Source organism: Bartonella vinsonii subsp. vinsonii (assembly GCF_902825235.1).
Taxonomy (GTDB): domain Bacteria; phylum Pseudomonadota; class Alphaproteobacteria; order Rhizobiales; family Rhizobiaceae; genus Bartonella; species Bartonella vinsonii.
This window is the reverse complement of sequence record NZ_CADEAJ010000005.1, coordinates 1-115,343: the sequence shown is the minus strand read 5'-3', so window position 1 is coordinate 115,343 and position 115,343 is coordinate 1. Positions and strand designations below refer to the sequence as shown.

The window sequence follows — 115,343 nt, the reverse complement described above, 5'->3', positions numbered from 1 at the left end:
AATAGGTACTTAAATATACAAAGAAAAGGGCAAGCATGATTCCTGCGAGTGCGCTGGCACGCAAGAAAAAGGATGCGTGTGAGGATAAAGGGAAAGACAAAAAGCCAAGCACATGAAACAAATAATGAAGGATTATTGCGCTTAAAACAGTGACAATCACCAGACAGGCAATGCGTTTTATCAGTTGTGCATCAACTTTCCAATAGCCACGTTTGAGGAGAACAGCACAAAGCAACAATGTGTTGACCCATCCAGCGGTGATTTCGGCAATAACAATGCCGCGTGCAGATAAAATGGGGAATAATGTTAAAGCAAGACTGATATTGATGAAAACACAAATACCGGTGAAAATCATCGGTGTTTTTGTATCTTCATGCGCAAAGAAATTAGGAATAAAAACTTTGATTAGGACAAAAGCTGGGAGTCCTAATCCGTAAAGTCCAAGGAGTTGTGCAACATGGTGTGTTGATTCACTGGTAAATTGCCCACGTTCAAAAAGCAAACTGACAATGGGTGTGGAGAGCAGCAAAAAGGCAACGGATGCCGGTAGGGTTAACAAGAGGGTGAGTTCGATAGAGCGGTTTTGCAAATCGTGCGTTTCTTCATGATTTTTGCTGCGTAGCGCTCTTGTTAATTCTGGTAAAAGAACGGTTGCAACGGCGATTGCTATCACGCCTAATGGTAATTGATAAAGACGATCAGCATACATTAAAGAGGATACAGCACCCGATTGGCTAGAGGCGATGTTGGTATTGATTAACAAATTGATTTGTGTAATGCCTCCCGTGATGGCAGCAGGGAATGCTAAAGTTAAAAGCTTACGAACATTGGGGCTAAAATGAGGACGGCGGAGAAAAATTTTCATTCCACTTCGACGCAAAGCAACAGCGATTAAAGCGAGTTGGAGAATTCCCGCGGCTAACACACCCCAAGAAAGATTGAGGCCGATATGCCAAGCATCGAGCCGATTGATCCAAGCATAGGCAAGTATACATATGAGAATAATATTTAAAAAGAGAGGGGCTATGGCTGCGATAAAATAGCGCCGCAAGGCATTCAACATACCCCCCATCATTGCTGCTAAAGACATACAGGTTAAATAGGGAAACATGATTGCGGTGAAATGAATCGTAGCGTTCAATTTTGTGGCATCTTCTGTAAAGCCTGGAGCAATGATTGTTCTTACCAAAAAAGGCATACTTAATTCCATGGCAATGGTTAAAAGTAACAGTAGCGAAAAGAGAACACCAAACACCTCTTCGGCAAATTTACAGGCGGATTCTCCACCATCTTCGGTGATTTTTTTTGAAAACAGAGGAACAAAAGCAGCATTAAAAGCACCTTCCGCAAAAAAACGACGAAATGTATTGGGAAACCGAAAAGCTGCATTGAACGCATCGGAAACAGGACCGGTTCCCAAGGCTGCTGCCATCAACATTTCGCGTATAAAGCCAAAAATGCGGCTCATGAGGGTTCCAGAAGCAACAGTAGCAAATTTTTTAATCAGGATCATAAAGATATATCAGCTTTATTATGAAGGACAGGTGGTAAAAAAATGAATACAACGCATCAAATCATAAAAATCTGATCAACAGATTAATGTAAGAGTGTTAATAAATATTCTTTTAAACTGTTTTACGCTGGTGTTTCTCTTTCTGTCAACAAAACGACATGAAGCGTTTTAAATTGTCCTTGTTGCCCTTGCGTGAAAGCTTTGAGAACACCCATAAAACAATATTTTCTTTCTCTCAAGCCGAATATATGGAGCAATGTAGTGAATAAAAAAGACGCAGAGAAAGTGAGTGAAACTGATCGTTCTCTTGTTGCTGCTTTGTTTTGTTTTTCTCGATATTATCCATATGGTATTTGGGGATTTCTCAAGTTCTCTGTTTTGTTTTCTCAAAGCATGATCAGCTTCTTTTTTCTTGATGAAAGAAAATCACCAATGGGAGAGAGCTCTCTTAAAGCGATAATCCAGCATAAGAAAGAAGGAAAAAAGTTAAAGCTTTATGCGTGCCTTTAGATGGACATTGCTCTTGCACACTCAGCTTTACGTGGTTGAATGCTCTGTTGTATCGTTTTGTCATGCATGGTGATTTCTATTGTTTTTTCTGTTTTCATTGCTGTTGGGTTAAAAATTTTTATGTATTTTTCGTAACTGTTTTCTTTTATGGTTTGAAGCAGATTTTGTCCTGAGTGCTCTTCAAATGTACGACAAGAAAACTCTCTCTCAGGAATGCTCTGTCGTATCTCTTTTACAGATTGGACGATTTTTGCAATTTCTTGTGCTTTGTTCACGGATGTGCCAATAATTTGAGCAAGCCTTTCGTAATCCTTTTCTTTTATCGCTTCATGCTCGCTTGGTGATAAGCGTGCATTGATTTTTCTGCTATAAGCGCGTATCTCTTCTCTGAGTTCGAGAGACTGTGATAAGGTTTTTTGCTGTTGTTCTTTTGAGAGGGTACAGAGATCTTTTATCCATTCTCTAGGAATTTCTACCAACTGTTCACAGCGCTTTTGTTTTGCATAATGGTCCCGCAGAATATCCTGTTCTACTTGTTTAAAAGTATCCGCGTAACGATCAATTGCGATACACAGGGGAAAAATATTTTCTTTAGCATGTGCGCGCCTATTATTGATGATGCCACTGATGTTGATACCAGCAAGCTTAGAAATAGATTTAGGGAATTTTATAATTTGGCACGCAAGTTTTTCACCCTCAAGGGGATCTTCATGAATCTTTTCGAGTTTTTCCTCTAAAATATGCGGATTACCATAAACAATTTTGCACAAAACTTCGATTGTTTGTTTCCTTGCTTGGATGGATGTGTCCTTTTTAATCCTTTCAATGATTTCTTCTTTTGTGAGTGGGGCTATTTTTTCTGCTGGAATGAGTATTTGTTGTAAGTCTTGAGCTTTGGGCACTGTAAAGGTCATGGCATCACCAATTTTTAGTGTTTTCAATTGCTCTGGTGCAAGATGTTTCTTATCCCCTATGATGAAAGTACCCTTAACATCGATCATGAAGCCATTTGCGCCACCGCCTCTATAGAAGCCTGTATAGGTTTCCTCTTCTTTCGCCGTTAGAACAAGACGCTCTTTCATATTCTCAACCCCGATCTTTTTCATGTGGTCTATGAATTCCTTTAAAATGAGCGTTTTTTCTGGATTGGAAATATCGTCAAACAGATGCTTCATCGGTTCTGAATCACCAGATTTTACTGATACAATACTGGCAAGATTCATGCGTTCTTGGGTGATCAGAGAAAAGTCTAACTTGTGACCTGCAACTTCAGCAAGTTTTTCAAAAAACATCCTTTGCGTGCGTCCATTGCCCTCTCTGAAAGGATGCGTATAGTTCAGTTGTATCATCATTTCAGCAGCATTTTCAACAAATGCTTCGCGGCTTAAGCCTTTGAAATTATTCTTCTCGGTTAGTGTTCTGTCTAAATTTTCAAGGCCCTCTTGGACCTTTTTTCCTGATGCAAAAGAAATATTCGCTTTTTTCATTTCTGGCATACAGGCAACGGTGCCATCTTTAAAGGTAAAGGGTTTCTCGCGTGTTTTTCCAGCCCATTCAAAAGTGTTTTTAAATAAAGTGTGATGAATATAGAGGAGATAGGCTGATGTTAGCTTTTGTGGTGGTGCTTCTTGGCGCAGATTAATGATTGCTTTTGCTGAGTCGTGGGCACACTGCATTTGTAATTTACCATAATCTGTTATGCCATATTTATTTTTCAGCGTGACACTGTTTGTATAAATAAAATTGCGTGGTGATATATTCTTTTCTTGATTTTCCAAAGATGGAGGTTGTTTTTCGAGAGGGACTGTTTTTTCTTTTGGAAGAAATGTGTTTTGCAGATTTTTTGTTTGTGGCGCTGTAAAAGAAGAAGCACTCATTGTCAATATTATTGGTTGCTCTGGTTTGAGATGTTTTTTATTTCCTATGATGTTCGTCTTATGGATATCCATCATGAATCCATGTCTATAACCTTCATAGGAACCATGATTATACGGCTTTTTTGTACTATCATTGTAAAACGATATTTTTTTCATTAACTCTTTTCATTATTAAATCTTCTCAAGGCATGCGTAGAATTCCTTTAAAACAAGCAATTCTTCTGAACTGGAACTATTCTCAAGCGCATGTTTTATGGGGTCTGGAGCGCCATGGTGCGGCGTTGTCGTGCGGAAAAAATCCTGCTTTTGTCATAAGAGAAAAATTGAACTTTTGGTTTTCTGCAACAGCAACAGGGACTTTGGTGCAATGATTTTTCGTCTATTGCACCAAAGGGGCAGGAAAAATAAAGCGGTTTATCTGGTGAAAGCCATTGTTTTTTGTGCTCCAGCTCTTTGTGGTCGCATGTCTGGTGAACTTTTGTCTGCTTGCCTAGAGGTTTCACCAGTTTTTTGCTGTCTATTTTCTGATGAATGCTCGAGCTGTTTGGAAGGTTTCGATGAAACTTGCTGTTTTTGCAAGCTTTTCTCTAGGCTGCTAGAATGAGCATGGCGTTTTTGTTTTTCCTGATGGTTTTCTATAATGTTTTCTTTTGCATGTTTTATAGCTTCTGCATAACCTTCAATGGCATTTCCTAGATGTGTAAGAGCTTTTTCAGCCTCTTTGCGTGTATTACTTTTCAAGCCATGGAAATTGTGACCAGCAAGTTTACCAAACAATTGAGGGTAATTTGTAACTTGCCATGCAAGCTCTTCTCCCATATCAGGGACTTTTTCAATTGTTTCAAGGCTATACTGCAAAATACTTGGGTCATTATAAGCAACTGTACACCAATATATAATTTCTGCATGACAATATTTGACCGATGTATTACTTTTAACTCTGCGGGCAATTTCCTTATGCGAAAGGGGAGCCATTTCTTGCTCAGGCTTACGCGGATTTTGTAAATCTTCAGCTATTTCCTTTAGGTCCATTGACGCTCTATGGTGTGTTTGTCTTCCTAGATGGCTCTGAAAAATATTCTCTTTTGCCTGTTTTACACTATCGGCATAATTTTCAAGGGCAAGACAGAGGGGTGAAACCTGCTTTTCAGCCTCTTTGCGTGCTTTATTTTTTATACCCAAAATTTGTTTTCCAGCAAGTTTCGCAACAAGTTTAGGATTTCCTGCAACTTGCCACGAAAGACTTTCACCCAAGATGGGATTTTTTTCAATTTCTGTAAGTTTTTTTTCAAAAATATCTGGGTTACCATAAACAGTTTGAGACAAACTTTTGACTTCGTCTTTACAGGTTTGGACCAACCTATTGTTTCTCACTTTGAGGATAATTTCCTCTTGTGAGAGAGACATACTTATTCTTGAGGAAGAAACAACTGGAGTAGTTGTATTGCTTTGCTCTTTTTTTCTTATACGTGGTGGTTTTGGGGGGGCAGGTGTTGCGTATAGATCCTCACGTTCTTCAGATGAAGTGCTGCTTGTTTGCACGCCTCTAGTGTGTCGCATTTTGGGTGGAGTTGGTGGAGCAGGTGATGCGTAGAGGCCTTCGCTTTCTTCAGATGAGGTGCTGTTTGCCTGCATGCTTCTCGTATGTGGTGGTTTTTGTAAAATAACCGTTGGGTAGATGCCTGCACTCTGTTGTACACTTATGTCGCTTTGTTGCTTGTCTCTTGCACGCGGTGGTCTTTGTGGAACAGCTCTTGTGGGTGTGGTTTCACTTTCTTGTGTGGTTATGTTGCTTTGCTGTCTGTCTCTTGCACGCGGTGGTCTTTGTGGAACAGCTCTTGTGGGTGTGGTTTCACTTTCTTGTGTGGTTATGTTGCTTTGCTGTCTGTCTCTTGCGCGTGGTGGTCTTTGTGGAACAGCTCTTGTGGGTATGGTTTCACTTTCTTGTGTGGTTATGTTGCTTTGCTGTCTGTCTCTTGCGCGTGGTGGTCTTTGTGGAGCAGCTCTTGTGGGTGTGGTTTCTTCTGGGCGTTCGGGGAGAGATGATTTTTGCTCCTCTGGGGAAGTTTCGGGGTGAGTTAGCGTTGTGGGAGATTGTTCATCCTGTTCTTGAAATTTTTCCATCATTTTTGCTACAAAAGGGGAGAGTTGTCTTTTTTTCATGCATGTTTCCTTTCAAACTTTTATACTCTTTGTGTTCAATCCCCCTTCGCTGTTCTCTCTCCATCGTGATGCTTTTTCATCGTTTTTTATGGAGGAGGCTAAAAATACTTTCAAAAGATTTTGTGTTTTTCGTGCAGATCATTATCAATATTTGTCAATATGCAGGTTTATGAATAAGTTAGGTCAAATAATGAGGAAATTCTGATAAAGCTTCTCCTTTATGTTATTTATGGCACTTGGTGCAAACTCCTTTGCGGAAATCGCGCCAAGAACAACATGAAAAACTCAAGTTTATCTATGCTTAGCTGGCAAAAGCCATCGTTTTGGCTGCGGTTTTTTTGCGAGAATGAGTGTCCTGTGTTCTTTCGTGTGTTTGTTGAGAGGTTTTTCTCGCCTCATGATGGGGGGTGGAGGATAGATATTCAGGAAGTTTAGAAGACTTGGTTAAATCTTTTTGTTTTTTTAAGTCTTTAGCCAGTTCAGCAGAGGGGGCATGGGTTTTTTGTTGCAGTTGTTGGGATTGCACAAGGCTCTCTTTTAGCAAATGAACGGCATTTGCATAATTGTCAATGGTGTCAATCAGGGAGGGAAGGCCGGCTTCAGCATGTCTGCGGACACTATTTTTTAAGCCACACACTTTCATACCAGCATAGTTATGAAGTGATTGAGGGTATGCGGCAAGTTGCCATGTCAATTCCTCTGCCATAGCAGGATTGTGGAGAATTTCTTCCATTTTGCTTGCCAAAATATTCGATTTGCCAAAAACGACATGGCACCAATATTTGATACGTGCCTGATATCTTGTAACCGTTGGATTTTGTTGAATCATGGTAGAAATTTCTGCATTCTCCTTTTCAGATTGATTTGAACTTTGCAAGATTTTGGCGACAGCCTCACGGCCCATTGATTGTTCATAATATGTGAGGACTGCGTCTGGGGTTATCGACAAGTCTTCTCTTGCATATTGTACAGCTTCTCCGTAACCAGCAATAGCGTCACAAAGGGTAGGAAGATTTTCTTCTGCATTTTTGCGGGCGCTGTTTTTTATGCCCCATAGATTGAAACCGGCAAGCTTAGAAAAACTCTCCGGCTGTGCTGAAATTTGCCATGAAAGGCTTTCTCCCAGAGTGGGATTTTTTTGAATTTCCCCTATTTTTTCTTGTAAAAGATTTTCGTTGCCATAAACAATTTTGCACAAACTTTGGATTTTTTCTTGATATGCTTTCACCAATTGGCTGTGTGGAAGAAGCTTCATGATTTGTGCTTCTGAGAGAACCCTTGTTGTTGTTTGTAAAGCTGCTGTTGCGTAAAGAGTTTCCTCTTCATTTTGCGCTGTCGTGTTTCTTACAGAGTGTCTTTGTTGTTTTTCTTTTAAGGCAGGAGACGGTTTTTTGCTTTGTGGGGTAGATTTTGAGGAGAGGATTTCTGAGGAAGTGTGATCTGCAGCGGTTTGTTCGTAGAGTTTTATGCGTTCTTGTACTGAAAGCTGTAGAGGAGGGGGTTGGTTTTTTTTCATGCACGTTTCCTTTTTATCATTGTTTGAGAAAACCTCTTTGGCGCATTCTTCACCTTTATTGTTTGAAGCTTTTAGACAAAGGATCAATTTGAAGAGGACATAAATGTGAAGGGCTTCCAAAGACTTGCGCTATTCGTTGCTATCGTAATGGATATTTGTGTCTTTTATAGAGTTTTTTTGTGAAATTTTATCAATAACTTATATAAAATTATGAGATTTCTTATGGACCACTTTTTTGTCATATTTCATAACAATTCTTGGCGCAATCGAAACAGAGCGATTGCGCCAAGAGATAAGATAAAAAAATGATAAAATAACAAATGATCACATAACAGGAAAGATTTTATGTGTTGTTATCGTGCACACTTACATCGCATAAGCCATTCCTTTTGGGGAAGGAGATCTGCTGCGTTGTTGTTCTTGCTGATGAGCGCTCTGCTCTCTTCCTCTGTCGTGATGCTGGTGATGACGGTGGTGAGGTTTGTGCTCTTGTCTTTCTGGACTTCCCTGTCCCCTCTCGAGATTTTTTGTAAGATCCTTGTGTGTATTTGCGGTTATTCTCATATGCCGTTCAAAAGCTTCACAAAGGGGACGAAAGCCATCTTCCGCTTCTCGACGGGCTGGACTTTTTACGCCAAATAGCTTTTGACCGGCAAGCTTACCAGGACCTTCAGGATTTTCTAAAAGGTCTCGTAAGATTTTTTCTCCTTGTCTAGGATTTTCAAGAATCTTAGCAAGTTGGTTGTTCAAGGCATGCTGGTTACCATAAACAACTTTGCACCACTCTTGGACTTCTGCTACGCCATATTGGAAATTTACGTTTTGTGCAAGCTTTGAAGTCACTTCATCTTGTGGTGTCCTGGGGGGGGGTGTTCTTCTTCCTTTCTCCACTCCTTGGTAGATGAGATTTTCTCGATGGTCAGCATCTGGTCCACCATTTCCCTTGCCAACGGTTGCATAGACAGATTCTACGGGTTGTGCAGGACGTTGCCCACTCTGTCGGCTAAAGTCAAGCTCTGCGTAGAGATGCTCTGATAGTGGGCGTGGGTGATGCCCTTCAGCGCCTTCGTAGAGAGGATTTTCTAGGCGTTGAAAGTCTGGTCTCCCCTCTGCCCCAAGCAGATCAGTTACTGCATAGGGGGATACTAATGGTGTGGGTTTTAGCCCACTACGGGGCACCGCATAGGCATTTTCTGGGTTTGATGGTTTTTGGGGGGCATAAGGATTATTTTCTGGGATTGAGTGTGGACGCTGGCCTCTCTCCGGTCTTTTAACCTGAGCGTAAAGGACTTCTGGTTCTGATTGTGAACGCTGGTCTCTCTGCGGTTTATTAACCTTTGCGTAGAGCTCTTCTGGGTTAAATTGTGGAGAAGGGGAGGGTTGATGTTTTTTCATGCATGTTTCCTTTCAAAATTTAGAAAACCTCTTTGGGGCATTCTCCACCTTTATGTTTCGATAGATTTTATCTAAAGATAAGGTGTTCATTTGAATGAGCTCCAAAGATTATGCGCTATTCTCCTCCACTGTAATTGATGTTTGTGTCTTTTATAGAGTTTTTTTGTGAAATTTTATCAATAAGTTACATAAAATAACGGGGGCTCTTTTTATGCAAGTTTTTTTGTAACATTCTAGAACATTTCTTGGCGCAATGGAGATGTAAGAACTTGCGCCAAGAGAGGATTAAGGAAAGCAAAATGACAGCTCCGCCTTTAGCTGGTAAGAGCTAATGATGAGGAGCGACTGATTTTGAGAGATCGCATCTGACATTGTGCTTCTTTGGTGCATTTCATGACTTTGGTAATCTCTTTTGCTTTACTTTCCGATGTACCAAGCAGGCAAGCAAGTCTTGTACAATCTTTTTCTTGTATGGCTTGACGCTCCTCTGATGATAAACGATTGTGTAATTGGCGCGAAAAAACATGGAGTTTTTGTTGGAGTGCAGAAGAATGTAATAAGGCTTCTCTTTGTTGTTCGAGGGGTAAAGAAAAAAGGTTTTGTAAAGCTCTCTCAGGTTTTTCGACAGGTTGGCTCAAACGGTTTTGTTCTCTTGTATGCTGTTCTAGAACGTCTTCTTTTGTTTGCTGTGCCACTGTGGAATAAGTTCTAAATGCTTCACTCAAATTTGAAAGTTTTTCTTCAGCCCGTCTGCGAGCGGGGCTCCTTATACCAAGCACTTTTCTTCCTGCAAGCTTACAAATGGATGTTGGATTTTGTGTTATTTGGTCCGCAATCTGTTCGCCTAAATCGGAATCTGTTGCTATCATATCCAGCTGTGTATTTAAAACTCTTGGGTTTCTATAAACAGTCTTTAGTAAATTCTCGACTTCTTTTCGGCATGTTTCAACAAAAGGATCATTTGCAACTCTTGCAAACAATTCTTCATTCGTGAGTGGCGCTAAGTTTTCTTTTGGAATCAGGGTTTCTCTTAAGTTTTGAATGTTGGTTTTTTCAAAACAGACTTGGGCACCATTTCGTAATGTCTTCACTTGCTCGGGTGTAAGATCATCTTTATGGCCGATGACGAAAACACCATCCACTTCCATAACAAAACCTTCTGCGGAAGAACCTCTATAGATGCCCTCATAGGTTACACCTTCTTTTGCTGCTATAACAACACGATTATTGATTTCAGAGAGTCCAGAATTTCTCATTTGGGAGATGAATTCTTTTAAAAGAAATGCTTTTTGTGGATGGGTGATATCTTCAAAAAGATCTTTCATGGGTTGTGGATTGTTATGTTGCATTGCTTCAACACAGGCAACAGTCATGCGTTGTTGTGTCACAAAAGAAAAATCAATTTGATGGCCTGCTGCTTGTCCAAGCTTTTCCATAAACATACGACTGACACGTCCATTGCCTTTTCGAAAAGGATGCGCATGGTTTAGAGCCATAAAAACTTCAGCGGCTTCTGCAGCAAATTCTTGGCGTGATAAACCTCGTAAATTGTTTTTTGCGCTAAGTCTTCGCTCTAATTGTTTTAGTTCTTTTTGAATTTGTGAACCGACTGCAAAGGGTACTTCATGACCTTTTGGTCGCATGGCGGGCATACGAGCAGTGGATCCATCTGCAAAAGTAAAGGCTTTATCGCGGGTTTGTCCGGCCCATTCAAAAGTCTGATAGAAAAGGCTCCAGTGGATTGTTTTTATATAGGCGGCATCAAATTTTTGTGGGGGTGGTTCATGGCGAAAATTCACGGCTGCTCTGGCGGTGTCGTGGGCACAGCGCTTATATAGTCTTTGTGGGTCCTTGATGCCATATTTATTTTTTAGTGCTTGGCCATTTTTATAGAGGTAATTTTGCTCCAACATCTTTTTTGTTCCTTAAAGTAAAGGGGGTGGTGGGTAAGCGTGCGAAACGCTTCGTGGAAAATCCCCCCTTCGCGTATTCTTTTGAGATTTTAAGCCTTTCGGGAGAGAGGTTTAATCCCTCAACTCTAGAGCGCCGTATAGATGTTGCTGGCTGTATCAACGGTTTTATGGTGTTTTTATCATGCTTTTGGCAGAAGAATTGATGGTTTGTTTGCATTATTTGCATGCATGTTATTTTTTTCATGTGCGTGAGGACAGCTTCTTTGATGTGTGTTTTCTTGTTGTTTATTTTTGTCATCAAGAACATTTCTTTCAAAGCTGCTCTCTTCAAAAGCTCTTTGAGAGGCGTTTGAAGAAGAGATAGGGTGGTCGTGATCGCCATTGGGTGTTTTTGGGGCTTTTTATAATGGATGCTGTCATAATGGGCGTTGGTGTTGGTGGTCACACGCATAAAAGCAGTGATCAAGAATTCTGCTTCATGATTGTTTTTTTGTTGGTCCATACAGAAATTCCTTTTAAAGGGATTTTAGAGGATGTCTGTTTTTTTCTCTTATACTGTTGTTGTGTCCTTAAGACGCACGACCCATAAGAGGGTGTTTTTCAGTTTTTCTTTGCTTGTGGGGCAAAACGGTTTTTTTCAGCAGCCGCTAACATTTCTTTTCTTCTAAAATAGATCGCTCGACCACATCGTAAAGGGGGGTGTCCTTGCATAAGAATAATTTGTTCGTCTTGACGCATCTCTTGAATAATTTCATGCGGTAAAATCAGCGCTCTTTGTTGATAATTGATGTTGTAAGAGCTCTTGCCTAAAGATAAACCTCTCGATTTGCTGGTTCCAGCGACTTCAACGGTCATTTGACCACAGCGTTCTGAAATGTCTTTGGCTGTTTGGAGGTCTTTAATGGCGGCATAACTCACAAAGGAGCAGCTTTCAAACCATGATCGTGCTCCAGCTTCTCCAAAGTGATTGATCAACTGACCAGTGGATTGATAAAAAAGCATGAGGGACGTGCCATATTTACGACCACGGTCTCGTGCTTCTTCTAAAATGTTCATATAACCAAGAAGATCAACTTCATCCAAGACAAACAAAACACGCTTTTTGTAGTTTCCATCAGCTGTAATCATGGCATTTAAAAAGGCGCCAATAATCACTCGCCCAATCGCTGGATAACTGTTTAAAATGCTTGCAGGGAGATTGAGAAAAATATCGGTATTGCCATTGGTAATATCTGAGGATGCAAAATCATCTCCACAGACCAGATTAGCGTAGTTTGACAAAGAAAGCCATTGGGTGTCCTTTGAGGCGGTTGTATAGACCCCTGAAAAGGTTTGTTCTGCCATTTCTGTGAAAATACCAACCATTTCACGAATAAAAGGAGAAGGGGTTGTTTCTTGAATCATCCGTAATTGATTGACAACCGCCGTTTCTGATTGAGACAAAATCCCACGTAATGTTTTTAAATTGCGTTCACTGTCTTCATATTCGTCAGAAAATATGACATGTGCAAGAAGAGCAGTTAAAAGGTTATGGGCTTGTGTCGAAAAATATTCTGCTGAAGAATTCTCTGATTTTTTATCTGTAAGCAGCAATTTGGAAAAACCCACAATATTGGCTTCACGTTGTGTGCGTGGCACGCTCTCGTCTAAAAGCCAATCGAGCACATTAAAATTTTTTGTTAAGATGGAATTGGGATCAAGAACAATAACATTTCTATTGCCCATCTTTTGGCGAGCAAATTTGACGATTGGAGCAACTTCGGTTGAAGGGTCAAGGCAAACAATAGAACCTGGATATGTTAAACATGTTGGTATCACTGTACTTGTGGTTTTATATCCACCAGAACCAGCGAAAAAGATCATGTGCGTTGAACCGAAATCAAGATTAAAGGTGAGCAAAGGCACTTTCCCCCCTTTCCCCCATGTTGTTTTATCTCCAGGAGCAAAGGGAATATTGCGCACACTGTCTTGATCAACGCGGCATCTCTCACCAACGACAATTTGGCCGTTGGCAGGAAAAATTTTGGCTGCATCTCTTAAATGCATCCATGAGGCATCTCCAAAAACGCCTTTTTTGGCACGCTTGATCTTGTTTGTTCGTGGAGAGAGTGTCATGATTTGAATGGCTAACAGAGCAACGCCGCCAATAATGCCAAAGACAACCATGGGATCCATGAATTTGAGGGCATAACTCCACGTTATCCCTTGTTGACCAACATAGGGACTTAAGCGTTTTATTTCACTCCAAATGTAGGAAAAAGCTATGATGCCAAAAAAGACAGCGGAGATAAGTGTGATCGCTTTGCGTAGATACAGTTTTTGCGATAAGTTGTAAAATAATGAAACAGCAGCAATGAGCACGAGTACTAATAAGGGTTCTGAGCGCAGATACCAATAGACTTGAGAGTTCTTTAGCCCAGTGATGATAAACAGCAACAAATGAGGAACGAGGAATATCGTTAAAATTCCTAAAGCAATGGGGGCTAAAATAAGTACAAGTTGCATTTTGGTATATTTCATTGTAGTCTTATCCAGTTTTTATCGAGATATGATCTAAAATTACGGGGTATGCCGGAAAGGATCATTTCAAAAGCGGTGGGTGGGCGTTCATCAACTTTCTTTTTTTTCAGGAGCGGGAGAATGTCAGAACATCTCCCAGCTATGAGTGTTTAAATGAAGGAAACCGGATTCAAACGGTTTAGCTCGCCATAGCAAGCGCTTTTGAGTGACTGGCTGTGCGTGTTTGCACTTGTTGGTGTGCTTCTCTGGCTTGTTTGGTGATTTCTGTAATTTCCTGCGCTTTACGTTCTGAGACACCAAGGCTTTTCGCGAGTGTCCCATGATCACCATCCCTGACTGCTTTATGCTCGGTTGATGAGAGACGGCCCTTGATATTTTTTAAGAGAGTACAGAGCTCTTTTTGAAGGGAAGAATTGTTTTCTAATGCTTCTTGCTGTAATTCTTTTGGTAAGGTGAGAAGATCTTTCAAGTCTTTACTTGGCATTACTACTTTTTGTCCGCGACGGTTTTGTTCTGCTTGATGCTCTTGCGTAATTTCCTTTTCAGCATGTCTTACAGCATGGGCGAAATTTACAATGGCACAACAGAGTGTTTCAACATGCTCTTCAGCATTTGCGCGCGCTGAAGTTTTGAGACAAAAGAGGTCAAAACCTACGAGATTAGCAACAGAACTGGGAGATCTGTTAATCTGATTGGAAAGTTGTTGCCCAAGTTCTGGATTTTTAATAATCTTCACCATCTCTTTATCTAGTGTTTTTGAACTGCCATAAATAGTTTTTGATAAATGTTGGATTTGTTGTCGACATGTGTGGACACAGGCATCTTCTGCAACCTTTTCAAAAAGTTCACTTTTGCTTAAAGGGGCTAATGTCTCTTCTGGGATGAGAATTTTTTCAAGCTCTTGTGTCCTGGGGACTGTAAAGGTGAACCTCTCACCGGATTTTAATGTTTTCAGTTGTTCTGGTGTGAGATGCTCTTTGTTGCCGATAATGAAGGCACCTTTCACATTGAATGCAAAGCCCTCAACACCCATACCTCTAAAGAGGCCTGTGTAAGTTTCGCCTTCCTTTGCAACCATAACAGGGCGATCATTAACATTGCGCCCACTTTCTTTCATATTGTCCATGAACTCTTTTAAAAGAAGTATTTTTTCTGGATGAGAAATATCTTCAAACAGATGCTTCATAGGCTCCAGATTACCTTCTTTTTCTACCGCAATACTAGCGAGCATCATGCGTTCTTTTGTTACAAGTGAAAAGTCAAGCGAATGTCCTGCTGCTTTGGCTAGATTTTCAAAAAAGAACCGTTGTGTGCGTCCATTGCCTTCTCTGAATGGGTGGATATGGTTAAGAGAGTTAAACATTTCCATTGCTTCAGAAATAAATTCTTCGCGTGTTAAGTTTTGCAAATTGTTCTTTTCAAAAAGTGTCTGATCTAATTTTTGTAAACCTTCTCGGATTTCATCACCAATGGCAAAAGGATTTTCCCAACCTGTTCTTTTCATTTCTGGCATGGCAGCAGAGGTGCCATCTGCAAATGTAAAGACTTCATCACGGGTATGACCAGCCCATTCAAACGTATTTTCAAACAAGCATTTGTGAATATATTTTAGATAGGAGCTATCAAAGTATTCTGGAAGAGGTTCTTCACGAAGATTAATCAACGCTTTTGTTGTATCATGCGAGCATTTTTCCAGAAAAGAGGCTAAGTTTTTCGTTCCATATTTATTTTTGAGTGTGACGCTACTAGGATAGGTATAATGATGGGGAGAGATGGATACTGTATTTTTTATTTTTGATTTTGCTTTTGGCATTATTATCTCCTTATCATGTAGGGGGGGTAAAAGTGTTAAATTTCTCGAATGAAATATCGCCCCTTGCATATTTCTCTAAAATTTCCAGCGTTTTAAATGAAGTCTGTCTCCTTTTTTATGTGGGAGAGAGTGTTGAAACATCTTTCAGCTTATGGGTGTTCACATGAAAGAGGCAGGATCTCATCGTTTTTGGCTGGGTTTTTAACTGGCCATAGCCAGTGCATTTGAGCGATTGAGTATGCGGGTGCAGGCTTGCTTATCGGTTTCTTTGGCTTTCTGAACAGTGCTTGTAATTTCTTGTGCTTTTTGTTCTGAGACACCAAGACTTTGAGCGAGAGCTTCATAATCATGGTGTTTGATCGCACGGTGTTCGTCTGATGAGAGACGACGCTCTATGCTACATATAAAAGCGCGAAGTTCTTTGTATAATGAAGGAGATTGAGACAAAGCTTCTCTTTGTTTTTCTGGTGATAAGCAAAAGAGATTTTGCAAGTTTTGACTTGGCTTCTCTACCGCTTTTCCGCAGCGGTTTTGTTCGATTTGATGTTCTTGAGTGATTACAAAACGCGTCTGTATTACAGCATCCGCATAATTGACAATTGCGCCACAGAGCAGTTTCACATGCTGTTGCGCATTTGTGCGCGCTGAAGTTTTGAAGAAAAGGAGGTCAAAACCTGCAAGAGGAGTAATAGAGTGAGGCGTGCGTTCAATTTGGCTAGCAAGCCGTTGGCCTAAATCTGGATTTTTAAAAATCTCACCCATCCGTTCGTCTAATGCTTTTGGGCTTCCATAAACAAGTTTTGAAAAATGTCGAATTTGGTCTCTAGCTGTTTGAACACGGGCACTTTGTGCAACCTTTTCGGCAAATTCACTTGATGTGAGAGGTGCGAGTGTTTCTTTAGGAATGAGCGTGTTTTCAAGCTCTTGCGCCGTTAGGGCTGTAAAGGTAATGATATCTCCAGGTTTTAATGTTTTCCGTTGTTCTGGCGTGAGATGCTCACTGTTACCGATGATGCAAATTCCTTGTGCATCGAGCTCAAAGCCACCAAAATTGCCACCTTTATAGGTTCCTAGGTAAGTTACACCTTCTTGTGCAGCTATAACAATACGATCATGAACATCGTGCTCAAGTTCTTTCATGTTGCTCATGAATTTCTTTAAAAGAAGCGTTTTTTCTGGATTGGAGATATCTTCAAAAAGATCTTTCATCCGGTGTGTATTGCCATGTTGTGTTGCTTCGCTATAGGCAGTCATCATGCGTTCTTTTGTTACAAGCGAAAAGTCAAGCCGATGTCCTGCTGCTTGGGCAAGCTTTTCAAAAAAGAGTTGTTCTGTGTGTTCATTGCCATCTATGAATGGGTGTGTATATTTGAGAGAAACAAACAGTTCTACGGCTTCAGAGATAAATTCTTGGCGCGTTAAGCCTTGCAAATTGTTTTTTTCAGCAAGCGTTTCCTCTAATCTTTGTAAGCTTTCGGGGATTTCTTCACCGCTTACAAAAGCATAATCCCTTTCCACTCTGTGCATTTCTGGCATGGTGGCAGTGGTATCGTCTGCAAATGTGAAGGGGGCATTGCGTAGCTGTCCAGCCCATTCAAATGTGTTCTTAAACAACTGCTGATGGAGATGGCATAGATAAGCACAATCAAAATATTCTGGCAGCGGTTCTTCACGCAGCGCCTTTATTGCCGCTTCTATATCAGAGGAACATTTTTCCAGAAAGCGTTGTAAATTTGTTTCTCCATATTTGTTTTTGAGTATTTTTGTACCAGGATAGACATAATGAAGAGGTGAGGGGATTCCTCTTGTTTTTGACTTTGCTTTTGGCATAATGACCACCTTATAAGAGAGCGTTGTCCATAAGAGTGTTAAATTCTTCGAGTGAAATATCCCCTCTTGCGTACCTTTCTAAAATTTCCAGTGTTTTGGGATGAAGTGTTAACCCTTCAATTTCATGGCTGTTGATGGCGGCATCAACGGCTTCGCGGCGTTCTTTCAATTCTTCCGCTGTAGGAGGGGAAAGATTTTCTGTTCTCTTTGTTTTCATTTATTTTTCCTTTAGCGTTTTTCAACAGTTGCTTTAAAAGTTTTTTACAGCAGAGGTTTTCTCCCTCGCGTTACCCCCCAAAGATGTTTCGTTGTTTGAATGGATCATAATAGATTTCTGTGACCTTAAATTTTCCTTCAACCCGTTTACACTGGATGATGATATCAATCATTGAGATCAACAGGCCTCGAATATCATCCCGCTCTAAATCACTTCCGCCTTCACTTTCTTTGACCAAAAGGGTCATTTGTTCAAAGGCAGCAAGTGCTGTTGAGGCATGAACCGTCGTAATCGAACCTGGATGGCCTGAATTCACATTGCGGATATAATAAAAGGCTGTCCCATCTCGAAGCTCTTGTAAAAGAATGCGGTCAGGACGCATGCGCAAAGAAGATTCAAGCAATTCTTTGGGACCAATAGAGGCTAAACCTTGCCCATCTTTTGAATAGATCATAGAAACATGATTGGGTTGAGGCACAATCAGTTCTTGGGTATCTTCAATGGTGATAATACGCTCATTATGAGGAATTTTGGCAATGAGTGCCTTTGACAATGTTGTCTTCCCCGAACCGGTTTTTCCTGCAATCAAAATATTTTTTTGGTATTTTACAGCTTGATTTAAAAAGGAGACAAAGTCCTTATTACAGTAAGCGGTTATCAAGTCATGTTCAACGCTTTTCAGTTCATGAAAACGCGATTGATAATCACTTAAAGATGTGAATGAGATTTGTTCACACACAGAAAAAAGACCTTTGTCTGCAAGATCTTCGAGGGAAAAATTGCGTGATGATGGTTTGCGAATTGTCATACTGATCGTGTCTTTTTCTACCGCCGGAGGAATGACAATTTGAATACGCTCATTCTCTGGTAGAGTAGCGGATAAGATTGGATTTTTATCCGATATATTTTGCTTAGAATAGGACGCGACAACTTTAGCGATCCCCATAAGCTCATCAAAGGAGAGGGCTGGAGCTTCTATTGTTTTCCACCCCTCAATCCCTTCAGTCATGACTTGATAGGGACGATTGATGACAATTTCAAAAAGACTTTCATCTTGTAAAAAAGCACGGATGGGTTCAAGTTTTGTTAAAACAATTGCGACGGTTTCATCGTTCAAATGGTGTGCGTTTTGGTTCATTTCAAAGTCACCGTGGGGTTTTTATAAAAATTTCTTGAAAGGGCGCGATGGACAATCTGTTGTTTGTTTTCAATGACTTTCAATTTATAAACACTGGAAAAATCTAAATCACGCGCAACAAAAACATTCACCATTTCCCCTTGATTTTTGGTCAATGTTGGAGGAATATTGGCGTAATTTTCTGTGATAATATTGGCAATATTTTTTCCTGAAGAGATTGTTTCAGAATCTTTCTTCTCTTCTTGGCCTTGTAATAAGCGGTTTTTCGCATAGTTTGTTCCATCTTTGATAAGCGAGACAAGAAGTGCAGATCCAATGCGTTCTAACCAATGGTTGTCAATATCTCCATCCATGCCAGAACGCCCTAAAGAATCTGTGGCGGGTGAAGCTAATGCGATAATGACGCCATTTGGTGTTTTGGCTCTATTCCAGAGTACAAAGAGCCGATTTTGTCCTTTTTTCAATCCAGCGCGATATTCACCAACAATCTGTGTGCCTTTATCAAGAAGGACAACACGACCATTGTCTGACAAGATATCTCTGGAGATGATGCAACTGGTAAATCCTTGTTGGTCACTGCTGATCGCCGTTTCTAAGATACAAGGAATGGAAGCGCCCATTGGGATGATATAGTTACGATTGCCAAGTGTTGAGGCGCGAACACCCGCGAGGGTTGTTGGCTTGAGAAGATTGTTAAAGCGTTGTGCTGTTTCATCAGACTTGTTTTCAAGTTGATTCAACAAAGAGCCATTATTTGTGAGGGCTTTATTCTGCTGTGTATTCGCATAAGCTAACACAGGAGCACGTTGTGCTGCTTCTAGAAGTTTATCATCGGACGCTGCTTGATTTATTTGGGGTGTTGGTAGCTCAACCTTTGGCAATGGAGTATTATTTTTTTCAGTTGGTTGAAGAGAGAGAGGCTTTGGCTCTGCTGGGCGAAAAAGTTCTGTTTGCTTAATAACTCCTTCTTTTTGAACTTCAACAGGTGGTTTTTTGTCTGTGGCAAGCGTTGAATAGGCTAAATAAAGACACACACTAAAAAGAATAACAAGAGTAACTGCCTTGCCTATATTGCTATGTTGGTTTTTTCCTCGAGCGTCTTTTATCGTATCGCGATCATTGATGCCTTTTTCATCCATTGTGTCATTCATGGCTGTTTCCTATGTGCACTTTACGTTGTACAGATGGTGATGTTGTTCCAGTTTCAGGGTTGATTCCTTCCGGCACGAACCTTCTATTGAAGATACAAAGCACGTCATTGCCACGGCGCAGAGTAAATTGCGCCGCTGTCGCATGAACAATGACCTTGTTGCCTTTAATCGATTTTGGAACGAGAGATTCTTGTCCATCACGCGATACAAGGTAAATGGCAGGAATTTCGCTATTGCCCAAAAATGTAAAGGTAGTTGTTTTTCCGTTGTCATAGACAGAGCTTGGTTCAATGAGGGGGGAACCTTGTGCTTCATAAGCCCAATTGCGGGGTCCAAAATCTTCATGGGTATTTAAAATATCATTGACAAAATCTTCCTCGTGCTGTTCGGCTTTTGCTGCTTCGGCGAGTTTTTTACGCAAGGCTTCATCTTCTGGATAACGAAACTTTACCAAGAAATAAGTATCATTTCCCGCTGAAACATCGCCTTCACGTACTTGGAGTTCAAACTGATAAGAGCGTTTTGTTCCGTCTTGGCGGCTTGTGACAATTTGTAAATTGGTGACAGGCTGCACTTCGCGCGGTTTTAGAAAAACAAAGTGACCAGCTGGTGCAACTTGCCAAGCAACGGAATTGCCAATTCCCACATAGGTCACTTCTTCATCATCGGCAAATTCAAGCTGAACCGAAGAACGAATAGAACCAATGATTTGTACGACATTATATGGATCATAATTGACAAATCGAATGCGATTGTCTTTGCGGGCACTCACAGGTGCTGTCTCTGCATATAAGGAGACTGTATAGCAGTTTATTGCTACGATGAAAGCTAAAAAGACTATTTTTAAAAATTGGCTCATTGTATCACCTCTGGATCGGTTCTATATTCCGACACTTGAAAGCCAAGGGGGTTGATTAAGCGATCTGTCGTTGAAATTTGTGCATTAATGTAAGAAAAATTTAAGATCGAAACCCAATGGGAAATATTTTCTTTTCCATTTAGTTCTCTGAGCGTTTTGTAGTAACGCACTTGGATAAGATCTTTGCTTAAAAAGGAAATTGATTTGATTGTGACCGTAACAATCATATTTTGATAGATATTTTGTGGACTTTCTGGATTGTTGCCCGCATACCATTTGGCAAAACGATTTTGTTCTGCTGGAGAAGATAAAAGAGAGATCAGGCTAAAATTGTTTTCTGCCTCTGATGCTTGAAATCCTTCGCGTGCACGAACATATTTGGCAGCAAAATAACGTGTTATTGCTTCGTCATAGTCGTTGGGAGAGTCTTTTAGTGCACTTATCGTATCAACAATGCCTGTTGAATTATCAACACGAATAACAAAAGGTTCTACGGTTTTTAAGGGTGTTAATGCTGCTACCGCCAAAGCTAAGGCAATCGTCATTAATCCAAAAAGCACGGTGAGAGCCATGGCAATTTTCATCCGCATCCGCATGCCATGCATGCGATCAATATCGAATGAACGTGCTTCTTTTATATATTCTTTGAGTGCTTCACTGTTCACGCGCGACCTCCGCAGTTTGATCAAAGAGCGTTTCATGGTTTATTGCGTTGAATGAAGCTGTATTCGGTGTGACAACCGCTGTTGCTTTTTCACTTTCTAGGGTGTTAAGGATGAGAGGTGTCGTCACAGGCTTTACAATTTTTTCTTGCCGTGTGGTTCTATTGTCCCAATCCCACTTATCCCTATTTAAAACGCGGGTCTGTTTCCCATTACAACGTGGTGGTTTTTTGGGGCCACTCAGAGAAGCACAGCCGGTAAGGGCCATGGTTAAGATGAGAAAAAAAGTTATTTTTCGTTTCATTGCTTAAACTCGTAAATATTTTGAAAGACAACGCATAGGTGCTCTTGCTTTGAACAATCTCACAAAAGCATGCGAGGAAAAATTTTGATTGGTTTTGTGCAACTAAGGTTAGGGGTTTTACGCAATATGCGTGGGGTGCGCGCGCTTTGGCGCGCGCACAGTGCCAAAACAAAAAGTTTTGTTCTTTTAAAAAAGTGTCTCACGTTAAAATCGACCACGGCCTTGAGCTCCCGTTTTTGCGGCTTTGGCTGCTGCACTTGCTACACTTGCAGCGCCAGAGAGTTTTGAAGCGGCACTTTTGGCTGCATTCCCACCAGCTTTTGCTCCGCCGGAAAGCATGCTGATAATCTGACCACCTGACGACAGCCCAGCGTTAAAGTAGGGGCCTCCAGAAGCAAGAGCAGAGGCAATACCGGGAAGTGCACGGAAGAGAATGGCGCCTATTATCGAGATGACAACGACAGGAGGGAAAAGAATATAGATGGAATCATATGAGCCACCGAGAACGTGCACAATAATTTTGCACATAATCGTTCCCAACATGATCACCAGAACTTGCAAAATGGTAAAATTAACGAGCGTTGTAATCCATGCATCGGTAAATTTTCGGGTCGCATTGAACAAATATAAACTAATGAAGAGTGGCCCAAGACCTATAATCATCACAAGTGCAACCTGTGCAAACATTTGGACAATAAAACCACCGATACAAAAGACAATCACAGCGCAAATCATTAAAAAGCCAAGAAGGCCAACCAAGATTTTCTCAAAGAACCACGCTTTAGCTAACACTTCTTGATAGCGAGAAGATGCCTGTAACAAAATATAATCAAAGACATTAGAGCCAGTCTTATTGTCGTTTAATGCATTGCCAATGGCGTTTGCTAAATCATTGAAAAAGATGTTTTTAACATAGATATTAAATGTATCTGCATTGGTTGCCATTGTCGTTACAACAACGATTTTCACGACATTGTTGAGAAGACTATGCGTGGAAAGGGCGACACGACCCGTCATGACATTATAGCCATAGAGAAAGATGAAAATGATCGAGGCAAGATTTAGCGGTGCTGAAATAGCACCAGACAAATTCTCCACGGTCATGTCCATTGCTTCGTTGAGAGGCTTTAAAATATATCCAGAAACACTTTCAAAGGGGGAAGAACTAAAATCAGTCATTAAGCGGTCCAAGTATTGATGGGATATTAGACTTTCCAAGTTTTTCTTTTAATTTTTCTGCAATTTCTTCATGCTTTTTTTGTATCTGTTCTTCACGAACTTCTTCTTTTGTTCTGCTGTCTTTTGCTTGAATCATAGCCAAGGATTGGAGTTTTAAAGCATCCGCTTGAAGGTTTGCTTGAAGCACAGAGAGTTTTATTTGAAGAGCTTGCAATTTCTCTGGATCAGACTTTTCTTTTTCTTGTGATTCTGCTTGTGCCTGTGTCAGCTTCTCACTTATTTCCTGAATTTTTTTTGCAGTTTTCGTTGCCTGCTCAAGAATATTTTCGGCTGTTTCTGATTTTACAGTGTTTAATTCTTGTGTGCTTTCTAATGCTTTTTTATAATATTCATCAGCATCTACAGCATCTACAGTTTCTGCCATTGCATGAGAGATAAAAGACAAAGATAATAAGGTGATGAGGCTATATTTTTTCATTGATTTTCTCTCCTTTGATAAAAGATGGGCAGCCATATATCGGGGTCTGTTCCATATTCGTTGATAATTTGATTCATGAGTTCAATATTCTTGGTGGTACCGCTTAAGACGGCGATCTCATCGTTCATTCCACGTAAGTTAAGTTCAGCAACAACAGAGTTTTGTCCCTGTTTGATAAGAAAACGACGGGATTCTCTACTTAATTCCGATTGTATCAATTCGAATTCCCGTTCAGTTAGTTTGAAATTTTCAACATAATCGTGGTAATTTGCTTTTTGATTTGGAAAAAATATTTGGGTGGGGCATTGCTCAATAATCGTGTGTGCGATTGTTGAGTTTAAAGCATCTTTGGGGCTTTGCGTTGCAAACAGCATCATGCCATTTTGTTTCCGGATTGTTTTGAGACGATCTTGTGCAAACGCTTTGAATGAATCGTCTTCAAGGGCTTTCCAGAATTCATCAATGACAATAATAATGCGCCGTCCATCAATCAGATCAAGAATGCGGTGAAAAAGATACATCATCAAGGGACGCCGAATTTCTTCATTGTCTAAGAAATCGGTCATGTCATAACCAATGAATTGTGCGTCTAAATTCAGATCATCTTGATCATTATCAAAAACCCAGCCTAAGGCATTTCCTCTGATCCAAGGCTGTAGGCGTATGGCAATTCCCTCTTTTGATGTGTTATCAAAAAACAGTTGAAGGGCACCAAGAGAGCGTTGTGCATGGGGCAAACTTTCTAAAGAATCAATGGCTTTGGCGATATCTTGTCGCTCTTGTTCCGTTACTGTTTGCCCTTCAGTTGTAACAAGCTTCAAGACCCAATTACGAAGAAAAACTTTATTTTTTTCAGTGTATTCCATGCCTTTTAAAGGGGAAATGCCAGTAGATTGCCCATTTTTTAAAGGTTTATATTTTCCACCTCCAGCCCGCACAAAAATCTCTGCGCCCTGATCTTTGTCGAAAAAAACCATGGTGGGATTATGTTTTTGCAACTGTGCGAGAAGAAAATTAACAATGACCGTTTTACCCGATCCCGATGGACCGCAAACAAAGGTGTTGCCAAGATCGCCATAATGAAAATTAAAATAATAGGGAGAACTGGCTTGCGTTTTTAACAATGCGACAGCAGATCCCCAAATATTGCCTTCAAGTTTACCAATGGGAAAGGAATGAAAGGGCGATAAAGCCGCAAAATTTCTGCTGGTAATGGCTCCAGAACGTGCACGATAGCTGAAATTTCCGGGCAATTGTGCCCACCATGCTGCTTCCAATCCTAAATCTTCTCTGGCAATTACTGCTCCGCCATTGGTTAAATGCGAACGGGCTTTTGAGAGATTTTCAGCTAATATTTTAGGATGGTCGGCAAAAACAGCGAGAGAGAGATGATGTTCGCCTAAAACAAAACGATTTGACTCTAAGTCATCAAGTGCTTCATCAAGGGCATCAATTTGTGAGCTGGCACGATCTGCTGCATTGATCATTTGATTTTGTTTGCGGCTCATAATGGTACCGGCCGCTGCTTTACTCTTAAAGACAAAGGATTGTGTTAAAATGAATTCGAACGGTGCTGTAAGCAATTCATCAGTCATACCAGGGCGTGTTTTAGAGGGATATTCCTTCCATCCAAATATGCCAACAAAGCGTTCATTGCTTTCATGGCGTATTTCGATAATTTCTTTCCCAAAAATCACACGATCTGAATAAATTGTTGAGGCAATGGTTCCAAAGGTGAGGGGGATACGCTCACGTCTTCCCCCCACCAACTGGTGTAGAAATTCACTTTGTTCAGAAAATAAAATGCCCTCATGTTCATAAACTGATAAGAGGCGTGCGTCATAGACTTCCAAACCTTGTATAAAATCTCGGCTTAATTCTTCGATTTTATGAATGGCTTCTTCATCTGGTTCAGATTGTGTTTTCTTGGCTTTTGCTAATCGCTGAAAAAATGAAGCCAATCGTTCTGTCTTATCTGATGCCGGATTCCAGAGCAGTGAAACAAACAGATCATTTCTGTAAAGCTCTTGTGAAATCATTTTCTTTTTGTATTTTTCATCTAATGTTGCTGCAAAAGATGAAAGAAAGTGCCCCTCTGGATAGATCGTTTCGCGACGACGAATGATGTGAGAATATAAAGCAACACGTTCATCAGCAATATTTTTTAAGAGCGTGTTTAATTGATTGTGTAAGGAATTTAATTGATCGATATCTGCAGTGTCAAAATTTACTCCCTCAACAGCTATCACCGTCATTAAACAACGCGAATTTAATGCAATGACGTGCTGGTTGATATGGCGTATATAGGGAATATAGTCTTCAACAAAAGTTTCCCGTTTCATGATTGACGTCTGTTTCACTACATGAGTTCCTTATAAGTACGGATAAGGCGTAAGGGGGAAGTCGATCCTCCTCCCCATCTTTTAAGGTTTTTTTGTTTCCCTCTGGTATTCAGCCAAGCAAATAATACGCGAAATTGGTTGTGGTCATATTTTGTTACTTCACGCAAAACAAAGTGCATTCCAAAACCTAGACCGATCATGGAAAAACTACTCGTCAAAATGAAGAGAATGGTTGTCGCCATGATATTGAGAGCCATCGCCTCCATTGTGACACCTGCAAACATGGCAGGTCTTGTACAGGCAAGGAAAAGAGTATCTTCGTTCATTTATGATAAGCCCGTTAATTGACCAACGAGAGCGGGTGCTCCAAAAACAATCCCAATGCCGATAATGCAGTAAGCTGCTTTGCGTAAATCAATAAAGCCGTACATCCAACCAATGCCCACAGCAGCAACACATATAATGGCAATAAGCTTTGCTGTTTTTCCCGTCATCATCGTAACAATAGTCTCTAAAACACCCTCAAGCTTTCCTAGCCCATTCGCTGCAGTGGCGGCATAAGAAGGATTTGATACGATGAGTGCTGTTAAAAGCAGCATAATGGCGATAAACATCATGTTCTTGGATATATTGTTTGTCATTTTACCTCTCTTTAAATTTTTTTTATTTACGGACTTTCATCTCTCCTGAAGAGCCTCATTATTTTACGGTTGACAAGCTGAACCACTACGCTCCTCCTTTCTAAAAGCTTGAGAATGGTTTTTTCTCACTCTCAATATGCTTTTCTTAAGAGATAAAATTCATCTTAGGATTGTTCTACATAAAAATGGCAATTTTAAGTTGCATATTTTGGCATAGTTAATTTGCAACAGACCTTCTTTAAAATTTCTCATTCAAGAATGAAGAAGGTTGTTGGTAAAAATGTGAAAGGATAGAGAAATAATGAATTTTTTGAGCGAGTATATTAAGCGTGTGCGCTTTAAATTCATCGTTATTGTTTACATTATCGGTTCTCTATTATGGGGAATCAACCAATATAAAGATAAAATAGATTTGAACATTTTTAAAATATTTACAATGGAAGATATGGGGCAAAACATTACTGGGCCAGTTATTTCTGGACAAGATATTGTTGATCAGCCTTTGGAAGAGAAAAAAACAATGGAAGCTCTCACCAAGCAGCGTTTAACAAAAAATGCTTCCACGTTTCATTTGCAAAAGAATGTTTTACTCAACAATGGGGCAGTTTTTCAGGGGAAGGCGTTGATTACCAGTGGTGTTACATTTAAGCTGTTCACTTCTGTTGCACAATCTTGGCGTAAGCATATCACGCGCACTGTTCACTTATATGGTGTGGATACTTGTGCACCACGTCAAAAAGCGAAATTAAACGATCAAGAATGGCCTTGTGGTGTCGTTACAACAGCTTGGCTTGTCACCAAAACACTTGGTCAGAATTTATCCTGTAAGCAGGCTCTTATGCACAATGGTATTTCTTATGCACAATGTTTTATCGAAGGAGTTGATCTCGCTGAAATCGGTCTAGCAGAGGGCATGCTCGTACTTTCGAAAGAGAAGAAAAATCCTCTTCCAATACAGTATCGTATTGCTGAAGAAAAAGCACGCAATAACAAAATTGGTCTTTGGTCAAGTGAATTCACCGAACCTTCACAATGGCGGCGGGATAATGGATCTTACAATCCCTTTGCCAGTTTATGATGTGTTTTAATAAGGAGATATTACCCTGATATTTATCTCGAGAATCTTATAAAGCGAATTGAAATAAATCAGAAGGCGAATAGAACTATTGCTAAAGCCATTATTGAAACAAAGAGCCATTGTTGACACAAATCTATGAGGAAAACCAGTCTATTCAGCTGTGGAGAACAAGAGGGGCGTGTTTTTAAAATGATTACACCCCCATAGTTGGGGGGGTACAAGAAAGAAGATTGTTCAGAATATTCGATGATAGATTGTTGTGTCCGGTAAAACATGGCGATTTATTTTACGAAGAGTGTAATCTCACCAATTTGATTTCTCACAAGAGTGGAGAAAAAAGGGTGTTCATAATCCACTTGATGCTTAAAGCCCTCTGATCTTTAAAGATTGCAAAAAAGCAGGAGAGCAGGTGAGGCTTCAACTCTTTAAAACACAAAGAAAGATTTGTGCTTTAAACAGCTTTGGTTGTCTCATAAGAGTATTATGAAACCTAAAATATGAAATGCTTTTCATGCAATCTATAGTGTATTTTAAGGGCATTTGCGCCTAGAGACATGGAACTTTTTCCTTTGAATTGTTTTTTATGGAAAGATTTCTTTGTTTATTTTTAAAAGAAGAACTTGAGTGTTTCAGCGAAGAAACTGTATCAATAAAATCATTTTTATAATTCAAGTTTTTACTCGAAGAAAGAGCATTGTAGAATTATAAGTTTTGGGATGATAAGAAGTATTAAGAATTCTACACCACTTAGTTTGTTTATTTTATTATTCCTCATGATCTTTTTATGCGATGCAAAGTTTAATGTAGGAAAAATACAGTGTTGAGAAAGCAGATGACAGAAGAATAGTTTTTCGATAAGTCGTTTTTAAGTAAAAGACAATTTGATAAATGACAAATGTATGAAGCAGGTGCAACATGAACGAACTTACCCACATTGATACTGTTATAGAGCGGTACGATGCTGTTTTTTGCGATGTTTGGGGTGTTGTACATAATGGTGTGCATGCATTTGAACCGGCATTGAAAGTGTTGCACGAAATTCGACAGATGGGAAAAAATGTCATTTTCTTGACCAATTCACCTCGACGGCGGGAAGATGTCGTTGTTCAATTGCAAAGCATGAATGTTCATAGCGACTATTATGATGCCATTATTACTTCAGGAGATGTGACACGCGATCTTATTCGCGCTGCACCACGTAAAATTTTTTTTATTGGTCAACAACGTGATGTGGTGTTATTTAAAGGATTAGATTGTGAACTCGTTGAAGAATGGGAAGCTTCTGCTGTGGTTTGTAGTGGCTTTCTTGAGGATCTTGAAGAAGAACCTTCTGCTTATGAGGATATGTTTCATCGTATGCGCGCACGGAATTTGCCTTTTATTTGTGCCAATCCTGATGTGATTGTCCATTATGGAAATCAGGAATTTTGGTGCGCTGGTGCATTGGCACAGCTTTACCAACAATTGGGAGGGGAGGTGCGTATTGCTGGAAAACCCCATGCGCCCATTTATGAAGGTGCTTTTGAAAAACTGCAACAAATCCGTGGAACAGTAGAAAAAAATCAGATTTTAGCGATTGGCGATGGTCTTTTGACCGATGTTAAAGGCGCTGTCCATTTTGGTCTCGATGTACTTTATATCATGGGGGGCATTCACCGTTATGACTATATGCAAAACGGTATGGTGGATAAACAAGCTTTGCACTCTTTTCTTGAACGTCATGGCTATCAGCCACAAGCAATTATGTGGGCTCTTCAATAATGTCTGATTTTTTGCGTCTTCAGGGGACAAATATGTTTCCTTTGGCTTGGCGGGGAGCTGTATTGGCACTTGGAAATTTTGATGGTGTTCATTGTGGACATCAGGTGGTGCTCAAAAAAGCGCTTGATTTCGCGCGTGTAAAAAATAAACCCGCTGTTGTTTTAACCTTTGAACCGCATCCGAGGAGTTTTTTTTGCCCTTCTGCTCCTGTTGATCGTTTGACAGAAGCTCATGAAAAAGCTGAAATTTTTAAAGTCCTTGGCTTTAATGGGGTGATTGAACAACCGTTTGATGCAGATTTTTCTGCTCTTTTGGCAGATGAATTTATTCATGTGGTTTTAAAACAAGCCTTTGATGTTTCAGTCGTGGTAACGGGCGAAAATTTTCAATTTGGTCATCAGAAAAGTGGAAATTCACACCTTCTTTGTCAAAGGGGGAAAAAATATGGATTTGAGGTTGTGCAAATTCCTTGCGTCTCTAGCAGACAAGATCGACAACAATTGATCATTTCTTCTAGCATTATTCGTAAGCTTCTCTCACAAGGTCAGGTGGAAAGGGCAGCCCATTTGTTAGGCTATCATTATCGCGTGCGTTCCAATATTGTTGAGGGCGAAAAACTCGGCCGCCTTTTGGGCTTTTCTACTGCTAACCAGATCTTACCTCCTCAAGTCAGTTTGGCGCATGGTGTTTATGCGGTACGCTTGCGTCGTGCTAACGGTGTTTTGTATGATGGCGTTGCAAGCTTTGGTTGTCGCCCAACGGTTGTGAAAAATGGTGCGCCGCTTTTGGAAACTTATTTGTTTGATTTTAACGGTGACCTTTATGGAGAAAGCTGCACTGTTTCTTTTGTACAGTTTTTACGAGGGCAAGAGAAATTTGATGGACTCGAGGCTTTGGTTGCACAAATGCAACGCGATGAAAAAGCAGCAAAAGCAATTTTGGCGGCAGCACAACCATTTTCACAGTTAGACAAGATGCTGACTTTTAAAAATATGCTCTAAGTTGATCTGAAAAGGATAGCAGAGCAGCAAAAGTGGCACTTAAACTGACTGTAATTATGAAAATATACTCTAAAACATCATGAAATATATGCTTTTTCCGTTGTTGGGAGGGGGAATCGAATGTCTGGTGTTCGGATTTCAGCATTGTCTTTTTCGTAAGCTTATAAAATTTAAATGGCTTTATCATTCAAAAATTACTGCTTATTTCTTTATGATCCGTTAAGACTCATGATGAGATACAGGCTAAACGATAAAGGTGTATGGAGCGTGTTCCATGGCGGCAATAGGCGAGAAGAGGTGTAGAGGCTGTCTTTAATATTGTTTTCATGGTTTCAATCTCTGATTTTTTGATGGTTGGTGGCACGATAGGAATATGATAGGCTTTTATACCATAGTGGTGTGCTGCTGCTTTAATGATGGAAAAATCGGGTTGATGGGGGTCTTCTTGATCGGGGCGATTACAAATAATCGTTTTAAAATCAGCTTGTGCTAATGTTTTAATATTTTCGAGAGTGATTTGAGCACTGATAAAAATATCAGGGGCAATTTGCTGTAAGTTTTCAATTTGTTGCAAATTCATTTTTTTGTCTATCTCCGATCAGGTATTTTCATAATGTTCTCATGCTTGATTTCCAAAAAGGCATGATGAGAGTGAGATTTTTTGAGACAATATTTAACAGAAATGCTGCTGCTGTCGAGAAAAATAGACCTTGCTAAAAAATGATATGGACCTGCAAGACACCTTATCATCAAGGATATATTCATTGCTCTTGTGTTGAATTTTTCGCTCTGATTGTGGTGTTGATCTGTTACATAATCCTCGTGCAGGAGGACTGTTTTTGGCGAAAACGGATTTTTCTGATGCTGTTGTTGAAATAAAATAGGGAAATTTAAAGGATTTTTTCGACTTTTGGGGATTATGCTATCATAGCTCGTTTTTTCATTAAAGGTATTTCTTGTGGAATGCAGAAAGGTAGATTTAAAGCGATAGATTTCTTAAAAAATATTCTGTTTTCTTTTTGGTCAAGAGGAGCGGTGTGTAAAAGGGGGAGAGTGCTTCAAGTTTTCAATGAGCGTGTATGACTGTTGCTTTTATAGCTGCAAAAGAGAAGAGGGATGTTGTTTTAAGTGTGCCAGATACCTGCTTCTCCAGAGACTTGCTTCCTTTGTTACTTTCTGTATAATCGCAAAAACGTTAAAGCTGAAAGGCGTAAATAATGATCATTGGACTCTTGAATCAAAAGGGTGGGGTTGGAAAAACTACGTTAAGCGTGAATCTTGCCGCTAGTTTCGCACGGACTGGAGCAAGGGTATTGCTTATTGATGGTGATCCGCAAGGGAGTGCATTAGATTGGGCAGCTGCTCGTGAAGATGCCCCCTTGTTTTCAGTTGTCGGTTTGCCACGTGCAACGATTCACAAGGAGATTACACAGATTGGTCATACTTATGATCATATTGTTATCGATGGTCCTCCACGTGTGACTGATCTTGCCCGTAGTGCTCTTATGGCTTCGGATTTGGTGCTTATTCCGGTGCAGCCTAGTCCATATGATATTTGGGCGGCTGATGGAATTGTAAAGCTTATTGATGAAGCACGCGTTTATAAAGAAAATCTGAAATCTGCCTTTGTTATTAATCGTAGAATAGTCAACACAGCGATAGGGCGTGATGTGGGCGAAGCCCTTGGTGGGTATCCCGTGCATGTTCTTTCTGCTAGCGTTGCGCAGCGTGTGATTTTTGCAGAAGCCGCAGCACAGGGGAAAGCTGTTTATGAAGTTGATAAGCAAGGACCCGCAGTAGCAGAGATTGAAGCTGTTGCAGCAGAAATCAAGGAGTTTGTACAATGAACAAAACAATTAAGACTGGGAACAAAAAAATTAACATTGGCACAAAACCAACCAATAAATCAATTCCTTTAACAGCTGATGCATGGGTAGAAAGCCGCAAAGGAAGTATGGAGGAAGGTATGAAGCGTCTTACCATTGATGTTCCGGAAAGTTTGCATCGTTCGATCAAGATGAGTTGTGCAAGCCGTGGAACCAAAATAGCAGATGAGGTGCGTGAATTGCTTTCACAGAAATACGGAAAAATGTAAAAAATGATATACGATAATACGGTTCACTTGTTTTGATTAATCTTTCTCATTCAATTTGTAAGATTCATTCCATTGCATGATGCAAATTGTCCTGTTTTACAGGATTGAACATGATGCAATTGGATATGAATAGTGCTCTTCTCCAGAATTTCTCTAAAGTTGTTACTATTTTTTAAAGGAACACGGCTTGTTCATTATATAGCACCTGAACAGGTAGACTCATTTGCTTTATAGAATTTTATTGCTAAGGACTTTAAGTAAGAGATTATTTTTTGTTTATTTTACTCTAAAAAAAGAAAATATTGCAATTAAACACTAGCGCGTATGCTCTTTTTCAGCTATGTAGCCAATTATATTCTATAAAATTGAATAAAATGGAGGGGGAATTTCCGTGCTAAATAAACAATCCTTTTATGGAACGTCTATTTTCCAAAATATATTCTCTCATAAAGCCATTATAACAGCATCATTTCTTAGGCTAGACTTATTGTTGCTTGGTGGTAAAGCAACTATAGCTGGAATTGAAGAAAGATGGAAAATTATGCGCCAAATAGGTAAAAAATGCACAAAGCAGGGGGGATCTATAAAGTTCATCTCAAAATTGTAAAATACTGAACAAGTTCTTAGGGAACTTTTAATCGAGTACTAAAACAGTACTCAAATTTTTTAAATCTAAAAGACAGAAGGGGAATTTATTCATGAATAAAATCATTATAACAGCATTACTTATTTGTACTGGATTTGTCGTTACTGGTTGTAAGGAAAAGATCTATACCGTAGAAGATTTTAAGAAAGATCCAAAATTACTCGACGAATGGTATTTGAAATGTGAAAAAGCAGGTCCGTCTGTACAAGCATCTCAAAATTGTAAAAATGTTTTGCAAGCGAGTAGAGGGCTTTAGGCATATCAGTACAATTATCTCAAAATTGTAAAAAACACTGAACAAGTTCTTAGGGAATTTTTAGTGGAGTGCTAAAAACGGTGCTCAAATTTTTTGAATCTAAAAGACAGAAGGGGAAATTATTTATGAAAAAAGCCGTTATAATAGCACTGCTTCTTTGCACTGGAATTGTTGCTGCTGGTTGCGAAAAAACCTATAGCGTAGAAGAATTTAAGAAGGATGAAAAATTACTCGACGAATGGGTGGCAAAATGTGAAAAGGCAGAACCATCGGTAAAGTCATCTCAAAATTGTAAAAATGCTGGACAAGCGCTTGGTAACATTTTACTGGGCCAGTAAGAACTCTGCTTAAGATCTTCTGAATTTAAAAAATATAGGAAAGCAGTGAATCAATAAAAGTCATGGTGACAATTGTGTTTTTTGCTTTCTTTCAAGAAAGAGTCAATTTGGGCTTGAACACAAAAAAACGTTTATTTCAATAAATGGAAAGCCTCCTATTTTTGTGGAGGTTTTCTGCTCTTTAAACAAGAGTGAAAGATGCTAAAATCCTTCTTCTTTCTTATAAGCACCTGAGGCATTTAGCACCGTGGGGCATAAAACAGTATCGCTTTGGTGTGTATTTATTTATTTTTTATGTGCTGGTTTTATGTGGTAAAAACTCTTTTATACAAGCTGTGTGAGTGATGTTGCACTATGACGAGATTGGCTAAAGCTACTTTTTATGAAGAAAAGATCAAATATGATCAGTAAAAGAGAAGAGCAATGAGCTCTCTATTGAATATTGGGAATAAAACAGAGAGTTCACAGCAGAAGTTTCGTTTCGCAAAGGAAATCTCTCTTTTTTCTTTTAGGGATGAAATGAGTGTACAGCAATGGTGTATATAAGCACGCACTGTGTTATTGGCAAAATGATCTACAAGAAAGAGTCATTTGTAAATAAAATACTAAAAGTGTTCGTACAGAGCTGTTTTAAGGGCTTATGGTGTCGAAAGATTATAAAACGGTGTGTTTTAGAAACTCTTGAAAGGGTTAAGAAAATCCTATATAGTCGTTCATTGCAAAGAAAAGCAAATGATAATTTAAAAAGGGTAATCGTTGATTCTTGTAAGTTATCTTTTTGATATTATCGCATGGTTATGTTCAGAAGGTGTCTTTCTTGCGCTTTGTGCAAAATGCTGTGGGTATGAGTAGTACAGCATGTAAGAAGCTTAAGTCTTTCTGGGCAGATATGAGCTGATCCTGTAGAGCCCAAAACAACATCTCGGCAGAGTGAAGCCAAAGACTATGGAGGGTAAAATATTGAAATCTTTAAAGAACTCTGACCTTTATATGCACCAAATTTTGTCTACATTAAGGCATTATTATTGTTTATCAAAAAAAGGCACAATAAATTTGGAGATTTCTGATATTCACCAATTTGTTTGAGGTTTGCAGTGTTTTAGCAAATTGATACTATGCTAAGGGTGGTTTTGGAGCAAAGAAAAAATATTTCATAGAATGCGTTGAAAATTGAAATGGTATACGCTTTTAAGGATTATCGTGCTTTTTGTCGGAGCAATTTTGCACAGTGAACTCAATTGAGTGTATCAGCATTGAAGAAAAGCTGTTTAATCTCCCTTATTTGTAAGCAAGATTGAACAATATTATTGAAGGGGAATATAAGAATGTCTGTAGTGCAATATGGTGATGATAGTTTTGCATCAAGAGCAAACATCCTTGATAATAATCTTATTGATCGTGATTGGGCGATGACAAAATTTGTGGCTGCTGTTAAAGGATTGACACAAGTGGTCGATTATGAAAGCAATATGCTAGAGAGCAGTAGTGTTCCAGATTATGAAGAAATAAATTTATGTAAAATACGTGGCTTGCGTGACCTTAATAAAGCTATAAGCGATATAAAACGCTACATGAATGAAGATATTGAGAATGAGGTTGAAAGCTTGTTGTCTGATTTACAGGAAAAATTACATCGTAATAGCGAATTGCTTCAAACACATTTAGATGCAGTTAATGATCTTTCGCAAGCTATGCAAGGAGCTGCTCCTCGTAAAAAAGAAACACCTTAATCCAGTTTCGGTCAATATCATACATTCTGAGTGATTAAAATAATAACAGAGTGTATGGGTTTGTCGAGCAGGTGTATGTGTTATAATCTCTATGGGGTGTTTTATATTCGGAATCTTTTATTTTCACAATAATTGATGTAGTTTTGGATTGATCCAATGTTAAGGAGCTACTCTTTATTCTATTTCCCAGCACGCAATGTTGGGAGAGCTTCTTGCGTTTAGACGATTCATAAGAAGCATTGTTATTCCTTTCTATAGTTTTTATTCACACGTCAATCCCGCTTGTAACGCGCAAGCGGGTGGTTTTGATTGATTCAACATAAACAGGATCGAAATGAGAGAACTCCACAGTATTCAAGTCTCTCATTCAACAGACAATATGTTTGATTTATAATGATAAGTTATCATTTTGTCTGTTGAAAGAATGATTTTATAGAGAGGGTGTGTGTATTTCTCTTTTGTTTATTGAGCGGTTTTTTAGCATTGTTATAAGATTTTTTTGAAAAAGAGAATTTCATCAAAAAAGCAGCAGCACTCTGTGCTGCCTTTTCTTAAAATTAACACTTGTTCTGCTTTAAAAACGATAACTTATTCCACCAGAAAAATTGGTTCCAGAAACACCGGCTTTTTGAAGTTTATGCCGATAGCTAATATCACCGTGGAGTGCAATATTTGGAGTGAGGGTGGCATTCACACCAATACCTCCTTCAATTGCAGAGCCGGTAGGATCAAGATAGAATGTGTCAGCAATTTTTATCGTTTCACCATCAGCAAAAGCTTTGAGTATGTTCAATTTGCCATAAACGGAAAAATCATTGGCTTCTTCTTCGCTGGTGAAAGTTTGTGTCAAACGTCCACCCATACGGACCAACCATTGACGTGGATTGCCCATATCAACTTTTAAACCATTGGCATCTGACAGGATATCGAAGATAAGATTTTGATAAATGAATTGCGCTTGTGGTTCAAACATTAGCCCCTTTGTACCGGTTGTTATTTTTTGACCAACGGTAGCAGATATATTGAGTGTTTCAGTACCATCCAGTTTTACGGCATTTCCAACAAGAGCTGTGGTAATATTTCCTTTTAGTGTTCCGTAGGAAAGAAGCGCGTTTACATAGAGGCCATTTCTGTGCTGGATGCCGCTGTAAGCTGTGAGTGACCATTTATCAAGCGTTGTCTTTTCAGAATCTTCCATATCCTTTGGAGTAAAGCCAAGTTTTCCGTATGTTCCTAAAAGACCAAAATGCGTACGGATATCTTCACCTTCTAGTGTTGCCAATACCACACCGAGTTGTAGCCCAGTATAGTTCACATCAGCACCGTAGCCATAGTGCAGGGGGGTACGGTTAGAAGATAAAGTCACTTTCTCACCATAGGAGGACAAGAAGATGCCGTTCTTTTTATTCTTTTCTGTTCCAAATACTGCTGTACGCATATTATCTAACAGCACATTTTGATTGTTTACATCAGCAAATCCAGCAGAAAACAACGCATTGGGCATGACCAAATAATTTGCTACCTGTGGTAAAAGCGCCCTCACTTTCTTATCCTTATCAAGATAGGCATTCTGCAATCGGAAATCCCAGAAATTGCGATCATTCCTCCCCAAAAGATTTTGGCTTTCATGAGATGTCTCTGGTTTATAGGCCGTGAGTACATATTTATAAGGCAAACCATCCATTGTCATATAATCCCCCGCTAACTTAAAGGAGTTTTCATCCGCTTTTCCCGAAACTTGAATGAGCGAAATCCCATGCGTCTCTAAAGGAAGAGAAGCCATGTGTTCTCCCCAAGCAGAACTGCTCTCGGTTGTTTTTTTCTCCTTTTTTAAAAGATTAATATGAACTACGGTACTTCCCTCGACGTCACCATAAATCACAATACGATCAGTTTTCTGTTCTGCTATTGGAGAAGAATTACTCCATTGAGAGTTCAAATGAATCTCTGCAACACCTTTTGCACTATAAACTACTGGCGCATTGGAATTTTCATCTCCTTGTTGCGGGTGAGAGCCGATAAACAAAGTCTGGTGACGCTCTCCCATAGGCTTTTCAAACATAACCATACTGTCTGTGAGTTTGAGTGCAGAAAGGTTAGAGTATGATTTTTCATCAGAGCCAAACTGCGCATAATCAGAGGGCTCTTTATCATTATTCATTGCGTTTTTATTCGCTTTTAAAAGCCATTTTGAGCCATTTGTGAAATCAAATACTGTTTTGCTCTTTTCTAACGTTCTTACCCGCCCTTCTAAAAGGGAATGATTTGCTGTTAATAAAAGGGGAGAGCCTCTTTCATTTTTTAATAAAACATCAGCACGAATTTCTGAATTTTTGAGGTTAATTTTGTTGTTTATGTGTTTCCCATAAACACCAATGCCGATACCATTTTCAACGAAAAGCTTCGTATTTTCCAGTATTATTCTGTTCGCAATGTTTTGCTCTTTTGGGGGAGCATCAGCTTTTCCTTCAGCATTGCGTATATCTTGGTTTTCTAACACCTGGGAGAGAGAATCTTTGAGAAGGATACCATCAGTCTTATAAAAACCCGTAACATGTACGGTCGAATCTTTAAGCTTTATTGTACCATTGCTGCTTACCAAACCAGCTGTTTCTGCTGTTGCAATAATATTGGAGGCATCAATAGTTCCGCCTTCTGTTGCACTTAGTGCAACAAAATTTGCAGCAACTGTTCCTCCTCGTATTTTAGCTACTGAGTTTTCACCCGTTACATTGACAGCAAAATACCTGTCGTAAATGTTAACATCATGCAGAGTTACAGTTTCACCGTCTTCAACCGCAATCCTAGATTGTATACCCTCACTTTGTACTGGTTTTTCAGGCTGTTTTTCTGGTTGTACGCTTACTGGTTTTGCAAGTTCAGGTTTTTTAGGCATTTCCTGTCCAAGGCTCGGTTTCACAGGTGCTGATTTTTCGGATTCTGGTTGCGCAAGCTCTGAGTTTTCAGGTCTTGATTCTGGAGCCATAGAAGGACTTGGTGTTTTCTCTCCCGTGACAGGACCTGTGGAAGAAGAAGAGGCACCTTGGCGTCTTCTAGATTTCGCGAGTCCTGCAGCTGCAGATTCTCCATCATTTCCTGAGAGTGCAGGCTTTGCAGGTGGATAGCCTTGTACACTTCCTCTGGGGATAGCTTCAGTATTTGATCTGTCTGCCCCCATTCGAGCATGTTGAAGCTGTGATCCAGAGGAAGAAGTCCTTTCAGTTTCTGTATTTCTAGGTGAGGCTTCTTCTTTATGATCTCGAAGCGAAGATCTTTCAGGTGGTTTGGGTAAAGTGGAAGGAGGCGATGGTGGAGGTGTTGTAGAGAAGGCATAGGATAGGCTGGAAGAGCAAAAGAAAATTCCAGAAAGTGTGCAGAGCAAGAAGCTTTTTTTCATGAGATATATTCCTAAATATCTGCTCCCCCCCCTCTCTTAAAAAATAAAATTTTTTAACCCATTATGTTTCTTTTTTAAATTACAAAAAGAAATATATATAGCGCTGTCTATATTTCAAGATGTGAATTAAATTGTTTTTAAAAACAGTAACGCATTCCAGCGGAAACGTTCATTCCAGAAAGGCCCGCTTTTCTGAGTTTATGTTGATAACTAACATCACCATGAAGCGCAATATTGTGTGATAAGTGTGCATGAGCACCAAAACCACCTTCAACTGCAGTTCCCATAGAAAGAAGTTGGAAACTCTTACCCATTTCTATGGCACTCTTATGACCAAAAGTCTCAGTAATGTATAATTTGCTATAGAAGGAAACGGCATGACCTTTATTTTGTGTTAAACGACCACCAATACGCAGCATGCCTTGATGAAGATTGCGCATGTTAGTTTTGAAGTTATCGGTATCTGGGAGGATGCCAAGCATGAGATATTGATAGGAAAGTTGTGCTTGGGGTTCAAGGATAAATCCTTCAATATTGAGGGGTAATTTCTGACCGACGGTGGCAGAGGCATTCACTGTTTTTGTGTTATTTTTAGTATTTCTTACGAGAGTGGTGCTGATATTTTCTTTAAAAATTCCGTAAGAGAGGAATGCGTTTGCATATATTCCACTATCATGCTGGAGGTTTCCATATGCTGTAAGGGACCACTTATCGAACGTACTCTTTTGAGAGCCTTCTATATCTTTTGGGATGAAAGCGAGTTTTCCGTATGACCCCAAAAAACCAAAATCTGTGATGGTATTTTGATCTTCTAGTGTTATCAATTTAAAACCTACTTGTAGTGCTGCGTAGTGAATATTCGTCCTAACATTTTCTTGTGGTGAATTAACACTGCGAGAGAACGTAAGTATATTCCCATAAGTAGAGAAGAAAAGCCCATTTTTTTCATTCTCTTTTGGTTCAAACATTGTTATTCGCATATTGTCTAACAATATATTGTGATTGTTTATATCAGAAAATCCAACAGCAAAAAGAGCGTTAGGCATCACCAAAGTGTTTGCCATTTGTGGCGTGAGCGTTTTGGTTTTTTCTTCAGAATTAAGAGGGGTATGAGAGAGGGCTACGGTTTTGTTATTGTCCGCAAGCTTAGATGGTTTTTCAGCATCACCGGCTGTTTTGCTCGTCGTCTCAATCTTTGAGGGGAAATTCACCTGCGCTTCTGATGATGTGTTAGGAGTTGTTTTCGGTGTAGAGGAAGTGGTATTCTCTTTCTCCTTTTGTTGTGGAATAGTATGAGCAGGGAGGAATTCATTGCCAGAATGTTCTCCCTCTGTCTGAGAAGAATTGAGAGGTAGGTTATTCTCTATAAGTGGAAGAGGGGACACTGAAGCTTTTGCTTTTTTCTCTATGTTTGTTGCTGTCTCGGTATCCCAAACCTTTTGGATTTCTTTTCGTATAGTATTGGCAAGAGCTTTGTTTTGTCCTTGTAAGGCATTATCCACAGCTGCCGCTTTATGCAGCATGTCCGCTTTATCTTGCAGTTCCTTCCAAGCGCGATTGTCTTCTTTTACCCATTGTGCACGTTGGGTATCAACACGTCGTTGATTATCGGTTTCAAGATTCACTGCATTTTGTAAAACATTGGCATAGGCATTGCTTTGTTGTTGTAAAAGGTTATTTTCTGTCGCCAACTGATACTTATTGAGTTCACCAAGTAGTGCATTGGCTTGTAGTATATCTTGCACATACTGATTGTAATGGTTAACCATAGCGTTTGTTAATCCATTTTCCATCGCATCGGCATGTGCACCAGACCCACCGCGACCAGCAGCATAGTAAACACTGTTCACTTCATCTCTCACACGATTCATAGCCTTTTGTAAGGAATTAGTATATGCTGCATTGGCTTGTAGCATATTATGCCTATTCCGATAGTAATGATTAAGCCTATGATTTGCAGCTAAATCCTCAAGTTCACGCTCTAACGTCTCCCTATGCGCTCCAGACCCATAACGACCATTTTCTGAAAAAGAACCTTTAATGGTATTCCGCACACTATCCATAGATTTTTCAAGTACCTTTTCAAAATTCGCATCGTATTGATTTGCTATAGCACGGGCATAAATAGAACTACTGGCTTTCCGCAATGCATCCCTATGATCAGGCGTTCCATAACGACCAATCGCTGAGAAATACCTATTAATTCTATTTTCTACCTCATCCAATTCCTCTCGAAGTGCCTTTTCAAAAACTGCATTGTTGTAGCCTTGAAAGTAGTTATTTGCCACACCAGCTTGGTTCTGATTGTATTGATCAATCATCGCATTGGCTTGCATCATGTGTTGTAAATCTCTATCACGACGGTCATATTTGATACGGGCAAGTGCATCACCGAGTCCATTATTTAACTCATTCTTGTGTGCACTAGAACCATAGAGACCAATACCTGAAAACTGTCTGTTAATACTATTCCTTATCTCGCTTAAGCCCTCTTTAAGTTTCTCATCAAAATATGGATCTGGACCCATCATACCGCCAGAAGCTATACGCCCAAGATTTCTCGCTGATGACGTTGGGTTTTGCACCAAACTCCTCAAAGAACGGTTTTGATATTGCTGAGGAGTGCTCCCAAGATCTCCAATGGTACTGTAAGTTTGAGGACTTAAACCAGAGGCGTTGCTTGTGTCGGTCAAGTTTAAAATAAGAAAAAAAGTATAAGCGGCTGTGACAAGAATAAACGCTTTTTATGCATAGAAATGCTCCTCAATATTTTTTTGATGAAAACAGAATAATTTTTTGTAATGCAGAAAAGCTATGCAGCGCTGTTTGTTTTTCAGCGGTGCATGTGTTTTAAAAATAGAAATTAGAGACTTTTAAAATTGATAGCGTAATCCACCGGAAACATTTATCCCAGAGAAGCCAGCTTTTTGAAGTTTATGTTGATAACTAACATCGGCGTGAAGAGCGATATTTTGAGACAATTGCGCATTCACACCAAGTCCACCTTCAACAGAAGATTCCGCAGAATCAAGATGGAAAGTGTCACCAATTTGTATTGTGCCATTATCGCCAAAAGCTTTCATGGCATTCAGCTTACCATAGAAGGAAAGAGCATAGTCTTTGTCAGCAGGTGTTACCATTTGTGTTAAACGTCCACCAATACGCCCTAACCATTGATGAGGATTGCCCATATTCACGTCAAAGCCGTCGATATCTGAGAAAGTACCAAGCATGAGACGTTGATAAACAAGCTGTGCTTGCGGCTCAAATATTAAGCCTTCCGTTCCGGTTGCCAATCTCTGTCCAATGCTAGCAGATGCACCCCATGTTTTTGTATGATCTAGGTTTGCGGTGTTTCCAATGAGAGCAGTGGTGATATTTCCTTTCAGAGCGCTATAGGAGAAGAGTGCATTGATATATATGCCACTGTTATGCTGGAGGCTCCCATAGGCGGCAAGAGAAAATTTATCCAATGTGCTTTTTTTAGAGCCTTCCATATCCTTTGGAGTGAAAGCGAGTTTTCCATATGTTCCCAAAAGACCAAAATTTGTTATGATATTTTGCTCTTCTATTGCTGCTAATATCACGCCTGCTTGCAAGGCAGCATAGCGAATATCAGCTCCATAGCCATATTGCGATGGATTGCGGTTAGAAGAGAATGTGCTCTTTTTGCCATAAGAAGAGAAGAAGATACCTTTATTTTTACTCATTTCTAGTTCGACTGCTGATGTTCGCATATTGTCTAGCAATGTATTTTGATTGTTCACATCAGCCAATCCAGCGGAGAAGAGAGCGCTAGGCATGACCAAATAGCTTGCCACTTGTGGTACGAGCGCTTTGATTTTTGCTTCAGGATCAAGGGTAGCACTTTGCAAACGGAAATCCCAAAAATTCTCATTTTCTCCTAAGAGGCTTTGTGCCACATTTGCCTTTCCACGGCTTGCTGTTGGACCATAGGCATTTAGCGTATATTTGTAAGGCATGCCCCCCATTGTGGTGTAGCCATTTGCAAGTCTGAAGGAGCTTTCTTCTGCTTTTCCAGAAACTTGAATGAGTGAGAGTCCATGTGTGTTTACAGGAATGGAATCTTCAGCTTGTGTATTTTGACTGTTCAAAAGGCTGTTAAAATGGATTGTTGTCGTGCCTGAGACATTACCATGGATGAGAAGACGGTCAGTTTTTTGGTCAGCACTTTCTTCTCCATCACTCCATTTAGTATTCAAATGAATTTCTGCCTTGCCTGTTGCAGTGTAGACTGCTGCCTCATGAGGTCCTTGATTTCTCAGCGGTTGAGGCTCTTCAGCTTGTGGTTGTTTTCCTACATGCAAGGTGTGGTGATGGTATGCGGTCAGCGCATTGGGTGTATCAAATATTATAGAACTATCACTAAGGTTCAGTATTGAAATGTTAGATTGCGCTCTTTTATTAATATCAAGCAGCGAGTAGTTAAACAGTTTAGTGATGTCATCATTATCTACTTCGTTTTGACTATTTTTAAGAAGCCATTTGCTGTTGTTGTTCAGAGTAAAAATTGTTGTGTTGGTTGGTAATGTTTTTGCTCTTCCTTCCAAAAACGAACCATCAGCAATTAATTTAAGTGTGACAGGATCAGTTCCTGGCATAGTTTTATTTTGCAATAACACATCGGCACGAATTTCTGAATCTTTAAGTCTGATCTCACCATTTGAGATTGGACCTAAAATACCGACACCATCTTCCACAAGTAGTTTTGTATTGGTAAGGATTGCTTGATTAACAACTTCTTCACCGTCATTTTTTACAGATTTTGTGATAAAACCAAAGCTGATACCATAACTTTCATGATTTCCTTTAACGGTTATTATTGAATCCTCAAGATTGATTATACCATTTATAATGTCTAGACCTTTTATGAGTGTCTTTGCATTAACTTTTTTGGCATTAATGCGTCCACCTTTTGTTGCACTAAATGAAATCATTTCTGAGGTCATTTCCGCTTTTTCAATAGTGACTACAGTCTTTGAACCCTTCGCGTTCACAGTACTAATTCTATCACGGATAATAACGTTGTTAAAAGTTCGTTCTCCCTCTTGGACATTAACTTGTGGTATTTCATGAGGGGGAGTATTTGCGTAAGCCGAATTAAAATAAGAGAGAAGGAATGTTCCAGCAATTGTACACAATAAAAAATTTTTCTTATACATATATATATGCCCTTAATGTTGATATGCCTTTGATTCTTACTTCACTCCCCTAATGGTGCAAGTATTGGGGTGACTTTTATATCAATATGTTCTTATTGTAAAGAACAAAACAAGTTATTTTGTAGAGTTCTTTATCGCTTGAAATTTGCTTCAAAAGATCTTGAAAATGGTTATGCAAACCACTGGAAAGGGCATTTCAAGAAATCGAGTTTGGTAAATCTGTATTTTAAAAGTGCACAGTTTACAAGGTTTTGAAGGATACTCTGTTGACCAAAATTTGTGGTCATGAAGCGCAAAAGAAGCGAGGGGGAAATATATTTCAGCGTGGGTCAAAAGTTTTCAGCATCTTTTTTTCACAGAGAAAAAAGAGAGCACAAATTCCATTGTGTATTTTAGGTGTATCATCCAAGAGGCTAAGATACTTTTCTTTTTATTGATAAAAGGGGCAAGAAGGCTTTGATGAAGAAATTCAGATTTTAACATATAAAAGGCTGTATAATGTACTGTCATTATATTGAAAGTATATATTACACTTTACGTTATTTATAATGCACAAAAGATATGCAGCGCTGTTTATCTTTCAGCGCTGCATGTGTTTTAAAAATAGAAATTAAAGACTTCTAAAACTGATAACGTATTCCCCCAGAAAAACTTGCTCCAGATATACCGGTTTTTTGAAGCTTTTGTTGATAATTGACATCACCATGAAGAGAGAAATTATGGGAGAGTTGCGCATTAATGCCAACGCCGCCTTCAATTGCAGTTCCCATAGGATCAAGGTCAAGGTCTCTGCCAATCTGGATGGTACCATCATCACCAAATGTTTTGAGTAAGTTGACTTTTCCATAGAAAGACATCGGACGGTTGTTTTCAGTGGAAAGGGTTTTGGTCAAACGCCCACCAACACGGATCATCCATTGATGAGGATTGTTCATATCAACGGTGAAATTATTGACATCGGTGATGGTGTCAAACATCAAATGTTGATAGGCAAGCTGTGCTTGTGGTTCAAATGTTAAGCCTTCTGTTCCGGTAGCAAATTGTTTGCCAACAGTGGTGGAAATACTCAACATCTTGGCATTTTTCAATTTTGCTGTTTTGCCAATGATGGCATTGGTGATATCGCCTTTTAAGATCCCATAAGACAAAAGTGTATCAACATAGAAACCATTGTCATACTGGGAGCTGCCATAGGCTGTCAGAGACCATTTGTCCAATGTGTTTTTACCTGCATCTTGCATATCTTTTGGAGTGAAAGACAATTGTCCGTAAGTTGCGACAAGACCGAAATGTGTTGTGGAATTTTGTCCCTCAATTGCTGCCAATGTAACACCGGCTTGTAGGGCAGCATAGCGGAGATCAGCGCCATAACCATATTTGAGAGGACCACGTTCAGAGGATAAGGTTCCTGTGCTTCCGTAGGTGTAAAGGAAGAAACCTGTGTTTTTCTCTTCTTCTTTTCCCAAGACAGATGTTCTCATATTGGCTAACAGCGCGTTTTGCTTGGCCATATCGGTTAATCCACTATAGAAGAGAGCATTGGGCATGACGATATAGCCTGCTGTTTGTGGTACAAGGGCGTTCACACTTGGAGTAGAACCATGACCCGTTTTAAGAATTTCCTTGTGTAAACGGAAATCCCAGAAATCTTCGTTCTTTTCATCAAAGAGGTTTTGTGCAACATCGGCTTTCCCTTGGCTTGAGTCTGGTCCATAGGCAGTGAGCGTATATTTATAAGGTTCTCCCTTTAATGTGGTATAGCCATTTGCGAGTTTGAAAGAGTCTTCTTGTGCTTTTCCAGACACTTGGATAAGTGAGAGGCCACCTATATTTGAAGGATCAGAAGCATTTATGACGCTATTTTTATCCCCTAAATCGCTTTCGATATAAACTTTTGTCTTGCCTGAGACATCACCATGAATGAGTAGCCTATCGGTTTTTTGATCAGCACTTGCTACACCATCACTCCATGCTACATTGAAGTGAATTTGTGCATTTCCTGTTGCATTGTAGACTGCTTGCGTGTCTGGTTTTCCAGAACCGATATGCAATGTGTGATAATGGTCTTCTGTTGGTCCATTAAAAACGATGGAGCTATTATCAAGATTTAGCGTGGAAATATCAGAACGAGATCTTTGCGCGATATCAAGCAGATTGCCATCATCATCTTTTTCTTTTGCACTGTTCTTCAATGTCCATATGGTGTTGTTTTTCAGATCAAAGTGGACATTTCTGTCTTTAGCAATATTCGTTCTGCCCTCTAGAGTGGAATGATTTGCGTTTAATTTGAAGGTTCCATTGGTGATCGCTTTAACATTTTTCGCGTCCCAATAATTATCGGCTCCCCAAGATTTTGGATTTTCGAAAATACCATTTCCTAGTAATACGTCGTCATGGATTTGTGAATTTTTGAGATTGACTGTACCGATTGACAAACCCAGAATATCTTCAATGTTATCGTTAGTAAAAGCGCCAATGAAAATTCCTGTGCCATTTTCAACGGAGAGGTTTGTATTAGTCAAATTGATTTCATTGTTTTGATGTTTTAGTGGATCAGCTAGTTCATTTGGGTCAATATTAGAGAGAGCTAAGAACTGTAAGCCGCTGATACCTGCTGTTGCAGAGACATCCGTCAGATCAATGTGTCCGCCATTTATCACATACAGTGCAGCTCTTTTTGCTTCTATTTTATTTTTCTTTACATTCTGATGAGTATTGGACTTGGTATCTGGACTTTCAGAATTAGGATCAATAGTATTATTACTAATTTTAATTGTGCCATCATCAATTGCAGTGAGACCAAAATCAACATTTTGAATGGTTGTTTTACCATTTACCTCGATTACACTATCAAGATCCCAAATGTTTATACCAACAGTCATTTCTTTATTATTTTCACCACCGGTTATTGTTAAATCTCCGCTGGTGATTTTACTCCCACCGTCTGCATAAAGACCTTCATCAACATTTTGAATGATTGTTTTGCCTGTTAACTGAATTTCACTACCAGAGTCCGTAGTCCATATACCAGTGCTTCGGTTTTCATCAATTGCTTTACCCCCTACTATTGTTAAATTTTCGCTGGTGATTTTACCACCAACAACTGCTCCAAGACCGCTCAAAGTATTATTGATCGTTGTATCACCATGCAATTCAATCGTGCTGTTCGTGCCCAATGCATGTACACCTGTTCCTTTGCCCTCTGTTGTTAGAGAAACATTTGTGGCATCAATCTGTCCACCTTTTTCTGCAGCCAATGCTGCTGATTTTCCCGTGACGCTTCCTTTTTCCATTGTGATTTTTGTTTTTGAACCTTCTGCATGGAGTCCAAGGTCTTCAGATGATGTAACTGTAACATTGTCTTTTAAAGTAATAGTACTGCCGTTTTGAGCACCTACTGCTATCTCTTTTGCATTAAATGATCCTCCAGAGACTGATATTGTCGAGTGATCATCTGCATTTATGGCATTTTGTGCTTGTGTAACGGTTACATCTTTTAAAGCAACTGTACTGTTTTTGTCTGCTTTTACTCCAAAGTTCAGTAGTGCATCGTCTTGCCCGCTTGATATTGTCACTTTTTCTAGATGATTTTTATTGCTGTTACTGTTTAAGAAGCCAGCCCCAACTTTTGAAGCTTTAATTCTTCCTCCAGTCATGCTTATTGCACCACCGTCACTTGCGATAAGCCCGACTTGAGCATCACTCATTGTGGTATTATTTCCATGCAATTCAATCAAGCTATTTTTGCCAATAGAATTTACACTGGACGATATATCGTCGCTTGTTGTTTTTAGAGTAACATCTGTGACCTTAATATGTCCGCCATTGTCTGCCATCAATGCTGAAGTTTTTCCCGTGACGTTTCCTTTTTCCATTGTGATGGTGGTGCCTGAGTCTTTTGAATAGAGTCCGGTGTTCTTAGATGATATAATTTGCGCATTTTCGGTTAAATTAATGGTGCTACCATTTTGAGCAAATATTGTTGCTTCTTTTGTTTCAAATGATCCTCCAGAGACTGTTATTGTCGAGTGATCATCTGCATTTATGGCATTTTGTGCTTGTGTAACGGTTATATCTTTTAAAGTAACTGTACTTCCGTCTGCTTTTACTCCAAAGAATAATGGTGCTTCGTTTTTACCACTTGATATCGTCACATTCTCTAGTTTGTTTTCTTTGCATTTACTATTTTCAAAGAAAGCCCCAACTTTTGAAGTTTTAATTCTTCCTCCAGTCATGCTTATTGCACCACGGTCTATTGCATGAAGCCCGATTTTACTATCACTAATTGTTGTATTTCCTAGCAATTCAATCATGCTACCAAGGTTATAAGCATCAACACCGAATCCATCGCCATTTGTTTTTAGAGTACCATCTGTGGCCTTAATATGGCCACCTTGCGTTGTAGTCAGCGCTACATTTTTTCCTGTGACGGTTCCTTTTGTCATTGTGATGGTAGAGTTTAAACCATCTGCTTGTATTCCAGCGTCATTAGATGATTTGATTTGCGCATTGTCGGTTAAAATAATGCTGCTGCCGTTTTGAGCACCTACTGCTATCTCTGTTGTCTCAAATGATCCTCCAGAAACTGTTATTGTCGAATGATTATTTGCAACTACGGCATTTTGTGCTTGTGTAACGGTTACATCTTTTAAAGCAACTGTACTGTTTTTGTCTGCTTTTATTCCATTGATTAGAGGTGCTTCGTTTTTACCGCTTGATATCGTCACATTCTCTAGTTTGTTTTCTTTGCTTTTACTATTTCTAAAGTAAGCAGCAGCTCGGGAAGCTGTAATGGTCCCCCCCGTCATGCTGATTACGCCACCGTCTATTGCATGAAGCCCGATTGTAGCATCACTAATCGTGGTATTTTTTAACTCAATCATACTGTTAGAGTTCTGAGAAAGTGCACCGAATCCACTCTCCTTTGTTTTTAGAGCAACATCTGTCACCTTAATATGTCCACCTGTTGCGGCACCCAATGCTGCTTTTCCCCCAAACACAGTCCCTCCAGTCATTGTGATGGTAGATTGCGTTGTTGCTCCAAGCCCTCCATCATCAGATGATGTAATTTGTGCATTGTCAGTTAAAGTAATGGTGCTGCCGTTTAGAGCGCTTATTGTTGTCTCTTTTGTATCAAATGACCCTCCAGAGACTGTTATTGTCGAATGATCATCTGTGGCTATAGCGTTGTGTGCTTGCGTCACTTTTACATTTTCTAAAGTGACTGTACCGTTTTTATCTGCCTTCACTCCAAAATTCAAGGGGGCTTTGTCGTTACCACTTGATATGGCTACATCTTTTAGTTTACTTTCTTTGTTATTATTCCAAAAGAGAGCACCAGTGTTGGAAACTGTAATAGTTCCTCCAGTCATTTGAAATGTAGCACCGTCTTTGGCTTTAACACCTAAGGAAATGACAGAATCTGTTCCTTTAATCGTCGTGCCATCCTGTAACGTAATCGCACTGTTAGCGCCTTCAGCTGTTACAACATAAACAGTTGTGTTTTTGCTTGTGTTTGTTGTTTTATTCCCAACAACGCTTAAATGTTTGCCGATAATTTGACCACCCGTTTGGGACTGAATCGTTTCATAGGTTTTTTCGGATACATCTGGTTGTTTTCCCTCAGGAACTTCAAGGGTTTCAGCATATGCATTGAACTGGATGTTGAACAACAGGATAACTGCTGTCGCTGTATACGACAGAAGGCGTTTTTTATACATTAGGATTCCCCTTTTATAAAAGTCCCCAATATTCATTCCCCGCGAACTTCATAAGAAGAAGTAAAAATGGATAATTGTACCTATTAATATTGATAACGTATCATTTTGGTAATTTATTTTGCTTGCTTTGTCAAAGATAAAAAATAATCAATATTAAAACATCATTAATATTGATTATTTATTTCAAACTTTGTTATTATATTTGATATAATATTGTAATAATATGTATATAAATTTATTCCATTAATTTAGATATTTTCTATAATATTTATTACAGCTCGAGTTCTTTTATATTGTTAAAGATGATATGACGGTAATGAAAGATAACGTTATGTATGGTCAGATTCTTGAATGGTGTTGTACTTGATCCCTAAAAGGGTGGGGTATTTAAGTATATCCTCATTTATTGGTTTTTTATGTTAGCATATCAACATCTGCTAGGTTTTTGATAAAGATTGGGTTTTGGATAAATCATCTTGATCTTTTGGAAACAGATATTTCTCCCGCTAAAAATCTCAACCAATAAACTGCTTCAAGTGGAAAGTTTTATTATCAAATCCGCTTTTATATTGATGGGGCATGGCTTTCTTTATTTTGAATTTTTAACACATTCTTGACAAAAAAATCTAAAAAACTGTTTTGCAGAAACTGAATAAAATACATCACATTTTAGGGTAATGTGTTTATGCGATATAAAATTGAATATGTAGCAATTACCATGATGGCTTTTGCTCTCTCTGGTTGTTTGAATTTTAGTGCTGAAAAAACAAAAGGAGATGAGAGGCTTCAGAGTGCACTCATGGATTGGTCCATAAAAGAAAAGTCTCTTGCAAAAAATTATACCGCAATCATTATGGCAGATCCACAACCGTGGCGTTTGAACTCTGGTGATCCCAATGGATTATCAAATAGGGAACCATGGTTAAAGATAAATGAGAAAGTTACCAATGTTATAAAAGCACAGAAGGCCGCTTTTCATATTGTTAATGGTGATTTGACGGAATTTGGTCAACAAAAAAACTATGACGATTATAAAACTGTTTATAAAAACCTTGGCTCTCCTGTCTATGAAGGGTTAGGTAACCACGATTATGCTAATAATGTTGGCAAGTGTACAACTCCTGAAACATTCAATTTTTATAAAGATGCATGTGCTATAAGTGCCGTTTCAAGAATGGTATCGGAAATTAAAAAATACCGTAGCCAATTCTTTTATTTCAGTGCAGATGTTACTGAAAGTTTGCTTCCTATTTCGGGCGGGAATATTCATACAATCAAGGGGAGTTTGAGTTATTCTTGGGATTATGGAGATGTCCACTATGTGCAGCTTCACAATTATCCAAGTTATACGGTGCATCTGAAGGGACCGTCTATCGAAGTGCAAATCAATAAATCTTTGGATTGGCTCAAAAAAGATCTTGCTGCTGCTGATGCGAGAGGTAAAGTGACTATCATCAATTTTCATGATGCTCGTGCCGCTTCCATTGATGGAGAATCCTTTTTTATTCGTAAAAAGAATGCTAAAGATTTGTCTCTTTTTAAGTCCATTATCACTTCTCATAATGTCAAAGCAATCTTCGTGGGACACACCCATTATCAATCCTATTGCCGCGCAAAAAATGATAAGGTCTTTGGAAATGTTCCTGTTTATACAGCTGGCGCGCTCTTTAATGGAGATTATTACCTTATAGATGTAAAGGGACAGAACATTCATGTTAAAGCCTATAATGGAGAGATAGGAAAACCTCTTTTAATTAAAGATCTTGGACTTATAGGAAAAGATACAGAGTTTTCCAAAAGTTGCAGCCAGTTATAATGGGATTTTTTATTTAAAATATAAGGAAAGAGTGTGCTCTGTCACAAATTTGAAAGGTAAGGGGCGTGCCTCAATATTGTTTAGCACTGCACTAAAAGAAGTAGACATTTTGTTGTTTATCTCTTCTGAAATTATCAATGATCGTTTGGGTGATGTGGTGAATTTTTTTCGAGTTTTGCAACGCCATTATCATCCTTTTATGGATTTGTTGAAGTTCCAAATCACCAGCCGTGAGGAGTTTCAACGCTTGCGCATGCAAGATCCAAACACTCTCACGGATTTAGAGCGGGCTTTGCGATTTTTGTATCTACAGCGGTTGAGTTTTAGTGGGAAGGTTGCAGAGCGTACCTTTGGAGTTAAAACAGACCGTAGTGCACGATTTAACACTTTGAAACTTGAAGGCTTATTAAAGCTTATCTACCGGCGTTTATCAGGAGTAGCCATTGAACATTTAGACTGGTCTGATTTTATACTTCGCTATGACCGGCCAACGACCTTGTTTTACCTTGATCCGCCTTATTGGGGCGTTGAGGATTGCTACGGAAAAGATTTGTTTAAGCGGGAGGATTACCAGAAAATGTCCACACTGCTTGCACAATTAAAGGGAAAGTTTGTTCTGTCTCTTAATGATGTACCAGAGATCCGAAAAACTTTTAGTCAGTTTACATTAAAAGAAGTGAGAATAGTTTATTCGTGCTGTTTTTCCAATAATGCGATTCCCAGTAAGGAACTGATCATCTCAAATTGCGATCTTTAAGAAAAGAAAAAAAGATTCATGAAAGGGGGCTTTAAATACCCTTTGAAAGGTCTTTGAAGCCCCTGTGAGAACCCTTTGAAAAAATGAAAATCCTTTGAAAAGGAGGTCATTTTTACAAAATATGATGCGAATTAGACAAAATTTGTTGGTCTCTGTATGCATATTTTATAGATTTTAGGTGTCAAATAAGGGGATTTCTGGAAGAAATGAATCATCTCAAACTACGATTCTGAGCCAAGCAAAATAAGACTCATGAAAGCAGTTCTAAACACCTCTTAAAACTCCTCTGAGAACCGCTTAAAAACTCTGTGAAAAAAAATAAATTGGTACAAAACTTACTGTCAAATTATACAAAACCTAGTGGCAAGCTACAAGCTACATACATTGAAAATTTGGCTGGGGAACCTGGATTCGAACCAAGATTGACGGAGTCAGAGTCCGCTGTTCTACCATTAAACTATTCCCCAGAAGGGTGGATGTCGTCATTCTTAGCAGATTTTAAAGTGTAGGCAAGCGCAAAAATGGGTCTTTATGATGATCGATAAGTGAAAGAAATTTATCGATAATAAAGGGCGATAGGAATGTCATTGATTGTTTTGATTTGAATATCAACATCATAAATGTCTTTAAGAATTTCTGGTTGCATAATTTCTTTTGGTGTTCCACAATAGGCTGCTTTTCCATTTTTGAGTGCTACGATCATATCTGAATAAGATGATGCGAAATTGATATCATGCATAACAATAAGAATGGTTTTTTTGAGTTCATCGGCTGTGCGGCGTAATTGCTTCATCATGGAAACAGAATGTTTCATATCCAAATTGTTTAAGGGTTCATCTAACAAAAGATAATCGGTATTTTGACAGATAACCATTGCAATAAAAGTCCGTTGGCGTTGTCCACCTGAAAGTTCATCCAAAAAGCGGTCTTTGAGATCTTGTAAGCCGAAATATCGAATTGCACTGTCAATAAATTGTTTGTCTTCATGATTATACCAGCCTTTTGAGTAAGGATAGCGCCCGAAACTTACTAAATCATACACGGTTAAACGAAAGGACAGAGGATTATCTTGACGCAGGATTGAAAGTTTTTGCGCCAAAACATCGTGGGGCATTTTATCAATATCTAAGCTGTCAATATGAATTGACCCTTTGTGACGCGGTAAAAGACGCCTTATCAACATCAAAAGAGTTGATTTTCCAGAACCATTGGGACCAATGAGAGAAATAATCCCCCCTTTGGGGAGATGAAGACATAAATCATCAAGAATCAATCTCGCTCCGTAAGTCTTGGAAAGATGATTGATTTCAATCATTTTAGTTTTCCCTTCATCAATAACATTAAGAAAACAGTTCCACCACAAAATTCAATAATGAAACTCAACCGTCCTGCCATATGAAAAATTTGTTCTAAAATAAATTGTCCACCAACCAAACAAATGATAGCCAATAATATGGCAATTGGCATAACAACACTGTGTTTTGCCTGAGGAGCAAGTTCATAGGAAAGGTTGGCAACTAACAGTCCAAAAAAGGTGACGGGTCCTACCAATGTTGTAGAAATGGAGACGAGAATGGAAACAAATATAAGAATAGCTGTGGCGCTTTTGTGATAATTAACTCCAAGATTGAGTGCGTTTTCGCGTCCTAGAGCAAGAATATCCAGAAGGTGACGTGAACGCCAGCCAATCAGACTGACAATGAAGACAATAATTGAGGCAAAGCTTATGAGTGATGTATTAAATTTATTAAAATTTGCAAACATGATGTCTGTTAAATTCATCATTTGATCTGGATTTAACTGCAATTGCATGAACATGCGTAGACTGAAAAAAAAGCCACCTAAAATAACACCAATCAAAAGGGTTAAATGAAGGCCTTTTAGACTGTCTGAAAAAAGCCAGCGAAAAAGGCTTATTGAAAAGAGAACGAGAATGAATGCTTCAAAAATGAGCTGTCCTTCTTCATTTAAAAACGGCAAAGAAAGAGAGCCTAAAAAATACATCGTGACAGTTTTGATTAAAATATAAAGCTGATCAAAACCCATAATAGAAGGCGTAAGAAGACGATTATTAACGACTGTTTGAAATAAAACGGTAGAAACAGTAATTGCATAGGCAATAAGAAGAAGAGAGACAAGTTTTGTGAGACGAAATGACCAGGTATAGATGTTGACATTCCATGTCATATAAAGACTGATGACAGTACACGCCATTACGATAAGCGTTGTTAGGATAAGTGTTGTTGCTTTCTTTTTATCCAAGACGCTTTCTCCAGCGTAAAAGCAGTATCATAAAAATAAAACTACCAATAATTCCCATCATGGTGCTGATGGGTATTTCAAGAGAAGGATGAATGATTCGTCCCAAAAGATCACAGATCAAGACCAATCCTGCTCCGCTGATTGCTACCCAAGGAGCCGTATAGCGCATATTATCACCCATGAAATTTGCAACAAGATTGGGAATAATCAGTCCAACGAAAGGAATTCGACCAACTGTACAGACAACAATTGCGGTAATGGATGCAACAATAAAAAGACCAAAGAACATGACAGTACGATAATTTAGTCCAAGATTGTTGGTTAAATCTTCTCCTAGACCAGCTACTGTAAAGCGATCAGCAGTGAAATAAGCAAGGATGCAAAGAGGAAGAGAGAACCATAAAATTTCATATTTTCCCTCAAGAATCATCGCAAAACTGCCAAATAAATAAGCTTGAAGGGAGGGGAGCAGCATTTCATGATCAGCAATAGCGTTGGTTAAGGAACCAATCACATATCCCAGCATAATTCCTGTAAGTGGTACAATAAGGCCAGATTTTAGAGGAATCTGGCGCAATAAAAACATAAAGAGGAGTGCTCCAGTCATAGCAAAAATTGTAGCGATAATCATCTTTTCAAGAACAGGGATATCGGGCAAGAAAATCATCACAAAAAGGATGCCAAGAGAAGCAGATTCAACAGTTCCAGCGGTCGATGGTTCAACAAAACGGTTGCGTGCAAGCAACTGCATAATCATGCCAGAAAGAGCAAGGGCCGCGCCCACCAAAAGGACTGCAATTGTACGGGGAAGGCGGGTTTGCCAGAAAATAAGCCAAGCATGTGAATCGTTTGATAATAAATCAGTAGGTGTTACATCTGAATAGCCAACGAAAATACTGAGGATAGACAGTAAAGCGAGGACTGTTATGGCTATCCAATAATTTTTCACGTTCAATCATTTTCCAACAAAAAAGCAAAGGCTTCTTAAAGATAACCTTTGCTCTTAAATTTTATTTTTATGACAAGCAAGTTATTTTTGTGCTTCTTTGCCTTTCGTAAAGGCTTCATTGATTTGTTGTGCTGCTTCGTTTAGTCCCGTTAGACCGCCACTAGCACGATACCAGCTCCAAGAATCCAGATAAATAATTTGGTTTTGTTTTCCAGCTTTTGTACGCTGAACAAGCTCATTGTCGAGCAATTGTGCTGCAGATTGCCCTTCTCGTCCAATTGCTGCATCTCGGTCAATGACCAACAACCAATCAGGATTGGTTTCAAGGATAAATTCAGGAGAAATGAGTTGTCCATGTTTTTGCACAGTCAGTTTATCCGTTGCTGCGGCAATTCCAAATGCGGAATGCAAAATATCAAAACGTGACTTTGGACCCAAGGCGCTGATTTTTCCACCAGAGGTCATAAGTATAAGCGCTGCACCTTTTCCTTGTGTGTTTTTGCGAACTTCTGCTAAAGTTTCATCGAGTTTGGCAATTTCTTTTTCGGCTTCCTTTTCTTTGGCAAAAACTTTTCCAAGGATAGACACATTCCGTTTAATATCCTCAAGAGAGGTTTCATTTCCTACAGTTAGATCAATTGTTGGAGCGATTTTGGATAAATCATTATATTTTGCTTGAGTTCTGGAGGAAATAATAATCAAATCGGGTTTAAGGGTAGCAATTTTTTCATAATCCGGTTCAAAAAGGGTACCAATTTTTTCATATTCTGCACCATCAAACTGCTGCAAATACACAGGTTTTTTTCCTTCAGGAACACCGGCAACGGCTTTGATTCCAAGGTGATTCATATTATCAAGCGTTGCAAGATCAAATACAACAACCTTTTTAGGAGAGATGGGAACAGAAGCTGTGCCTGAAACATGATTAATTGTTACATTTGTTTGAGTACTCGTATTTGCAATACTCGTCTGTGTCCATAAAGGTGTTGCAAAGCTGGTTGCAACCAGTAAAACAGAAGTCATCCGTCTCATATATTTTATCATCGTAATTTTATCCTTTTATCTAATATTACAAGGGTTTGCGCACTTAAAAACTTAACTTTGGTATTTTTATGCACAAAATGAAGCGTAAATAAATAACACTATGTTGTAAAGTTGACTAACATATGTTACAAATTGTTCACTTACCTCATTTTCACTTAATTCTAGTGTTTTTGCAACATTATTTAGAAAGTTTGACATATGACCAATGTATTTAAAAAGCGTACAAGTCTGTGCGCACTGACAACAAGTGCTTTCTTCTTTTTATAAGGTGTAGATGCTTCTATGGAAGTGATGGGTAATCGGTTGCTATTACCGAGCTTTGGAATATCTTTATCATACGCAAATACAGTTACACCTTCTCAAGGTGAATCCAACGATATTGTAGCTGGGGGTGCATCGGGGACTGTGCGTAAGAATCAGATAGTATATTCACCTGTTACTAGTTGTCTTTCTCCTGGACAGAATGCTGTTGTTACTCTTGGTAGTCTAATGGGCGGTTTAGATAATAGTGTTGCAGGTGTTGTTCTAGGCGCTGGTGTTCCAAGTGCTGGTGTTCCAGGTGCTGGTGTTCCAGGTGCTGGTGTTCCAGGTGCTGGTGTTCCAGGTGCTGTTCCAGGTGCTGTTCCAGGTGTTCCAATTACTGCTGTTCCAAAAGGTATGTCAGCTGCTGTCCCAGGTGGTGTTCTCAATGATACTTTAAGAAATGTTCCAGCTTCCTCTGCAGGTGGTGCTATTCCAGGTGGGCTAGGTCCTCAAAATACACGCAGTAGAGTAACAAGAGCTGCAGATGCGGGGGCTCCAAAGCGTAATTCTGTAGATTTTGATAATTCTGTGGTACATAACGCTGTCCTCTGCGCTCAGCCTGGAGCATATGGAATACAAGGGGGGAGTGTTGTGGCGAAAGAGAAAGAGACTGCTGTACGTTTGAATGGTCAGTTACAGAATCCTCAAGAGGGAACTGTCTTCTATTTGGAGAATGTATCTATTATGAATGTACGGGGAGAGAATAGTTCTCCCAGCCTTTTAGGAATGCAAGATATTAATAAATTAATTTATGATAGAAGTGTTAATAGAAATCGTCCTGATGCAGGACCGGCTGGGCCTAATGCAGGACCGGGTGCAAGTGTTTCTCTTAATAAAATCAATTGGGGGGTTGGTGTGTCGGTAGAACACAAAAATAACACAGTTAATTTAATAGACTCAAAAATTAGGGGTTTTTTTATTGGACTTGAAGCTCTAGATTCCGGAACTATCTCTATGCTAAATGGGTCTATCAAAGGTGCTTATATAAGTGCTTTAGCTAAAGATAGTGGAGTAATTTCTTTAAATAAAGTAAATATTGATGTTCTTGGAGTTGGTTTATGGAGTTCTGGAAAATCTGTTATACAGATGCAGTCTGGACAAATTATTATAGAAGAAGGTGGGGTAGGGGTTGTATCGGAAGCAGGGGGAGCTGCGGTATTAGATGGAACTACTATCAGAGTTTCTGAGGGAAAAAGCGAAGCTTTAAGCGAATATAGTGCCGGTTTGTTATCGTATGGAGGTAGCATTTCTTTTAAAAATGGACAACTTGAAGGTTCCAATACCCTTGCATTGTTGATAAGTAGTGCATTTCCAGAAACAGTTTTTGATTATTCGGATCTAGAGTTTGTTGATCAAGATGATCAAGAAGAATTTGATGGAGTGAAAGTGCTGATGGACGGAGGAAAGGCGATAGTAACTACGCCCAATATTAGTACTGTTTCCATTAATGAGACTTCTTCTGCTATAGAGCATTTTTTAGGGGCGGATTTATTTTCTGTAAAACCTCGCTTACCCTCTAAAGTTACCAAGTTCATAATTTCTGATATTCAAAAGTCAACTATTACAATGAGAGGTAAATCTTACGGTATATATTTTGATGGGGAAGAAAACTTTATGAACGGTGATAATGCAGCGCTATTGGGGAGGGAGAAAGATAAGAAAAGTAGGTTACATGCAGTTCTTTTGAACGGTACTCGTCTCGAAGTTCCAAATGGTGTGGCCATTTATGGTGATGATTTGGCGGGGAACGTTGTTATAAAAGGCAAATCAAGTGTTTCAGGTGGTTTATTATTGAAAGCTGAAAATAAGTCCGATCTGTCTGTTTTTGTTCACGACTCTTCAATTATAGGAGGTGCTCGTATTGAGAAAGGTTCTCATGCTAAGCTTTTCTTATCCGATAGATCGGAATGGCATGTAAAAAAGAATCTATATAGTAGTTTGAAAAGTTCAGATGAGAGTTGTGTGGATTCATGTATTTCATCTATAAAACTTTCAGATAGTGATATTAAATTTTTTACTTCTTTCAGAAATGGAAATGCTGGGGATATTGAATATCGAACCCTTCGCATTGGAAGTGCAGATGCAAGTCGAAACGGTGTGGTTTACACAGCTTCTGGGACCTCAAATATTTATTTCAATGTAAATTCAGCTCCGTCTGGTGCACAAAATACTCAAGTATCTGATAGGCTTATAGTTAATGGTGACGTTGAAGGGGAAACTATAGTACATGTGAATGATACTTCAGGTGGAAAAGGGCAAGCGGATTCAGCTAAACACAGTGTTTCGCTTATTCAGGTTTATGGGCAAGCAAAAAAAGATTCTTTCAGGCTGAATGGTTCTTATGTTACTCTGGGTACGCCTTATCAATATACTCTTCATGCTGTGCAAAAAAAAGATGACGCTTTCAATCCTTCATTGTTAGGATTGGGAAACCAATTTTGGGATTTCTCTTTAGAAATTGAGCGTGTTGTTTCTGTTGGAGAAGGTACAGAGGGGTCTCCATTATCGCAAACAACAGATGAAAATGGTGAAACTATAAGTATTGCTCTTCTTGGTAATTCAGGGGGGGAATATGATGATATCGGGTATAATATAGTAGAAGAAGATGATGATGATGTAGAAGAAGATGATGTGGATTCAGTTGATGCATCTGTTGAAGATCTGATTCCAACTTTTGCAGTTTCAGGAGATACTCCATCTGCTTCAGGAAGTGTTTTGACAACTGAGAAAACTATTGGTGAATATGATATAGTAAACGAAGAAGGTCATATTACAGAGGATAATAATATAAAGGTTGAATTAGTTTCATCTCGGGCTTCATCTTCTGCTCCTCAATCTAAGCAAAGGAAGCCTGCCTCTAAGGAGACGGGTGGTAAACCTGTAGCGCGTGTTCTACTTTATAATAAAGGAGCCGGCACACCTAGATCTGAATCACACAAGCCTATGGTGGCGACTGTATCAGCCAATGGTATAAAGCAGAAAGGTGTTTCTTCTCAGTGTAGTAATACGGAGAAAAATGGTACGGAAAGATTGCAAGGTGCTTATTTTTGTAGTGATGGTCAATCACATACAATGACAAATCTTACACTGAAGGCAAGTGATAAAGCTCAGCATTCTATGCATGCAAAGAGTAATACAGTTGTTAAATTAGAGAATGCTACTATTAGTGGTGCGGGTTCTTCTGATAGTAAAAATAATGTTGATTTTACTGAAATGCAGGCTGTGAGTGCTGTACTTGCAGAAGAAAAAGCAGAGATTGTTTTGGATAATAAATCAACAATTACATCTTCTGTAATTGGGCTTGAAGCGCAAAGTGGCGGAAAGGTTAAGATGACTGGTGGGACAGTTGATGCGCTTTATGTGGGTGCTTTGGCTGGTTCTGGATCATCTATTAATTTAAAGGATACGAAAATTAATGTGACGGGGGATGTTGCAGCTGGTTTGGCTAGTAAGGCTGGTGAGATAACTATGAACTCTGGGGCGATCATTTTGAAAAGTGGAGCGGCAGTTATGTCAGAAGCTGGGGGACGTGTTAAATTAGACAAGGTTAATATTACGGCTAAAAAAGAACAAAATAAGCCTGGTTCCACAGAGAGAGATGGGGGTGCAGCTTTTCTGTTGAGTAATGGTGGCTCTGTTGATTTTGTTGAGGGAAATGTTGTTACTAATGCCAATGCTTTGTGGGTTAGGAGGAGTAGTGACGTTGTTGAGACAGGTTCTTCTAGGAGAAAAAGATCTTCTGATGTTCGTTCTTCTATGAATCGCGCTAATATTGAGTTTTCTACCGTTACAGTAGAAGGTGATAAAGCCTATGGTATATATTTTGATGGGGCGGAACGAGGAGGAGTAGATAAGCAAAATCGAAATAGGAGCCCAGAGGAAATTGTTTCAGCATTGCCAGCGAAGCGTTCTGAAGAAAAAAGTTCTGTTGAGAAAGCAAGTGTTGTTAAGAGAAATGCTGAAGCTTTACAGAAAAAAACACCTATAGCTATAACGGGAGAGGTTTTATTGAAGAAAACTAATTTCGAAGTTCCAGACAGTGTAGCTGTGTATGGTAATCATTCTGGTGGACGTGTTTCCTTAGAAAATGAAGCACTTCTTTCTGGTGACCTGCTGTTGAAAGCTGAAAATAACTCTAATATATCGATTTCGGTTGATGGTTCTAGTGTTGTCGGTGGTGCTCGCGTTGATAAAGGCTCTTATGCCAAATTAGATTTAACCTCTGGATCAGAGTGGCATCTGAAAAGAAGTACACAGAAGACTTTAAGTGCTTCAGATCCAGAGTGTGTGGATTCGTGTATTTCTTCAGTAAATCTTGTCAATAGCCATATAGAGTTTGCGCCTTTGGAATCTGAAGAGTTAAAGTATCAGACACTGCGTATCGGAGACGGGAAAGGGACTGTTTATAAAGCGCAAGGCAATGTTTCAATCCGTCTTAATGCACGTTTAAACCCCAATGATCCTAGTGATAATCAAGTAACTGATAGGCTTGTAATTCGTGGTGATGTTGAGGGGAAAACGGTAATAGATGTGCGAGGCGTTTCGGGAAACCTAGAAAGTAAGGATACCCAGAATGCTCACAGCGTTTCTGTTATTCAGGTTTATGGAAATGCAGCGAGAGATTCTTTCCGACTCAGGGGTAATTATGTTGCACTGAGAAATTCACCTTACAAATATACACTTCGTTCTTATGGTCCAGAAGTGACATCAAAGCAGGAACATATTCAGCAGAAATTTATTAAGGATGGTGGAGAATTCTGGAATTTCCGACTAGAAAATCAATATGTTAAGTCTTCTTCTATGGTTGGGTTTGTTCTCCCTGAACGAGTCGTAAGATCTGTTGTTCCACAAGTTCCAACTTATCTTCTTTTACCAAATAGTGTATTCCATGCCGGTTTGGTGGATATCAACAATCAAAATAAGCAGTTTGACTTATTGCGTACAACTTTCAGTGGAAAGATAGAAGCTCGTGAGAATCCTGCTTTATATTTGCGTGGCTATGGTGGGAGTTATCGTTATGCTTCGAATTTATCTGCACTTGAATATGGTTATGGAGGTGATCTTGACTATCATGGTGTAGAGGCGGGTGTTCTACTGCAAACTATTGAAAATTCTGATAGTGCTATATCCTTTGGTGTTATGGGAACTTATGGAAAACTTTCTCTGCAGCCTTTGAATGTTGAGCAAAGTCAGAAGAGTGCATTTGATAAATGGACTGCTACAGTATATGGTAGCATGCAGCATAATGTTGGCTTCTATGTTGATGGTCTTTTATCATATGGTCTGTTCAAAGGTGATGTTCTCACTCTTGCACGGGGTAAGACAGCAACATTGAAAGGTAATCCTTTGAGTGTTTCCTTATCTGGTGGTCAGACAATTGCTACGGGATATAAGGGGTTTGTCTTTGATCCGCAGGTTCAGGTTGTGTATCAACATCTCCAGTTTAATAAAGCTCGTGATATCGATAGTTTTGACATTGAAATGGGTAACCTTGATCAATGGGTGGCACGTGTTGGTGGACGCTTAACCAAGACTCCTATAGGCTCTGAAGGCATGAATGCTGTTGCTTTCTACGGTAAGCTTTATCTTGCTCATGGTTTTGAAGGAAAACAGTCTGTGCACTTTAAAGATGCTTTCCAGTTAGGAGCTTTTGGTTCTTCCTTAGAAGCTGGATTAGGCTTTAATGCAAAATTATCTCAAAAGTTTGCACTTCACGGTGATGTTGTCTATCAACATCAGCTCAATAAAGCTGGTTTTTCTGGAGCTAGTTTTTCCGGAGGAGTTCGCTATCAATTCTAAGATAAGGTACAGTACTTACCTTTATAGAAAAGGCAGCACTTTGTGCTGCCTTTTTTTATAATAATCTGTCTTGCTTCACTAGGAAATTCTTGTTCTTTTGATGTGAATGAAACAAGTTATGTTTTTTTGTTTTGCGTGAAAGCATCTCATGGTTGTATCATTTTTTCTATGCAAAAGCGAATTTCTTAAATTTCTGATTATAAAATATGCTATGATGGCAGGCTTTTAAGAGGCATTTTTAATGCGGTGCAGCTCAGTGTTTATGCACAATATCCTGCCTGATCTTATTTCTCCGCTATGATGTTTATGCTTCCTTAATCTTGTCTTTATGTTTTTACGGATTTTGGCAATCCTTTTCATGTGCATCTTTTGTTAGTTTTTTAAAGTCCACAATGATAGGTGGCGAATTTCATTAATTACGCGTAATAGTTTTATTTTTGCTTTACACGAAACACAAAATGCATTATACACCCATAAAGTGTAATGTCTTATTAATTCTCTTATGGGTAGTCTTTGTCTTGTATTCAGATTTTCTAATAAGGTTGTTTGGATAATTTATTGCACGGGTCAAATGAGCAGTAGAGGCGTCCTTTGTTTACACCTTTTTTTTGAGGTGTCGGTGGAGGTGTTTTTATCGGTGCTTTTATTTTCAATGAGAGGGGAAATAAAGTTTCGAGGGAACTATGATTAAAGTGTTTAGAAATCATGTATGTTTATGTACTTTCACGACAGCTCTCCTTTCTTTGTCTCAAAGTGGAGGAGTGGTTGGTGCAAATGCGGAGGACCGTAGTAATAATCGTTATACTATCACTGTTTCTCCTGTGCTTCCTACTCTGTCTTCTTCTAGTTCATCTAAAGTGCTTTTTCCTCGTATTCCTAGTAGAATTATAGGAGGATTTGTTAGTGGTTATAAGGGTCTCCCTGGTGAGCTTAGTGAAGAGAGGTCTAGTGTGCTTAGTGGGCGTAATGATCTCAATAGCCTTAGGGGGCTTAGTGGAGATATGTTTGGTGAATCTAAAAATGACTTTAAAGAGAAGAGTCCATACGTCTTTGTTGTAGAATATGCAAGGGTTGGGAAGAATGGGGAGGAGAAGCTTATAGTATATGATGGATTATATTATTTATGTGATGATTGTGGAGAGCGTGAAATTGACAATCAGTCTTATAAGATTACGAATGCCTCTTATAATCCTGCTATAACGGTAAAAGGAATAGGCACAAGGGTTAGTGGGAAGGGTATAACGGTTAGTGGTCAAGTTTCTGATGAAACTTTTCCAGTCGGTGTGCATGTATTAGAGAACGGTAAGATTGTTTTGGAAGATCCGATTCTCAAAGGCACAGTTATAGCTCTTCGTGCGAGTAATGGAGTGATTGAAGTAAAAAATGGAAAGATTGAGGCAAGTCATGAGGGGGTTGATGCAACAGAGAGGTCATTTGTTCTTTTAGAAGATACAGAAATTAAGACCGCTAATGGGATCGCAAGTCTTTTAAGTTATGAGAATTCAGAAATTTGGATGGCAGGTGGATCAGTTGATTTTATGAACAGCCATGGGGTTTCTTCGATGTTAGGGGGAAAAGTAAATCTCGAGAATGTTAAAATTACTGGGAAGGGCGACAAAGGCAAGGATCATGCGGTTGTGCGTATGGATTTAGGAGGGGCTGTTAATTTTAAAAATGTGATTATTAACGTTGAAAATACGCATGGCATATTATCAGAAAACACTGTAGCTACTTTTAATTCAATTCTGCCGCTTGAAGGCTTATCGGATAATATTGAGGCAACGGAGGTCAATCTTGAATCTTCTGATGTTAAGGTGAATGGAAACAACTCCTATGGTATATATTTTCAGAGAGGGAAACCATGGGGAGGACTTGATAATGAAGAAGCTTCCAAGGAGGAGGAAACTCTAGGCAGATTGAAGGTTATTAATTTGCAGAGGACGATGTTTTCAGCTCAGGATGATGCAATTTACAGTACTGACAAAACTTTTGGTGTTGTTAGTTTAACGCAAAGTACCTTGAGTTCAGACAGTCTCCTCTTAAAAGCTGAGAAGGGAGCTTCTGTGGCAGTTTTGGCTGTTGCTTCTACTCTTGAGGGGGAGGCGTATGTTGATGAGGATTCTACTGCCAAATTTTATTTAGGCGACGGTTCTACATGGATTTTACAAAAGAAGCGACACAGAGAGCAGGGTGAAGCTGGTTTGAAAGGTGTTTCATCTGTTTCGCTCGTCAATCTTATAAGTAATAGTTCCATTAAGTTTACATCATCAAAACCTGATGAGACTTACACTTATCAAACACTCAGCATTGGAAAAGGAACGGGTGAGGTTTATAAGGCACAGGATGGTGCGCATATTTATCTTAACACATATCTGAATTCTGGTGGTCCAATGAATAATCAAAAGACTGATCGTGTTTTGATTTATGGGGATGTTTCTGGAAAAACGACAGTTCATGTGCGTGGTGTTTCAGGAAGTCCTAGAGCGCTTACGGGGAATGGTGGAAATGATGAAGGTATTTCAATCATTCAGGTTTCTGGACAAGCAGAGCAAGATTCTTTTCAGTTGGATGGTGGTTATGTAACAGCAGACCATTCTCCTTATCAGTATCAGCTTTATGCTTATGGTCCAGGGTCTCCTTTAGGAAAAGCGAGTGTGGGGCAAAGATTGGTGAAAGGGAGTAAAGACTTTTGGGATTTTCGTCTTGAAAATAGATATGTTAAGCCTAAACCTGATCCAGCACCAGCTCCAAGTCCATCTCCTGAACCTCATCCCAAACCCGAAATTAAGGCTGTTGTTCCACAAGTTCCCACTTATTTGCTTTTGCCCAATGCCTTGTTTCAAGCAGGTTTGATGAATATTGCTAGTGAAAATAATCGCTTAGAAGCTTTACGAATTGCTTCTGGAGGATTATTGAAAAGTGATGAACAGCCTACCTTTTTTGTGCGCGGCTATGGTGGGAGTTATCGTTATGCTTCAAATCTGTCTGCGCTTGAATATGGTTATGGTGGTGAGCTTGATTATCATGCTATAGAGGCAGGTGTTTTACTGCAAACCATTGAGAATGCACATAGTAATGCATCTTTAGGGATTATGGGGTCTTATGGAAAGCTTTCTCTACAACCTTTAGATGTTGAACAAAGTCAAAAGAGTGCATTTGATAAATGGTCCGTTACAGCGTATGGCGGTATACAGCATGATGCGGGCTGTTATGTGGATGGTCTTCTCTCCTATGGTGTGTTCAAAGGCGATGTTGTCACTCTTGCACGAGGTAAGACAGCAACATTAAAGGGAAAACCTCTCAGTGCTTCTGTGACTGCTGGTAAAATGTTTATGATGGGGGATGAAAGTTTTGTTGTTGATCCGCAGGTTCAGGTTGTTTATCAACATCTCCACTTTGATAAGACCCGTGATATTGACAATTTTGATATTGAAATGGGTAACCTTGATCAATGGGTGGCACGTGTTGGTGGACGATTAACCAAGACGCTTAGTGCAACGGATGAGGCGCGTGTTGTTGCTTTCTATGGTAAGCTTCACCTTTCTCATGGTCTTGGAGGAAAACAATCCGTGCACTTTAAAGATGCTTTCCAGTTAGGAGCTTTTGGTTCTTCCTTAGAAGCTGGATTAGGCTTTAATGCAAAATTATCTCAAAAGTTTGCACTTCACGGTGATGTTGTCTATCAACATAAACTGACCAAGGCAGGTTTTTCTGGAGCTAGTTTTTCCGGAGGAGTCCGCTATCAATTCTAAGATAAGGTACAGTACGTAGCTTTATAGAAAAGGCAGCATATCGTTTTGCCTTTTCTTTTTTATCTGTTTTATTTGTTCGTATTTTAAAGAGTATTTTTCAAAATGAGATATTTTACATATTTTAAATGTGTCTTTTAGTTTATTTTTAAACTCTTCCTTAGAAGAAATGAGATCAGGTTTGTGCTTCGTAGTGCTCAATTTTTTCTTTTATGGCGGTTTTACTTACTTTATAGAGCAAATTTGTGAAAGTTGTTTTTGGTTCAATTCTTTTTAATGAATTTTACATCACATCATTGCTCAGCTGTCTTTTTATAAGCTCTTTCTAAAATGACAAGATTTAGAGTGTGATATTTTGATTTAGTATTTACATAAGACACAAAAAATATTATTTCTGAACAAAATGTATTAACAAAACGTGTTTATTGATGGCGGCAATTTGGCATACATGATATGCTTTTTTATAAAATTATTGAAAGAGGATTACGGTAGAATTATGGTCAAACTATTGAAAAATCATCTATCTTTGTGTGCTTTCTCAACAGCCATTCTTTTTTTTGTACCCAATGTAAATGCCAAGGTACAAGGTGATGCCAATGATATTAATGTGCAAGATCGTGCTGTTGTTGATGCTCAGGTAGAAAATGGTAAGAATCAATCTAAATGTAATGAAAATGCTTCACCTTATCGGTGTAGTGATGGTGGATTATATAAAATTTCCGGTAAAACTTACCAGTTAACTAATCATAATGGTAATAAAGCTGTTGCGATAGAAGTCTCTAATAAAAACACAGATCTCACAATGGAGAATATAACTGTTAAAGGTGTTTCAAATGTAAGAAACCATTCAGAAAAAAGCTTGTGGGCAACTGCTGTAAAGGTATCTGAGGAGGCAAGCGTTCATCTGCTTAATTCGACTTTGAGTGATATATTGGTAGGGTTGAGTGTTAATGGTCGTGGGGGAATTCATATGGATGGCGGGGCGATTGATGCGATGAAAGTAGGTCTCTCTGTAACTGGATCAGATACACAAGACAAGAGAACTTCCCTTATTACTGTAAAGGGAACAAAAATTAATACAAAAAGTGTAGGGGCTAAAGCAGAAAAGAAAGGAAAGATTGTTTTAGAGGATTTTTCTGTTACAGTAAAGGGTAGTCCAGAAGCAGAAAGTCGTAGTGAGAATTCTGCTTTTTATATGCTTGAAGATAGTCATATTTATTTTTTGAAAGGTAAAGTTGATGTTGCCGATGCCCATGGACTTTTATTACAGGGGAAAGGTAATAATTCTGCTTATAGTGAGGATTCCGTTGTTACAGTGAAGGGGCATAGGTATTATGGTATGCGCTTGTTGGGAGGGGGGGGATCTGATGACAAAGCGCAAATAAATCGTTTAGGAGAATCTGGTGAGCAAGCAAAAATAAGTCAATTAGGGGAAATTGATTTGGTAAAAACAGATTTTATAGTACCAAACAGTACAGCTATTTACAGTAGCAACTTCCACGGTGTTATTAGGCTTTTAAAAGGTGCGAGGCTTTTGGGAGATTTATTGCTGAGGGCTGATAAGAACTCTTCTGTATCGGTTGTTGCCGATGCTTCTGCTCTTGTAGGGGGCGCGCGTATTGATGAAAGTTCTGTTGCCAAGCTTCGTTTACAGAATAATTCGAAATGGGTTTTATCGCATCAGAAACATAAAAAATTGCAAGATTCTGATTTTATAGGTGTTTCATCGATTTCGTCGGTAGACATTTCTAATAGTTCTCTTATTTTTGAACAACCAAAATCCAGTGCAGGTAATAATTATCAAACACTTCACATCGGCAAAGGAACAGGTGTGGTTTATCAGGCGCAAGGTGATGCTTGGATTCATTTGAATGCACGTTTGGATCCTAGTGATACAAGTGGTAATCAAGTAACTGATAGGCTGTTAATCCATGGTGATGTTTGGGGGAAAACTACAGTACATGTGCAAGCTGTTTCAGGACGTTCAAGAGGAGGCAAGAAAGAAGCACATAATGTCTCAATTATACAAGTTTATGGAGATGCGGACGGAGATTCTTTTCGACTGAATGGTGAGTATGTTGCACTGGATGGCTTACCTTATCAATATGTTCTCCGTTCTTACAGCCCAAGTGCTACTGTAGAGGAAGAGCATAGGAAGCAGAGATTTGTGGAAGGTGATAAAGGATTTTGGAATTTTCGTCTAGAAAATCAATATATTGAAACATCTCCTGATTATAGAGATACCCCTACTGTTTCTGAAAGTACACCTCCTGAACATATTTCTGTTGCCGATATCATTCCTGCACATTCTGCGGAGTCTGTATCTACTGGAGGTGTTGTTTCTGAGGTCCAGTCTGTTTCTCATTCTGGGCGAGCTGTAAGATCTGTTGTGCCACAAGTTCCAACTTATCTGCTCTTACCAAATAGTGTATTCCATGCTGGTTTGATGGATATCAACAATCAAAACAGGCAGTTGGAGATATTGCGAACTTCTTCCAGTGGAATGGTAGAAATGCATGGAAAGCCTACTTCATTTTTGCGTGGTTATGGTGGAAGTTACCGTTATGTTTCCGATCTCTCTGCACTTGAATACGGTTATGGTGGAGATCTTAGCTATAATGCTGTAGAAGCAGGTGTTTTGCTGCACACAATCGAAAATGCTAATAGCGCTCTGTCCTTTGGGGTTATGGGAACTTATGGCAAGCTTTCTTTACAACCTATGGATGTTGAAAGAAGTCAAAAGAGTACATTTGATAAATGGACTGCTACAGCATATGGAAGTATGCAGCATGATGCGGGCTTCTATGTGGATGGTCTGCTCTCCTATGGTATGTTCAAAGGCGATGTTCTCACCCTTGCACGTGGTAAGACAGCAACATTAAAAGCAAATCCTTTCAGTGTTTCTTTGACTGGTGGTAAAGAATTTGCAACGGGATATGAGGGTTTTGTTGTGGATCCGCAGATTCAGGTTGTTTATCAACATCTCCACTTTGATAAGGCGCATGATGTTGACGACTTTGATATTGAGATGGGAAAACTTGGGCAATGGGTGGCACGTGTTGGTGGACGTTTGACCAAGATGTTTTCTGCATCTGAAAAGGAACGTGACATTTCTATGTACGGAAAATTTTATTTTACCCATGCTTTTGAAGAAAAACAGGCTGTGCACTTTAAAGATGCTTTCCAGTTAGGAGCTTTTGGTTCTTCCTTAGAAGCTGGCTTAGGCTTTAATGCCCAATTGTCTCAAAAATTTGCGCTTCACGCAGATCTGAGTTATCAGCATCAGCTTAATAAGGCTGGTTTTTCTGGAATTAGTTTTTCTGGTGGATTGCGCTACCGTTTTTAGTTTCATTCTATTTTGATCACTTCTTTAGAGACCCACAAGCTGCGCTTGTGGGTCTTTTGTTAAAAGTTTTCCGCTTGTGTTTTTTAATGCGTTTTTTACATGTTTAAAAAACGTTAAAATACTTTATTCATAGAGCTTTTTTACTGTTTTGCCTAAAAATTAAGACGAGGTTTTATGCTGAATACTTTCCAATTTTTGCTTTTTATCATGATTATTTCAATCCGTATGAATTTATAAACTGTTTTTAAGTAACTGCTTTTGGGCGAATGTATTTTTACTTTTAGCTGTTTTTTTACGCCTTTTTTATGAAAGTTACAATTTTAGATTGTGTCCTTTTGGGTCTTTTTTGGGTTTTGGCTTTACATAAAACATAAAATGGATCATTTAAATGCAAAATGTGTTTTATATATTGCGCGCCATAAAAGCACATTAAGCAAAACACGTATTTTCGTTTTTCATAGGAAGGGGAAGAAAGTTTGCAGTAGATTTGTGATCAAAATATCTAAAAATCATTTCTCGTTATATTGTTTACAACGCTTTTTCTTTTCTTTGTAGAGAGCGCTGATGCAATTTTTTTATCCTTCTGATAAGGAGCGATTTTCATGTAGCGAAAGTGTATCATTTTATCGGCGCAACGATGGTAAATGGCACGAAATTTCCAATAAAACCTATCAACTTACAGGTGAAGCAAGTGATGGAGCTATAGGAGCATTTGGAAAAGAGACAGTGATTGAAGCGGAGAATATAACCATTAACAGTATTTTGAGTGCAAATAGCCATGCGTTAAAAAGTCCTTGGACAACTGGTGTAAAAGTACCTGAAGGAGGAGGCGTTACTCTTACTCATTCTACTTTAAAGGGACTTTCAATAGGCACAGATGTTGATGATGATGGAGCATTTGAGATGTAAGTTGGATTGCTTCATTCAACCCGAATGGGTATCAGTGTAGCTGGTGAACAGTCGTTTGCTTTTTTACGTGATGTAAACATTAAAACGCGTGCGCATGCAATAAGTCTTTTGAGTCAGGGGGAAGCAAAAATTGAAATGGAAGGAGGGGAAATTGATTTTACAAATGGTATTGCTGTTCAAATAGGCGGAGGCGGAAAAGTTATTTTAGAGGGCGTTTCTATTGTATGCAACGTATTGATTTATAACGATAATTCATCGTTTTTCAACTTGTATCATAGGCCCGAATATTGTAAGATTCTTTCATCTCAAATCATTTCATATTGAATCAATTAAAGTCACTTACTTGCACATCATAAGCGGGGTTATCGTGTGGGTAAAAAACCGTTTAGAAAGGAGCAAAAATGCCTCTTATGAATCGTCTTAATGCAAGGGCTGTCGCAACATTGGGTGCCGGTAAATATAATGATGGTGCCGGCTTGCACCTTCATAAGCGTAAAGATGGGGGGGCTCAATGGCTTTATCGTTATACCATTCACGGGCGGCGCCGTGAAATGGGTTTGGGTGCCTTAAGAAATGTCTCTTAAAAAAAAGCCTGTGAATTAGCAACCCAATGGCGTTCTGTTTTGCATGAGGGTCGTGACCCCATTAAAGAACGTGACAAACAGAAACGTGAGGCAATGCGTAGGAAGGGGCAATCAGGCGGCAAATAAAGGCAGTTATAGTGAAAATTCTGCTTTTCATATGCTTCAAGGTGGTGGCGCTATTACTTTTCAGAACGGAAAAGTTCATGTTACCAATGTTTATGGTCTTTTCATACAGGGAAATAGTAAGAATACTGCTTATCTTTAAAATTCCACTGTTATGGTTAGAAATCAGGATTTTAATGGGATAAACTTTCTTGGTAAGCGCAATTTGATGAGGGGGAAAAACAGTCTTATCTGGGAAGGGAACTGTTCATTTGACAAAGACAAATTTTATGGTTCCAGAAAGCACGGCTCTTTATAGCCGCAAATTCGAGAGTTTTGTTCAACTCTCACAAGGTTCAAAAATTTCTGGAGATTTATTGCTGAAGTTTGGATGAAAATTCTCATGTAAAGATTATAGCAAATGCTTCTACCCTTGTAGGGGGAGTTCGTGTTGAAAAAAGTTCTATTGCTGCGTTGCAGCTAATAAATGGTTCTCAATGGATTTTATCACGACCAAGATATGAAGAATTGCAATATCTTACTTCTTCTCACTCCCAATTGAAGGATTATACATCCATTTCATCGCTCGATCTTGTTGATAGTTCTCTTGTTTTTGAAGAGCTAAAATCCAAAAAAGCAGATGTTTATCAAACACTTTTTGTGGGAAAAGGATCAGGTAAAGTTTATCGTGCGCAAGGAAAAACGCATCTTTATCTCAATACATATCTGGATAAAGAGGGAGCGCTTCAAGACCAAAAAACGGATCGGCTTTTAATCTATGGCGATGTTTCGAGTGAAACGATTGTTCATGTGCGAAGCGTTCTTAGAAGTTCAGGGGAGTATATGGAGGAGCATGGAAATAGCAAGGGGATCTCACTTATTCAGGTGTATGGAAAGGCAGAAGAAGACTCTTTTCAATTAAATGGCGGCTATATAACGCCGCACGGTTCACCTTATCAGTATAGGCTCTATGCTTATGGTCCAGGGTCTCATTTAGGAGAAGCAAATTCCGCTCAAAGATTAGTCGAAGGTCAAGAAGAATTTTGGGATTTTCGCCTCGCAAGTGAGTTTGTTCTTTTTTCTTCTTTTGATTATACGGATTTGCTTCTTGTTCCTGATTTTACTTGGTTTGATGATCCTTCTCCTCCTGTATCAGATTTTCGTGTGACTACAGGAGTTGGAGATTCTATCATTGAACCTAAGGTTCTGTGGCGCTCTTCTTCTGCTCATCCTCTTTCTGTTGCGCCTTGTGCTCCTTTTTCTGAAGCTGTTCGTCTTGTTATTCCTGATAATGGGGCTCGGAAAAAACGCCTTACGGCTTCTCTCACTGTTGCTGAAAGTGGTGTTTTTATGCCCAAGGTTATTTTTGCGTTTGAGCCTTCTTCTCATTTCAAGAAAAAGGTAAGAGCCGTTGTTTCACAAGTGCCAACGTATCTCTTCTTGCCAAATAGCTTACTTCATGCCGGTGTTATGGATCTCAACAATCAAAATAAGCAGTTGGAAGTGTTACGCACTGTTTCTCGTCAGTTATTAAAAAATGATAAAAATTCTGTTCTGTTTCTAAACGGTTACGCTGGAAATTACCATTACACTTCCAATTTGTCTGCACTTGAATATGGTCATGGGGGCGATCTTGATTATCATGCCATAGAGGCGAGTATTTTACTTAGAACAATCGAGAGTGAATATAGTGCTACTTCCTTTGGAATTATGGGAATATATGGAAAAATTTCTTTGCAACCTCGAAATATCGAACAAAGTCAAGAAAGTACATTTGATAAATGGACAGTGACCGCATATAGCAGTATGCAGCATGAGAGGGGCTTTTATATAAATGGTTTGTTCTCTTATTGGTCTCTTTAATGGGAATGTTTTTACTCTTACACGAGGAAAGACGGCAATACTAAAGGGAAATTGCTCACTTCTTCTGTGATTGCTAGTAAAATGTTTATGATAGGGGATGAAGGCTTTGTTGTTGATCCGCAAGTTCAGGTTGTTTATCAATATCTTCAGTTTAATGAAGCATATGATGTTGACGGTTTTGAGATTAATATGGGAAAACCGGATTACTGGTTGATGCGTGTTGGTGGGCGTTTAACCAAGACATTTGCTTTGGCTGAAAAAAACACACGTCGTTTCTTTCTATAGTAAAATTCATTTTGTTCCTGATTTTAGTGATAAACAATTTGTGCATTTTGGAGATGCCTTTCAGTTGGGTGCTTTGGGCTCTTCTTTAGACGTTGGATTTGGCGTTCATGTGCAATTGTCTTCAAAATTTACATTTCATAGTGATCTGATTTACCAGCATAAACTTACCAAGGCTGGTTCTTCTGGAACGCATGTCTCTGGTGGATTAAAGTATCATTTTTAATTGTCTCTTTGCTTTGACATATTTTCTGTGAAACTCACAGCAATAACGTGACTTTATTGTGTTATTTTTTTGATTTTAGCTTTACATATAATTCTAAATGAATTACCAGATTGCTCCATAATGGAGTAATCAGTAGATGTGTCTCTTTAGTTTTCAATGAGGGTGAGAGAAGAAAGTTTATAGTGAATGATGATTAAAATCTTAAAACGCCATGTATGTTTGTGTGCCCTTACAACATCTGTTTTTTTCTCTGTGCATCATATAGATGTTAATGCTAAAGCACAGGGTGCTTCTTCGTGTAATTCATATGGAACGAGCGAAGGATATGGGCGTGTTGATCTATCTAATACAGATTTTTTAGAGTCTTTAAAGCTAGATTCTATTGAGGCTGTGATTGTAAAAAATTGTGAAAAAATAGTTCTTAAAGCGGGAAAAGAGACAAATTCAAGATCTGGTGAGACTCTACAATTTAAAAAATCTATTTCCATTATGCCAGAGGTAGTTGCAGACCAAAAGGCGGTAACCGCTTTGAAGAATGTTTCCGTTACTGGAAATGGTAAAAAAACTAGAAATGGCAAAAAAGTGGATGGGCATCATAATGGCATAATGCATGCCGTTTTGGGTGTGAAGCAAGGGGGCTCTCTTCTTGTTAAAGATAGTAAGGTGGACGTTTCCAATATTTATGGTCTAGTGGGTGAGAGTACACCAGTTGTTTTTTCTAGTGATAAGTCTTTGTTAGATCCGCAGAACATTTCTCAGGTTTTTGTTGAGGGCTCAAATATCACTATCAAGGGGCATAAAGCTCGTGGTTTATATTTTCTGGGGGGGCTCTCAGATGATGAATATCTAGAGGGAGAGCTGCGTTCTATGTTAGGGGAGTTTTCCTTTAAGAATAGTACTCTTACAGTTCCAAATGGTACGGCGTTTTATGTTGATGATGCTCGAAGGTATCCTTATATCAAGGTAACAGAGAAATCACGTATCTTTGCTGATTTGTTATTAGAGGCTAAAAGTAACTCAATTTTAGGGATTGAAGCTGATAATTCTTTTCTCGTGGGTGGAGCGCGTGTTGATACGAGTTCTTACGGCGAAGTTCTGTTGTCTAATGGATCGCAATGGACTGTGACGCTAGGAACAAAACATAAAGGTTCACAGCCTACAGATTCGTCAATTTCCGGTATAAAGCTCACTGATAGTTCTCTTGTTTTCAAGAAACCCAAAAATGGTAATTATCAGACACTCCATGTCTTGGGAACGGATGGTTATAAGACCTCAAATGATTATTATGTTGCAGAGGGTAATGCACACCTTTTTGTAAATGCACACCTGAATATGGATTCTAAAAATATAGAAGCTGATAAACTTTTAATCTATAGTGATGTCGCTGGAAAAACCAAGGTACATGTCGTAGACGCTTCTGCAGATTCAAAGAAAAGCAAGAGCCGTAGCCATAGCCAAGATGAGCAAAAAGATATTCAGAGTGTTTCCATCGTTCAGGTTTATGGAAATGCAGCCGAAGATTCCTTTAAATTAGCGCATGGTTATGTAGCGCTAAGAGGGGCACCTTATGTGTATCGTCTTCGTGCTTACGGTCCAGGTTCTTCTCCAGAAAAAGCAAAATATAAACACAGATTGGTTACGCAAACGTTAGGTAATAGTAATGGAGATTTTTGGGATTTCCGCCTTGAAGCTCAGTATGTGAAGCGTTCTTCTCATCGCTCTTCTACTAAATTGACAAAGAAAGTTTTTCGTTACCGCGCACCTCGTTCTGTTGGATCTCATGCTGACCATAATTCTATTGTAGCCAATTCTGAGGCTCCTGTCCTTCATTCTGATAGAGGTGTTAGAGCGGTTGTTCCGCAAGTTCCAATATATCTGCTTTTGCCAAATGCTTTGTTTCAGGCTGGTTTAATGGATATCAGCAGTCAGAACGCGCAGATGGGAACATTGCGTACTGCTGTTGGAGGGCTTTTGGAAAAGAGCGAGAATTCTGCTTTTTTTGTGCGGGGTTACGGTGGAAGTCAGCGTTATGTTTCAGATCTTTCTGCACTTGAATATGGCTTTGGAGGCAATCTTCATTATAATGCTGTAGAGGCTGGGTTTTTACTCACAACATTTGAGAGTGCACATCATACCACAACCTTTGGAGTTATGGGAACTTATGGAAAAATGTCACTACAGCCTCGGGATGTAGTAGAGAGCAAAAAAACTGCGTTTGATAAATGGTCCGTTACAGCGTATGGCAGCATGCAGCATGATACCGGTTTTTATTTGGATGGTCTCCTTTCTTATGGTTTGTTTCAAGGTGATATCCTGACTCTTGCAAGAGGAAAAACGGCAACATTGAAGGGTAATCCTCTGAGTGCTTCATTGATTGGCGGTAAGGCGTTTATGACAGGGTATAAAGGTCTTATTTTTGATCCGCAGGTTCAGGTTATTTATCAAAATCTACAATTTGATAAGGCATCTGATATCGATGGTTTTGATATTGAGATGGGAAAACTTGATCAATGGGTGGGGCGTGTTGGTGGACGTTTAACTAAGACACTAGCTGCATCTGAGAAGGGGCACGTTTTTTCTTTCAGTGGAAAGCTTCATCTTGTTCATAGTTTTGGAGAAAAACAATTTGTGCATTTTAAAGATGCATTTCCGTTGAGTGCTTTTGGTTCTTCTTTAGATGCTGGATTGGCGGTTAATGCACAATTATCGCCCAAATTTGCAGTGCATGGAAACGTAATCTATCAGCATAAGCTTAGCAAAGCTGGTTTTTCAGGAGCAAGTTTTTCTGCTGGTTTTCGCTACCGTTTTTAGTTATACATGAAATAGAAGGTAAGTGTTAATAAGTGTAAGGTGTTATATGAAAGTACTAAAAGTAATCCTTTAGCTTTTTATTTCTTACGCTTCAAGTGTTTAACTTAGCGGTATCGGAGTTATTGTTTGTTTTTATTATAAAAGGGGGGATTTTTATATATTAGGGGGGGAGAGGGGTTACAATAGAATGATAGTTAAAAATTATAAGTTTTTGTATACGCTTACAACAGCTGCTTTTTCTTTTTTGCCAATAGTGAGCGTTTATGCGAATCCTAAAACTTTGGTAGCTTCTTGTGATGCAGGTACTCAATTTTATACATGCAGTGATGGGAAATATCATACACTGGCTAATAAAACCTATCATCTTCCCAATGCTTCTAAAGATGACTTGATTTCTGCCATATATGTAGGAAAGCAAGGCACAGTTGTTGATGCATCTCAGATAACTTTTACGGGTGATAATCCAGAACAGAGTGCTACATATGCTGTTTCTGTAGAAGATGGTGGATACCTCCTCTTGAAGGATTCTCATTTTAAAAATGTATCCAGTCTTCGAGCTAAAAATGGCACCATTGAGATGTTTCATGGTACGATTAAGGGGAGTTCGCGTACTATATATGCAGAGGGGGAAAGAGGGTTAGTTAAATTAGCGAGTGTGCGTATTGAACCAGGAGATTCAGATGTAAAAGATATAAGTATTTTTAGCAGTAATGGGGCCCGTGTTGAAATGGCAAGTAGCATAGTTTATTTTGAAGAGGGAGGATTTGAATCACAGCTTGGAGGAAGTTTAGCATTTCTCTCCCTTACAGTTAATGGGACGGGAAAAAAGCACAGCTATCTTACAGCTGATGGTAAAAGTGTGAACAAATTATCGGAAGCTTTTGAGGTATCTCAAGGTGGTGATGTCTATTTCAGTAGTAGTGCTCTTCAACTTACTGATATGCATGGTTTTTTAATTGAAAATTTTACAAGTTTTGGAGATGATAATGGCAAGTTGCTTCAAGAGTATAATTCATCAAATGCGTTTAAGAAAACAAATATTAGAATTAATGAATCGAATATTACTATACAGGGAGAGGAGAGTTATGGTCTGTATTTGAATTCGGTAGGTCCAAGAGAGTTTTCTAAATGGTTAAATGTAAGTGATGAAAAACTTTCAAAAGCGCGAGGAATTATCAAGGGGACCGCATCTGTTTCTTTATCAAAGACAACTCTTACAGTTCCGGATGGTATTGCCATTTATAGTACTGGATCTGATCTTTATGGAGCTGAAGCTACTCTTGAATTATCGGAAGGAACAAGGATCTCTGGTGATGTATTGTTAAAAGCTGAAAATAATTCTTCTATAATTATTAAGGCTAGCGAAACTACCTTTGTAGGAGGGATACGCGTTGAAGATAGCTCTACTGTTCGTTTACAGTTAACGCGAGGTTCGGCATGGTATCTCAAAAAGAGCAAAAAAAGCTCACAGGAAGATAATTCTACAGATTCATTTCTTTCATCTGTAAGCCTCAAAGATAGCACTCTTATTTTCTCTCATTATATGTCTCCTGGTTATCAAACATTGCGCATTGGAACAACGACGAATATATTTGAAAAAGATAGATACGGGGTAGGTGAGGCAGTATTTTCTGGATCAGATTACAAGCAACCAGTGTATAGTGCAGAGGGGAATTCTCGGATTCAGTTGAGTGCATTTTTGAATGATGATGGTTCATTTGATACGCAAAAAACCGATCGCGTTTTGATTTACGGTGATGTTTCAGGAACAACCCTCATACAGATGGAAGATTTTCCCAGAGTTCCAGAAAAAAAAGTGAAGAATGTAAAAGATTCAAGTGTTTCAATCATTCAAGTTTCTGGGACAGCGACGGAAGCTTCTTTTAAACTCATGGATCGTTATGCTACAATAAATGGTTTTCCTTATCAATATCATCTTCGTGGTTATGGTCCAAACTCTTCTTTGGGAAAAGCAGATTCAAAAAATAGATTAGTTGCAGGTGAAGGAGATTTTTGGGATTTTCGCCTTGAAAGTATCTATATAAATCCAGAAACAGATTCTTCTGAAACTGAGACTACTAAACCTGTTTCTACAGATTTAATTTCTATTCCCTCTTCTCCGACGCAGCCTTCTTCATCTGGGGAGACACCTGTCCCTATTCCGGATGTTCCATCGGTGCCATCTTCGATTGAACCATCTGCACCATCTCCTTCTGATAATTCAATTGAATCTTCTACTGTGCCTGAGTTACCTGTTCCGTTGACTCCAGTTGAACCTTCTCCGTCTGAATCGTCTGTGCCATCTTCATCTGAAGATCCGACGCTTGAGCCTTCTACACCTTCTCCAGATACACCCTCTGAACCAGTAGATTCTCACTCTACAGATCCTACATCTACTCCCTCTATACCTGTTTCACCGCCACCTTCGCCAGTTGCACCGGTTCCTATGGCTCCTGTGCCATCTTCATCTGAAGATCCGACGCTTGAGCCTTCTACACCTTCTCCAGATACACCCTCTGAACCAGTAGATTCTCACTCTACAGATCGTACACCTACTCCCTCTACACCTGTTTCACCGTCACCTTCGCCAGTTGCACCTTCTTCGTCTGAAACGTCTGTGCCATCTGCTTCTGAAGGTCCGACGCCTGAGCCATCTACACCTTCTCCAGATACACCCTCTGAACCAGTAGATTCTCACTCTACAGATCGTACACTTACTCCCTCTACACCTGTTTCACCGTCACCTTCGCCAGTTGCACCTTCTTCGTCTGAAACGTCTGTGCCATCTGCTTCTGAAGATCCGACGTCTGAGCCATCTACACCTTCTCCAGATACACCCTCTGAACCAGTAGATTCTCACTCTACAGATCCTACACCTACTCCCTCTACACCTGTTTCACCGCCACCTTCGCCAGTTGCACCTTCTTCGTCTGAAACGTCTGTGCCATCTGCTTCTGAAGATCCGACGCCTGAGCCATCTACACCTTCTCCAGATATACCCTCTGAACCAGTAGATTCTCACTCTACAGATCTTACACCTACTCCCTCTACACCTGTTTCGCCGCCACCTTCGCCAGTTGCACCGGTTCCAGTTAAGCCTGATATTCAGACCGAGCCCAAAATTAGGGCTGTGGTTCCGCAATTGCCAACTTATCTCCTCTTGCCAAATGCCTTATTTCACGCCGGCTTTATGGATCTTACGACCCAAAATAAAAAATTGGAGACAATACGAAACTCTTCTGTAAGTTCTTTGAAAAGTCATGAAAATTCAGCATTTTTTGTTCGTGGTTATGGTGGAAGTTATCATTATGCTTCAAATCTCTCTGCTTTTGAATATGGATATGGAGCCGAACTCGATTATAGTGCCTTTGAGGCTGGTGTTTTGCTGAAGAAAACTGACAGAACAAATAGTCGCGCATTCTTTGGGATTATGGGAACTTATGGAAGCCTTTCTCTTCATCCCCTCAATGTTGAGCAGAGCAAAAAGAGTACATTTGATAGATGGTCCGTTTCTGCTTATGGAAGTTTGCAGGATGATACGGGCTTTTATGTGGATGGGTTGCTTTCTCATGGTCTCTTTAAAGGGGATGTTTTCACTCTTGCACGAGACAAGGTGGCAACTTTAAAGGGGAAACAGTCGAATGCTTCATTAACCAGCGGTCAAAGGTTTGCAATAGGGCATACTGGTTTTATTTTTGATCCACAGTTTCAGCTTATTTATCAGCGTCTTCAGTTTGATCATGTGCGTGATGTTGATAATCTTGATGTTGATCTTGGAAAGTTTAATCAATGGACAGCACGTGTTGGTGGGCGTTTAACGAAGATTCTGACGCCTTCTGAAAAGGAGCGGATTGTTTCTTTCTATGGAAAGCTTTATTTTTCGCGTAATTTTGGAGACAGGCATTTTGTGTCTTTTAAAAATGATTTCCAGTTAGGTGCATTTGGTTCTTCTTTAGAAGCAGGAGTTGGTTTTAATGCCCAATTATCAGCGAAATTTGTACTTCATGGAGATGTGAATTATCAGCATAGGCTTACGAAAGCTGGTTTTTCAGGAGCAAGTTTTTCTGCTGGTTTTCGCTATCTTTTTTAGTTATACATACAATATAAAATGACCTATATATAAGTATATGTAGTTATATTAAGTATTAAGAGAAGCTGTTTTCATTTTGTATTTATAATATTAAGAATTTTATTCCCTCAGCTCTAAATGTTATTATTAACAGATCGGAGTAGAGAAGAATTATGATAAATGTATTTCGTAATCATGCGTTTGTGTGCAGTTTTACAAATACCTAATTATCAGCGAAATTTGTACTTTATGGAGATGTGAATTATCAGCATAGGCTTACGAAAGCTGGTTTTTCAGGAGCAAGTTTTTCTAGTAGGTTACACTATCTTTTTTAACCATACATACAGTATAAAATGACTTATATATAAGTATATATAGTTATGTGAAGTATAAAAATAAGTTCTTTTAATATTATATTAACCATATTTTAAGATTTTTTATCTCTATTCTAAATGTTTTATTAACAGATTGGAGTAGAGAAGAAATATGGTAAACGTATTTTATAATCATGCGTTTGTATGCGGTTTTACAACGGCTATTCTTTATTTTCTGCAAGTTATAAATGTTAATGCTGCTGAAAGTGATCCAGAATCTTCCTTTTATGAATGCAGTGACGGTAAAAGACACACAATCACAAATAAAACCTATCAGTTAAAAAATTCTCGAGGAATGTCTTCTGATCCTGCTCCCATGGCAGCCATATATGTGGAAAAAAAGGGCACAGTTGTTGATGCGTCACAGGTCACTGTCATAGGAGATAAGCCAAGTGTAGTATTTTCATATGGTGGCTATGTACAAGATGGTGGAGAGCTTATTTTCACGGATTCAAATTTTAAAGATATGCCTAGTCTTCGTGCTCACGATGGAGTTATTAAGATGACAGGAGGGAAGATTGAGGGGACTTCGCATGCCATTCACGCATCAGGAAAAGAAACGGATGTTTCTTTAGATCATGTAGATATTGAGATTGCACCAGATAATTTGAATATAGAAGGGATTGCTATTGTTAGTGGTTTTGATGCAATGGTGAGGATGTCAAACAGCACTGTCACTTTTAATGAGATTGGTTCATTTTCAACACGGTTTGGGGGAAACTATTTTCTCGATAATATGATTATTAAAGGGGAAGGAAAAAAAAAGCGCTCTAAAGTTAATGCTAGAAAGAAGAGCATAATGCCGGAAGCTTTTGAAATGTTTCAAGTTGGAAATGTCCATTTGAGGGATAATACTCTTCAGCAAGCTTTTGAGGTATTTCAAGGTGGAAATGTCCATTTAAGGGATAGTACTCTTCAGCTTACTGATATGCATGGATTTTTAATTAAAAATTATTCTGGTTATGCATATGCTAATGGTCAATTGATTGCAAAGTATGGTATACCGAGAAATTTTAAGAATACAAATATTCAGATTGAAAACTCTCATATTTCTATGCAGGGTGAGAGTGCGCATGGTTTATATTTTCATATATTAGATCCAGAAGAGGCTGCAATAATGTTAAGCCGAAATGATGAAAAACTTTCAGACATGCGAACAATCATCATGGGAGTTGCATCTGTTTCTTTATCAAATACAACTTTTTCAGTTCCAGATGGCATGGCTATTTATGCTACAGGGACCAATGGCTATGGGGCTAAAGGTACTCTGGAGTTATCAGAAGAAACTAAAGTCTCTGGTGATTTATTATTAAAAGCTGAAAATAACGCCTCTCTTTTTGTTAAAGCAAGTGCTTCTTCGCTTATTGGAGGTGCACGTGTTGAGGATATCTCTACTGCTAGATTAGAATTAACGCATGGCTCTACATGGGTTCTCAAAAAAAGAAAGCAGAGAGGTTTACAAGGATTAGATTCTACAGATTCATCACTTTCATCTCTTAGTCTTTCTGATAGTACACTTATTTTTGATGAAGATACATCTGATGGTTATCAGACACTGCGCATTGGAAAAGAAACGGAGATAAATGAGAAAGACAAAGGAATTATAAAAGAAAAAGTCATTATAAATGAGGAAGATAAAATAACATTGTCAAAATATGAGCAAGCATATAGTGCGCAGGGTAATGTTCAGATTAGGCTGAGTGCATTTTTGGATGATCATGGTTCATTTGATCCTCAAAAAACGGATCGTATTTTGATCTATGGTGATGTTTCTGGAACCACTGTGGTTCATATGCAAAATTTTAAGAAAACTTCAGGACAAGAAGTACGTGATGGAAGAGGCCAAAGCATTTCACTTATTCAAGTTTCTGGGATAGCGAAGGAAGATTCTTTTAAACTTGCCAATAGTTACACGACAGTAGATGGTCTTCCTTACCAATATCGTCTCCGTGGCTATGGTCCGGGTTCTCCTTTTGGAGAAGCGGATGCTGCGCAAAGATTGGTTGCAGGTGATGGAAAATTTTGGGATTTCCGCCTTGAAGCTATCTATATTAATCCAGAAACAGATTCTTCTGAGACTACACCTGTTTCTCCCGCAGCTTTTTCAGCGGCCCCCTCTGATACAATAGATCCTCAACCTACAGATCTTACATCCACACCATCTCCAGTTGCACCCTCTGTTCCAGTTGAACCTTCTCCTACAGCTCCTATGCCTGAGCTCTCTGTTCCATCTTCTTCATCTACGCCTTCTCCAGTTGCTTTATCTGATACAATAGATCCTCAACCTACAGATCTTACATCCACACCATCTCCAGTTGCACCCTCTGTTCCAGTTGAACCTTCTCCTACAGCTCCTATGCCTGAGCTCTCTGTTCGATCTTCTTCATCTACGCCTTCTCCAGTTGCTTTATCTGATACAATAGATCTTCAACCTACAGATTCTACACCCACTTCCTCTGTTTCAGTTAAATCTAGATCAGTTAGGTCTATTCCAGTTAAGCCTGATATTCAGACTGAGCCCAAAATTAGGGCTGTGGTTCCGCAATTGCCAACTTATCTCCTCTTGCCAAATGCCTTATTTCACGCCGGCTTTATGGATCTTACGACCCAAAATAAAAAATTGGAGACAATACGAAACTCTTCTGTAAGTTCTTTGAAAAGTCATGAAAATTCAGCATTTTTTGTTCGTGGTTATGGTGGAAGTTATCATTATGCTTCAAATCTCTCTGCTTTTGAATATGGATATGGAGCCGAACTCGATTATAGTGCCTTTGAGGCTGGTGTTTTGCTGAAGAAAACTGACAGAACAAATAGTCGCGCATTCTTTGGGATTATGGGAACTTATGGAAGCCTTTCTCTTCATCCCCTCAATGTTGAGCAGAGCAAAAAGAGTACATTTGATAGATGGTCCGTTTCTGCTTATGGAAGTTTGCAGGATGATACGGGCTTTTATGTGGATGGGTTGCTTTCTCATGGTCTCTTTAAAGGGGATGTTTTCACTCTTGCACGAGACAAGGTGGCAACTTTAAAGGGGAAACAGTCGAATGCTTCATTAACCAGCGGTCAAAGGTTTGCAATAGGGCATACTGGTTTTATTTTTGATCCACAGTTTCAGCTTATTTATCAGCGTCTTCAGTTTGATCATGTGCGTGATGTTGATAATCTTGATGTTGATCTTGGAAAGTTTAATCAATGGACAGCACGTGTTGGTGGGCGTTTAACGAAGATTCTGACGCCTTCTGAAAAGGAGCGGATTGTTTCTTTCTATGGAAAGCTTTATTTTTCGCGTAATTTTGGAGACAGGCATTTTGTGTCTTTTAAAAATGATTTCCAGTTAGGTGCGTTTGGTTCTTCTTTAGAAGCAGGAGTTGGTTTTAATGCCCAATTATCAGCGAAATTTGTACTTCATGGAGATGTGAATTATCAGCATAGGCTTACGAAAGCTGGTTTTTCAGGAGCAAATTTTTCTGCTGGTTTTCGCCACCTTTTTTGACAAGAGATGGTATGTACTTTTGTTGTGTTTCTGCTTTGTGAATTATAGGTGTGAATGTAAATTAAAAAGTAGGTCTCAACGGATTATTCTCGTTGTCACAAGAGTATCAGAAGATGTTAAAATATTGCATGTTGCAAGTGTGCTGTGGTTTCAAAGAATATGGTGCTTGAAGAAGATTCATGATGCGCTGGAATGAGAATGCGCGGTTCTTGAGGAGTGATGCTGTTTTGGAGCATGGTGCTTGAGGTTCGTGGTGTTTGTTCCTTATTGTTTCTTCTGGAAGGTTGTGCGGCTTCTTTTATCTGCAAGGATTGTTGTTCTTTTTTTCAGTTTTTCATGTTGCGACAGTTCTTGCATTAAAGGAGTTCATAAGAGGCATCTTTATTCTTTTCTAAAATGGTTTTATTCGTACACTAATCTCACTTATGATATGCAGGGAATGGTCTTGTTTAATTCAATGTATACAGGTTTGACATGAGAGAATCCTGTGATATTGGGGAGACATTCAAGTTGTGAAAAGATAGAAGGATTATTCTCAATTAATTTCTTGTCTTTCTTAAACAGTCATATTGATAATACCACATTCACCATTTTCACTGCCGAAAGCAAGATTATGCCCCGTCTGGTCCCAGCTGAGTGCTGAGATGGCGCTTTTCCCACAGTCTTTTAGAAGGACTTCTTTCCCATCGTGAAAATGTGCACACAAAATCATTCCATCATTAAAGCCGATTGCTACAATTTCTTCGCTTGGATGACATGAAACGGCACTGACAAGTGCATGCGCTCGTGTACCCAGTTCTAATGGTGTTTTACCCATGGGGCCATCTTTCGTATGAAAGGGCCAAACAATGGCTGCTGATGCGCCTGATGTTGCAAGCCATTTTCCTTTTGTGCTCCAAGACCAGCTTTTGACTTTGCTTGGGTATCCACTCATGCGTAAATGTTGCTGATCGGTAAGACGCCAGCCATGTAAGGCATTTTCTTGCATGGTAGAAATGACATAGCGGTTGTCTGGTGAGAAGGTGACATCAAAATGTGCTCCTTTCCAGACCAGTGTGGTTGGGGGTGTTTGCGTTGATAACCAATGAAGGGTAACCCCATTGTAATGGGCAACAGCAAGTCGTAAACCCTTTGGAGCGAAAGCAAGACCTTCCACACTGTGTTCATGCTTAAGTTCTTGCAGTTCTTTGCCAACATTTGCCAATGCTAAACGTGAGGAAGCAAAAGCAAAAATTTTCTGTGGTCCAAAAGCAACCTTGTTGATCCATTTTCGTTCTTGTTGTCCTAGCATTTTTGTCTGACCATCTGCTGTTGTTTGACAGGCTTTGCCGTCTTCTCCACCCGTGATGATGGCTGTGTTATCATAAGAAAAATGGCTTGAAACTGTCCCTTGGTGAACTTTTATAATTTGGGGAGTTGGGTTTAAAAAAACGATGAGGCCTTCTACTGAAACGAAAGCTGGTTTATTGTAAATAAAACCGCAGGAAAGGCAATAACTTTGAAGATTGTAAGGGGTAATGTTTGGCATTCTATTCACTTATGCGCAATTTTCAAAACCAGTTTTAAGTTTTTCGGCATCAAGGGAGCGGCCGATAAAAACAAGTCGGCTTTCACGTTTTTCTTCTTCATGCCATGGACGTTGATGCTGTCCTTCAAGAATCATGTGTATGCCTTGAATAACATAGCGATCATTGTCTCCTTGAAAGGCAATAATTCCTTTTAAACGCAAAATATCTGGACCTTGTTGCTGCGTAACCTGTTGAAGCCATGGGAAAAACTTTTCTGGTTGAAGAGCACCTGTTTTTAAACTTACAGAAGTTACTGTAATGTCATGAATGGGGGAGGTGTGGTGATGCTGATGATCATGATTGCAATCGGGACCACAAACATGGTCTGCATGTTGGTGATCAAGAAAATGGGGATCATTCTCTAAAGTTCGTTGGAGGTCAAAAGAACCAAGATTGAGAAGTTTTTCAAGAGGGATATTGGCACGCTCTGTTGCATAAAGTACGGCTTTAGGATTAATCGCCAAAATGAGCGATTCAGCATGTGCACGTTCTTGTGCATTAACAAGATCAATTTTATTTAAAAGAACGATATCAGAAAAGGCAATCTGATCTTCAGCTTCGCGGCTATTTTTAAGTTGAGACGGTAGATGTTTTGCATCAACAACTGCTATGACACTATCAAGAGCCGTTTTTTCATGGACAGTATCATCCATGAAAAAAGTTTGTGCAACGGGAATAGGATCAGCAAGCCCTGTTGTTTCTATAATGATTGCATCAAATCGATGAGAGCGTTGCATCAGGCTTTCTAAAATACGAATAAGGTCGCCGCGCACGGTGCAGCAAACACAGCCATTATTCATTTCATAAATTTCTTCGTCTGATTCAACAATAAGGTCGTTATCGATACCAATTTCACCAAATTCATTGACGATAACGGCATAACGCTTGCCATGATTTTCACTGAGAATACGATTGAGAAGAGTGGTTTTTCCTGAACCCAGATAGCCTGTTAGAACCGTAACAGGAAGTTTAGGGGGCATATTTTGTTTTTTTTCCATGGTTCATACCTTTTATCGTAATGCGTCTAGTTTAAATCGACTGATATCATCAAGTAAATCACGAAGCCCACAAAGAACATGAGAGAAAATTGCTTCACCTGCTTGTGGTGTTGCTTCACTTGCATTCCCTGCTGCTCCTTGTTTATTAAGATCACGCATGGTCCAGCCAAAGGCGTGGGGGCCATAAGCACGTAAATACCGATAATGGGAAATCATATCAGCTTGTTTGTTATGAAAATTTTTTGCCTTTTCCATATGCACTTTTTCTGGTGCTAAATAAAGCATTAAGGAGGTTTCTATAAATCCTCCGTGGATATCAAGATGTTGTTGAGAGGGTACCATTAAGCCTTGCGGTAGTCCAAAACGACTCCAGCTTGTTGCCACTGCAAGCATGGAAAAACGCCTGCGTAATTCGGTGATAACAATGCTCATTAAAGGGGAATTGCCGCCATGAGCGTTGAGAAGAAGAAAACGCTTGATATCTTGATGATAACAGCTCTCACCGATTTTTATCCAGCGCTCAATAGCGTCAGAGAAGGTGAGGGTTTGTGAACCAGAAACATCCATATGTTCAACTGAATAGCCAATTTTTTCAACGGGTAAGAGCATGATAGGGAATTGCTCTTTGGTTTGTAAAGTGAGTGCTTTTGCAAAGGCTTCAGCAATAATCCAGTCTGTTTCAAAGGGGAGGTGATTTCCGTGATATTCGTGTGCACCCAAGGGCAAAAGAGCGAGGAAAGGGGCGGGAAGTACCATAAATTTTTGCCAAAAAGAGAAGCGAATAGATGCGAAGTGGACATATTTCTCTTGATTTTAATCCATCTGCAAGAAAAACACAAACAAGAGTATCTTATACATAAAATATAGAGAATAAAAAAGACTGTTTTATAAAAAACGGTGGAGGCGCCGTTTAAAAAAGACCTCCATATTTTATGTTATCAATTTTCAGGGATGAAATGTATTTTGTGAAATGTTTCAATCTGGCACTTATTTTTTGGAAAATAAAAGTCTTAGAATGATTAACTCTCCATCCTATGGTTTAGATAAATCCTCTCCTTTATCCATGCAACGTTTAAGTTTAGGGCTCAAGTTTAGGCAGTGCACAAAAAACTTCTTTGCTATAAAGGATAAGTTTTATTCTGAAGAATAGGGAGACATATGGGGCTGTTAATGCAAAAAAGAGAGTTAGAATTTAGTTTTTAAACCAAAATTTTGAGAAATTTTTTGTTATATTTTATACGTAATGTATCAAATTTAGGAACTGCTTTTTGATCAATATGACTTTAAAAATGTCTCTATTATTTGAATATTTGTGAGAGAAAAAGTGCGTGAATGGATAGTAGCATTGAAGAAAGATTAGTTAATGTTCTGTGGTGAAGAAGTATGCATTTGTTTACTACAAGATACACTCATTTGGATGGTTAAGATGCATATAAATTGGTTCTTTGCAAAGTAGCGCTTAAGAGTATAAGTTGATTGGTTCTTTTATAAAAAAAGCATCATACGGTTTATTGAAGAGTAGAAGAGATCTCTCCTTTTGGTGGTGTTATACTTACTGAGAGTGAAGTAAAGAGAGAAGGTAGAGAAAGTAAAGCTAAAACAAGTATAATTTTCTTCTGTTTCTATTTATAACAGTATTTGTTCTCTTATCAGTTTAGATATTTTTGATTTACATTTTAATCTAATTGATGAATGTTTTTTCTTTATGCTAGAATAAATATTCTCAAAGTATTTTTATGCTATAATACAGACGAGAAATATATTTAATTTGATTCTTTATAGTTCTTTAAAATATAATACTACTATCTCTGTTAAGAGTTTACTAATATCTTTTTATAGAAATCTCATTTTTATTCAGCTTTTATTAAAATGGTATTAGTTTATCCATTTTTCAGGAAATTTTTCCAATTATTTTTTATCTCTTTACATGAAATACATAATGTATTATAATGTCATTAAAATTGCTTATATAATATATCATATTGTGCTATAAGTATTATTGCGAATTTTTGTTTTGAAAAGTGTAAATATTATTTTACTTTTTCAGTAAAGAAAAAGAGGAGCAAAGAAAGCTATGTTTAAAGTGTTTAAAAATCGTATGTGTTTGTATATTTTTACTGCGTTTATTTTTTGTTTACTACAAACTATAGAAAGTTATGGCAACCTCACAAAGAATCACTTTCAAGCACAAGAAGGAGCGCCTGTTGCTGCTATAGCAGCAACAGGTAAAAATACAGCTCTTGAGGCTGTAGAAGTTGTTAAGGCTATAGATATGGCTGTTATCCGTGATGCCGAGGGGCAAGATGGACTCGCTTTTGTAAAGGCTGGAAAAATGCCTTTATTTACAGCTTTTTGGGGTGGTGTAGGTTTTATATCCATTTTGTCTTCTTTACTATCATCGGATTTCGTTGGTGTTATAGCATCTCTTTTAGGGTTATTTCTTTAAATCTCATTGAAACTCCTCTCTTTTTCCGACACGTTTTTTCCATAATTTTTGAAGAAGCAATATCTCTAAAGCCGCATTTATGCGCCTTTAGAGAGGGGGAGGAGAGAGAAGATGCAGTATTCTTTATATGCATCACGAGAAGGTGTTAAACTATTCAGGAGTGATCTTTCTTTTAAGGATAGAGTTTGATTTTTTACAGCTTATCGCTCTTTATAAGGAAAAGGGGCGATAAAAGTTTTTTTATATACCCGTGGAAGAAAAGCCATCAAACAAAAGGTCTTGTTTTGTGCGAAGTTGGGCAATCCACTGGTCTTTTCGAATGGCAGTGTTATGCAGAGTGATAAGTTCATTTTTTTTAATTTCTGCTGTAACTGTTGCCTTTTCCAAAAGACCACAAGGAATGGCGTGATGAGCGCGTGCTTCTGCACTACTCATGATCCAAGCACGATAACTATAAAGACCAATGAAATCTAACTGATCACCAGGATGTAAATCTCTCTTAGCTACAGCACACACTTCGGCTACTGGAGGGCTAAGTGGTACCATGTCTTTTTTGCCATAAAGCATAATACGCGCACAGGTTAGGGGGACTTCCATTGCGGTTAAATGATAAGGGCGATGAAAAGTGAAATAAGGTCCCTGACCAATTTTTAAGTCTTCCATACGTTCACGTAAACGCGGATGTGCTATTTCGGCAATGACAAAAACACCAGGAGCAATTCCATGACCTATTGAATAGTCCACAACACCATATCTCTCTAAAAGTCCCCCATCTTGTTTGGGGATAAGCACTTTGCTTAAATCTTGGAGTGCTGCTTGTGGTCCATGCATTCCTGGGCAATCTGGAAGAAGCCCAGTTGCATTGGCAATGGCTGCCATTTCAACCATCGTTTTAGAACCATCAATAAATTCAACCAACATGCGCACATTCATATTGCGTCGCAAGGCTTCTTCTTCATAAGTATCCGGTGTGGCATCAAAGATAAGGGGATTGTTTTTTCCTTTCCCAGCTGCAACAATTTTGTGTCCAAGGGCTGAAACAAATTCAATGAGTTCCATGCAAGAAGTTGGCTCATCACCGGCACCAAGTGTATAAATAAGACCTCGTTTCTCTGCTTCATGCTTTAGATAAGCACCAATCGTAACATCTGTTTCAACATTCATTGTGACAAGGTGTTTATTGTTTTCAAGGGCTTTAAAGCCAATTTCTGCACCAGCTTCAGGATAGCCTGTTGCATCAACTACAATGTCAATTTGTTCATGGCGCAAAATAAGGTCAATATCATCTGTGGCGGCAATCAATCCTTTTTCAATAGTTTGCGTTAAGACATGAGAGTTTTCAACTTTACGTGCATGGCCTTCTTCGCCATAGGCTATGAGAGCGGCATCAAAAATACGTGACGGTGTTCGCGTGGCAACGGCTGCAACTGTTATGCCATCCATTTGTGCAACAGTTGAGAGTAAATCTGTTCCCATTTCACCACAACCGATGAGGCCAATGCGGATGGGTGGATGATTTTCTGCACGTTGCTTCAAATCACGCGCTAAACCGGTGAGGCTTACATTACTTGCCATTATTTTTTCTCATTTGAAAACTACCTTACGAGAAGAGTATTTTCTTATTCATAAAGTACATTTACTCTTTAAAAGAGTTCATCTTTTATTCTTGATGCTCTAATCAATGAGTTTTATAAAAGCAAGAGGTTAGGGGTATTTTTATCAAATAAAACAGGAAAAGCGTTATGCAGAAAAAAATAGCCGTACAAGATGTCGTTCATTTTATTGGGAAAGAAGTAGGAATATCTCAATGGCGCCTTGTAACGCAGGATATGATTAATCAATTTGCATGCGCAACAGATGATCATCAATGGATACATGTGGATGAGGAAAGAGCTAAAAAAACCCCTTTTGGTGGTACGATTGCTCATGGTTTTTTAACATTATCGCTCTTGTCTGCATTAGCTTATCAGGCTCTTCCAGAGTTGGAAGGGGCAACCATGGGGATTAATTATGGTTTTGATAAAGTCCGCTTTATGAGCCCTGTAAAAACAGGTGCACGGGTGCGCGCTCGTTTTGTTTTAAATGATGCTGAAATTCGTCCTTCTGGCCGCGTTGTTTTTTATTATGGAGTGACGGTGGAAGTTGAACAGTTAAAAAAGCCTGCTCTCACGGCTCAGTGGCTTATTGTTGCTATGGTTGGTGAGAAATATACGAATTTCTAAATTCTTATTACTTTTTTTCTCTAAATTTTTGCATTTTTTTCCTAGAAAAGTAAGGGATGATAATGCCTGCCATGATAGAGTTCATGGCGAATAAATCGCTTTTTGCATGTCACAAGCGGGGTTGGTATGTGGATAAAAATTCTTGAAGAAAGGGGGAAATGTGTCTCTTATGAACCACCTCAATCCACAAGCTTTCGCAATATTGAGAGCGGGTCAATATCATAATAATAGTGCACTTTCACAAGTATAAAGATGGAGGTGCTCGATGGATTTTCCATTATACTCTTTATGGATAGCGTCATGAAATGGCGGTGAGAACAACCAATGATGTTTCTTAAAAAGCACGTGAATGTGCAGCACAATGGTGACCTAGGCTTGGTAAGGGACGTGATCCATTAACAACACATCAATTTGCATACGCATCCTTCATGGATTCGTTATGATTGGGGTGCAAATTTGGAAATTGTTTTAGTGTTTTGTTTTATCAAGTTTTTGCACAATTTTATCAGAAGACCATTGGGTAATGACATTAAGAATGATCAAAAGGATGATAACACTTGTCATGATGGAGGTATTATAACGCTGATAACCATAGCGGATTGCCATATCTCCTAAACCGCCTCCGCCAAGATAGCCCGCAAGTGAGGTGGCTCCGATAAGAGAAATAATCATGACTGTAAAACCCGTGATCAGGCTAGGGAGCGCCTCAGGAATAAGAACATGCCTAATAATTTGAAGACGGCTTGCTCCCATAGAACGAATAGCTTCAATGAGCCCCGTTTCAACGGTTTTAAAAGAGAGTTCGGCCATTCGTGCATAAAAAGGAATAGCTGAAATGGTGAGGACAAAAATAACCGCGGGCATTCCGATACCTTTTCCTACAACCATGCGCGTAAGGGGGAGAAGGTAAAAGGCAAGAATAATAAAGGGAATGGCGCGAATACTATCAATGATAATACTCAAAGGGCGATTGATGAGAGGTGAAGCAAAAATCCCTCCACGTGCGGTTGTATAGAGGAGAAGACCAAGGGGAAGCCCTATCATGAGTGCCATTAAGGAAGCACTTATTGTCATCAAAATTGTATCAAAAACGGCTCTGAAAAGTTCATGAGAGAGAATATTAAACATAACCTAAAACCTCACAATATCGCGCTTTTTCAGTCAACCATTTCACGGCTTTTTTTAAAGCCTCTTTATCTTGGCTAGGGATAGCTAAGAATAAACGACCAATGGTTTCGCCCTGCACTGTATCAATGCCACCATGCAGAATACGTGCTCTTAAACCGATTGCATCTTCTAGTAAATGGAGGAAAGGTTGTTGGGCAATTTCACCTGCAATATTTATTTCAATGACAGCTTCTTGACCCATGGCTTTCAGATTTTTTGCAAATTTTTCAGGAAGTTGTGGAGTAACAAGTTTGAGCATGGCAATGGTTGTTTCTTCTTGTGGTGATGTGAAAATATCTTTCACACGTCCTTCTTCTACAATACGTCCTTTATTGAGGACAACAACGCGATGGGCAATGGTGCGCACAACTTCCATTTCGTGGGTAATGAGTACAATCGTAAGATTGAGGCGTTTGTTAATATCGGCGAGAAGTTCTAGAATGGATTGTGTTGTTTCAGGGTCAAGAGCAGAAGTTGCTTCATCTGATAATAATATTTTGGGATGAGCGGCTAGAGAACGTGCAATTCCAACACGTTGTTTTTGTCCCCCTGAAAGTTCTGCTGGATAGCAGTATTCTTTACCACATAATCCTACCAATTCAATCAGTTCAAGGGCACGTTGATGGCGTTGTTTTTTGTTCATACCTGCTAATTTAAGAGGTAGGGCAATGTTATCAAGAATAGTTTGTGATGATAAAAGATTGAAATGTTGAAAAATCATTCCAATACGTTGACGGTAAGGGGCCCATTCGGTCTCTGATAAGTTTGAAACGTTAACGTCTTCAAAAAAGATTGATCCTGAATCAATTTTCTCTAACCCATTTAAACAACGAATAAGTGTGGATTTTCCGGCTCCGCTGCGTCCAATAATGCCAAGAATTTCTCCTGCATGGATATTGAGAGATAAATTATCAATGGCTGGAATGCCAGCCGTTTTACTATAACAACGGCTGACGTTTTTTAAGGAAATCAGAGAGGGTTTTTCCATTAGCACTTACCAAGATGTTTGGGCTGCCGGCCCGAAAATTTCTTTGATCTTTGCACGGACAGGCTCACTATTATAAGCAGCAACTAATTTTTTGACCCATGGTTCATCTTTTTCGGCAGTCCGGACGACAATGATATTGTTATAAGGATTATTTTCTGCTTTTTCCCACGCGATTGCATCTTTTTGTAAGTCTAATCCAGAGACCAAAGCCCAGTTTGTATTGACAACTGCAATGTCAAAATCATTGAGTGCTCGTCCTAACATACCGGCATCTAATTCACGAATTTGCAAGTTTTTAGGGTTTTCAATAATATCAAGCGGAGATGCAAGAATATCGTGAGGATCTTTTAACTGAATCAGACCTAAAGAATTGAGAAGAAGTAAGGCTCTTCCCCCATTTGATGGGTCATTAGGAATGCCAACATGGGCTCCCTCTTGAAGTTCTTTTAACTCTTTGATTTTGTGAGAATAGACGCCAATTGGGGCAATAAATGTGTATCCAACAACTGAAAGTTTATAACCACGCTGTTCAATTTGATTTTTAAGATAAGGGGTATGTTGAAAAGCATTCGCATCAATATCCCCTGCATTGACGGCATCATTGGGGAGGGTATAATCAGAAAAATAAACAAGTTCGATATTTAAACCTGCTTTTTTAGCTTGTTCGGCAGCAACTTTCCAAATAGTTGCTTCATGTCCTTCCATAACTCCGAGTTTGATTTCTGATTTGTCTGCTGCCATGGAAAAGCAAGGAGACAAAAAGAGTGCAAAGAGAGAGAGGAGTAATCCAAGTGTGGTACTCCGAGATAATTTCTTTAATATCATGTGTTTTTGTCTTTCTTTTCCAAGAGATTTTTTGAGGGAAAATTTAATAATCTCTGTATTATTTCAGGAGAGAACTTATAGAGTATAAAAGCTTTACAGAATATTCAATCATTTTTATTCAAAATAAAATATTATTTTCTTCTACACTGTAGCATTCTTGCAAAACAACATTATTAGCTCAAAGCATTTCTCCAAAATTCAAAGAAAAATTCTTGTATCCTCATCATTTGTTTGGGGAACCAATAGCAATTTCAAAACTTCTTTAAGTGACGTGTGACTGATAGCCAAGTGATCAGATGACGTTTTAGTCGTAAATTCATAAGGAAAATATTGCGCAATCAAGACAGGAGTTCGTGTGTATAAAGTGGTAGAGGAAAAAGTTTAAGAAGGCTTTTCCCAAAATGGAGTGGATCTTTAAGGAGACAAAAATTGACCACGACTTGACTGAAACACGGCACATTTTGCAAAGGTGAATATTTTGCCTTTCATATTCTGGAGAGGAAAAAAAGAATGTTAAAAAAGAATTTTTTATCAAGCACAATGATTTTATTAGCTTTAAGTGGATTGGGGTTGGGAATGACTGTTTCTCGTGCGGAGGCGGCCACGGTTAGTCGTGTAACAACGGATCATGTTGTTTTACGCACCGGTCCAGCGACAACTTATAAAGCTATCGCAACTGTTCCAACGGGAGCAAAAGTGCAAGTGAATGGCTGTCTCTCCAATAAAGCTTGGTGTTCGCTTCGTTATAATGGAAGGATTGGTTGGGCGCCTGCACGTTTTACCAATGGCAATAATGTTCCTCTTATTTCTTTGACAAAGGCGCGTGTAAAACCACATTCTACGATAAAAGCACAAAAGAAAAAAATAAAGCAGACTGTTTCTGGATCTAAAACTCTTACGCTGCCTCAGAAAATACGGAAAAATATGCGAGAATTATACAGAACAGATGTCATTATTGATTCCACAGGTGTAAAAAAAAGGGATGAACGAACAATTTTGAATCCATCACCAAAGGCACAGGATGTATCGGTAAAGCACGTGAACGCGTATAATCCTTTTTTTCCAAATGACGTTAATTTCAAAAATTTTGAACGCAATGAAACGCGTTACCGGATTGTGACTTATCCTTCTCCATAAGGATCAAGAAAATCCACTGTTGGGATGACAGAAAAAGTACGGCAGCATAGAGCGAGAAAATACTTTATGCTGCTTTTTTGTTTAATTCGCGGATTTAGGTTTTATCAAATGACGAGAAATGAGTAGTTCAGCAATTTGAATTGCATTCAATGCTGCTCCCTTTCTGAGATTGTCGGCAACAACCCAGAAAGCTAGACCATTTTCAACGGTGATATCTTCACGAATACGGCTAATAAAGGTGTCATCTTCACCAGTGCTTTCATAGGGCGTTATATAGCCACCATCTTCGTGTTTATCGATAACTTGGCAGCCAGGCGCTTCACGGAGAAGCTCTTGTGCTTCATGGGCGCTTAGAGGCTTTTCCAATTCAACATGGACAGCTTCCGCATGACCGATAAAGACAGGAACACGAACAGCCGTTGCTGTTAATTTAATCTTAGGATCAAGAATTTTCTTCGTTTCAGCCGTCATTTTCCATTCTTCTTTTGTATAACCATCTTCCATGAAAACATCGATATGGGGAATGACATTAAAGGCAATACGTTTGGTAAATTTTTTTGATGTGATGGGATCAGCAACAAAAACGGCTCGTGATTGTCCGAAGAGTTCATCCATTCCTTCTTTACCAGCTCCAGAAACCGATTGATAAGTGGATATAACAACACGTTTAATGGTTGCAGCATCGTGGAGTGGTTTTAAAGCTAAGACCAGTTGGATTGTTGAACAATTGGGGTTTGCTATAATATTACGTTTGGAAAATGCATCAATGGCTTCAGCATTGACTTCAGGCACAATCAAGGGGACATTGGTATCATAGCGCCAAGTGGATGAATTGTCGATAATCACACATCCGGCTGCAGCAATTTTAGGGGCATATTCTTTGGAAATACTTCCCCCCGCAGACATCAGGCAAAGATCTGTATCAGAAAAATCATAAGTATCCAGTGCTTTTACTTTTAAAGTTTTGTCACCATAAGAAACATTTTGCCCTAATGAGCGTCGTGATGCCAAAGGAACAATCTCGTGAGCAGGAAAACCACGCTCTTCTAGAATTGTGAGCATTTCACGACCAACATTCCCTGTTGCGCCGACAACTGCAACTTTAAAACTCATTTTCCATACTCCTGTCCCTCTCTATGCTTCTTTCCTTAAGCTAATCTCACGAGAGGGCGCGTTAGCCAAGGATCATTCATTTCATATTGATTTTCAGAAACCCAAATTTTGTACATACGCATCATGCGCGATAGCACAATAGACTGGCTCGTTTTAAACACTATTGCCCTTCTGAATCTTTGAGAGTTAAGAAAGTTTGAATATTTTATGCCAAGCTGTATGAATACCCCCTTGACAGCACCTTACTCTAGTGAATTCTCTCTCCTCTGTCAATTATTTCCCTTAAGAAGTGTGGATATTGTAACGGTTGGTTTATGTCTTGCGCCGGTAGAAGTTTTTCTCTTTCATCTCATCATGAAATGTTCGTTCAAAGAGAGATTGTTATGAGAGTGACGGCTCTGTTTTTGAGTCTCGTTTCCACTTTTTGCTTTGAAGTTTCTCTTTTGTTATTGAAATAGTCCAGTTATAAAGGTGTTTTTAAAAGAAAGATTCAGAGAAATTATGAAAAGAAGAAGGTGTTTTCACACTAATCAGAAACCAATCGCAGGATTGCTTTTTGTCTTTCCGGTTTAAGCACTCTGAAACCCTTTAAAAGCAAATATTCCGCTTTGTTTAATATTTTTTCATCATGATAGGCATCTTCTTTTGTTGAGAGATCCGTATAAAAGAAGGAGATAGGAACATCTAGGATATCGGCAATTTCCTTTAAGCGTCCTGCTCCCACGCGATTTAAGCCTTTTTCATATTTTTGGATTTGTTGGTAAGTGACGCCTAAATGATTGCTTAATTGTTTTTGAGAAAGTCCCATGACGTTTCTTCTGAAACGAATTTTTCTGCCTACAGAAATATCATTAAAATGTGGATTTTTAGCTTGCACTTTGTCCCCCACCGGGTGCGAGCGCCCTCGCATTTGTATTCCGGGGTCTGGAAGTACTGAACCTAAACAGCTTCTTGCTTTTAGTGCTTAGAGCACTTGGACATAACAAGAACCCCCGGAACTCCGGGATACCCGTAAAACGGGTTCATTTTTTGTGTTTAGGTTTTTCGAGCTTCCAGACCCTATTGATCGCCGCGTATACGACCAAAACCACTGATTTAATTCATAGGGTAATTTCCTTAGACCGTCAATTAGAATTAAGACAAGTTTGCTTGTTGATCTTTTTCAAATTGAAGCGCAATTGTTATAATACATTGCCCTGTTTTTTAGGACTTTTCCCAATTTTCTCGTTACCGGGATAAGAAAAAGAGAATCTTATTTTCGCGTTTAGAAGCCCAAAAAATTAAGAAAGGTGTTCGTGTGTCTCTTATGATCCATCTGAAAATAGGGTTGGGAGTTGGTAAAGAGAATGCTAAGCGCATTATGGAATGACTTTTCTTGGACAAGCACATATTAAAAAACTGAGGAAAAGATTATTGTGTTTATGGTAAAGCTACTGAGAATTGCTACAGAAAAAATTGAATGAAGAGTGTTTATTTATATGTTGCTTTTTCATGATCCTGCAAAGGACGCGCTTCTGAGGCAAGCATAATGGGAATGCCGTCGCGAATAGGATAGGCGAGATTTGCTTTGCGTGAAATTAATTCTTGTGTTTCTCGGTTCAAAGAGAGGGTGCCCCCTGTGATTGGGCAGACCAATAATTCGAGCATTTTAGGGTCAGTGGTCATTTTTTTCCTGTTCCCATATTTATTAGTTTAAATGGAAATGTGCTCCTGTTTGTTTCATAAGTGAGCGTTCAGTTAAAGCAAGAAGCGTTTGAGCACGGATTCCAATATCTGGAGCCTCTAATAGAGCTTGCTTTTCTGCTGGTGTAAAGGGGATAAGGGCTGAAAAAGCGTTAACCAATAGAGGCGTGGGAGCTTGTATGATACTGCTCCAATTATATTCTATTTCATGTATGGTGAGATATTTCTCAACAATGTCGAGGAGGTTTTCTCGATTAATATCTTCTGCAATGTTGGGTTCTTCTAAATCTTTTATGTTTGACCGGATGAGAGCCGTTCGATAGGGCTTTGTGTTCACCAGTTCTTGTTCTAAGGTGAAGCGGCAAACGCCTTGCAATATAATGAAAAGCTGCCCATTTCCCGTTTCATTGTAGTTTGTAATACGCCCTATACAGCCTATTTTGTAAAGGGGTGTGGAAAAGTGGTTTGTATCTGATGAAAGTGGTTGAATGATTCCTAATAAACGGTTGGATACCATAACATTTTCAACCATTTCAAGTGCTTCTGGTTCAAAAATATTCAGCGATAAAAAACCACCTGGTAGTAAGAGTGCTCCTTCTACTGGGAAAAGAGCAATTTGCTTTGGTAGGTCATCTTCGCAACTGTAAGAGATATTACCCGCTTTCATGAGTATTTTGCAACCTTTATTCAATGAAGTTTGGTATGTAATAGCTGTAATTTATGACACTATTGAGAGACAAAAAATTGAGAGAGAAGAAAATTAATCCGCAAATCAATCCTTTGTGTGTTAAGATTCTTTAAAATATCTGAAATCTTTGGTTTTAAAAGATATGAAACTCCGTGGTTAGGGTTGAGGTGCAAAAGGGGAGGGTATTGCTTTGTCATCCTTTTGAGTGCGTCAAATTTTGTATTTTTTACGTTGTGTTTCTGTTATGGCCTTGGCAATTTTTCTCCTGATTTCCTGAAAAGCGGCCATCTACGATTTCATAATACTCAAAACACTGCCATTATACGCCTTTTAAAATAGCCTATGCAAGTTTAAAAATGAGAATACGCGCATCACTTTACTGATGACAGTGTGATAAAGATAGGCTATAGATAACAACATGTCGGAAAGAGCGTTGTCGTTTCTTTCATTCTTTTGCGGGAGAGTGCAGACTGCAAGCTTTCGCACCTGCCGCCGAAGGGGAAAACAGCCCATAATCTCTCAGGCTCTAAGGACCGTAAAAGAAGGAAGACAGATCTGGAAAGTCGGAAAGATCCGCGCCGAAGGTGTAAGCGAAAGGTCTTTTCGCGAGTCTCTCAGGTTTGTAACAGGAGGGTGCAGAGGCGGCCATATTGTGTGGGCGTGAGCGCAATTTTGGAGATATTATGGGTACAGCACAAGAATTTGAAACATCTTCTTTAAAAACACTTCCTTTACATGAATTGCATGAAAAAGCAGGAGCAAAATTTGGTGCTTTTGCTGGTTGGCAAATGCCTTTGACTTATCCTCTTGGGGTTTTGAAAGAGCATCTTCATACCCGTGCACAGGCAGGCCTTTTTGACATTTCTCATATGAAATTAATTGCCATTGAAGGACCACAAGCAATAGAATTTTTAACCTATGCTTTTCCTATTGATGCTGCATTGTTAAAGATTGGCCAATCACGCTATAATTATTTGCTTAATGAGCAGGCTGGCATTCTTGATGATCTTATTATTACCCGTTTGGCAGAGAGCCGTTTTATGCTGGTTGCGAATGCTGGGAATGCACAGGCTGATCTTGCCGAGCTTGAGAAGCGTGCCGTTGGTTTTGAATGTCAAGTCATTGCTCTTGAAAGAGTGTTGCTTGCTCTTCAAGGTCCAGAAGCAGCAGCTGTGATGGCTGATGCTGGATTGCCTGGTAATGAACTGTTGTTTATGCAAGGATTCGAACCACAACAAGATTGGTTTATAACGCGCTCTGGGTATACGGGAGAAGATGGTTTTGAAATTGCTCTTCCCATAGGGCAAGCGCGTGCAGTAGCTGAAAAATTACTGAGTGATTCTCGTGTTGAATGGGTTGGTCTTGCAGCACGCGATAGCCTGCGGTTAGAAGCAGGGCTGTGCTTGCATGGAAATGATATTACGCCTGATACAACACCCATTGAGGCCGCACTGACATGGGCTGTTCCCAAAAATGTTCGAGAAAAAGCGCAATTTTATGGAGCGAAAGCTTTTCTTGAAGCTCTTCAGAAAGGACCTTCTCGTTGTCGCGTTGGTTTAAAACCGCAAACGCGTCAACCTATTCGTGCGGGTGCTCTGCTTTTTGATGGTGAGGGCAATCAGATTGGCGTAGTAACATCAGGTGGTTTTGGTCCTTCTTTTGATGGTCCTGTAGCGATGGGTTATGTTCCTGTTGATTGCAAAGTTGAGGGAACGGAAGTTTTTACAGAGCTGCGTGGAAAAAAAATTGCACTGTCTGTTCATTCTCTTCCTTTTGTTGAACAACGTTATTTTAAAGGATAAATTTTTTATGTCTAAAACTTATTTTACACAAGATCACGAATGGCTTCGTGTTGAAGGGCAAGTGGTTACTGTTGGGATCACACATTATGCGCAAGAACAATTGGGAGATTTGGTTTTTGTTGATTTGCCAAAAGAGGGAACATCCCTTTCCAAGGGGGATTCTGCTGCTGTTGTGGAATCGGTGAAAGCGGCTTCAGATGTTTATGCGCCTCTTGATGGTGAAGTGGTTGAAATAAATGAGGCATTGGCAAGTAATCCTGAATTGGTGAATCAAAAAGCCGAAAAAGAAGGTTGGCTCTGGAAAATGACATTGCAGGATGCAATGCAACTTGAAGGGTTGCTGGATGAGGCTGCTTATAAAGCACTGATTGGATGAGTGCTATGTTAGAGCGTCATTTTTTTTCTCGTCATATTGGGCTTCGTATTGATGAAACACAAAAAATGCTTGATGTTTTAGGGCTGGATTGTGTTGATACACTCGTTTCTCAAGCTGTTCCACATTCTATCCATTTGGGGCGTCCGCTTAATCTTCCAAAGGCAGCAAGTGAAGGGCAAGCCTTGGAAGAACTCTCCAAGATAATGGGGCGTAACCATGTGCATAAAAGTTTTATTGGACAAGGGTATCATGGAACTTCTGTGCCGCCGGTTATTTTGCGGAATCTTTTTGAAAATCCAGCTTGGTATACCGCTTATACACCCTACCAGGCAGAAATTAGCCAAGGCCGTTTAGAGCTTTTGTTTTATTTTCAAACATTGGTGAGTGAACTCACTGGTTTGCCTGTTGCAGCGGCCTCCCTTCTTGATGAAGCTACTGCTTTAGCTGAAGCAACCGCGGTAGCGGTACGCTTTGCGCGTGAGAAAAAAATGAAGATTTCTCTTCAGAGTCTTTTGCATCCCCAGACTTTGAGCGTTGTAGAAACGCGTGCTGAAACTCAAGGGATTCAGATTAGTCAAAATGGTGAGATTTGTTCTGATACAGCTGCGATTGTTTTGTCTTGGCCAGATACAAAAGGCTTTTTTAATGATTATGATGAAGTGATTAAGAAGGCAAAGGAAAAAGGAGCACTGGTGATTGTTGTTGCCGATCCTTTGGCCCTTACTCTTATAGAACCACCAGCGCGATGGGGGGCTGATATTGTTGTTGGTTCTATGCAGCGTTATGGGGTTCCAATGGGATTTGGAGGGCCTCATGCTGGCTATCTTGCGGTAAGTGATGCACTAACGCGCCTCATTCCAGGGCGTATTGTTGGTCAATCCGTTGATACAAAAGGGCGCGTTGGTTTTCGCTTAGCGTTACAAACACGCGAACAACATATTCGACGCGATAAAGCTACGTCGAATATTTGTACAGCACAGGCTCTGTTGGCAAATATGGCAACAGCTTACGCCGTTTGGCATGGTCCACAAGGCTTACAGGAAATTGCGCAACGGATACATCGTTTAACATGCCGTTTTGTTGCTGGTTTAGAAGCAGCAGGGGTTCATGTTGAAGGGGAAAGTTTTTTTGATTGTGTCAGTATTTTTGTCAAGGGGAGAGCCCAAGAGATTGCGCATCAAGCAAAAAGCAATGGACGCCTTATTCGTATTCTTGATGATGATAGAATTGCGATTAATTTTGATGAATTGTCGACAGAAGAAGATGCTTGCGCTTTAGCAGAGCTTTTTGGTGCACAATTGGTTGATCAAGTTTCTTCAAAACTTTGGGGGAAAGGGCGTGATCATGCTTTCCTTTCACAGCCCTTTTTTCATGCGGTTCATTCAGAAACAGACATGATGCGCTTTTTGCGTCGTTTGTCAGATAAGGATTTGGCATTAGATAGGGCAATGATTCCGCTTGGTTCTTGTACCATGAAGCTTAATGCAGCAGCTGAATTAATGCCTCTCAGTTGGCCTACGGTCGCTAACATACATCCCTTTGCTCCTAAAGAGGATGTGATGGGTTATAGGGAAATGATTCATCAACTGAATGCGTGGTTGTGTGAAATTACAGGGTTTGCACAAGTTTCTTTCCAGCCGAATTCTGGTGCTCAGGGTGAATATGCGGGGCTTTTAGCTATTCGTCGTTATCACCAATCACGAGGAGAACATCAACGCACGCTTTGCCTTATTCCTGCATCGGCACATGGGACCAATCCAGCTTCTGCTCATATGGCAGGTATGGAGGTCATTGTGGTGAAATGTTTAGGCGATGGGAATGTTGATGTTGATGATCTCAAAATGAAAGCACAGTTGCATAAGGACCGCTTAGCAGCTCTCATGATTACCTATCCTTCAACCCATGGCGTTTATGAGGAAAGTATTAAGGAGATTTGTTCTGTTATCCATGAAAATGGCGGACAAGTTTATTTTGATGGTGCTAATCTGAATGCACTTGTTGGGCTTTCTCGTCCAGCAGATATTGGGGCGGATGTTTGTCATATGAACCTTCATAAAACTTTTGCTATTCCCCATGGTGGTGGCGGTCCTGGTGTGGGGCCGATTGGAGTGGCAGAACATCTCAAACCATTTTTACCAGGTCATGAACAAGAGGGAACAACACATGCAGTTTCAGCTGCTCCTTATGGAAGTGCATCGATTCTTGTTATTACGTGGATGTATATTCGAATGATGGGTGCTGATGGTTTGAAATATGCAACGCAAACAGCAATTTTGAATGCAAATTATATTGCTGCGCGTCTTTCTCAATCTTATTCTATTCTTTATCGAGGCAAGCATGGGCGCGTTGCTCATGAATGTATTGTCGATACGCGCGTGTTGAAAGATCAGTATGGGATTAGTGTTGATGATATTGCAAAACGTTTGATCGATTATGGGTTTCATGCGCCAACAATGTCTTTCCCTGTCCCTGGAACTTTGATGATTGAGCCAACGGAATCAGAGCCAAAAGCAGAGATTGATCGTTTTTGTGATGCTTTGCTTTTGATTGCTGAAGAAGCTAAGAAAGTTGGTGCAGGGGGGTGGACAAAAGACGATAATCCATTGGTTAATGCGCCACACACGTTGGTAGATACGCTTGATGATGCTTGGGCACGACCTTATTCACGACAAGAAGCTGCTTTCCCCAATAGCTCTCTTGATCCAGCGAATAAATATTGGCCTCCGGTTTCCCGTATTGATAATGTTGCGGGAGATCGAATGCTTATTTGTTCTTGTCCGCCATTGGGAAACACGTATTAAATTTATTTGTCATATAATGAAAAAAGCCTACGCCATTCTGTGTGGGCTTTTTTATTCTCTCATGCCATTTGTTTTAAGCATTTTGATAGATAATATTGATGAAGAGAATGGAGGCATAGCAAGAATATATTTGGTTTTGGTGAGATATTTTGCGGTAGGGCACGCATAATATTATTTGCTACAATGATGATTTTAGCCACGTTCTTTAAAAAGTTTTAAATGTAAATGCGTTTATAGCGGGAACCTAGAGACGTCATAATTTCATGGGGGATGGTACCTGCATCTGTCGATACTTTTTCAAGGGTTTGGTGTGTTCCAATCAGTTCTACCCAATCACCTCTTTGAGGTTTTTTATCAAGATCGGTAGCATCTACAACGAGGGAATCCATAGAAATACGTCCAACAATGGGAAGTCTATTTCCGTTGAAATAAACCGCACCTTTATTAGAAAGAGCGCGCAACCAACCATCTGCATAGCCGATAGAAATGGTTATGAGCGTGCTTGGTCTGTGGGTAATGAAACTTCCTCCATAACCAACAGGGACTCCTGACTGAATAGAGCGGCTTTGAAGGACTTGGGCTTCAAGTTTTAAAACAGGTTTAAGAGGTGTTGGGTGTTTCTCTTGGGGATCAATTCCGTAAAGTGCAATGCCTGGGCGAACAAGGTCAAAATAAAAATCGTTCCCAAGAAAAATACCTCCAGAATTAGCAAAAGAAACTTTGCAAGTAGGCAGTTGCGCAAGGATGGCTTTTAAAGCAGTTAATTGTGTATCATTGGATGGATGTGTATTATCCTCTCCATTCGCGAGATGACTAAGAATATATTTTATCTCTGCTGTCTCAAAAATTGTGGGTTGTTTGATGAGTTTTTGTACTTCTTGTTTATCAAGCCCTAATCGGTTCATGTTGGTATCGATTTGAACAATTGCGGGAAATCTTTTATCCTTTTTTTTACAAAGTGTTTGCCAATCTTCGAGAGCATTCCAAGAATTCAGAACAGGAATAATTCCTGCTTCAGCTATAAGTTCTTCTGTATTATGTGGAAGCCCGTTAAGAATAGCAATCATCACATTTTTTGGTAAAATGCTTTTTAATTGTAGCGCTTCTTCAATTTGGGCTACAAAAAAAGTGCGGCATCCAGCCTGATAAAGCGCAGGAGCAATTTTGTTAACACCTAGCCCATAGGCATCTGCTTTTACAACTGCAGAGCATTCAATTGGAGCAACATGTTGGGCTAAAGTTCTATAATTTTCAACAATAGCACGCACATTTATGGTTGCTACAGCTGTAAAGGTAAGTGATGCGTTTGCTTCATCATTAACGGATTTGTTCATTTTAAAATCCTATTTGTGTTAGTGACACATGAAGTTCCCTTTGGTTATTTTATATAAGTTTTTATGATATATGGAAAGGGTGTGCATACGGTTTGTTCTTGTTAAAATCATGAGTAATTCATATTGAATTATGTACTGTGAAAGCAATCTTTTGATATAAAATACTGCTTTTGGTAACAAGGGATATCTTAGTTTTATTGGCATGGCTATGGATACATGCTCCTCTCATAATTGGTATAAAGAGAGCTCTTTTTTATTTGTTTTCCTTTGGTGAAGTGTTTTTGAAAATAAAGGCTGATCTGCAATGTTGTATTGTTTTTAGGGAGTACGCCAAGTTATGCCAGTTGTTACTGGTGGAGGGCTGTATACATGGTCTGCTTTATTTGAAATTTAATCAATTGTCTTTTTCTCAGCAGGTCAGTAACGATAGTGGAGCACATTCTCGTTATCATTAAGCAAACCAGTTTTTCTTTAAAAACGGAGATATTGGATATATTGGTTTACAAAATAGCGGAGGTATTCATTTTTTAATTATTCTATTTGGAAGGCTGTAGGTTGGAAGTGTAGTCAGTGTCATTATTTTAGTCATGAAGGTTTTGGTGTACAATGTGAGATTGAAGTGTCATGGAAAACAGGGCATTCATACAGATTAGATATTTCAAAAAATGAAAATTTGCTTATTTTAAATACAAAAATATTGTGTGCGTGCTTTATGTTTTAAGAGAAATATTGGCAGATGATTGGATAAGCATTATATCATTTCGAAGCCTTAAGTTTATGTTCAGTAAAGAGATAAGGGAGAGTTTTATGAATACGCCTGCTAGCAATGTTCAATCAAATATCAGCAGTGTTGCGTCAGACTTTCCGATTCCTGAAAATGTGTTCGCGCTTAGCGTCCAAGAGGTTTATCACTACACAGACCGTTTGTTTAAATTTCGTCTGAATCGTCCGGAAAGTTTTCGTTTTCGTTCAGGTGAATTTGTGATGATTGGTTTGCCAAATGCAGAAAAGCCAATTTATCGTGCTTATTCGATTGCAAGCCCCTTCTGGGACGAACAGCTTGAGTTTTTTTCCATTAAAGTTCCAGGTGGTCCACTGACTGAACATCTCCAAAAAATTAAAATTGGTGATACCGTTCTCATGCGTAAGAAATCTACTGGAACATTGGTTCTTGATGCTCTTATTCCTGGAAAACGTCTTTATCTTCTTTCAACAGGAACAGGGGTTGCTCCCTTTGCGAGTCTTGTTCGTGATCCTGAAACTTATGAAAAATTTTCAGAAGTGGTTCTTGTTCAAACAACCCGTGAGCGCAATGAGCTTGCTTATGCGCAAGATCTTGTTGTCTCTTTACAAGAAGATCCGCTGATTGGTGAATATGTACAACAGTTAAAGTTTTATCCTATGACCACTCGCGAACCTTCTGAGCATATGGGGCGCATTACGACTGTTATGGAGAATGGCACTTTCTTTGAAATGACAGGTTTACCGAAGATCAATCCTGATGAAGATCGTGTGATGATTTGTGGTTCTATGGCAATGCTGAAGGATTGTGCAAGGATGTGCGAATCTTTTGGCCTTGTTGAAGGAGCAAATAATGCTCCTGCTACGTATGTCGTGGAGCGTGCTTTTGTGGGATGAGAGGATAGCTCTCTTGTGGCTTCTCTGGAGAATGGCACTTTCTTTGAAACGACAGGTTTACCGAAAATCAATCCTGATGAAGATCGTGTGATGATTTGTAGTTCCATGTTATCTCATGGGGCAATATGGAAAGATTGTGCAAGGATGTGTGAATCTTTCTGTGTTGTTGAAGGAGCAAATAATGCTCTTGCACCTTATGTCGTGGAGCGCGCTTTTATGGGGTGAGAGGATAGCTCTACTGCTGTATGTGCTAATGTGCTGATCGCATCCCAATTGCCAGCTGCTATCAGTTTAGGAGGAGCTATCCAAGAACCACCTACGCAGAAGACGTTAGGGAGTTGAAGCCACTGTGCGGTGTTTTTTTGTGTAATACCGCCTGTGGGGAAAAATTGGATTTCGGGGAAAGGGGAAGCTAGAGCTTGAAGAAAGGTAATACCGCCTGCTGCTTCAGCAGGGAAAAATTTAAGGTGTGAATAGCCTTGATCCCTTGCTTGCATTAATTCACTGGGTGTCATCACACTAGGGAGAAATGGGATTTCACTGTTTTTTGCATAATTGATTAAGTCGTTTGATAATCCAGGGCTTACGATGAATTTTGCTCCTGCGTGTTCGGCTTGTTCATAGTGTGTCCAGTTGAGGATTGTTCCTGCTCCAACAATTGCTTCAGGGACTTCTTGTATAATTGCTTTTATTGCATCGCATGCTTTTGGCGTTCGCAATGTGATCTCAATTGTTTTCAATCCACCTTTGACAAGAGCGCGTGCTAAGGACACTGCACTTTGCAGGTCGTCAATGTGTAGAACAGGTATGACAGTTTGCTTCTGAAGAAGTGATAAAAGGTGCTCTATTTTTTGGCACATAGCGTTCTTTCTCTAGGGGATGATATTATGCGTATAGTTTGGTAAAGCACAATATGTTAAAGAGTAGATGAATAGATCTTGAAATTAAATGAAACGCGAGTTATGGCAAGAGTTATGGAAAAGAATTTTAAAGTTGCTGCACTTTATTGCTTCGCAGATTTGAAGCATTATCATCAATTACAAAAGCCTTTGCTGGATTTATGTCAAGCAAAGGATATCAAAGGTACCCTCCTTTTGGCACGAGAAGGCATTAATGGAACTGTTGCGGGACCTTGTGCTGCAATCGAAGCATTAGTGGATTTTATTACATCTGAACCAGCTTTTCAAACGCCGGAGATTAAATATTCATGGGCGTCAAAAATGCCGTTTCACCGTATGAAAGTGCGGTTAAAAAAAGAAATTGTGACCATGGGGGTTGAAGGTGTTGACCCATTAAAAGTTGTTGGTACTTATGTAGAGCCTGAAGATTGGAATGCGCTTATCCAAGATGAAGAAACAATTTTGATTGATACACGCAATGATTATGAATATGCGCTTGGAAGTTTTCAGGGAGCGATTGATCCGCATATTAAGACATTTCGGGAATTTCCTGAATGGGTGCTTAAGCACGAAGCGGATTTAAAAAAGAAAAAGAAAGTTGCCATGTTTTGCACAGGTGGTATTCGCTGTGAAAAATCAACAGCTTATGTCCGTGAACTCGGTTATGATCAGGTTTACCATTTAAAAGGGGGCATTCTCAAATATTTGGAAACAATTCCAAAAGAAGAGAGTTTGTGGTGGGGCGAGTGCTTTGTCTTTGATGAGCGTGTTTCTGTTGGGCACGGTCTTGAAGAATGTGGACGTGAATTGTGTCGTGCTTGTCGTTCTCCTCTTAATGCGGAAAGTAAATTATCACCTCATTATGAGGAAGGTGTTTCATGTGATGCTTGTTATAGCACTCGAGATGAAACGGATAGGCAACGTTTTCGGGAGCGCCATAAGCAGTTTCAATTGTTAAAATTGCGTGCGGTTGATTCTCAGCAAAAGCTGTGAAAATATCACATTTCAGGGATTCAAACTTCTGTTTTTAAAAAGATTTTCAGTGTTCGCAGAAGAGTATTTATAAGACGGGATATTGCTTGGTCTTTTTTAGCGTGTGAAATTGAAGCACGTTTAATGCGAAGGGCAGACATAACACTTCGTGGCGTTCATAAGGCAAATGCTACAGGCTTGTAATTTCATAAACATAAAGGTGGTATTTTTCAGTAAATCTTATAGCCTTCATGTGTGCAATTGAAAGATGGACTGCAAAAGCCCAAGTATAAAGAGCTTCTTTTAAAAAGATTGTGAAGGGCGTGGTACCAATGGCATGAGGCTTCATGAAAATTGTGATTCCATTAAAAGGAATAAGGTCATTCATCTGCGTATGAGGACTGTTGCTTTTTTGCATCATTTTGTCTTTAAAAATTAAAAAATGTTTAAAATTAAAAAAATGATTGAAATGAATAAAAATTGGTCTTATATGCAGCCTTGCCCAAAGTCGCACGTGCCTGTGGGTGTCCGCTGGTTCTCAAATGGTGAGATTAACCGGTACGGTACCTGGAACTAACCGCTCCAGTCATTCTTTTGGCCAACCGAAAGAGTGAGGACATCTTGAAGCAACGACGGTGCGGGCCTTTCTGGTGTCTTCCAGCTGTCCAAATGCTGAGATAACTATAGAGGCACACCTCATTGCCTTCAGTGCGGAAGTGGTTTTCTTCAACTCCAATCAAAAAGGCAGATAAAGTAGAATAACGCGGTTTTCGCGCTGTTCTTTCGCTGCATATAATCCTGTTTTCTTCCTGATTTTTTAGTCATCAGGGTATGGGAAGCTGGGTTGTGTATTTTTTGTTCTTTGGCTATTGGCGGCTTTGTGCTGTCCAAGCAGAGAGAGGGATTATTTCCCTTGGGAGAATTACAAATGGCAACGCAACGTATTCGTGATTTCCTGGCAACACATCGTACTGAAGGTCCATGCTTAATTGTTGACCTTGATGTTGTCCGTGAAAATTATTTAAATTTTGAAAAAGCTCTCCCACAGTCTCGTATTTTTTACGCGATAAAGGCAAATCCTGCCCCTGAAATTTTGAGTTTGCTTGCTTCTTTAGGGTCGTCTTTTGATGCAGCTTCTGTTGCAGAAATTAAAATGGCTTTAAAAGCAGGGGCAACGGGTGATCGTATTTCTTTTGGAAATACTATTAAAAAAGAGCGTGATATTGCGCATGCATATGCATTGGGTATTTCGCTTTATGCGGTTGATTGTATTGAAGAAGTAGAAAAAATTGCGCGTGCTGCTCCGGGTGCTCGCGTTTTTTGCCGCGTTCTTACGGATGGAATAGGTGCAGAGTGGCCGTTGTCACGTAAGTTTGGTTGTGTTCCTGCTATGGCGGTTGATGTGTTACGTCGGGCGCATCAATTAGGCTTACAAGCATATGGTGTTTCTTTTCATGTAGGGTCTCAGCAGACGGATCTTAGCGCATGGGATCGTGCTTTATCAGATGCGGCTACAGTTTTTAAGCATTTGGAGCAAGAAGGAATTTCGTTGAAGTTGGTTAATATGGGTGGTGGTTTTCCAACACGTTATTTGAAAGATGTTCCTACAGAACAAGCTTATGGTACGGCTGTTTTTGATTCCTTGAAAAAATATTTTGGCAATCGTATTCCGGAAACAATCATCGAGCCAGGGCGTGGGATGGTTGGTAATGCTGGTGTTATTCGCACAGAAGTTGTGCTTATCTCCAAAAAAGCAGACAATGATAATGTCCGATGGGTTTATCTTGATGTTGGAAAATTTAATGGTCTTACCGAAACTATGGATGAGGCAATTCGCTATCCTATTGAAACACCCCATGATGATAAGGCAATGGAGCCTTGTATTTTAGCAGGTCCAACATGCGATTCAGCAGATGTTCTCTATGAAAAAACGCCCTATCCCTTACCTTTATCTCTTACAGTAGGCGATGAACTCTTGATTCATGGAACGGGTGCTTACACGGCAACTTACGCATCTGTTGCTTTTAATGGTTTTGAGCCTTTGCGCTCCTATGTGATTTGAGGCTGTCATCTGTGATGACAAAGATGGAGTAGGGTGTGTGTCAAAAATGGATATGCTACATTTTCAAACAAAAGATGGTGCGCTTTTCACACTTTCCTGTGAGCAAGAAACCGATAAGCCTCACCGCGAACACTTGCTTGATTTAGTTTTGGGAGAGGGGCGTAAACGTAAATCATCAGAAGCTTTACGTCGTGGACGGTTGGCGGCGTTGTCCTTTGTTGTCAAAAATATGCTTGGAGAACTTGTGGGGAGTGTCCGTCTTTGGCATGTTCGTTTTAACAAAGGGCAAAATGATACACAACATGCTTTGCTTTTGGGGCCTCTGGCTGTTTCAGGAGAATGTTCTGGTATGGGAATAGGATCGGTTCTTATGCAGCACGCAATTGAAGAGGCCAGAATGTTAGGTTATGGGGCTATTTTACTTGTGGGGGATTGTGCGTTTTATCAGCGTTTTGGATTTTCAAACAGTTTAACAAAAAATTTGGCAATGCCTGGTCCTTATGAAAAACATCGTTTTCAAGCACTAGAATTGATACCAGAATATCTTTCCGCATGTTATGGTGTTCTGGCTCCTAGTGGAAAACAAGAAAATTTGAGCTGTTTTCAGCATCATAAAGTGGCTTAATTTTATTTGCTAACAGTGGTGATATTGGGGGGTATTTTTCTTTATTTGCATTTTTGTAGTCTCTGATAATTTCAGTGGTTTATTGAGGGGCTGGTCTCCTAAATTTCGCACTATTTTAGGCGATTTTAGCAAAGCTTTGCGTTATTTTTTATCGATATTTTTAAAGAGTTTTTCCCATTGGTTGATGTTGAAAATCTTTTATTGAAAGTTAAGGTTTAAAGCCAAGAACCGTGGAAATTATATCAAAATTTAGGTTTTCCAGTATTGATGTGTTTCATAAATTACGGTGCATAATGAGGCTCGTTTTTTTGTGATGATTATCGATACTTCCTCAAGCATCTCGGTAGGTTTGTATTTTGAGAATTCGTAAATTGAAAATGATGATTCTTCAAGAGTGAAAGGCGATATTTAAGGGGGTTCTTTCTGAAGCATTTTGAGGTTTATAAAATGCAGGAAAATATTGGTTTTTAGTGGCTTGAACGATGTGTGTGAATGTGCGTACCGATAATGGGAGAGGTGAGGTATGCAAATATCAGGCATTTAACAAGATTTGGATTAACTTTTATAAGGTAAGGCTCAGTGACCTGAAGGGGTATCAGTGAGTGGCGGTATTTTTTTGAGAAAAACAGTCATGAATGTCAAAACGCTAAAGATGATGGTTATTATAAAGAAAATGTCGCTAAAAGCCATAACCGTTGCTTGTATGCGTGCCATATTAGAAAGTTGGAAAAGTGCAAGAGCATGTGGGTCAGAGGTTGCAGTTTTGAAGTACAGAGTAAGGTTTGAAAGCATTTCAGTTGCTTGGTTGTTTCCTTGTTGGAGCGTTTCGGCTATGCGCCCATAATGCAGGTCTGAACGCTTTGTGATAAGAGTGCTAATAATAGCAAGCCCTACAGCGCCACCAAGATTACGTGTGAGATTAAACAGTCCAGAAGCATTTTGCATGCGTTCTGGCGGGAGTGTTCCCAAGGCAATATTATTAACAGGAACCATACATAGCATCACAGAAGCACCACGGAAAACTTGTGGCCAAAAGAGCTCGCTAAAATCCCAGTTATCCGTGATAGAGCTTGCCATCCAAGTGCCTATTGCAAAACCCAAAAGTCCTATTGCCATCATTAAACGTGCATCCATTCGCGCTGAAAGAAATCCAGCAAGCGGAGCGGTTAATAACATGGCGAATCCTGAAAGAAACAATGTTTCTCCAATCATGAGAGCATCATAATGGCGGATTTGGCTCAAATAGACAGGATAAAGGTATGTGAGTCCATAAAGGCCGATTCCAAGCATAAAAGAAAAAACTGCTGCAGTTGAAAAATTGAAATTGGCAAAAGTTGAGAGATCAACAATGGGTTCTTTTGCTGTAAAAGCACGCCAAAAGAAGAGGGCTGCAGCAAGAATCATGAGAATGAAAAAATCCAGAATCAGTCTATCACTCAGCCAATCATGACGTGCTCCTTCTTCTAGAACATATTCTAAAGTTCCCAAGAAAGTAGCCATAGAAATGAGGCCTAACCAATCAAATTTCTTCATTAAAGAGGGATCAGCTTTATCAAAATCAATTAATTTCCAAGCGAGAATTGAGATGATAATCCCGAAGGGTACATTGATGAGAAAGAGCCAATGCCATGATGAGAGATGACAAATGTAGCCTCCGACGGTTGGACCAATGGTAGGAGCTAATGTTGCGACCAGTCCGACGATAGGGGTAACAATAGGACGTTTGGAAGGAGGAAAAAGGATATAGGAGGCAACAAAAACACTAGGGATAATACCTCCCCCAATAAAACCTTGGAGTGCGCGATACACAATCATCTCTCCAATAGATGTTGCCATTGCACAAAGAATAGAAGTAATCGTAAAACCGATAGCTGATAGGGTAAAGAAAACACGTGTTGAAAGCAATCGTCCTAAAAATCCAGAAAGCGGCAACATGATGACTTCAGCGATGAGATAGGAGGTTTGAACCCATGAAATTTCTTCAGAGCTTGCTGCAAGCCCCGCTTGAATTTCAGCTAAAGAAGAGGAAACGATTTGGATATCTAAGATTGCCATAAACATGCCAAAAGACATAGCAATAAAAACTACAATTTTGTGCAATCCGATGTGTTCTTGAGACTGTATGGGCTCTGGTATGGAAGATGTCATCGTAAGATCTTCTACTTTTTTGTTATAAGAGGTTTTTATCTTGTGGCTTTGTACGTGTATCAATTTCTACTGAAACACTCATTCCTGCTCGAATACGCCCAGTTTTTAGTATTTCTTCTGGAATAGAAATACGGACTGGAATGCGTTGAACAATTTTGGTGAAGTTTCCGGTGGCGTTTTGTGGAGGAAGGAGAGAAAAAACAGCGCCTGTTGCGGGGGAAATAGAAAGCACTGTTCCTGTAAAGGCATCTTTTTTGAAGGCATCCACAGCAATATAAGCCTTTTGTCCAGCATGAATATCTTGCAACTGTGTTTCTTTATAGTTTGCTTCAATATAAAGAGCATGTGTGGGGACTAACGCCGCAAGACGTTGGCCATTTACAACAAAATCCCCTGTTTTCGCTGTTAAATTTGCAATAATTCCATCAAATGGCGCTCGTATAATGGTTGAATCAAGATCACGTTGTGCTTTTTCACGCGTGAGTTCTAAGCTTTTTGTTTGGCTTTCTGTTTCACTTCGTTGTGCTTCTAGAACTTGGATATTCGCACGTGCTGCAGCTATTTGTGCATTGGCGCGATTAACATTTGCAATGGCTTGTTCATAAGCTGATTTGGCATCATCAACATCGGATTGAGGGGCATAACGACTCGCTTTAAGTTCTGTGGTGCGTTTTAAGGTGAGTTGTGCATTGGTTGCTATGGCTGAAGCAGCTGCTTTTTGTGCTTTTGCATCATCTAAAGCACTATGAGCGGCTGTGATTTGTGCATCAATGCGTAGAAGTGTTTTTTTCTGTGTGTTAAGATGCGCTTCTGTCTGTTTCAAGGCTATTTTATAATCGCCATTGTCTAGGTAAAATAAAACATCGTCCTTTTTTACAATTTGGTTGGCTTTAATAGCAATTTTCTCAATATATCCATTTAATTTAGGAGCAATAGCCGCTATATCTCCTTGTACATAAGCGTCTTCGGTAGCGACCATATAACGCCAATGTGTTATCCACTTATAACCAAACCAAAGTATAAAAAGCGCAAGGACAACAAGAAGAGCATGAATTATTTTCTTTTGTTTTATTAAAACAGTTGTCTTTGATATAGACATGATTTTATACTTTCGATTTCATGTAATGCGTAAAACAAGCTCACCGCTGTGGGAAGAGAATGGTATAGAGGCAAAGACAGTAAGAGCTTTTCGAGCAATAAGACGACTTTAAAAACATAATGTTAAATATACAAACTTGCAAGTATTGAGATCTTACTCTGTTGCGCATTGTTTGCAAATGCCTCGTACTTCTAAAGTGCTTCTGCGTGCTTGGAAATCAACTGCTTGAACCATTTGTTTAAGGTTGGATACAATAGTTTGGTTTTGTATTTCATTAACCTTGCCACAGTTTTCACAAATGATAAAAGTTGTAAGTTCGTGTTGGCAATTTTCAGGATGCAAACAGGCCATAAAAGCATTCACGCTTTCAAGACGGTGAATACACTTTAATTGGACAAGTTTTTCTAATGCACGATAAACTTGGAGAGGCGCACGAAATCCTTCTTCACGTAAATGATCGAGAATCGCATAAGCACTTAAAGGTCCTTGCGCATTCTTTAAAGTGTTTAGAACTAATGTTTGATTACGCGTAAGTTTAGATGACATTAACACCTTTCTTTTGCTCTTTAGGCCTTTTATTCTATAGGCAAGCATAAAGCGTATAAGATATTTGTGCAATGGTGAATATAGAATATGTACTCTCTCTGTAACTCTGTAGTGATTTATATATTTAAGTTTTTCTGCATTGATTTTATTGTTGTCATGATTGGGATTTTATTGTTGTCATGATTGGAAGGAATTTTATTTTAAGGCATTATTTTATGGATTTTTTTAAAAAATGATATTGA

The 115,343-nt window shown here is 39.3% G+C and carries 80 protein-coding genes, 1 tRNA gene, 4 pseudogenes and 2 riboswitches (1 of these 87 running past the window's edge); of the genes and pseudogenes, 37 read left to right on the top strand and 48 right to left on the bottom strand.

The features are described 5' to 3' along the window. Positions 1 to 1,513: the 5' portion of a murein biosynthesis integral membrane protein MurJ gene (gene murJ / locus J7R12_RS05350; RefSeq protein WP_126603814.1), read on the bottom strand. The gene continues 59 nt to the left of window position 1, outside the view; only the first 1,513 of its 1,572 coding nucleotides appear in the window; the start codon lies at positions 1,511 to 1,513; the stop codon falls past the left edge of the window. A 261-nt stretch (positions 1,514 to 1,774) separates the two neighbouring features. Here murJ and J7R12_RS05345 point away from each other — a divergent pair, with 261 nt between their 5' ends. After that, positions 1,775 to 2,023: a hypothetical protein gene (locus J7R12_RS05345; protein WP_126603813.1), complete on the top strand. Its 249-nt coding sequence runs from the start codon at positions 1,775 to 1,777 to the stop codon at positions 2,021 to 2,023. On the opposite strand, the gene J7R12_RS05340 is transcribed toward J7R12_RS05345, so the two are convergent. Next, the gene (locus J7R12_RS05340; protein WP_126603812.1) at positions 2,020 to 4,056 is read right to left on the bottom strand and encodes a BID domain-containing T4SS effector; all 2,037 of its coding nucleotides are present in this window, start codon (positions 4,054 to 4,056) and stop codon (positions 2,020 to 2,022) included. The two genes, J7R12_RS05345 and J7R12_RS05340, sit on opposite strands and share 4 nt — an antisense overlap. Before the next feature lie 32 nt (positions 4,057 to 4,088). Between J7R12_RS05340 and J7R12_RS05335 the strand changes: the two genes are divergently transcribed. Next, positions 4,089 to 4,271 carry a hypothetical protein gene (locus J7R12_RS05335; protein WP_126603811.1) on the top strand — a complete coding sequence of 61 codons (183 nt, stop codon included), beginning with the start codon at positions 4,089 to 4,091 and terminating at the stop codon, positions 4,269 to 4,271. Between the two features lie 43 nt (positions 4,272 to 4,314). Here J7R12_RS05335 and J7R12_RS05330 read toward each other — a convergent pair whose 3' ends face one another. From J7R12_RS05330 to J7R12_RS05240, 19 genes are all read right to left on the bottom strand, one after another. Beyond that, positions 4,315 to 6,063, bottom strand: a complete 1,749-nt coding sequence (locus tag J7R12_RS05330; RefSeq protein WP_126603810.1) for a BID domain-containing T4SS effector — start codon at positions 6,061 to 6,063, stop codon at positions 4,315 to 4,317. A gap of 301 nt (positions 6,064 to 6,364) precedes the next feature. Further along, positions 6,365 to 7,579 (bottom strand): BID domain-containing T4SS effector, encoded by a 1,215-nt coding sequence (locus J7R12_RS05325; protein ID WP_126603809.1) that lies wholly within the window; start codon positions 7,577 to 7,579, stop codon positions 6,365 to 6,367. A 366-nt stretch (positions 7,580 to 7,945) separates the two neighbouring features. Continuing rightward, positions 7,946 to 8,974: a BID domain-containing T4SS effector gene (locus tag J7R12_RS05320; protein ID WP_126603808.1), complete on the bottom strand. Its 1,029-nt coding sequence runs from the start codon at positions 8,972 to 8,974 to the stop codon at positions 7,946 to 7,948. Positions 8,975 to 9,288: 314 nt separating this feature from the next. Continuing rightward, positions 9,289 to 10,887 carry a BID domain-containing T4SS effector gene (locus J7R12_RS05315; protein ID WP_126603807.1) on the bottom strand — a complete coding sequence of 533 codons (1,599 nt, stop codon included), beginning with the start codon at positions 10,885 to 10,887 and terminating at the stop codon, positions 9,289 to 9,291. Continuing rightward, positions 10,862 to 11,389: a hypothetical protein gene (locus J7R12_RS05310; RefSeq protein ID WP_126603806.1), complete on the bottom strand. Its 528-nt coding sequence runs from the start codon at positions 11,387 to 11,389 to the stop codon at positions 10,862 to 10,864. The genes J7R12_RS05315 and J7R12_RS05310 overlap by 26 nt, the downstream gene beginning before the upstream one ends. A gap of 98 nt (positions 11,390 to 11,487) precedes the next feature. Next, a complete protein-coding gene (traG, locus tag J7R12_RS05305; RefSeq protein WP_126603805.1) occupies positions 11,488 to 13,407 on the bottom strand; it encodes a Ti-type conjugative transfer system protein TraG in 1,920 nt (639 codons plus the stop codon). A gap of 178 nt (positions 13,408 to 13,585) precedes the next feature. After that, the gene (locus J7R12_RS05300) at positions 13,586 to 15,220 is read right to left on the bottom strand and encodes a BID domain-containing T4SS effector (protein ID WP_126603804.1); all 1,635 of its coding nucleotides are present in this window, start codon (positions 15,218 to 15,220) and stop codon (positions 13,586 to 13,588) included. 201 nt (positions 15,221 to 15,421) lie between these two features. Then, the gene (locus tag J7R12_RS05295) at positions 15,422 to 17,050 is read right to left on the bottom strand and encodes a BID domain-containing T4SS effector (protein WP_126603803.1); all 1,629 of its coding nucleotides are present in this window, start codon (positions 17,048 to 17,050) and stop codon (positions 15,422 to 15,424) included. A gap of 10 nt (positions 17,051 to 17,060) precedes the next feature. After that, positions 17,061 to 17,267 (bottom strand): antitoxin VbhA family protein, encoded by a 207-nt coding sequence (locus J7R12_RS05290; RefSeq protein ID WP_126603802.1) that lies wholly within the window; start codon positions 17,265 to 17,267, stop codon positions 17,061 to 17,063. Positions 17,268 to 17,337: 70 nt separating this feature from the next. Continuing rightward, the gene (virB11, locus tag J7R12_RS05285) at positions 17,338 to 18,405 is read right to left on the bottom strand and encodes a P-type DNA transfer ATPase VirB11 (RefSeq protein WP_126603801.1); all 1,068 of its coding nucleotides are present in this window, start codon (positions 18,403 to 18,405) and stop codon (positions 17,338 to 17,340) included. Further along, the gene (gene virB10, locus J7R12_RS05280) at positions 18,402 to 19,556 is read right to left on the bottom strand and encodes a type IV secretion system protein VirB10 (RefSeq protein WP_126603800.1); all 1,155 of its coding nucleotides are present in this window, start codon (positions 19,554 to 19,556) and stop codon (positions 18,402 to 18,404) included. Before virB10 ends, virB11 begins: the two co-directional genes overlap by 4 nt. Further along, complete coding sequence (virB9, locus tag J7R12_RS05275) at positions 19,549 to 20,415, bottom strand: P-type conjugative transfer protein VirB9 (RefSeq protein WP_126603799.1); 867 nt, start codon at positions 20,413 to 20,415, stop codon at positions 19,549 to 19,551. Before virB9 ends, virB10 begins: the two co-directional genes overlap by 8 nt. Further along, positions 20,412 to 21,116, bottom strand: coding sequence for a virB8 family protein (locus J7R12_RS05270; protein ID WP_197721506.1), 705 nt, complete (start codon positions 21,114 to 21,116; stop codon positions 20,412 to 20,414). The genes virB9 and J7R12_RS05270 overlap by 4 nt, the downstream gene beginning before the upstream one ends. Further along, positions 21,070 to 21,381 carry a type IV secretion system protein VirB7 gene (locus tag J7R12_RS05265; protein WP_126603797.1) on the bottom strand — a complete coding sequence of 104 codons (312 nt, stop codon included), beginning with the start codon at positions 21,379 to 21,381 and terminating at the stop codon, positions 21,070 to 21,072. The genes J7R12_RS05270 and J7R12_RS05265 overlap by 47 nt, the downstream gene beginning before the upstream one ends. Positions 21,382 to 21,585: 204 nt before the next feature. Further along, on the bottom strand, positions 21,586 to 22,560 hold the full coding sequence (locus tag J7R12_RS05260; RefSeq protein WP_126603796.1) for a type IV secretion system protein: 975 nt from the start codon (positions 22,558 to 22,560) through the stop codon (positions 21,586 to 21,588). Continuing rightward, positions 22,553 to 23,038 (bottom strand): type IV secretion system protein VirB5, encoded by a 486-nt coding sequence (locus J7R12_RS05255; protein ID WP_126603795.1) that lies wholly within the window; start codon positions 23,036 to 23,038, stop codon positions 22,553 to 22,555. Before J7R12_RS05255 ends, J7R12_RS05260 begins: the two co-directional genes overlap by 8 nt. Then, on the bottom strand, positions 23,035 to 25,380 hold the full coding sequence (locus J7R12_RS05250; RefSeq protein ID WP_197721537.1) for a VirB4 family type IV secretion/conjugal transfer ATPase: 2,346 nt from the start codon (positions 25,378 to 25,380) through the stop codon (positions 23,035 to 23,037). The genes J7R12_RS05255 and J7R12_RS05250 overlap by 4 nt, the downstream gene beginning before the upstream one ends. Positions 25,381 to 25,397: 17 nt before the next feature. Beyond that, entirely contained in the window at positions 25,398 to 25,706 is a 309-nt protein-coding gene (locus tag J7R12_RS05245; protein WP_126603793.1) for a type IV secretion system protein VirB3, read from the bottom strand. Beyond that, complete coding sequence (locus J7R12_RS05240; protein WP_126603792.1) at positions 25,707 to 26,021, bottom strand: TrbC/VirB2 family protein; 315 nt, start codon at positions 26,019 to 26,021, stop codon at positions 25,707 to 25,709. A 301-nt stretch (positions 26,022 to 26,322) separates the two neighbouring features. Here J7R12_RS05240 and J7R12_RS05235 point away from each other — a divergent pair, with 301 nt between their 5' ends. From J7R12_RS05235 to J7R12_RS05225, 3 genes are all read left to right on the top strand, one after another. Continuing rightward, complete coding sequence (locus tag J7R12_RS05235) at positions 26,323 to 27,099, top strand: hypothetical protein (protein ID WP_126603791.1); 777 nt, start codon at positions 26,323 to 26,325, stop codon at positions 27,097 to 27,099. A gap of 915 nt (positions 27,100 to 28,014) precedes the next feature. Continuing rightward, positions 28,015 to 28,860, top strand: coding sequence for a TIGR01459 family HAD-type hydrolase (locus tag J7R12_RS05230; protein WP_126603790.1), 846 nt, complete (start codon positions 28,015 to 28,017; stop codon positions 28,858 to 28,860). Then, positions 28,860 to 29,861 (top strand): bifunctional riboflavin kinase/FAD synthetase, encoded by a 1,002-nt coding sequence (locus J7R12_RS05225; protein WP_126603789.1) that lies wholly within the window; start codon positions 28,860 to 28,862, stop codon positions 29,859 to 29,861. Before J7R12_RS05230 ends, J7R12_RS05225 begins: the two co-directional genes overlap by 1 nt. A gap of 226 nt (positions 29,862 to 30,087) precedes the next feature. On the opposite strand, the gene J7R12_RS05220 is transcribed toward J7R12_RS05225, so the two are convergent. Further along, positions 30,088 to 30,441: a TIGR01244 family sulfur transferase gene (locus J7R12_RS05220; protein ID WP_126603787.1), complete on the bottom strand. Its 354-nt coding sequence runs from the start codon at positions 30,439 to 30,441 to the stop codon at positions 30,088 to 30,090. A 637-nt stretch (positions 30,442 to 31,078) separates the two neighbouring features. Between J7R12_RS05220 and parA the strand changes: the two genes are divergently transcribed. The 6 genes from parA (at position 31,079) to J7R12_RS05190 (ending at position 34,926) form a co-directional block, all read left to right on the top strand. Further along, positions 31,079 to 31,708, top strand: a complete 630-nt coding sequence (gene parA / locus J7R12_RS05215; protein WP_126603786.1) for a ParA family partition ATPase — start codon at positions 31,079 to 31,081, stop codon at positions 31,706 to 31,708. Next, positions 31,705 to 31,956, top strand: a complete 252-nt coding sequence (locus tag J7R12_RS05210) for a hypothetical protein (RefSeq protein WP_126603785.1) — start codon at positions 31,705 to 31,707, stop codon at positions 31,954 to 31,956. Before parA ends, J7R12_RS05210 begins: the two co-directional genes overlap by 4 nt. A gap of 391 nt (positions 31,957 to 32,347) precedes the next feature. After that, positions 32,348 to 32,563: a hypothetical protein gene (locus tag J7R12_RS05205; RefSeq protein ID WP_208439036.1), complete on the top strand. Its 216-nt coding sequence runs from the start codon at positions 32,348 to 32,350 to the stop codon at positions 32,561 to 32,563. Positions 32,564 to 32,654: 91 nt separating this feature from the next. After that, entirely contained in the window at positions 32,655 to 32,858 is a 204-nt protein-coding gene (locus J7R12_RS05200; protein ID WP_126603784.1) for an EexN family lipoprotein, read from the top strand. A gap of 125 nt (positions 32,859 to 32,983) precedes the next feature. After that, positions 32,984 to 33,196 carry an EexN family lipoprotein gene (locus J7R12_RS05195; RefSeq protein ID WP_126603783.1) on the top strand — a complete coding sequence of 71 codons (213 nt, stop codon included), beginning with the start codon at positions 32,984 to 32,986 and terminating at the stop codon, positions 33,194 to 33,196. 1,325 nt (positions 33,197 to 34,521) lie between these two features. Next, entirely contained in the window at positions 34,522 to 34,926 is a 405-nt protein-coding gene (locus J7R12_RS05190; RefSeq protein ID WP_126603782.1) for a flagellar protein FlgN, read from the top strand. 574 nt (positions 34,927 to 35,500) lie between these two features. Here J7R12_RS05190 and J7R12_RS05185 read toward each other — a convergent pair. From J7R12_RS05185 to J7R12_RS09225, 4 genes are all read right to left on the bottom strand, one after another. Further along, on the bottom strand, positions 35,501 to 38,323 hold the full coding sequence (locus J7R12_RS05185) for an autotransporter outer membrane beta-barrel domain-containing protein (RefSeq protein ID WP_126603781.1): 2,823 nt from the start codon (positions 38,321 to 38,323) through the stop codon (positions 35,501 to 35,503). A gap of 137 nt (positions 38,324 to 38,460) precedes the next feature. Then, positions 38,461 to 40,908: an autotransporter outer membrane beta-barrel domain-containing protein gene (locus J7R12_RS08965; protein ID WP_234924837.1), complete on the bottom strand. Its 2,448-nt coding sequence runs from the start codon at positions 40,906 to 40,908 to the stop codon at positions 38,461 to 38,463. A 288-nt stretch (positions 40,909 to 41,196) separates the two neighbouring features. Beyond that, positions 41,197 to 43,506, bottom strand: a complete 2,310-nt coding sequence (locus J7R12_RS05175; protein ID WP_126603780.1) for an autotransporter family protein — start codon at positions 43,504 to 43,506, stop codon at positions 41,197 to 41,199. Positions 43,507 to 44,126: 620 nt separating this feature from the next. Then, complete coding sequence (locus J7R12_RS09225) at positions 44,127 to 47,381, bottom strand: autotransporter outer membrane beta-barrel domain-containing protein (protein WP_425320865.1); 3,255 nt, start codon at positions 47,379 to 47,381, stop codon at positions 44,127 to 44,129. A 2,530-nt stretch (positions 47,382 to 49,911) separates the two neighbouring features. On the opposite strand from J7R12_RS09225, the gene J7R12_RS05165 reads away from it, so the two are divergent. Next, on the top strand, positions 49,912 to 51,042 hold the full coding sequence (locus J7R12_RS05165; RefSeq protein WP_126603778.1) for a metallophosphoesterase: 1,131 nt from the start codon (positions 49,912 to 49,914) through the stop codon (positions 51,040 to 51,042). Positions 51,043 to 51,115: 73 nt separating this feature from the next. Beyond that, positions 51,116 to 51,799: a DNA adenine methylase gene (locus J7R12_RS05160; RefSeq protein WP_234924838.1), complete on the top strand. Its 684-nt coding sequence runs from the start codon at positions 51,116 to 51,118 to the stop codon at positions 51,797 to 51,799. A 393-nt stretch (positions 51,800 to 52,192) separates the two neighbouring features. Here the strand turns inward: J7R12_RS05160 and J7R12_RS05155 are convergent. The 5 genes from J7R12_RS05155 to J7R12_RS05135 all read right to left on the bottom strand — a co-directional run bounded on the left by J7R12_RS05155 (position 52,193) and on the right by J7R12_RS05135 (position 56,054). Then, positions 52,193 to 52,266: transfer RNA gene (locus J7R12_RS05155), tRNA-Gln, on the bottom strand. An 89-nt stretch (positions 52,267 to 52,355) separates the two neighbouring features. Continuing rightward, complete coding sequence (locus tag J7R12_RS05150) at positions 52,356 to 53,114, bottom strand: iron ABC transporter ATP-binding protein (protein WP_126603777.1); 759 nt, start codon at positions 53,112 to 53,114, stop codon at positions 52,356 to 52,358. After that, positions 53,111 to 54,061: an iron chelate uptake ABC transporter family permease subunit gene (locus J7R12_RS05145; protein WP_126603776.1), complete on the bottom strand. Its 951-nt coding sequence runs from the start codon at positions 54,059 to 54,061 to the stop codon at positions 53,111 to 53,113. Before J7R12_RS05145 ends, J7R12_RS05150 begins: the two co-directional genes overlap by 4 nt. After that, on the bottom strand, positions 54,054 to 55,010 hold the full coding sequence (locus J7R12_RS05140) for an ABC transporter permease (protein ID WP_126603775.1): 957 nt from the start codon (positions 55,008 to 55,010) through the stop codon (positions 54,054 to 54,056). The genes J7R12_RS05145 and J7R12_RS05140 overlap by 8 nt, the downstream gene beginning before the upstream one ends. Before the next feature lie 81 nt (positions 55,011 to 55,091). Next, the gene (locus J7R12_RS05135) at positions 55,092 to 56,054 is read right to left on the bottom strand and encodes a siderophore ABC transporter substrate-binding protein (RefSeq protein WP_126603774.1); all 963 of its coding nucleotides are present in this window, start codon (positions 56,052 to 56,054) and stop codon (positions 55,092 to 55,094) included. Positions 56,055 to 56,345: 291 nt separating this feature from the next. On the opposite strand from J7R12_RS05135, the gene J7R12_RS05130 reads away from it, so the two are divergent. The 13 genes and pseudogenes from J7R12_RS05130 (at position 56,346) to J7R12_RS05080 (ending at position 83,964) form a co-directional block, all read left to right on the top strand. Beyond that, complete coding sequence (locus J7R12_RS05130) at positions 56,346 to 62,156, top strand: autotransporter outer membrane beta-barrel domain-containing protein (RefSeq protein WP_234924836.1); 5,811 nt, start codon at positions 56,346 to 56,348, stop codon at positions 62,154 to 62,156. 683 nt (positions 62,157 to 62,839) lie between these two features. Beyond that, positions 62,840 to 65,908, top strand: a complete 3,069-nt coding sequence (locus tag J7R12_RS05125; RefSeq protein ID WP_126603772.1) for an autotransporter family protein — start codon at positions 62,840 to 62,842, stop codon at positions 65,906 to 65,908. Positions 65,909 to 66,401: 493 nt separating this feature from the next. Continuing rightward, positions 66,402 to 69,251 carry an autotransporter outer membrane beta-barrel domain-containing protein gene (locus J7R12_RS05120; protein WP_126603771.1) on the top strand — a complete coding sequence of 950 codons (2,850 nt, stop codon included), beginning with the start codon at positions 66,402 to 66,404 and terminating at the stop codon, positions 69,249 to 69,251. Between the two features lie 564 nt (positions 69,252 to 69,815). After that, complete coding sequence (locus J7R12_RS05115; protein WP_126603770.1) at positions 69,816 to 70,160, top strand: hypothetical protein; 345 nt, start codon at positions 69,816 to 69,818, stop codon at positions 70,158 to 70,160. A 24-nt stretch (positions 70,161 to 70,184) separates the two neighbouring features. Continuing rightward, positions 70,185 to 70,484: a hypothetical protein gene (locus tag J7R12_RS05110; RefSeq protein WP_208439035.1), complete on the top strand. Its 300-nt coding sequence runs from the start codon at positions 70,185 to 70,187 to the stop codon at positions 70,482 to 70,484. Positions 70,485 to 70,561: 77 nt separating this feature from the next. Beyond that, positions 70,562 to 70,843, top strand: a pseudogene (locus J7R12_RS05105) (Arm DNA-binding domain-containing protein); the annotation flags it as partial. After that, entirely contained in the window at positions 70,830 to 71,009 is a 180-nt protein-coding gene (locus J7R12_RS05100) for a hypothetical protein (protein ID WP_126603768.1), read from the top strand. The pseudogene J7R12_RS05105 and the gene J7R12_RS05100, both read left to right, overlap by 14 nt. A gap of 109 nt (positions 71,010 to 71,118) precedes the next feature. Then, on the top strand, positions 71,119 to 71,241 hold the full coding sequence (locus tag J7R12_RS09145) for a hypothetical protein (protein ID WP_268825459.1): 123 nt from the start codon (positions 71,119 to 71,121) through the stop codon (positions 71,239 to 71,241). Next, positions 71,234 to 73,217: pseudogene (locus J7R12_RS05095) on the top strand (autotransporter outer membrane beta-barrel domain-containing protein). Before J7R12_RS09145 ends, J7R12_RS05095 begins: the two are co-directional and overlap by 8 nt. 186 nt (positions 73,218 to 73,403) lie before the next feature. After that, on the top strand, positions 73,404 to 76,028 hold the full coding sequence (locus J7R12_RS05090) for an autotransporter outer membrane beta-barrel domain-containing protein (protein ID WP_126603766.1): 2,625 nt from the start codon (positions 73,404 to 73,406) through the stop codon (positions 76,026 to 76,028). A gap of 187 nt (positions 76,029 to 76,215) precedes the next feature. Beyond that, positions 76,216 to 80,118 carry an autotransporter outer membrane beta-barrel domain-containing protein gene (locus J7R12_RS05085; RefSeq protein WP_126603765.1) on the top strand — a complete coding sequence of 1,301 codons (3,903 nt, stop codon included), beginning with the start codon at positions 76,216 to 76,218 and terminating at the stop codon, positions 80,116 to 80,118. 206 nt (positions 80,119 to 80,324) lie between these two features. Further along, positions 80,325 to 80,432: pseudogene (locus J7R12_RS09220) on the top strand (autotransporter outer membrane beta-barrel domain-containing protein); the annotation flags it as partial. Positions 80,433 to 80,583: 151 nt separating this feature from the next. Continuing rightward, positions 80,584 to 83,964: an autotransporter outer membrane beta-barrel domain-containing protein gene (locus tag J7R12_RS05080; RefSeq protein WP_126603764.1), complete on the top strand. Its 3,381-nt coding sequence runs from the start codon at positions 80,584 to 80,586 to the stop codon at positions 83,962 to 83,964. A 556-nt stretch (positions 83,965 to 84,520) separates the two neighbouring features. On the opposite strand, the gene J7R12_RS05075 is transcribed toward J7R12_RS05080, so the two are convergent. From J7R12_RS05075 to J7R12_RS05065, 3 genes are read right to left on the bottom strand one after another with little or no spacing between them, the layout of a single operon-like run. After that, a complete protein-coding gene (locus tag J7R12_RS05075) occupies positions 84,521 to 85,492 on the bottom strand; it encodes a WD40 repeat domain-containing protein (protein WP_126603763.1) in 972 nt (323 codons plus the stop codon). Between the two features lie 9 nt (positions 85,493 to 85,501). Beyond that, on the bottom strand, positions 85,502 to 86,530 hold the full coding sequence (locus J7R12_RS05070; RefSeq protein ID WP_126603762.1) for a CobW family GTP-binding protein: 1,029 nt from the start codon (positions 86,528 to 86,530) through the stop codon (positions 85,502 to 85,504). A 12-nt stretch (positions 86,531 to 86,542) separates the two neighbouring features. Next, complete coding sequence (locus J7R12_RS05065) at positions 86,543 to 87,286, bottom strand: creatininase family protein (protein ID WP_126603761.1); 744 nt, start codon at positions 87,284 to 87,286, stop codon at positions 86,543 to 86,545. A 1,318-nt stretch (positions 87,287 to 88,604) separates the two neighbouring features. Between J7R12_RS05065 and J7R12_RS05060 the strand changes: the two genes are divergently transcribed. Further along, positions 88,605 to 88,976, top strand: coding sequence for a hypothetical protein (locus tag J7R12_RS05060; protein ID WP_126603760.1), 372 nt, complete (start codon positions 88,605 to 88,607; stop codon positions 88,974 to 88,976). Positions 88,977 to 89,216: 240 nt separating this feature from the next. Here J7R12_RS05060 and J7R12_RS05055 read toward each other — a convergent pair whose 3' ends face one another. Next, positions 89,217 to 90,551, bottom strand: a complete 1,335-nt coding sequence (locus J7R12_RS05055) for an NAD(P)H-dependent oxidoreductase (protein ID WP_126603759.1) — start codon at positions 90,549 to 90,551, stop codon at positions 89,217 to 89,219. A 167-nt stretch (positions 90,552 to 90,718) separates the two neighbouring features. On the opposite strand from J7R12_RS05055, the gene J7R12_RS05050 reads away from it, so the two are divergent. Beyond that, positions 90,719 to 91,198 (top strand): MaoC family dehydratase, encoded by a 480-nt coding sequence (locus J7R12_RS05050; RefSeq protein ID WP_126603758.1) that lies wholly within the window; start codon positions 90,719 to 90,721, stop codon positions 91,196 to 91,198. A 468-nt stretch (positions 91,199 to 91,666) separates the two neighbouring features. Here the strand turns inward: J7R12_RS05050 and J7R12_RS05045 are convergent, their stop codons facing one another. The 3 genes from J7R12_RS05045 to J7R12_RS05035 are packed head-to-tail and all read right to left on the bottom strand — an operon-like array spanning position 91,667 to position 94,178. Further along, positions 91,667 to 92,326 carry a methionine ABC transporter permease gene (locus tag J7R12_RS05045; protein WP_126603757.1) on the bottom strand — a complete coding sequence of 220 codons (660 nt, stop codon included), beginning with the start codon at positions 92,324 to 92,326 and terminating at the stop codon, positions 91,667 to 91,669. Continuing rightward, positions 92,319 to 93,353: a methionine ABC transporter ATP-binding protein gene (locus J7R12_RS05040; RefSeq protein WP_126603756.1), complete on the bottom strand. Its 1,035-nt coding sequence runs from the start codon at positions 93,351 to 93,353 to the stop codon at positions 92,319 to 92,321. Before J7R12_RS05040 ends, J7R12_RS05045 begins: the two co-directional genes overlap by 8 nt. A gap of 6 nt (positions 93,354 to 93,359) precedes the next feature. Next, entirely contained in the window at positions 93,360 to 94,178 is an 819-nt protein-coding gene (locus J7R12_RS05035) for a MetQ/NlpA family ABC transporter substrate-binding protein (RefSeq protein WP_126603755.1), read from the bottom strand. Between the two features lie 510 nt (positions 94,179 to 94,688). Here J7R12_RS05035 and J7R12_RS05030 point away from each other — a divergent pair. Further along, positions 94,689 to 95,315 carry an SH3 domain-containing protein gene (locus J7R12_RS05030; protein ID WP_126603754.1) on the top strand — a complete coding sequence of 209 codons (627 nt, stop codon included), beginning with the start codon at positions 94,689 to 94,691 and terminating at the stop codon, positions 95,313 to 95,315. An 81-nt stretch (positions 95,316 to 95,396) separates the two neighbouring features. Here J7R12_RS05030 and J7R12_RS05025 read toward each other — a convergent pair whose 3' ends face one another. From J7R12_RS05025 to J7R12_RS05010, 4 genes are all read right to left on the bottom strand, one after another. Continuing rightward, positions 95,397 to 96,428, bottom strand: coding sequence for an aspartate-semialdehyde dehydrogenase (locus tag J7R12_RS05025; RefSeq protein WP_126603753.1), 1,032 nt, complete (start codon positions 96,426 to 96,428; stop codon positions 95,397 to 95,399). Between the two features lie 526 nt (positions 96,429 to 96,954). Continuing rightward, positions 96,955 to 97,338: a helix-turn-helix domain-containing protein gene (locus J7R12_RS05020; RefSeq protein WP_126603752.1), complete on the bottom strand. Its 384-nt coding sequence runs from the start codon at positions 97,336 to 97,338 to the stop codon at positions 96,955 to 96,957. A gap of 560 nt (positions 97,339 to 97,898) precedes the next feature. Beyond that, entirely contained in the window at positions 97,899 to 98,093 is a 195-nt protein-coding gene (locus tag J7R12_RS05015) for a Trm112 family protein (protein WP_126603751.1), read from the bottom strand. A gap of 22 nt (positions 98,094 to 98,115) precedes the next feature. After that, positions 98,116 to 98,778, bottom strand: a complete 663-nt coding sequence (locus J7R12_RS05010; RefSeq protein WP_126603750.1) for an LON peptidase substrate-binding domain-containing protein — start codon at positions 98,776 to 98,778, stop codon at positions 98,116 to 98,118. A 467-nt stretch (positions 98,779 to 99,245) separates the two neighbouring features. Beyond that, positions 99,246 to 99,345: riboswitch (glycine riboswitch) on the top strand. Beyond that, a riboswitch (glycine riboswitch) is annotated at positions 99,346 to 99,438 on the top strand. A gap of 44 nt (positions 99,439 to 99,482) precedes the next feature. Here J7R12_RS05010 and gcvT point away from each other — a divergent pair. Genes gcvT through gcvP form a run of 3 tightly spaced genes read left to right on the top strand, consistent with a single transcriptional unit; the run spans position 99,483 to position 103,778 of the window. Further along, positions 99,483 to 100,601, top strand: a complete 1,119-nt coding sequence (gene gcvT, locus J7R12_RS05005; RefSeq protein ID WP_126604059.1) for a glycine cleavage system aminomethyltransferase GcvT — start codon at positions 99,483 to 99,485, stop codon at positions 100,599 to 100,601. Between the two features lie 7 nt (positions 100,602 to 100,608). Further along, the gene (gene gcvH, locus J7R12_RS05000) at positions 100,609 to 100,977 is read left to right on the top strand and encodes a glycine cleavage system protein GcvH (protein WP_126603749.1); all 369 of its coding nucleotides are present in this window, start codon (positions 100,609 to 100,611) and stop codon (positions 100,975 to 100,977) included. A 5-nt stretch (positions 100,978 to 100,982) separates the two neighbouring features. Beyond that, positions 100,983 to 103,778, top strand: coding sequence for an aminomethyl-transferring glycine dehydrogenase (gene gcvP / locus J7R12_RS04995; protein WP_126604058.1), 2,796 nt, complete (start codon positions 100,983 to 100,985; stop codon positions 103,776 to 103,778). A 215-nt stretch (positions 103,779 to 103,993) separates the two neighbouring features. Here gcvP and alr read toward each other — a convergent pair whose 3' ends face one another. Further along, entirely contained in the window at positions 103,994 to 105,112 is a 1,119-nt protein-coding gene (gene alr / locus J7R12_RS04990; protein ID WP_126603748.1) for an alanine racemase, read from the bottom strand. Positions 105,113 to 105,919: 807 nt separating this feature from the next. On the opposite strand from alr, the gene J7R12_RS04985 reads away from it, so the two are divergent. Further along, a complete protein-coding gene (locus tag J7R12_RS04985; protein ID WP_126603747.1) occupies positions 105,920 to 106,750 on the top strand; it encodes a ferredoxin--NADP reductase in 831 nt (276 codons plus the stop codon). Positions 106,751 to 106,774: 24 nt separating this feature from the next. Continuing rightward, positions 106,775 to 106,975 (top strand): annotated as a pseudogene (locus J7R12_RS04980) (ferredoxin--NADP reductase); the annotation flags it as partial. Here the strand turns inward: J7R12_RS04980 and eda are convergent. Continuing rightward, positions 106,945 to 107,610, bottom strand: a complete 666-nt coding sequence (eda, locus tag J7R12_RS04975; protein WP_126603746.1) for a bifunctional 4-hydroxy-2-oxoglutarate aldolase/2-dehydro-3-deoxy-phosphogluconate aldolase — start codon at positions 107,608 to 107,610, stop codon at positions 106,945 to 106,947. The pseudogene J7R12_RS04980 and the gene eda overlap by 31 nt on opposite strands. 114 nt (positions 107,611 to 107,724) lie before the next feature. Between eda and trhO the strand changes: the two genes are divergently transcribed. After that, the gene (trhO, locus tag J7R12_RS04970; protein ID WP_126603745.1) at positions 107,725 to 108,642 is read left to right on the top strand and encodes an oxygen-dependent tRNA uridine(34) hydroxylase TrhO; all 918 of its coding nucleotides are present in this window, start codon (positions 107,725 to 107,727) and stop codon (positions 108,640 to 108,642) included. Positions 108,643 to 108,811: 169 nt separating this feature from the next. On the opposite strand, the gene J7R12_RS04965 is transcribed toward trhO, so the two are convergent. After that, entirely contained in the window at positions 108,812 to 109,042 is a 231-nt protein-coding gene (locus J7R12_RS04965; protein WP_208439034.1) for a hypothetical protein, read from the bottom strand. 507 nt (positions 109,043 to 109,549) lie between these two features. On the opposite strand from J7R12_RS04965, the gene J7R12_RS04960 reads away from it, so the two are divergent. Together J7R12_RS04960 and J7R12_RS04955 are read left to right on the top strand one after the other, a co-directional pair. After that, entirely contained in the window at positions 109,550 to 110,683 is a 1,134-nt protein-coding gene (locus tag J7R12_RS04960) for a type III PLP-dependent enzyme (RefSeq protein WP_126603743.1), read from the top strand. 46 nt (positions 110,684 to 110,729) lie between these two features. Then, positions 110,730 to 111,308 (top strand): GNAT family N-acetyltransferase, encoded by a 579-nt coding sequence (locus J7R12_RS04955; protein ID WP_126604057.1) that lies wholly within the window; start codon positions 110,730 to 110,732, stop codon positions 111,306 to 111,308. Positions 111,309 to 111,884: 576 nt separating this feature from the next. Here J7R12_RS04955 and J7R12_RS04950 read toward each other — a convergent pair. From J7R12_RS04950 to J7R12_RS04940, 3 genes are all read right to left on the bottom strand, one after another. Next, positions 111,885 to 113,456, bottom strand: a complete 1,572-nt coding sequence (locus J7R12_RS04950) for a DHA2 family efflux MFS transporter permease subunit (RefSeq protein ID WP_126603742.1) — start codon at positions 113,454 to 113,456, stop codon at positions 111,885 to 111,887. Positions 113,457 to 113,478: 22 nt separating this feature from the next. Then, positions 113,479 to 114,555 carry an HlyD family secretion protein gene (locus J7R12_RS04945; protein ID WP_126603741.1) on the bottom strand — a complete coding sequence of 359 codons (1,077 nt, stop codon included), beginning with the start codon at positions 114,553 to 114,555 and terminating at the stop codon, positions 113,479 to 113,481. A 153-nt stretch (positions 114,556 to 114,708) separates the two neighbouring features. Further along, positions 114,709 to 115,101, bottom strand: coding sequence for a Fur family transcriptional regulator (locus J7R12_RS04940; RefSeq protein ID WP_126603740.1), 393 nt, complete (start codon positions 115,099 to 115,101; stop codon positions 114,709 to 114,711). Positions 115,102 to 115,343: the final 242 nt, after the last annotated feature.

What these genes read in the sequence shown, in the direction of transcription:
- alr (WP_126603748.1), bottom strand. Translation starts at nt 105,112, where the DNA reads ATGAACAAATCCGTTAATGATGAAGCAAACGCATCACTTACCTTTACA.
- J7R12_RS05260 (WP_126603796.1), bottom strand. Translation starts at nt 22,560, where the DNA reads ATGACTGATTTTAGTTCTTCCCCCTTTGAAAGTGTTTCTGGATATATT.
- J7R12_RS05190 (WP_126603782.1), top strand. Translation starts at nt 34,522, where the DNA reads ATGTCTGTAGTGCAATATGGTGATGATAGTTTTGCATCAAGAGCAAAC.
- J7R12_RS05250 (WP_197721537.1), bottom strand. Translation starts at nt 25,380, where the DNA reads ATGAAACGGGAAACTTTTGTTGAAGACTATATTCCCTATATACGCCAT.
- J7R12_RS05030 (WP_126603754.1), top strand. Translation starts at nt 94,689, where the DNA reads ATGTTAAAAAAGAATTTTTTATCAAGCACAATGATTTTATTAGCTTTA.
- gcvH (WP_126603749.1), top strand. Translation starts at nt 100,609, where the DNA reads ATGTCTAAAACTTATTTTACACAAGATCACGAATGGCTTCGTGTTGAA.
- J7R12_RS05115 (WP_126603770.1), top strand. Translation starts at nt 69,816, where the DNA reads ATGCAATTTTTTTATCCTTCTGATAAGGAGCGATTTTCATGTAGCGAA.
- J7R12_RS05230 (WP_126603790.1), top strand. Translation starts at nt 28,015, where the DNA reads ATGAACGAACTTACCCACATTGATACTGTTATAGAGCGGTACGATGCT.
- J7R12_RS05135 (WP_126603774.1), bottom strand. Translation starts at nt 56,054, where the DNA reads ATGATAAAATATATGAGACGGATGACTTCTGTTTTACTGGTTGCAACC.
- traG (WP_126603805.1), bottom strand. Translation starts at nt 13,407, where the DNA reads ATGAAATATACCAAAATGCAACTTGTACTTATTTTAGCCCCCATTGCT.
- J7R12_RS05185 (WP_126603781.1), bottom strand. Translation starts at nt 38,323, where the DNA reads ATGAAAAAAAGCTTCTTGCTCTGCACACTTTCTGGAATTTTCTTTTGC.
- J7R12_RS05130 (WP_234924836.1), top strand. Translation starts at nt 56,346, where the DNA reads ATGGGTAATCGGTTGCTATTACCGAGCTTTGGAATATCTTTATCATAC.
- J7R12_RS05075 (WP_126603763.1), bottom strand. Translation starts at nt 85,492, where the DNA reads ATGCCAAACATTACCCCTTACAATCTTCAAAGTTATTGCCTTTCCTGC.
- J7R12_RS04965 (WP_208439034.1), bottom strand. Translation starts at nt 109,042, where the DNA reads ATGATGCAAAAAAGCAACAGTCCTCATACGCAGATGAATGACCTTATT.
- J7R12_RS05330 (WP_126603810.1), bottom strand. Translation starts at nt 6,063, where the DNA reads ATGAAAAAAAGACAACTCTCCCCTTTTGTAGCAAAAATGATGGAAAAA.
- J7R12_RS04955 (WP_126604057.1), top strand. Translation starts at nt 110,730, where the DNA reads ATGGATATGCTACATTTTCAAACAAAAGATGGTGCGCTTTTCACACTT.
- J7R12_RS05070 (WP_126603762.1), bottom strand. Translation starts at nt 86,530, where the DNA reads ATGGAAAAAAAACAAAATATGCCCCCTAAACTTCCTGTTACGGTTCTA.
- J7R12_RS05245 (WP_126603793.1), bottom strand. Translation starts at nt 25,706, where the DNA reads ATGAACGAAGATACTCTTTTCCTTGCCTGTACAAGACCTGCCATGTTT.
- trhO (WP_126603745.1), top strand. Translation starts at nt 107,725, where the DNA reads ATGGAAAAGAATTTTAAAGTTGCTGCACTTTATTGCTTCGCAGATTTG.
- J7R12_RS04960 (WP_126603743.1), top strand. Translation starts at nt 109,550, where the DNA reads ATGGCAACGCAACGTATTCGTGATTTCCTGGCAACACATCGTACTGAA.
- J7R12_RS05300 (WP_126603804.1), bottom strand. Translation starts at nt 15,220, where the DNA reads ATGCCAAAAGCAAAATCAAAAATAAAAAATACAGTATCCATCTCTCCC.
- gcvP (WP_126604058.1), top strand. Translation starts at nt 100,983, where the DNA reads ATGTTAGAGCGTCATTTTTTTTCTCGTCATATTGGGCTTCGTATTGAT.
- J7R12_RS05175 (WP_126603780.1), bottom strand. Translation starts at nt 43,506, where the DNA reads ATGTATAAGAAAAATTTTTTATTGTGTACAATTGCTGGAACATTCCTT.
- J7R12_RS05050 (WP_126603758.1), top strand. Translation starts at nt 90,719, where the DNA reads ATGCAGAAAAAAATAGCCGTACAAGATGTCGTTCATTTTATTGGGAAA.
- J7R12_RS05195 (WP_126603783.1), top strand. Translation starts at nt 32,984, where the DNA reads ATGAAAAAAGCCGTTATAATAGCACTGCTTCTTTGCACTGGAATTGTT.
- J7R12_RS05025 (WP_126603753.1), bottom strand. Translation starts at nt 96,428, where the DNA reads ATGAGTTTTAAAGTTGCAGTTGTCGGCGCAACAGGGAATGTTGGTCGT.
- J7R12_RS05200 (WP_126603784.1), top strand. Translation starts at nt 32,655, where the DNA reads ATGAATAAAATCATTATAACAGCATTACTTATTTGTACTGGATTTGTC.
- J7R12_RS05120 (WP_126603771.1), top strand. Translation starts at nt 66,402, where the DNA reads ATGGTCAAACTATTGAAAAATCATCTATCTTTGTGTGCTTTCTCAACA.
- J7R12_RS05225 (WP_126603789.1), top strand. Translation starts at nt 28,860, where the DNA reads ATGTCTGATTTTTTGCGTCTTCAGGGGACAAATATGTTTCCTTTGGCT.
- J7R12_RS05235 (WP_126603791.1), top strand. Translation starts at nt 26,323, where the DNA reads ATGAATTTTTTGAGCGAGTATATTAAGCGTGTGCGCTTTAAATTCATC.
- J7R12_RS05090 (WP_126603766.1), top strand. Translation starts at nt 73,404, where the DNA reads ATGATGATTAAAATCTTAAAACGCCATGTATGTTTGTGTGCCCTTACA.
- J7R12_RS05110 (WP_208439035.1), top strand. Translation starts at nt 70,185, where the DNA reads ATGGGTATCAGTGTAGCTGGTGAACAGTCGTTTGCTTTTTTACGTGAT.
- gcvT (WP_126604059.1), top strand. Translation starts at nt 99,483, where the DNA reads ATGGGTACAGCACAAGAATTTGAAACATCTTCTTTAAAAACACTTCCT.
- J7R12_RS05270 (WP_197721506.1), bottom strand. Translation starts at nt 21,116, where the DNA reads ATGAAACGCTCTTTGATCAAACTGCGGAGGTCGCGCGTGAACAGTGAA.
- J7R12_RS05265 (WP_126603797.1), bottom strand. Translation starts at nt 21,381, where the DNA reads ATGAAACGAAAAATAACTTTTTTTCTCATCTTAACCATGGCCCTTACC.
- J7R12_RS05040 (WP_126603756.1), bottom strand. Translation starts at nt 93,353, where the DNA reads ATGGAAAAACCCTCTCTGATTTCCTTAAAAAACGTCAGCCGTTGTTAT.
- J7R12_RS05060 (WP_126603760.1), top strand. Translation starts at nt 88,605, where the DNA reads ATGTTTAAAGTGTTTAAAAATCGTATGTGTTTGTATATTTTTACTGCG.
- J7R12_RS05055 (WP_126603759.1), bottom strand. Translation starts at nt 90,551, where the DNA reads ATGGCAAGTAATGTAAGCCTCACCGGTTTAGCGCGTGATTTGAAGCAA.
- J7R12_RS05080 (WP_126603764.1), top strand. Translation starts at nt 80,584, where the DNA reads ATGGTAAACGTATTTTATAATCATGCGTTTGTATGCGGTTTTACAACG.
- J7R12_RS05255 (WP_126603795.1), bottom strand. Translation starts at nt 23,038, where the DNA reads ATGAAAAAATATAGCCTCATCACCTTATTATCTTTGTCTTTTATCTCT.
- J7R12_RS05065 (WP_126603761.1), bottom strand. Translation starts at nt 87,286, where the DNA reads ATGGTACTTCCCGCCCCTTTCCTCGCTCTTTTGCCCTTGGGTGCACAC.
- J7R12_RS05150 (WP_126603777.1), bottom strand. Translation starts at nt 53,114, where the DNA reads ATGATTGAAATCAATCATCTTTCCAAGACTTACGGAGCGAGATTGATT.
- parA (WP_126603786.1), top strand. Translation starts at nt 31,079, where the DNA reads ATGATCATTGGACTCTTGAATCAAAAGGGTGGGGTTGGAAAAACTACG.
- J7R12_RS05295 (WP_126603803.1), bottom strand. Translation starts at nt 17,050, where the DNA reads ATGCCAAAAGCAAAGTCAAAAACAAGAGGAATCCCCTCACCTCTTCAT.
- J7R12_RS05290 (WP_126603802.1), bottom strand. Translation starts at nt 17,267, where the DNA reads ATGAAAACAAAGAGAACAGAAAATCTTTCCCCTCCTACAGCGGAAGAA.
- J7R12_RS09225 (WP_425320865.1), bottom strand. Translation starts at nt 47,381, where the DNA reads ATGGAAAAAGGAAACGTCACGGGAAAAACTTCAGCATTGATGGCAGAC.
- J7R12_RS05085 (WP_126603765.1), top strand. Translation starts at nt 76,216, where the DNA reads ATGATAGTTAAAAATTATAAGTTTTTGTATACGCTTACAACAGCTGCT.
- J7R12_RS04945 (WP_126603741.1), bottom strand. Translation starts at nt 114,555, where the DNA reads ATGTCTATATCAAAGACAACTGTTTTAATAAAACAAAAGAAAATAATT.
- J7R12_RS05210 (WP_126603785.1), top strand. Translation starts at nt 31,705, where the DNA reads ATGAACAAAACAATTAAGACTGGGAACAAAAAAATTAACATTGGCACA.
- virB11 (WP_126603801.1), bottom strand. Translation starts at nt 18,405, where the DNA reads ATGAACCAAAACGCACACCATTTGAACGATGAAACCGTCGCAATTGTT.
- J7R12_RS05015 (WP_126603751.1), bottom strand. Translation starts at nt 98,093, where the DNA reads ATGACCACTGACCCTAAAATGCTCGAATTATTGGTCTGCCCAATCACA.
- J7R12_RS05020 (WP_126603752.1), bottom strand. Translation starts at nt 97,338, where the DNA reads ATGCGAGGGCGCTCGCACCCGGTGGGGGACAAAGTGCAAGCTAAAAAT.
- J7R12_RS04950 (WP_126603742.1), bottom strand. Translation starts at nt 113,456, where the DNA reads ATGACATCTTCCATACCAGAGCCCATACAGTCTCAAGAACACATCGGA.
- virB9 (WP_126603799.1), bottom strand. Translation starts at nt 20,415, where the DNA reads ATGAGCCAATTTTTAAAAATAGTCTTTTTAGCTTTCATCGTAGCAATA.
- J7R12_RS05165 (WP_126603778.1), top strand. Translation starts at nt 49,912, where the DNA reads ATGCGATATAAAATTGAATATGTAGCAATTACCATGATGGCTTTTGCT.
- J7R12_RS05240 (WP_126603792.1), bottom strand. Translation starts at nt 26,021, where the DNA reads ATGACAAACAATATATCCAAGAACATGATGTTTATCGCCATTATGCTG.
- J7R12_RS05315 (WP_126603807.1), bottom strand. Translation starts at nt 10,887, where the DNA reads ATGTTGGAGCAAAATTACCTCTATAAAAATGGCCAAGCACTAAAAAAT.
- J7R12_RS05125 (WP_126603772.1), top strand. Translation starts at nt 62,840, where the DNA reads ATGATTAAAGTGTTTAGAAATCATGTATGTTTATGTACTTTCACGACA.
- J7R12_RS05045 (WP_126603757.1), bottom strand. Translation starts at nt 92,326, where the DNA reads ATGTTTAATATTCTCTCTCATGAACTTTTCAGAGCCGTTTTTGATACA.
- J7R12_RS05325 (WP_126603809.1), bottom strand. Translation starts at nt 7,579, where the DNA reads ATGAAAAAAAACCAACCCCCTCCTCTACAGCTTTCAGTACAAGAACGC.
- J7R12_RS05035 (WP_126603755.1), bottom strand. Translation starts at nt 94,178, where the DNA reads ATGATATTAAAGAAATTATCTCGGAGTACCACACTTGGATTACTCCTC.
- eda (WP_126603746.1), bottom strand. Translation starts at nt 107,610, where the DNA reads ATGTGCCAAAAAATAGAGCACCTTTTATCACTTCTTCAGAAGCAAACT.
- J7R12_RS05335 (WP_126603811.1), top strand. Translation starts at nt 4,089, where the DNA reads ATGCGTAGAATTCCTTTAAAACAAGCAATTCTTCTGAACTGGAACTAT.
- J7R12_RS05320 (WP_126603808.1), bottom strand. Translation starts at nt 8,974, where the DNA reads ATGAAAAAACATCAACCCTCCCCTTCTCCACAATTTAACCCAGAAGAG.
- virB10 (WP_126603800.1), bottom strand. Translation starts at nt 19,556, where the DNA reads ATGAATGACACAATGGATGAAAAAGGCATCAATGATCGCGATACGATA.
- J7R12_RS05010 (WP_126603750.1), bottom strand. Translation starts at nt 98,778, where the DNA reads ATGAAAGCGGGTAATATCTCTTACAGTTGCGAAGATGACCTACCAAAG.
- J7R12_RS04985 (WP_126603747.1), top strand. Translation starts at nt 105,920, where the DNA reads ATGAATACGCCTGCTAGCAATGTTCAATCAAATATCAGCAGTGTTGCG.
- J7R12_RS05310 (WP_126603806.1), bottom strand. Translation starts at nt 11,389, where the DNA reads ATGGACCAACAAAAAAACAATCATGAAGCAGAATTCTTGATCACTGCT.
- J7R12_RS05220 (WP_126603787.1), bottom strand. Translation starts at nt 30,441, where the DNA reads ATGAATTTGCAACAAATTGAAAACTTACAGCAAATTGCCCCTGATATT.
- J7R12_RS04940 (WP_126603740.1), bottom strand. Translation starts at nt 115,101, where the DNA reads ATGTCATCTAAACTTACGCGTAATCAAACATTAGTTCTAAACACTTTA.
- J7R12_RS05340 (WP_126603812.1), bottom strand. Translation starts at nt 4,056, where the DNA reads ATGAAAAAAATATCGTTTTACAATGATAGTACAAAAAAGCCGTATAAT.